The sequence below is a fragment of the Flammeovirga sp. AWQ4_249 genome, assembly GCF_056161045.1.
Window position 1 is genome coordinate 1 of record NZ_JBSWYJ010000015.1, and the last position, 115,343, is coordinate 115,343.

The window sequence follows — 115,343 nt, forward strand, 5'->3', positions numbered from 1 at the left end:
AAAATAAAGACCTTTGTATCATCAAACGTAGTAAACTTGATACTTAGAATTTTGTAGATGAATAGAATACAACTTAAAGTAACTATTTAGTGTTATATCGTTATCACAAAACTGTAGATGTGTTGAACTCAAACTTATTACCTTATTTCAGAGGCTCTTCAATGTAAATAAACATTGGGAGCCTTTTTTATTAATCATCCAATCTAAGTGAATCACATAATTTTCAATAATAGGTGAAATTGATATATAATTAGGCAAAAAAATAAAGACCTTTGTATCATCAAACGAAGCAAACATGAAGGAAATTTTGTAGATGAATAGATTAAAATTTAAAGAAACTATTTAGTGTTAGATTGTTATCACAAAACTGTAGATGTGTTGAACTCAAACTTATTACCTTATTCCAAAGGCTCTTCAATGTAAATAATCATTGAGAGCCTTTTTTATTTACCCTTCAATCTAAGTGAATCACATAATTAGCAATAATAGGTGAAATTGATATATGATTAGGCAAAAAAATAAAGACCTTTGTATCATCAAACGAAGCAAACATGAAGAAAATTTTGTAGATGAATAGATTAAAATTTAAAGAAACTATTTAGTGTTATATTGTTATCACGAAACTGTAGATGTGTAGAACTCAAACTTATCACCTTATTCCAGAGGCTCTTCAATGTAAATACTCATTGGGAGCCTTTTTTATTTACTCTTCAATCTAAGTGAATCACATAATTTGCAATAATAGGTGAAATTGATATATAATTAGTCTAAAAAATAAAGACCTTTGTATTATCAAACGAAGCAAACATGAAGAAAATTTTGTAGATGAATAGAATACAACTTAAAGTAACTATTTAGTGTTAGATTGTTATCACAAAACTGTAGATGTGTTGAACTCAAACTTATTACCTTATTCCAAAGGCTCTTCAATGTAAATAATCATTGAGAGCCTTTTTTAATTGAATATTGTCTAAGTGAAACACTTAATTGAATTACGTAAAAACCGTATTTTTTATTTCTAGTGTTTTAACCTAAAATATTGAAAGACAGAATGTAGATCTTTGTATTATAATAATTTCAATATCAAAAAATCATAAAATTATGTTTACATTTTTAATTTCAACAACAACGTTTTTAATGGTCGGATTTTTCATATTTCTTATTCTTAAAAAATAAAAATATGCAAACTCAGAAATTTTATTTTTATTTAAGAATTATGGTGTTGATTATTTTATGTAGTGTATTTCTGTTTTCTTGTAAAACAAAAAAAAATGATTCTAAATCATCTGATTTAGAAGTTGATGAAAACATAGAATGTATAGCTTCAGACCTTAAATTCAATGAAACGACTTATGTTCCCACTTATTCAAGGTTGTATTATATGAAAAACTATAAATATATTTATTTAACCATAACTTTAAATATCAGAAATGTGAGTCTCAAGGATAAATTGTTTCTTACAGAAGTAGCTTATTATGATATAAAGGGGAAGCTAATAAAAAATTACCTTGACCATCCACTCGAATTAAATCCATTGGAGACTAAAGAATTTTCAGTTTTATATGATGAACTAGATAATGAAACAGGAGCCAATTTTATTGTAAGTTATGGAGCAAATAAAATTATAAAAAATCAGCCTATAATAGAAGCAATAAATATTGGACATGTTGGCTGTAAAGGTTTTGCAATAACTACTGATTCTAAAATTATTAATGAATAAAAAAGGCTTTAAGTATATATCAAATACTTAAAGCCTTTTCCATATGTGTATTGAAGTTATCTACTTTACAAGATCATAAGTGTCTCTAGCTATCATAACTTCTTCGTTGGTAGGGATAACACAAACTCTTACTTTAGAATTGTCTGTAGAGATAACAGCTTCTTCACCCATTACTTTACTATTTTTTTCTAAGTCGACTTCAATACCTAAACCTTCAAGATTTTTCAAAATTTCTTTACGAGCATTGATAGCATTTTCTCCAATACCACCTGTAAAGATTATTGTATCTAAACCTCCTAAAGTTGCCAAGTAAGTACCGATGTATTTCTTCACATCATAGTGATACATTTTAAGGGCTAATTGTGCGTCTTCATTACCTTTTTCTGCAGCCATTGATACATCTCTGTAATCAGATGAGATACCTGATACGCCATATAAACCAGATTCTTTATTAATTAGATTAGAAATCCCAGAAATATCTAAATGTTCATGATCAGCAATAAAAGGTATTACACCCGGATCAATTGCTCCACAACGAGTACCCATCATTAGTCCATCGGTAGGAGAGAAGCCCATTGAAGTTTCGATAGATCTACCATTCTCAATAGCAGCAAGTGAACTACCATTACCCAAGTGACAAGTGATCATTTTTTCCGTTTTGTCATTGCCAAATAATTCTTTAGCACGCATAGAAACGTATTGATGACTTGTACCGTGGAAACCATATTTTCTTAAGCCGTATTTTTTATAAAAACTAATAGGCAATGCATATACAGCTCTTTGTTCAGGAATTGTATGGTGAAATGCAGTATCAAAAACAGCAACTTGAGGAATGTCACCTATAGCTTTTTCGATTGCTTCAACACCTTTAATATTGGCAGGGTTATGTAATGGTGCTAATTCAATGCAAGATTCAATACCATGCATTACATCTTCGTCAATTCTAACACTTTTGGCAAAAGTAGAACCTCCATGTACCATTCTATGACCAACTGCTGATAACTCATCTAAAGATGAAATAATATTTAATTTTTCATCAGTTAATATGCTTAATAAGAATTCAATACCTTTTACATGGTCTGGAATCTGTAAGCGGATAATTTCTTTTAATCCTTCACTGTTTTTTACTGTTATGGATGCATCTGGAAGTCCTATTTTTTCTATTAAGCCTTTACCGATAACACGTTCAGATGGCATTTCAATAAGCTGGAACTTGATAGAAGAACTACCAGAATTTAATATGAGAATTTTCACTTTATTGAGTAGTAAATGATATAAAATTTTTCGTTGTTCCAATATCCTAACATTAACCTACAATTAAAGCGATAAAAATCACCCTTTTGCATATGTTAAAAGTAACATGCACAAAAGGGTGATAATATTTCTCATTTGCCTAATATTATTATGGACGAACCTTAACACCCATTAATAAAATATCGTCAATTTGCTTACCTTTAGTTATATCATTTGGATTAAGCCAAGTTTCATAGAAATTGTTTAAAGCAGCCTTTTGTTGATCCATTGGCTTTTGTGAAACCATAAGGATAAGCTCTCTTAAACGTTTACTAGAAATCTTACGATCATCTTCACCACCAAATTGATCTTGATATCCATCAGAGAAGAGGTAGAAAGTAGTTTCTGAATTTAGAGGAACAATATGTTCTTTGATCTTCATTTGTTGATCAGAAGCCCCTAGACTTAAACGTTCACCTTTGATATTATAAATTTTGTTGTTCTGAACAAAAACTAAAGGTGTATGTGCTCCCGCAAAGTGAACATTATTTTGATTTTTATCCCAAACAATTACACCCATGTCCATCCCATCACGAATAGTTGTACTTTCATGATTAAGCATGTTATGAAGACTAGCATTCATCTCTAATAGAATTCTAGCAGGAGAAGTAATGCCTCTTAATTTTACAATTTGTTGTAAGAAGCCATCCCCAATCATTGACATCATTGCTCCAGGAACACCATGCCCTGTACAGTCTGCAACAATTAATATTGACTTATTTTCTTTTTCATTATGATAAGTCCAGTAGAAGTCTCCAGAAACGGTATCTTTTGGTTTGTACATTAAAAAGTACTCATTCCAAACTTTATCTAAAGTTTCCTCAGCAGGAAGAATAGCCGTTTGAATGCGTTGGGCATAGTTGATACTGTCTTTTAAGTTTTTATTGACCTTTTCGATCTCTAAATTCTTCTCAGCGACCATGTCTCTTTGCGCTGCAATTTCTTCATTTTGCTGCTCTAACTCATCGTTTTTATCATTCATAGCATCATTTAAACCTTTCAGCTTTTCTGATTGTGCCATGATTTCTTCATTTTTTGAAGCCAATTGATTGGCTTGAGCTTCTAATTCTTCTTTTTGCTCCTCTAATTCAGTCGTAGCGTTTTGAAGTTCTAATGTTCTTTCTTGAACCTTGATCTCCAGGTTTGCTTTTGCTTCCGCCTCAACTTGTAACATTTGCTTTACAGCAATATTCTTTTCTTCTCTGTAAATCGCATACTTTTTACTCAATGCAGTGAAAAGTAAGGTAACCATTACAATATCACCATATTCTAAGATTCTAGATGTAAATAAGTTATCTGGAACCCAACCTTTCATACGTCCAACAAAGAATAATAATGCAGTTAAATAAAGTGCAAAAGAAGCAATATAATAACTAGCAAAACGATTCCCTTTTACATAGGATGTAATACCAATTCCTAATGCTAACATTGTAAATGGAATCGAAGTACCTGTTACAATTTGAATAGCCGTTGAATATGGAAGGAATAAAGCACCAAACATTGCTGTAAAACCAATACCCAAACCAGCAAAATTTAAATTATGTACCAGAGGAGAGATTCTACGAGTTCTCAAGAAGAATAAGTTGAAAGTAGAAACGCCAACCATCCATAAACCAATGGATAATGGCGTTATTTTATTTGCTAAATAAGTATTCTCTGGGAATAAAAACTGGAAAGTATGTCCTGATAAAGAGAAAGTGAAAAGTATTTTAGCAATAATTGGAATAGGGAAAATTAGGTAACTTATATCTTTAGTAGGTAGATATGTAATGACACCCAAAACAGCCATCATCAATAGAATACCAAAGAAAAGACCAAATCCTACTTCATATTTAGAGTTTACTTCCGCAAACTTCCAAGGTCTGTATACACGCATTGGAATTTTGATAGATCCATCTGTCTTCACTTTAAAATACATACTTGTTACCCCAGAACCTTGCACAGTTAATGGAAAAACATAGTTATGATGTTGAATTGGTCGATTTTTGAAATTAACATGATCACCTGTAGATACATGGTCAATTAGTTTTCCATCTTTCATGAGGAAATAATCAACATAATCTAGAGGAGCATAATTGATTTCAACCAACCAATCAGGCTTCATGCTAGGATTTTCGTTTTCAATATCCACTCTAACCCAATAGGTCGAATGACCATATTCAAAACTTACGTTTGATGTCTTGTTCCAAGGAGAAAACTTAGTAAACCTTGGACTTGAAATTTGAGCAAAATCTAATTCATTTGTAGGGTCTACGAAATAATAGGCTTTACTTGCTGCGTTTACATAGGGTTTATTTTCTTCTAATGTGAGTGTATATTCATTAATACGCGCTGACACATTGTGAGAGAGTATTAACCCAATTATCAGATAGAATAATTTATTCATGTACTTTTGTTTGTCACTTCAAAAAATGGAAGTTTGATAGTGTTCCTTATTTACTTTCGTTGACAATATGATAATATCATTAAACAATACCAATAAATAATTAGATTATTTTAACTTTAGCTTTGATATTAACATTTTAAATAAAATTATTTGATCTTAAAGAATTTGATCAAAATGAAAAAGAAACCTTCCTTATTGGTCTTTAATCCTCATTGTGAGTTATCTATCTTAAAAAATCAAAGACATTATACACCTCCTAAGATGATAAAAAAGCTAGAACATGATTTAACCGTTCTTATGCTTTGGTTAGGGGAGAATAATGATCTTTTATTAGTTGATAAATTACCAGATAATGAAATTTGGCTGAAACAATTGTATAGTGTTATCGGTAAAAATATTTCATTTATAAAAAGATCTGATTTTTATACCCAAAAGAAAGTAACCGAACATGTAAAGCCATGGGGGAAATCACCAAGTTTAAGTACAGAACTTTCTATTAAAAATATAGACCTTTGGGAGGTTCAACTCAAAAAATATTTTCATCGAGAAAGTGGTTATAAAGTACTAAAAGCTTTAATAAATGAGAATATAAATGGAATTATTAGTAAGGAAGAAATTGGGGATTTCTATAGCGATTACTCACAATTAGTAAAGGTAATTCAAAATACGTTTGAAAAGAATCCATTTGGTGTGATTTTAAAACATCCTTTTAGTTCATCTGGAAGAGGAATTCTAGTTTTGAAACGAGAAGAAATAACACCTAGTGTCCAAAAGTGGATCGAAAGTGGACTAAAACAACAGGGTAGTATATTATTAGAACCCTTATTAGAGAAGAGAGTAGATTTTTCTCTCTTATTTGAAAAAAATGGAACTGAAGTTCAGTTTTTAGGTGGAACACATTTTCTAGCAGGACTTACTGGGCAATATTTTGGGGCAAAATTAAATGAGTTTGAGATTTTATTTGATCATGATCAACTGGAAGTAATTCACTCATCAATAGAAATTATAAAAAGAGAAATTATTTCTTGGGACAGATTTGATGGACCTTTTGGTGTAGATGCAATAATATATAAGGATAGTCTAGGAAAAACGAAGATACAACCTTGTATTGAAATAAATCCACGACTTACGATGGGGCATATCACATTGAAACTACAAGAACATATACTTGGAAAAGGTGAATGGAGAATTATTACTAAACATGAGGTAGATGATTTTGAAATTTATGAGAAAGAAAAGCAGGGAAAATATCCTTTGAAAATAAAAAATGGTAAAGTTGAGAAGGGTTTTTTACCTTTGGTGGATGTTAAGCAAGTGACAAACTATTATGCTTACTTATTAGTAACGAATGAAGAAGTATAGACTAAAATTATCGACAATCGAATTCAGGTTTTTGCAAAGTATTTTACAGAGAGTAGCTGAAGCATATAAAGAGCAATTACCAGAAAATATTGCCCATCAAATTATCTTAGAATTATATGAAAGTAAGTTTAACCTTTCATTAGTTGAACACGATAAAGAGAAAACCTTAATTTTGAATAGATCTATTGTGATGGCATTACATGAATTGTTGAATGAAATTCCATTATCAGGAGATGCAGATTTATTGAGAAATCAAATGTTTAATCAACTCGATAGATTTTTACAAGGCTAATAATCTTTTTCCACTTTCAATAATGCTGTTTTTTAATTCTTTATGTTCTAATGAATGTCCACTATCTTTTAAGATATTGATATGAGCTTGGGGAAATAATTCTTTAAGTTTTAATGCACTTCCTGCAGGAGTAACCAAGTCATTTCTACCGTGTGATATATAAATAGGGAAGTCAAAAGTAGCTATTTTAAGTTTGTCTTCTAAAGGAATAGAGTGTAACCTTAGTGGATTTTGTAAGAAGTAATGATTTTCAATTTTAGCACAAGCCATCGCCTGAGGAGATGCTTGCCATTGATTAAAATCTTCAAAAATAGGTTCAGGGTGTTCTGAGATAAATGCTTCCCATAATAACCATTTCGTTGCAAACTTTTCAGCAACAGAATTATCAGAAAGTCTTTTTTGATATTCAGCTAAAATTTGAAGGCTTGATTTTGAATTTTTCACTTCAAGAATTTCGTTGTAGATATCAGAATACATTAGTGGGGCAGTATCTTTGAAAAGCCAATTGATTTCTTGTTCATTACAAAAAAAGATACCCCAAAGGTTTAATCCTCTAATATTATTTGGATGAAAGGAAGCATAGGCTAAAGCTAAAGTAGAACCCCAACTTCCACCGAAAATAAACCAAGAAGAAATATGTAATTGTTCTCTAAGTTGCTCTAAATCCTTAATTAAAAATTCAATTTCGTTGTTTTCTAAAGTTCCTAAAGGTTTACTTTTACCGGAACCACGCTGGTCAAGGCCAATTAATCGAATATTTTGTAGCGTAGGAAGTAGTTGGTGGTAATGATTATCCAAACCAGCACCAGGACCACCATGCAGATACAAAACAGGCACCCCTAAAGGATGCCCGCTTTGTTCATAATATATAGAATGTCCATCATCGGTTTCAAAATAACCTACATCATATGGATTCATACTGTTTATTCAGGCTTGAGTTCTTCCAATTCATCAACTTCCATGGTCCATTCTTCCCAAGTTTCAGTCACTTCTTCTAGTTCCCTTTTCACTTGGTCATAAGACGCATTTACATCTGCTAATTTATCAGGATTTCCGAAGATTTCAGGATCAGCTAAAGAAGTTTCTATATCTTCCTTCTTTTCTTCCAATTCCATCAGCTTTTCTTCGGCTTTTTCCATCTCATTTTTCGCCTTCTTATATTTCTTTTGCCATTCCTTTAGTTCGGAATTGGTCATTTTTTTCTTTTGTTTTTCCTTTTTTACAGGTGCATTTCCTTCTGCTTCATCCAATTGTGTAAGAAGTGTCTTTTCTTCTTCCATCTTTTTCATCCAATCTTGCCACTCTGCATACGTTCCAGGGTATTCTTTTAATTTACCTTCATCAATGTACCAGATTTTATTGGCCACACGAGCAATAAAGTGACGGTCGTGGGAAACGACTAAATAAGTGCCTAAGTATTGTTGAAGTGCTTGGATTAAGATATTAACTGAAGGGATATCCAAGTGGTTGGTTGGTTCGTCAAGCATTAAAAAGTTTGCTTCAGAAATCAGTGTTTTTGCTAAGGCAACTCTTGATTTTTCACCACCAGATAGTACTTTAATTTTTTTGAAAATTTCATCCCCTTGAAACAAGAAACATCCTAATACAGATCTTAATTCCTGTTCTGTTTTGTCAGAACCTGCTTGTTTTAGCTCGTCAAGAATTTCATTTTCAATATTTAAATCTTCTAGCTGATGTTGAGCATAAAATGCTGTGATTACATTGTGGCCACCTTTTCTTTCTCCTTTATCAACACCTTCACGACCACTGATTAGACGAAGTAGGGTAGATTTACCTTTACCATTGGCACCAATTAATGCGATTTTATCACCACGCATTAAAGTAAGGTCTGCATTTTTGAAGATGACTTTATTACCATATGCCTTGTCAAAGTCCATGATTTCACTGATTACTTTTCCAGGCTGTTGTGTAAATTTAAAGTCCATATTGATTTCTGGATTATCGTCTCTTACATCTTCTATAAGATCCATTTTATCCAGCATCTTTACTCTTGATTGAACTTGTTTTGCTTTAGTAGCTTTCGATCTAAAACGTTCAATAAAGCGTTCTGTTTCTTTTATCTTTTGTTGCTGATTTTCATACGCATTTTTCTGCAATTCAGCTCTTTCTTTCTTTGCTTCTAAGTAATAAGAATAGTTACCAGGGTAAGAAGTTAATCGTCCACTAGATACTTCCACTGTAGTATTGATTGCTCTATCGAGGAATTCTCTATCGTGAGAAACAATTATTACAGCACCTTCATAAGTCGATAAATAATTTTCTATCCATTGAATTGAAGGAAGGTCCAAGTGGTTGGTAGGTTCATCAAGCATCAATACGTCAGGCTTCATCAAAAGAAGCTTACCTAACATCACACGCATTCTCCATCCACCAGAAAAACTATGTAAAGGTTGATCCATTTCCTCATCTTTAAAGCCCAATCCAGCTAAGATTGTTTCCGCTTTAGATTTGATTGTGTAACCTTCCATAGACTCAAACTTTTCTTGAAGATTAGCCAATTTTTCAACCAATTCTTCTTTGTAATCAGTTTCCATTTCATGAAGAATTTTTTCCATGTCTTCTTGGATCTTCAAAACAGGGCCAAAAGCTTCCATGGCAACATGTAGGATTGATTCTTCAGTTTGATAGGAGAGTAGGTCTTGGTTTAAGAAACCTATTGTACACCCCTTTGGCATAGAGATTTGCCCTTCATCAGGAGTGAAATCACCATTTATAAGTTTTAGAAGCGTGGTTTTTCCAGCGCCATTATGTCCAACAATACCGATTCTATTTTTAGGGTACACCGTTAAGGAAGCATTTTGATACATCGTACGGCTTCCAAAGTGAAAAGAAACATTGCTGATCGATAACATATTCTTATGAGGTAATTTTTAATGTGGATATAAAATGCATTGAATCTATTGGTAAATTAAGCCTTTTCAATGCCAAAAAATGATGTGGCTATAATAGAAAAAAAGACCTACAACACAAAGGTTATAGGTCTCTTTTGTCTTACAAGATTGTTAATTACTTAACTTTCTCGATTACTGCTTTGAATGCTTCAGGGTGGTTCATAGCAAGGTCAGCAAGAACTTTACGGTTCAATTCGACACCTGATTTGTTTACTTTACCCATGAATGCAGAGTAAGACATATCACCATACATACGAGTAGCAGCGTTGATACGCTGAATCCATAGTGCACGGAAGTTTCTTTTCTTTTGTTTACGACCAACGTAAGCGTAGCTCCATCCTTTTTCAACGGCATTTTTAGCTACTGTCCAAACGTTTTTACGAGCACCATAATATCCTTTTGAGAATTTTAAGATGTTCTTTCTTCTAGCGCGAGACGCGACGTGGTTGACCGATCTAGGCATTTTTTTCTAAATTTAATAAGTTTTGTAATACAATTTGGTTGATTTGAGTAATGTGAAGTGTTTGGCTTATAACCAAAGCATTTTCTTCACGTTTACAGTATCAGCCTTGTCTACCTCACCCATTAAAGTTAGGTTACGCTTTTGCTTAGTAGTCTTTTTCGTTAAGATGTGAGACTTGTAAGCGTGCTTTCTTCTGATTTTGCCAGTACCTGACAACTTGAAACGTTTTTTCGCTCCAGATTTTGTTTTAACCTTTGGCATTTTACCTTTCAGTTATTTAGAGCCTGAACCCTAAAGGTGAAACATTGATTTAATTACCTGGTTACCTACGGCAGCCAATCGCCTCGGTATGCCAGAGCATTCTTTAAATTTTACAATAAAAAATGCATGCCTGAATAATTTCAAGCATGCAAATGTATAAATAATTATCGTAAGATAAAACTTAGATAACTTATATTTACTTTTTCGGTTGGTTTGGAGAGATGAACATGATCATTCTTCTTCCTTCAACACGCATTCCACCTTCAATTTTACCATATTCTCTAATATTTTCGGCAAAGTCTTTTAGAAGTTGCTTACCTCTATCTTTATAGATAATAGTACGACCATGGAAGTGAACGTAAGCCTTCACCTTATTCCCTTCATTCAGGAATTTGATGGCGTGCTTAGTTTTGAAGTCTAAATCGTGTTTGTCAGTATTAGGACCAAAACGGATTTCTTTTACTACAGTCTTAGAAGCTTTAGCTTTTAATTCCTTCTCACGTTTCTTTTGCTCATACTTAAATTTCGAATAATCGATAATTTTACAAACTGGGGGATTCGCATTAGGAGAGATCTCAACTAAATCTAATCCTAATCCATCTGCTTTACGAAGTGCTTCATCTCTTGAGAATACTCCGTTTTCTACATTGTCACCCACTAATCGTACTTCTTTGACTCTGATTTGGTGGTTTGTTCTGTGCGAGTCTTTTGCCATCTAGGTCTGAATTATGTTAAAATTTTACCAAAATATAAGTTAATTAATGTACATTTGTACTTAATAACCTTATTCTTTAATGAGAAAATATTTTCTCGACGCTAAGGTAACAACTTTATTACTTCTATGTTATATATTTTTATAGAAAAGTAAGAAAACATCGATTTTTTCTACAAACACACAAACATTAACATTTATGACAGCCAATTCAATGCTAAAAAAGCTTCTTATTGGGGCTTTCCTATTTTCAATTATCAGCTGTACTGAAGACGATGGGATAAATCCTGGGAATTTTGATTCTAATGCTTACAACAAATCTTATTTAAAGAATTTAATGGAGCAATGGTATCTTTGGTCTGATGAATTACCTACAATAGATGTAGATAGTTATGGAACTCAAGACGAGATGTTGGTTTCTCTAAGAAATGAACAAGACAAATGGAGTCATATTCAATCTAAGGCTGAATATGATGCATATTACAACTCTGGTCAAGTAACAGATGGAGACGAGGGAGCTCATGGTATCTATTTATTGTATGAAACAGAATCAGATTTATATGTTCGGTTCTCTTATCCAGGTTCTGCTGCTCATACAGCAGGTTTGATCAGAGGTGCTAAAATTAATGCTATTAATGGTCTGAGTGTGGCAACAGCAACTTCAGATGATATAAATAATTCATTAGGCGAAAATAAAAAAGGAGTAGAAAATACTTTTGATATTACTGTTCCTGCTATAACTAAATATGTTGATGGTGTTCAAACACTTGTGTCCCCTCAGAGAGATACCGTTATCACTATTGCAAAAGAAGAATTGATTATCAATCCTTTATTGCTATCAGAAGTGATTGATTTACCAAATGGCAAAAAAGTAGGACACTTGGTATTTAAATCTTTTATTGTTACAGCAGAAGAAGCTTTAGCACAAGCGTTTGCTGAGTTTAAAGCAGCTGGAGTAACAGAAGTTGTGCTTGATATGCGATACAATGGTGGTGGTCGTGTTAATATTGCACAGCAAATTGCAGGTTACCTTGCACCTGTATCAGCAGAAGGTCAAGAGTTATTTTTATATCAACATAATAGAATTCAAGCAGGAGAACATAATGAGAGCCAAACATTGGAAATCATGAATGAAAATCTAGATTTAGATAGAGTATTCATTATTGCTGACGGTGGCACTGCATCTTCTTCAGAATTAGTAATCAATTGTTTAAAACCTTATATGGATGTTCAATTAATAGGACAAAATACATATGGAAAGCCTGTAGGTAGTTATGGTTTTGAAAATGGAGGTTTTATTTATTCAGTGATATCATTAAGAATTTTAAATTCTGCAGGAGAAGGTAACTACTTTGAAGGTATTCCTGTAGATAGAGAAGTAGAGGATAACGTTAGATATAACTGGGGTGATATTCATGAACCAATGTTACATCAAGCTTTATATAAGATTCAAAATGGTTCATTTGATAATTCTGATGTGTCAGCTGCTCGATTTAAATCAGCTGATTTAGAGTATAAAAACAGAGCTTTTAAAACTCAAGAACCAAAAGAATTACAATTTGGTCAAATCTTGATGATGAAGAAATAAGAATTAATTCTTGTAAAATAATAAAGGGTGTAACACTAAATAATGTGTTACACCCTTTTTTCATTTCCTGAACTAATAGTGAAATGAAATAATTTTTTTAAGCTAATGAGGAAATAGTAAAGCGTATTAATTCATCTTTATATTCCATATAATTATTGGCCAATTCGTCTAATTTTTCTTTGAAGTAGTGATACTTGTCAAAAGTCTCATCATTTAATTCTGAATTATTTCTACTTGCTAAAGAATCATCAAAAACATCTATCTCATTATATAAGTTAGTCGCTTCTAATTTTAGTTTCGAATTGATTTCTTGAAACTTAGTAAGTTTATTTTTTTGATATTCGTTAATATCCCTTTCTAAATAATTGTCTAATCTAATGTGTAATAATTTGATCTCATTTAGGTAAAAGTTTATCTCGTTTTCCCAAAACTGTATTTCATTTTTCACATCAGAAATGTATTGTAGCAAACTAATGGTCATCTCTTTCTGAAGGTTATCTTATTTAATTATTTCTGATTGATATAACGCTATTGTGTAATTTTGGTTACACGTATTAATTTTTATTGTTTTATATAGGTCCGGATAAGGGTTGAAACGTCCGAATAAAAACACATTTTAGTATAAATTAGTCCTAATTTACTGCTTTTCTTTTAGTTAGACGATTAAGTGTTGTGTTAACACTAAGATTGTTTATATAGTATTTTTTCAAGAATGAATTATACTCCAACTCAGAAGCATTCTTTCTGATTTCATGATTTTTTAATTAACTAATCAATATGCAACTTAAAAATACGCTAGCAAAAGTACTTCTTGCCACTTCTCTTTTGGCATCCTATTCATGTGACTCTGAAGAAGAAGTAGTAATGAATGATATTCCTGATGGGCCAGTAGCCGTTCATGTAAAACATTCATTTTCTCCTGATCAAGCAAATCTACAAGATGAAGTTCAAGGAGCTTTAATTAGTATGAATGATGGAGACACTCTTTATTTTGCTGAGGGTGTATATAGCTTTACGAATACTTTGTCTGTTCAAAATAAAAAGAATATTGTTTTATTAGGAGACGGTAAAGATTTATCTATCTTATCTTTTGCAGAACAAGCAGCAGGAGCACAAGGGATCATCGCTCAGTATACAGATAATATTAAATTTGAAAACTTAGCAGTTGAAGATGCTATTGGTGATAACATAAAAGTAGAAGATTCTAATGGAGTAATTTTTAGTGGAATCAGATCAGAATACACTGGAGATCCTTCAGAAGACAACGGCGCTTATGCATTATATCCTGTAAAATCTAAAAATGTTTTAGTAGAAAACTCTTATATCAGAGGAGCTTCTGATGCAGGTGTATATGTGGGGCAGTCTGAGAATGTAAAAGTGATCAATAATACTGTAGTTGAAAATGTTGCAGGAATTGAAATTGAAAATTGTAAATATTCAGAAGTATCAGAAAACCTTGCTGAAAATAACACTGCTGGTATCTTGATTTTTGATTTACCAGGATTACCCGTAATTACAAATGGTACAAATTGTAAAATTAATAATAATACAGTTTTAAATAATAACCTTACAAACTTTGCTCCTGCAGGAAATATTGTAGGAATTGTACCAGCAGGTACAGGTGTAATGGTTTTATCAGGAAGACATTTAGAAATTGTAGACAATACAATTACTAATAATAATGTAATGAGTATCTGTATGTTTAGTTACTTAGTTACAATGGCTTCTGCTGAAGATCCAGTTTCTGATATGATTGATTTTGGAATTAATTACCCAAGTTTTAACCCTTATTGTCATAATGTAAGAATCAGTGGTAATGCAATTGCTTCTGAAGGGTGGAGTGGTATTAATCCGGTACAATCGGAGTTAGGTCAAGTATTATTAGGTGCATACCAATTAGCTGGATTCCAACAACAAGGAATTGTACCTGAAATGATCACGGATGGTATCTTCCAAATTCCGGGATTATTCCCTGATTATGCACAATCAAGTGCAACAAACAATATCTGTTCGACAAACAACGGAAATGCAATGTTAGTCAACTTAGACGTTATAAATTCTTTTGCTGGCATGAGAGAAGCTAGCGCTGAACATGATTGTGAAGGTGTGTCACTACCTGCTGTTTATTTTGATAATTAATTCTTAATAAACAATGATCGCCACCTAATGTATTGGGTGGTGATCTTTTTTCATTTACTCCACAGAGAGAATTATCTCTATTTTTTTAATTAAGCCTATGTTATTTAATAAACTAAGAAAAATACTACTAGCAACAGCAATTTTTGGAACAGCCACTTTTATTGCTTGTACTGAGGAGGACAAGCTAGGAGATGATAATATTATTGTTGAGGTTGAAGAGGAAGTACAACCTATTGACCTAAGTGCAGTTCCTTATGCTTCACTATCAGAATATGGTTTTTTCAAAGGAGAAATGAACGCTCTAAATCCCAAAAATGGAGTAATGCCTTTTGATTTGGCAACGCCATTATTTTCTGACTATGCCCATAAAAAGAGATTTGTAGTTGTACCTAAAGGACAAAAAATAGAGTACAACAGGGAAGAAGCTTTCAATTTTCCTATAGGGTCGGTATTGGTGAAAAACTTTTTCTACATGAATGATGAAAGAGATGCTTCTCAAGGAAATAGAATTATTGAAACTAGATTATTAATTCACGAAGAGACAGGATGGATGTCTTATGCTTATGCTTGGAATGAAGAGCAAACAGAAGCAGCACTTTCTTTAGTTGGAGGGTTAAGACAAGTTGAATTTACGAACATGGAAGGAGAGTTGGTGAATGTTAATTACATGATTCCAAATCAAAATGATTGTAACGGTTGTCACAACGTAAGTGGAACTTTTACGCCAATTGGTCCAAAAGCAAGACATTTAAATACATTAGTACAATATGAAGATGGTTTACAAAATCAACTTCAGAAATGGGAAGATGAAGGTTTAATAGTTTTACCAGACGAAAATTCAATACCTAAGGCAGTGGTTTGGACAGATCAAAATGAAGATTTAGACGCAAGAGCAAAATCGTATTTAGATATCAACTGTGGTCATTGTCATCGTCCTGAGGGATCGGCTAATAATTCTGGACTTTTCCTTTATGGTTTAGAAAAAGATCCATCAAAATTTGGTTTCTGTAAGAAACCTGTAGCAGCAGGAAAAGGTTCAGGAGGATTACTTTATGACATTGTCCCTGGAGATGCTGATGCTTCAATTTTACATTTCAGAATGAACTCAGATCAGCCGGATATTATGATGCCTGAGTTGGGCAGAACAATGATCCATGAAGAAGGAGTTGTCTTGATCAAAGAATGGATCAATAGCATGGATGCGAAGGCATGTAACTAAACATAATGATTCCTCATTTTAATGGGGAATGATTAACTATTGAAGTATGAATAGGGGATTATTTCTTGGTGTTGAAATATTTTTTATCAATATTATTAAATAATTCCCTTAACTTGTGTGTCCTAATATCAAAGAACTATCAGACACACATGAACTTTAATATATATAATTTCTTGAGTATCATGGGCGTAGCTCAAGGGTTAATTTTTTCAATACTACTGGTTTTCGTTAACAAAGGCAGAAAAACTTCCAATTACCTTTTAGCTGGTTTAGTTGCCTGTATTGCGGTCACTATGGGCAGGCATATTCTAAGAGATATGCACGTTTTAAAGCAGGTGCCAATTTTACAAACTGTTCCTCTCACATTTTTATTAATGATTGGCCCTTTATTATATCTTTATACAAAATCTGTTTGTACCTCAAATTATAAATTTAATTTTCGTGCATTTAGACATTTATTACCCGCTGTATTCTATTTTACGATTAGAATTCTACATCTTTTTGATCAGTTATTTTTTAATACAAATACCTTAAGCTTTTTAGATGGGTATGGTAAAATTGAAGTAATAATAGGAGTACTGTCCATGAGTATTTATGCTATTATTACATTTAAATCAATAAATGAAGATGCTGAAATTTCGGATTCCGATGTTCAAAATAGAATATGGATGAAGAAAATTCTTGTAGGATGGGGAATTGGTTGGCTAATGTTTGCTACACTTACTTTTGTCGATATGGTGTTTTTTGATTACAAAAGACCTTATTCTGATTATTATATCTTATTTCTCTACCTTGCTTTTGTAATTTATTGGTTAGGACTGAAAGGTTTTTATGAAATGATCATGCATTCTCATATAGAAGTGCAGACACGAGAAGCGAGCATTGAAATTCAAGAAGAAGTAATTGCTAACGAATCATTGTTATCAGACAAGTCCGCTATACTTAAGAATGAGATGCATTTTATGACAAAATTGATGGAAGAAGAAAAACCCTACCTTGATCCAGAATTAAGCTTAGAAAAGTTATCTGAGAAATTAGGATTTTCAACTAAAAAGGTCTCATCAATATTAAATCAAGGCTTTAAAAAGTCCTTTTATCAATACATAAATACCTATAGAGTAGAAGAATTTAAAGAAAGGTTAGCAAAACCTGAAAACCAAAATCTTACATTATTAGCTATTGCTTTTGATAGTGGATTCAATTCTAAATCTACCTTTAATTATATTTTCAAGAAAGAAACAGGTCTCACTCCATTACAATTAAAAAAGAAGTTGCTATTACAAACTGTCTAAGTCTCTATTTAGACCTAATTCAAGATTAATTTTCAAAATAGATTTAAATTTATGATTAATAACGTATGATTTTTTAGAATTACGTTATTCTTACAAATAAATCTATTATTTTCGCCCTTTGAAATTGTGCAGTAATGTATAAGTAGTCGAAGGGGTTTCGGTTACTCATTATTGACGTTGAGCAAAAAACAATCAAAATGCAAATTCTTAGCGAACAAGAAGTACTCCGTAGAGAAAAGAGACAACAGTTAATGGACTTGGGCATTGATCCATATCCAGCGGAAAAATTTGATGTAAACGTTTCAGCAGCACATATTCATAAGAATTTCGATCGTCGTCCTAATGATTATGGAACAGTGTCTATTGCTGGTCGTATTATGAGTGTTCGTGCGATGGGTAAGGCAGCTTTTGTTGAATTACAAGATGCCTCAGGTCGTATCCAAGTTTATGTAAATAGAGATGAAATCTGTCCTGGTGAGGATAAGACATTATATAATACGGTTTTCAAAAAGTTATTAGATAGAGGTGACTTTATTGGTATCACAGGTTTTGTTTTCAAAACTGAAGTAGGGGAAACTACAGTTCATGCCAAGACACTTAAAGTTTTATCTAAATCTTTAAAACCACTTCCTGCAGTTAAGGTAACAAAAGACGAAGAGGGTAATGAAACTATGCACGATGCATTTTCTGATCCTGAATTAAGATACCGTCAACGTTACGTTGATTTAGTAGTGAATAAAGAAGTGAAAGAGACTTTCGTTAAAAGAACGAAGATCATTAACGCTATGCGTAACTTCTTTAACGATCATGGACATTTAGAAGTAGATACTCCAGTATTACAAAGTATCCCTGGTGGTGCAGCGGCTAGCCCGTTCATTACTCATCACAATGCCTTAGATACTCCTTTATATTTAAGAATTGCCAACGAATTATACTTAAAAAGATTAATCGTGGGTGGTTTTGATGGTGTATATGAATTCTCTCGTAACTTCAGAAATGAAGGTATGGATAGAACGCATAACCCTGAATTTACTGCAGTTGAAATCTATGTAGCTTACAAAGATTACAACTGGATGATGGAGTTTACTGAACAATGTTTAGAGACTGTTGCAATGGCTGCAAACGGTACTACAGATGCTAAAGTAGGAGAGAATGAAATCTCTTTCAAAGCACCTTACCGTCGTGTTACTATGGCAGAAGCAATTATGGAACATACAGGTAAAGACATCAATGGTAAATCTGTTGAAGAATTACGTGTTTTCTGTGATGAGTTAGGCATTGAGCATGACGAAACAATGGGTAAAGGTAAGTTGATCGATGAGATCTTCGGTGAAAAATGTGAGGGCAATTATATTCAGCCAACATTCATCACTGACTATCCTGTAGAGATGTCACCTTTATGTAAGCGTCACAGAGATAATCCTGAATTGACAGAGCGTTTTGAGTTAATGGTAAATGGTAAAGAGGTAGCGAATGCTTACTCAGAGCTTAATGACCCAATCGATCAAAGAGAGCGTTTTGAAGAGCAAATGAAGTTAATGGAAGCAGGTGATGACGAAGCAATGTTCATCGATCAGGACTTCTTAAGAGCATTAGAATATGGTATGCCTCCTACATCTGGTTTAGGTATCGGTATTGACCGTCTTGTAATGATGTTAACTGATAATGCATCAATCCAAGAAGTATTATTCTTCCCTCAAATGCGTCCTGAAAAATGGCCTGTAGCTTCTTCTGAAGCAGAGTGGGAAGCAATTGGTGTAGGTACAGACCTTATTAATGTAATGCACAAACTTGGTTTCTATATGACTTCTGATCTTGCAGATAAAGCTGTAGGTAAATTAATGAATGACTTCATCGGTATGAAGAAGAAACTGAAATTAAAGCAAATCCCTAATCCATCGAAAGATACGGTTCAAGGGTGGATTGATAAAGCTGTAGAAGCGAATAACTAAAATTACACTATTAATTAAGTAGTAATTCTAAATAGATTAAGCTATCTCCATTTATGGGGATAGCTTTTTTGTTGAATTCTAAATAGTTGATTATCAACATGTAGTAGTAAATGTCATAAGAATGACGTAATTATGACATTAGAAATATTACCATTTTTAGATTTACTTTGTGACCAAACAAAAAATAATTTTATTATATGGTAACTATTGGATCAAAAATTAAGGAAATAAGAAAGAATAAAGGTTTAACCCAAGAAGAATTAGCAGAAAATGCTAAAGTAAGTTTAAGAACTATTCAAAGAATTGAGAAAGGAGAAACAGAACCCAGAGGAAAAACCCTTGTATTAATATGTGAAGCTCTGGGTATTGACGTGAAGGAACTATTGAACTATGATAAGATAGAAGATAAAAGTGTTTTTATTTTAATGCATCTTTCTGTTCTCGCTTTTCTAGCTATTCCTGTAGGAAATATATTATTACCTTTTATTGTTTGGCAAAATAAGAAAGACAAAGTTATTGACTTAGAAGAAATGGGAGAAAATCTTATTAATTTTCAAATTTCATGGAGTATAATTACATATTCTATATTAATTGTCGGTGGTATATTAATATTTACTTGTGAAGAATGTCAACAAATATTTAGCTTTTTTTTCATAGCTATTACCTATTTGATATTATCATTGTTAAATATTATTCTACCAATCGTATTTTCTATTTTAGCAGCTAAAGGTAAAACACAATACAAATATCCAAAAATAATCCAATTGGTGTAAAAGGTAAATACATTGTATCTTTAACTTGAATTTTCAACAGAATTATAAATGAAATGAATTATTCAAGTACTGCTAAAGGTTTTTTGATATATAACTACAGACATCTCTTCCTTTTTTTACTCTTCACTATTTTCAATAGTGGGACCTTTGTAAATGCTCAGAATGCTATTTTTGAATTTGAAAAAGCATTTTGTGAATGTCATGGTGAATTTGACTCCACTAAGTTTACTAGAGTGGAATTAGAAAATACAATTCATTATTTATGGGATACAGACTATTTCAGGACTAACCCTACAATCTGGAGGTTAGAAGAGGCTCATAAATTTGATGCTCAAGATGTAATTAATGAATCAGAAAAATTTATTGAACTGTATGAAAATTTAGATTACACAAAGAATGATTTCTGGACGAAAGTCATGGAAGAAAAACTTCAATATTACAAAGAAGTTGCTAGGTTAAGAGAAGTAACTGCTTTGGCTTATGAAACCCCAAAAGAACTACTTAGTTTTCCAGTTAAAAATAAAAGAACTTTGTATTATAGAGATGCTATAATTAAAGGAGGAGACCTTTTGATAGTAGCTTGGAAAAAAATTAATGAAGAAAATAAAAAAAACAATGCTGAACCAATGAAACTTCAATTACAGTTTAATGAAGAATATCAATCGAAAGATAAGATGAAATATGCTTTTATTACTGTCATGGAATTTGGTTGGTGGAATAGTGCAAATGAAGAAATCTCACATTTTTCTACAGATTACTCATTTGATAAAGAGTTTGAAAAGCTTCTCATCAAAGTGGATTGTCATTGTGATGATTATGAATTAAACCATGAACATTAAGCCCATGAAGATTTATCATCAAGTAATTATTAACGCCTCAATTGAATCCGTTTTTAAAGCTATAACTGAAAAGGAAGGTTTGTCAAAGTGGTGGTTAGAGGATTGTACAGTAAAGCCTGAACTAGGTTTTGTGAATATTTTTAGATATAAAGGTTTTCCGGACAATGAAATGGAAATAATAGATATTCAACAAAACAAAAAAATAGAATGGAAGTGCTTAAATAGTCATGAGGAATGGATTGGTACTAATATTAGCTTTGAAGTTTCAAATCAAAATGGAATGACAAAACTTGATTTTAAACATTCGAATTGGAAAGAACAATCTGATTTTTTTGGTATATGTAGCTATCATTGGGCAAGACATCTAACTATTTTAAAAGATTATTGTGAAACAGGAATTTTTACATTAAATCCTGAAAAAGAAAAAGAAGAAGTAAGGAAGGTGAAAGTAAATAAGTGATTAATTATTCATTTAAAAAAATATAAAATATCAAACAAAAATATAAAATCCATCATTATTTGTTAATGGTGGATTTTTATTTTTAATGTTAACTATTGATTATCAGTGTCTTTATTATTCTTTATTTATTGTTTGAATTCATAATGTTTGAAATATAACTAAATTTACTTTCAAGCAAAACAATCAAAACAAAAATGAGAAATAATTACTTCACGTTACTATTTTTACTATTCATTACTACTTCCTATGCTCAAGAAAAAGCTGTATTAATTTCAGAGGATACAACTTCATCTTTATACCCTTATACTTTTCCAATATGGGGGCAGGAAGTACAAGATAAAGGTATTGATTTCCCACTTCCAGCAGGTATATCTGTGCATTATGTCTATAATGAAATGTACTTAGGAATTTCTGAATTTGGAATGGGTATTAATGGACAAGATCTTTCTTCCGTATTTAATGAAGAAACTCTTGGTTTTCAAACAACACGAGCCTATTCTAATGGAATTAATTTAAGAGGAGATCTCTTTACACTTCCTTTTTTAAATGTTTATGGACTATTTTCATATGTTGAAGGGGGAACAGAAGTGGTTTTACAACCTGATTTTGGAATGGGGCAAATGCCTGTTATCAGTTCTAATGTGATATTTCAAGCCATCTCATATGGTGGAGGAGCAACTTTTAATTATGGATATAAGGATTTCTTTATATCAGGTGATGTAAACTATTCAGGTACAAGAACTGACCTTTTAGAAAATGATGTTACCGTGATTGTTTCTTCTGTTCGTTTTGGCAAGAAGTTTAAACTCAAAAAAGATAGGTTTGTCAATTTCTATGTTGGTGCAATGTATCGCAATTTTAGAACTAGTGATGTCAATGCCGGTAGTATTCAATTTAGTGAAGCAATGCCAAATCTAGATGATGAGTATTACAAATGGTATGATCAATTGAGTAAACCACAACAAGTAATGATTGATAGAGGAATAAATAACCTCAATGAAAGATACGATTTAATGATAGGAGAAGGGGGAGTAATGAGCTCAACTGTTGACTACCATATAAAAAAGGATTTAATTAAAAAATGGACTTTTCAATTCGGAGGTCAGTTTCAAGTAAGTAAAAGACTATGGATAAGAGGTGAATATGGAATCTCAGATTATTCAAAGTTTATAATGACCGGGATTAATTATAGATTTGGTATTTAGTAAGCAAAAGAGTAGCATTTTTTATGTTACTCTTTTTTTTATGCATACTATTTTACTGATTTTAGGATACTATCTTACAATCTCTGGAGAGTACTTTTTCTACTTTTGTATTCAATAATTTAAAAAAAAGTGAATTGAATTTACTGATATCCTTGACGAATTTACTGATACTTTTTATGTGAGTACGGTACTTTTGCATCGTTCATTTATTCATCAAAAAATATTCTATGACTTCCATTAACATCAAAGAAGCTATTAAAACAGCTCTTGCACTTGTAATTGCATATGCCATTGCACTTAGTCAAGATTGGTATGATCCTGCTTGGTCAGGTTTTGCAGTGGCTATGGTTGCCATGCCAATGTTTAATGTAGAACAGTCATTCAAAAAGGCTCTTCTTCGTTTAAGTGGTACAATCCCAGGTAGTATCGGTGGTTTACTGATGATTTCAATAGCACCTCAAAGTAGATTTTTATTTATTACATGTGTACTTATTTGGCTATTCATTTCAACCTATTTGATGTTGTCTGATACCAAAAGAAATTACTTTTGGAATGTAATTGGTTTCACAATGCTTATTATTTCAAGTACAGGTGCAGAATCTGCTTCTACAGCATTTGATCACGCATTATATAGAATATTAGAAAATGTAACAGGAATTAGTGTATATACGCTTGTTTCTCTTTTGATTTGGCCTAATTATAAGAATAATACCATTGCAGATTCTTTAAGGAAAGTCTTGGGTTCAATTAATGATTCATTGAATTATCTAGAGTTTTCAAGAAAATATAATGACTTTACCATTACATTTTATCAAAAGATATCCATTCTAGATGAAAATATTACAAGTTTTCAGAATGATATTGATGAGAATTTTTTTGATGAAAATATAAAGAGTTCAAATAAAGATATTTGGAATAATACTTCTCAAACTTTTCAAGATATTTCTTTGAGCATAACAAATATAAATATCCTGAAAAAAGATTTATATCATCAACACAGAGGATTACTAGAAGAGGATATAAAACTCCTCACAAAAGAAGTAATACACCGTGTAAAAGAGATAAAATTATTGATATATAATAAGGAAGTAGTAGCCAAAAAAGTAATGCCATCAATAGATTTTCAAAGATATAGTGATCAAGTTAATGAATTAGAAAAAAGGTTTTTAGATGCTTTAGATTTAGAATATAAAAGGCTATTTAATCAGCTTGATAAAATAGAAGATAACCTTTGTCAGATCTTAACATTAAAAGAAAAAACTAAACCAGAAACATCTAGATTTCGTTTTAATTTAGTCCTTGATAGAGATTATTTTCAAAAAACAATTTTTGCAGTAAGTGCCGTATTTTCTAGTTATTTAATCTGGTTATTTTTTGATCCACCAGGACATAATCAATGGTATGTAATGGCAGGTGTAAATGGAATGGCAATGGCGAATTTAACCAGTTTAAAAGCAAAGGATTTTTTGCCCCCAACATACATTATGTGTATTGTCATCACCGTTTTTTACACGATTCTGATGCCTTTAAGTAGCAACTTTGCTTACTTTGCTCTTTTGTTGTTTGTGTATACTTTTATACAACATTTTTACCTAAAAGGAATGGCTTATATTACTGCTTCTATTGGTCTTATGTCATTAGGGGTTGCAAGTCAGCAGCAATATGATTTCTCACAATTAGTAAATGGTTTCTTATTTGATATCATGTACATGATGTTTCTAATTGGTGCGGGTTATTTAATGAGCTCAACAAGACCAGAAAAGAAATTTTTAAAGTCCATTGAGAGGTTCTTTAAAAGTACGCAATATTTATATGGAAATAATAAAGGAAAACGCAATAAATTGTATAAAAATTTACTCCTGCAAGATGTGAAAACAATACCTCTTTTATTGAAAGAATACCTTAATGAAATTGATTATAGTTTTTTTAATCAAGTAGATAAAAAACAACTAGAAGACCTCTCATTAATGGTGTTTAGAATATCGAAGAGACTTCACTTAATATTGGAACATCAAAATGTGAATTCTTCAAATTTTGCAGTCAAAAGTGAAACAAAGTCCTTAATAGCTTCAGTAAATCAAGAGTTATTGAAAATCTCAAAAGGGAAAGAATGTGATACTGATTTTATTAATCAGAAAATAAAAGAAATTTATGAGGGAGTGAAAACAGAAAAAGTTGAAACAGTCTCAGAAACCTATAAATTTTTGAATAGTTTTAAAATCTTTTATGAAGCGATGCATGGATATCATGACATCAGGAAAAACATTCATCTCTTCTCACTTAAAGAAGAGCGTTTTTCATAGAATAGGAGAATTATACAAAGGCTAGACATTCAAATTTATTTGTCTAGTCTTTCTTACTTTTCCCATTTTTATTTTAATATAAATAAGAAAAAAATGTAGAGAAAATGGTAGTACAATTCACATTTGAAAAGTATAATCTTAATATAGAAAAGTACTATTTCAATAGAAATTAAAGAAAAAGTATTGTTGATTACATCTCCAAAATGTTAACTTTAAACTACATCTAACTGATAATTAAAAATGAGATATAAATTATTTGGCAAGTCAGGGTTAAAAGTCTCTGAACTATGCTTAGGCGCTATGACTTTTGGTGAAGAATGGGGCACAGGTGCTGATTTCGAAACATCTAAAAAAGTATTTGAAACATTTGCTGACGCTGGGGGTAATTTTATTGATACAGCTAATTTTTATACCAATGGAACTTCTGAAAAATATCTCGGAGATTTTGTGGGAAGTGAAAGAGATAAGTTTGTATTAGCTTCAAAATATACATTGATAGAAGATGAAACACATCCCAATGGAACGGGTAATTCTCGTAGAAATATGATGCGTACAGTTGAGGCTTCTCTGAAAAGAATGAATACCGATTATATGGATGTGCTTTGGGTACATATGTGGGATTTTACGACACGTGTTGATGAGGTCTTAAGAGCGATGAATGATCTTATTTCTCAAGGAAAAGTATGTTATATTGGTATTTCTGATACTCCAGCTTGGGTTGTTGCTAAAGCAAATATGATGGCAGAACTAAGAGGATGGGAAGAATTTGTAGGCTTACAGGTAGAATATAGTTTGATCACAAGAGATGTAGAACGGGAATTAATCCCAATGGCAGATGATTTTGGAATGTCAATCACAACTTGGTCACCTTTAGGGGCAGGGTTACTTACAGGAAAGTACAACAAAGGTATGATTGAAGGTGCACGTCTTTCTGAAAAGAGTGTGAAATTTAATCCTGAAAATATACAGATTGCCCAAGCAGTATCTGACATAGCAGATAAACTAGGCAAGTCACCTTCTCAAGTTGCACTCAATTGGTTAAGAGCACAAAACAAAAATATCATCCCAATTATTGGTTCTAGAAAACCTCATCAGGTGGAAGATAATTTGAAGTGCTTGGATTGGAAGTTATCTGCTGAAGATGAAGCGACATTATCAGAAATCAGTAAAATTGATTTAGGATTCCCCACAAAATTCTTGAAAGAAGACGCTCCTAAAAAATATTCGTATGGAGGTTGGTATGATAAGATTGATCATAGGAAATAATATAATAAACTAGAAAAAAGTAGGGTGTTGATAAGCAATAGCCCTATTTTTTTTGTATTTAATATTAATCCAATACTCGTAATAAGGTAGACGCCAATAATAGGTAATCCAATTTTAAAAGTTTGGAATAAAGAAGGGCAATTTTTATGCAAAGAAACAAAAAATACCATCCCAATCAACCCGGAAAATAGAGTAAAAGATTGACATTTACTTCCTTTTTTAAAAACATATTTAAGTCCTCTTTTTATCATTAATGTGATCCATTCACAACATAGAGCGACTAATAAACATATGCCAAAGAATATTATAAAATAGAGTACTTTTTGATAAGCTGCATTTGGTTCAAATACTTGAAGAAAAGGGATGCGTAGAAAACCATTAACCGCAAATAGATATAAGCTTTTTTTACCAAAATATACTAAAATAGTATTTGGTTTTGTGTTGATGCCAATCAGTTTATCATAACCCAAAAGGCAAATGAGAGTTACGCTTAAAAATGAAAAAGGGAAGACTTCAGTATAAAAATTACCTAAACCAAAAACAACCAAAGCAATAGCAAATAATGAAGTTTTAAAAGTAGTGTTTAATTGAAATTTTGTAAAATATATACCTAAATAGAAAATGGGTAAATGACCTATTGCTGTGAAATATACATTTTGATTTTCTGATAAAAAATAAGGTTGAATCACCCAATTGACCAAAATTATCCACCCAATAATGATAGAGAACTGTATCAGTGGTGTTTTTAGTTTTGTACCCAATGTATAGGTTACTGGAAAAATAAGGTACAGTTGAAAAATTAAACTATAAAACCACCAAGGTCCGTTGAGAGATAAAGCTTCTTCAGGTATTAAATTATTGAATAGTGTAAGTTTATATACACTTGAGAGGATAGTTTGACAACCAAAGTTGATTCGGTTGAAAAGTAGTTGGTAGCCCAAAAACAAAGCTAAAGCAGCTAATAAAGAGGGATAGAGGCTCCACCATCTTTTTTGGATGAAACTACTATAACTTTGTTTCGGATGATAACTTTTTGCTAATCCATATCCTGATAAAAAAACAAACATTTGAACTCCATAATGTCCCAAGAAGGAGAAAAGTAAGTTAATACCTTCTTCAGGAGAAGACATAAGCAAGTTCAAAAAATTATGTACTCTCTGAGCATCAAAATTAAATTCGTTTTCACCAGGATTAGGTCCGATAAAATGAAAATAATTATGAGCGATGATAAAGAGTATACTTAATCCTTTAAGCTGATTTGTTTGTTGTTTAGATATATTCATAGACTACTTTTTCCTTCGTACTCCACCTGTTCGCATTCTAGTTTTATAAGAACTATTTTTATTGAATGTCTTTTTTCGTGGAGGTGCACTTAAATCTTCCGGCTTAATTTTTAACAATGGAAGCAATTCATTTCTCTTTAATTCAATTACCCCTCCAATTTTTAATTTTTCAATTCTTAAATTTTGAATGGCAATTCGTTTTAAACGTAAACAAGGAAAACCAACGGAAGCAACCATTTTTCTTACTTGTCTATTTTTACCTTCATGAATACTTAATTCAATAAAAGAAGTAGGTATGTTTTTTCGGAAACGAACAGGTGGATCTCTATCCTCTAAGTTTATTGGTTTAGGGACACGTTTACACTGTGCTGGGAGCGTAGTATATTTCTTTTTGTCTACTGTAATTTCAGTGCCTTTACATAGTTTTTGAATGGCTTCATCTGTTATTTCTCCATCAACCTGAACGAGGTATGTTTTCTTATGTTCAAATTTAGGGTGCAATAATTGATGATTCAAAGCCTTATCATTTGTAATGATCAATAAGCCTTCAGAATCCATATCTAAACGTCCCACCGGATAAACATCGGTAGGGAATTTCCCTAAAGATTTCAACGTTTTTCTTCCCTCTTGATCTGAAAATTGTGGCAAAACGCCATAAGGCTTATTGATGATATAATATCTATGTAAAGTATTCATATTTTATTTAAAACTCGGTATTCCTGTAATTTCTGCCCCTAAAATTAATAAATGTATGTCATGTGTACCCTCATAAGTGATCACAGATTCTAAATTCATCATATGACGCATGATCGGATAATCTCCAGTGATACCCATTCCACCCAAAACTTGTCTTGCTTCACGTGCGATTTTTAAGGCCATATCCACGTTATTACGCTTAGCCATAGATATTTGTGCAGTTGTTGCTTTTCCCTTATTTTTTAGCTGACCTAGTCTCAAAGCTAAAAGTTGAGCTTTTGTAATTTCAGTTAACATTTCTGAAAGCTTCTTTTGAGTAAGCTGAAAAGCACCAATTGGCTTATCAAACTGTTGTCTTTCCAATGCATAATCTCTTGCCGTTTCATAACAATCAATTGCAGCACCGATGGCACCCCAAGCAATTCCATAGCGGGCATTATCTAAACATTTTAGAGGAGCCCCTAAACCGTCTTTCATAGGAAGTATATTTTCTTCAGGTATTTTGACATTATCAAAAACCAACTCACCTGTAATACTTGCTCTTAATGACCATTTGTTATGAATTTCAGGCGCTGTGAACCCATCCATTCCTTTTTCAACAATTACCCCTTTTACTCTTCCTTCTTCATTTTTGGCCCAAACAATAGCGATATCAGCTACGGGTGAATTTGTAATCCACATTTTTGCACCATTCAGAATATAATGTTCACCTTCTTTTCTCAAGGTAGTTTCCATGCCCGAAGGATTTGACCCATGATTAGGTTCTGTTAAACCAAAACAGCCTAAAAATTCACCAGATGCTAATTGGGGGAGGTACTTTTGTTTTTGTTCTTCTGAGCCGAAAGCTTCAATAGGAAACATGACTAATGAACTTTGTACAGAGGCCATGGATCTTAATCCAGAATCACCTCTTTCTACTTCTTGCATGATCAATCCATAGGAGATATAATCCATTCCACCACCACCGTACTTTGTGGAAATTGCTGGACCAAATAATCCCATTTCACCAAATTGAGCTACTAAATAAGCTGGAAATGTCGCCTTTTGAGCATGTTCCTCGATGATTGGTTTTACATTTTGATGGATAAAATCTGCAGTGGAGTTTCTTGCTAGTTTTTGATCTTCAGTTAGTAGATCGTCTATTGCATAAAAATCTGTCATTTTGGTAATTTATGATGTGTTTATGGTTTTGTATTGTTCTTTATTAAAGGTACGATAACAAAAATTGAATTACAGATAAACAGAAGAAATTATTTTAAAATTGTAAGGAATATTTACGATGAAAATTGAAAAATCTGAAGTTGATTTTGTAATTTCGTGGTTTATAAAATATAGAAACAGACAAAAAATTTATAAATATGGCTTTTGAAGTAGTAGGCAAGGTCGAAAAGATCATGGATACACAGCAAGTGACAGCCACTTTTAAGAAAAGAGAATTCGTTCTTTTAATTCAAGAAGGTAGCTACCCACAGTACATTAAGTTCCAAGCAACTCAAGATCGTTGTAACTTATTAGATAGTTATAATGAAGGTGATGATATTGCAGTGACTTTCGATTTGAAAGGTAGACCATTTGACAAAGGTGGTGAAACAATTTATTTCACAAACCTTGAAGCTTGGAGAATTAATCCAGCAGCAAATGCTCAGCCAGCAGCAGCTCCACAACAAGCAAATTATGGTGGTGCTCCAGCTCCAGCTGCTTCGACAAATACACCTCCACCACCTCCACCACCAGTAGGAGGCGATGATATTGATGGTGATTTACCATTCTAATTAAAAAAAGAGAGTTACTTCAAAGTAGCTCTCTTTTTTTTTATCTGACTATTTACTTTTTTCATATACTTATAAGTCTTATTAATTATAACATTCTAATAATAAATTAACTACATATAGAGAAACAACTTCTTCTGTCGTATTTTATAAATAAATCAACCCAAAAAATATGACGCAATTGATAATTTCTCAATCGGTCTGTACATTTTCATTAAATGCTTATTGTAAACAAAGCAGTCGTTAACAAAAGTAAATATCAACAACGTAACAAAAAGTAATGACGTTACCACATCTAAAGAACAACGTTACAAAACATAATGATCTCTAAATTTTTTATCAATCGACCTATCTTTGCTTCAGTTTTAGCTATTATCATAGTGCTAACAGGTAGCATTGCTCTCGTTAATCTACCAATTGCAGAGTACCCGAACATAACACCGCCAACGGTAAACGTGACAGCTTCATACCCTGGGGCAAGTGCAGAAGTAATTGCGCAGACAGTAGGGGCACCCATTGAGCAATCAGTGAATGGTGTGGAAAACATGCTTTATATGAACTCAACTTCAAACAATGATGGTACATATACTTTGACCATTACTTTTGAGGTAGGTACAGACTTGGATATAGCCACTGTATTGGTTCAGAACAAGGTAGCTCAAGCATTACCTAAAATTCCAGACATCGTCCAAACATTGGGTGTGGTAACTGATAAATCATCATCAGGTGTCTCTGTACAAGCCGCAAATCTTGTTATGATTGCTGCAATTCAGTCCGATGATGATGTGGTTGACTCCTTATTCTTAAGTAATTATGCGAAAGTATACATTGCAGATGAATTAAAAAGGATTCCAGGTGTAAGTAACGTGAGTATATATGGGGTCAATGACTATAGTATTCGTGTTTGGATGGACCCATCAAAACTTAGAGATAGAGGGCTTTCTTCTGTGGATGTGAAGAATGCTATTATGTCACAAAACGTGCAGGTAGCCGCAGGACAGTTGGGCCAAACTCCTTCTAGCTCAACTCAAAAAAATCAATATGCATTAGTTGTTTCTCCAGGTCGTCTTGAAGATGTAAAACAGTTTGAAGACATTGTTGTAAAAACAGATAGTAAGGGACGTACCATCTTCTTAAAAGATGTTGCTAACATTGAATTGGGTAGTAAAGACTACAATATGTTTTTCCACTTAAAAGGAAAGCAAGCTGCAGGTATTGCTATTTATCAATTGCCTTCTGCCAATGCATTAGATATCCAAAAACAAGTTATAGAAAGACTCGGTATTCTAAAGGAGAAATTCCCTGAAGGGATGTCTTATTCTGTTCCTTTAGATACGACAAAATATGTGAAAGTTTCTATTGATGAAGTAGTAGAAACCTTAGTGATTGCCATTATTCTTGTATTCATAGTAATGTATATGTTCTTACAAGATTGGAGAGCAACATTAATTCCGGCAGTAACAATTCCAGTAGCACTAATTGGTACATTTGCGGTAATGAGTGCATTGGGCTTCTCAATCAATATATTATCCCTATTCGGTTTAGTTCTCGCCATCGGTATTGTGGTGGATGATGCCATTGTAGTAGTAGAAAATACGAGTAGGCATATGGAAGAAGGTCTTGAAAGAAAAGAGGCTGCCATTAAAGCCATGCAAGAGGTAACAGGGCCAATTATTGCCACAACTTTGGTATTAATGTCTGTATTCTTACCCGCCGCGTCAATGGGAGGTATTACAGGACAATTGTATAAACAATTTGCCTTAACGATTGCAGTATCAACATTATTTAGTGCTTTTAATGCCTTGACATTGTCACCGGCCTTGTGTGCTATTATCCTTCAACCAGAAGATAAGAATAAAAAACAAAATGTAGTCTTTAGGTACTTCAACAAAGGCTACGAGAAAGTATTCTCAAAGTATTCGTATGTACTGACACATGCTGTTAGAAAATTTGGTGTATCCTTAATGGTATTCTTAGGCATTACACTGTTTGCAGGGTGGGACTTTATGATGCTTCCAACATCATTTATTCCTCAAGAAGATCAAGGTTATGTAATGACTTCTGTAGAATTACCAAAATCTGCATCTATGAACAGAACAGCAGAAATTTCTACGCAGTTGGATTCTATTTATTCTCATGTACCAGGTGTGAAAACTTGGATGACTGTGGAAGGCTTCTCCATTATGGACGGTACAACAGCACCAAATAGAGCTACAATCTTTGTCATTTTTGAAGACTGGGATGAAAGAATTGATGAAGGACACGACATTGATCATATCATGAGGGATCTTGCAAAAAGGTATCAAGATATTCTTGGAGCAAATGTTACTTCATTTGTCCCTCCAGCCATAAGTGGTTTGGGTAATACAGGTGGATTCCAAATGGTTATCTTAGATAAAGGTGGAGAAGGATATGGTACAATTCAAAAAGTAGTGGACGAATTTGTTGAGGCAGGAAATCAACAAGAAACATTACAAGGAGTGGGTACTACTTTCGACTCTAGAATTCCTCAATTAAAACTTGATGTAAAAACAGAGCAAGCTCAAATGATGGGTGTTTCGGTTTCTACCATTTATGACGCCTTAAATGCTTTTACGGGTCAACAATATATTGATGACTTCTCAAGATGGAATAGAACGTATCAAGTTAATATTGAATCAAGATCTGACTATAGAACGAAGGTTGATGACCTTTGGAACTTGTATGTGAAATCCGAACAAGGTAAAATGATTTCGATTGGTTCGTTAGTCAACATTTCCTATGTTGAAGCACCAGAAATCGTCACAAGATATAATTTGTATAATGCAGCTTTTGTTCATGGTGATGCACAAATCGGACATAGTTCGGGTGATGCAATTCAAACTATGACAGAGATGAGTGATGCTAAATTGGATAAATCAATGACAGCAACATGGACAGGATTAGCATTCCAGCAAATCAAAGCCAATGGTAGTGTAATTTATGTATTCTTATTAGCTGTAGTCTTTGTATATCTAGTACTAGCGGCACAATATGAATCATGGATTGATCCACTGGGTGTAATCTTAGCCGTTCCTTTAGCCTTATTTGGAGCAGTAATATCCATTCAAATGAGAGGTTTAACCAATGATGTTTACATGCAAATTGGTATTGTACTCTTGGTCGCACTAGCCTCAAAAAATGCCATTCTAATCATTGAATTTGCAAGAGACAATATTGCAAAAGGAGAAAAGTTATTTGATGCAATTGTCGACGCAGGTAAAGTGAGGTTTAGACCAATTTTGATGACTTCTTTCGCTTTCATCTTAGGTGTTTATCCTCTAGTGATTGCCTCTGGAGCTGGAGCCAATTCAAGACACTCTTTAGGTACTACAGTATTTGGAGGAATGTTAGCGGCAACTTTCTTAGCGATCATTTTTGTTCCTTCTAATTATTATTTACTTCATAAATATTTCTCAAAAAAGAAACATGGAGAAGAAGGAAGTGAAGCGAAACCTTCCAAAGAAAATACAGAGGAAGTAAAGAAGGATGAAACGAAAGGACCAAAAAATGAAGATCAGAACTCTTCTAATACTGAAGAGAAAAAAGATGATAAAAAAGATAAAAATACTGATGATTCATCAGATGAAAATATAAAAGATAATTAAAATTTACATGTAACGTTGTATTTTGGGTGTGGCACAAGGACTTTCCAGGTGTCACCCTTTTTATTTTTAAAATAATTATTCAAAGTATAACGTTACTTTAACCATTTAAATGCAAACGAAAACGACATATTCACATCGATATATTGAAATAGTTCAGGTATTAGTCAAATACGGCTTTAAAGGCTGGTTGGCTAATTCCAATATTTCACATCTTATTCCCAATACAATTCTTGATAAAAACCATGAGCTTTCTAAATCTCCTCCTGAGGTAAGGCTTCGATTGGCTATTGAAGAATTAGGACCTACTTTTATCAAGTTAGGGCAGATGATGAGTAATCGTGCGGACTTGATTCCTTTAGAATATGTAAAGGAATTAAAGAAATTACAAGATGAAGTAAAGGAAGATGATTCTTTCGATGTCAAAGTAATTATTGAAGAAGAATTGGGTGAAAAAGCAGATGAAATTTTTAATAAAATTGATCCGACACCAATAGGAATTGCATCAATAGGACAGACATATGCTGTGGAAAGAGAAGGAAAACCAATGGTTTTAAAAGTAAGGAAACCTTCTGCAGAGGCCACTGTAAAGGAAGATCTAAGAATCATTCGATCCATTTTAAGAATTGTAGAACGATCAAGCAGAGCATTTGCGAGGATGGATCCTTTACGACTGTTTGATGAGTTTGAAATGACGTTGAAAAATGAATTGAACTATTCTATTGAAAGGAATAATCAAATACAATTTTGCCGTTTTTTTGAAGGCTCGAAAACAACAACTGCACCTCAAGTTTATCCAAATTTATCTACTGATAAACTCTTTTGTATGGAATATGCAGAAGGAGAGAAGTTGAATGATTTTTTAGAACACGCTACCGAAAAGGAAAAAGAAATTATTAGTAAAAATCTAGTTCAATCTTTCTTTCAACAAATCATTGAATATGGTTTTTACCATGCAGATCCTCATCCTGGAAATGTATTTATTACTAAAGATTTAAAACTATGTTTTATTGATTTTGGTGTGGTTGGTCACTTATTAAAAGAAGATACGACTGTTATTGGTGATTTTTTAGAAGCTTTTCTTTCAAAAAATACAGATAGAGTCATTCATTCTATCAAAAGAATTGCATTGACTCACGAAATAACGAAAGAAAATACCAAGAATCTTCAGTATCAATTGCATGATTTATTTCAGTATATAGATCAAGAAATGGATACAATTCCATGGGTTGATTTTTCTGAAAAAGTCATGACTATAATGTTTAGCTATAACATTACAATGCCTAATTATTTTGTGACTTTAGCGAGATCATTGGCCTTAGTATTAGGTTCAGCATTAGAAATGAATCCTACCATGAATCTTCTTCAAGAAGTTAAACCATTTATCTTGAAGTATCAATTCCATTTCTTTACACCAAAAGGTCAGAGGGAATTAATGATGGATATGATTCATGGATTAAAAGACTTGAGGAATTTCCCAACAGACATCAAGGACATTATTCAACTTATTAAAAAAGGAAAGATTGATGTTATGATCACATTAGAGGAAACTCAACCAATATTGGATTCCTTCAGAAATGGTGTCAATAAATTGACCATTGGTATTATTATCGGATGTTTATTGATAGCTTCATCTTCAATGGCTGTAGCTGAAAATGCTCCGTTTATAAGCCGATTTGCACTTGGAGGTTATGTGATTGCTGGGATTTTAGGTCTTGCTTTGACAATAGATGTTTTCAAAGATCTCTTTCGAAATAAAAAGAAAAAATAAAAATTAGAAAGGTTGTCCATGAGTACTTTGGATGACCTTTTTCATTACTGAAGGAGTGTTTTGCAATAAGGAAATCATTAAGTTCGTAATTCCTTTTTTACCAAAGCTCCTTTGCAATACCCTTCCCATTGTTAACCTGGTTTTGAAGGCTTCTTTCCAAAAGTTTTCATAAGCTTTTAGTGATTCTTCCCAAGTTTGTTTTCCTTCTAAAAATAGATGTAAGTTGGAAGCCATAAATGCACTAGCATGCATAGACATGCTCATACCGTTTCCACATAAAGGAGCAATTAATCCAGCAGCATCACCGATTAATGGGAGTCCATTTTCAATCGTATCTTTTTTGGAAAAATCAACTTGAGCTATACTTAATGGACGTTCCCAAAGCCTTTCGTACTGAAGGTATTTTTTTAAAAAAGGATTTTCTTGTAAAATGTTTTTCTCTAATCTATCGATGTTACCTTCCTTATTAAAAGTGGTACCACTGACCAAATAACACATACAAAGAATATCATTTTCTACTTTAGAAAGACCACAGTAACCTCCTTCGAAATTATGTAATTCAATTTGATTCAAGACAAAATCACCTTTTAAATGATACTTGACAGCAACAAAATTCTTTAATTTAGATTTGTCATTTTTTGACAAATAACTACGGTTCAATTGCTGATCTAGATTAGATCTTTTCCCGTAGGCACCAACTACTGCTTTTGCTTTGTAGGTTGATTTATTCGTTTTTATATCCCAATTATCGGTTGAGTAACTGGCAGATTGAACGGATGTTTTTGTTAGCACTTCAACTCCTTTTTCTTTGGCAATTGAAAATAATGTTTGATCAATAAGGTATCGACTAATGCCAATTCCTCCAGTGGTCAAGGACGATGTTAAATATTGACCATTGGGTGCACTTACTTTCAACTGATTGATAATAGGTAGGTTAAATTGTGAGGAATCAAATCCGATTCGAGATAAAAAATCCCATGATTCTTGAGCGATGTACTCACCACAAACACGGTGAAAAGGATAGTTTTTTTTCTCAATTAAAAGTACTTTCCATCCCAAATCAACCATCTGAATACTTAATGTTAAGCCACCTAATCCTCCTCCAATAATACAAATGTCATACATAGATTTAGAAAATTAAGAGCCAACGAAAAGCCCATTGCCAGTGTAAATTAAAATTGGTAATTCCTGAAGCATTCATCAATGTATGAATCTCTTTTTTAGAGAAACTTCTCGCTACAGAAAGGCAAGCATCGTTTTTTACCAAGTAAGATTTTGAAAAGGATGCTGTCAACCATTTTATACTATAGTAAGCAAGGTGATGACGATGTAAATCATTTATGATACATCCCATTTTTGCTGATTGATGTATGGTACTAAATAATTCAATTAAGCTATTATCGGGAAGGTGATGACAAAAAAGACTACAAACGATAATATCAAAATTCTCAACTTGGTCTAGATAATCTCTGTAGTCAGATTGTACAAATCGTATAGGTAAACCTTTACAATTTTCTTCCGCATATTGAATACAATCTAATTTTAAATCAACTCCAGTAAGTTCTAGAGGATGAGTATTACCAAATTTTCTATAAATCTCTTTTAAAGTGTCTCCGCCACCACTTCCAATATCTAAAATGCGTAGAGGACGAGTAATATCAGCAGAGATTAATTTTTTGATACCTTTAAAAACAACATCATATCCACCTAACGTTTTATTGATAAAATGAAGTTCTTTAAGGTTACGGTATAAATCATCTTTTGGTATATCAGGTTGGTCAAGAAGTTCTAATTCATTGGACCTCTCTTGTAATTGAATCATCTTATAACAAGTTTAAGGTCATTGCTTCCATTGTTAAACCAGGTCCAAAACCAGCCGAAAATATAGGTCCTTTTTTATAGGTTTTCGAAAGTTTTAATAATACAAAAAGAATAGTAACAGAAGACATATTTCCATTTTCTTTCAAGATATCATAAGAGACTTGTAAATCTTCTTTGGGTATTTCTAATGTCTTACTAATTGTATCCAAAATTCGAATTCCTCCGGGGTGAAAAGCCCATTGTAAATCTTTCTTATCGATAGAAGTTTCCTCTACAACATTATTCAACAAGCCTTCAATATCTCTTTCGATAATTTTAGGAATATAAGTACTTAGTTTCATTTGAAAACCTGTATTGCTTAACTGCCAAGCCATGTCTTCTTCTGAATTATCCAATAATCTTGAGAAAAAACTACCGACTTCAAAAAGTGAATTTTTTTCTTGATGGGCACTCATATGAACAGCAGCTGCACCGTCAGCAAAAATCGTATTGGCCATAATATTGTCTTCATCTCTTTCATTTTGAAAATGAATAGAACATAATTCAATATCTACAATTAAAACTTCAGCATTAGGAGTAGATTTACAAATTTGATCTCCCATTCTTAAAGCATGAAAAGCAGCATAACAGCCCATGAAATTGATAGAAGTTCTGATCAAATTTGGAGGTAAATTCAATGATTTCATTAAACTTATCTCCAAGCCTGGTGCTGATAATCCCGTACAAGAAACAGTGATCAAGTGGGTTACTTTAGCTAATTTTTCTGATGATAGACATTTTTTTACAGCCTCTAAGCCTAAGGGAAGTGCTTCTTTTTCAAATAAATCCATTCTATTACGAATATCAGGTACTTTTCCATTTAGGAAATAGTCGTAAAGATTATTGATAACAGAATTTCTTTGGTTGATACCACTTTTTTTAGATACAAGTGAGATCATTTTTCGCTCTCTATATTCTTCCTCTTTTGCTGTAGAAAGCATGAAATCCAAGATATCCTCTTGAGGATACTGGTGATTAGGGGATGCTGTAGCGATGGAATGGATGTAGGTCATAATGCGTTAAACTGATTGATTGATAATGTTGGTGTGGTTTTGAAGAATAAAAAATAAATAACACAAATTCATGCAAACTGCTGATAGGTTATTCATCTTCATTAGATTATGAAAATTAGCCTCTTTCTCATCTTTGAAAGTTTTAAACATCCAATATTGAAACCAAATTAATAATGGACTGAGAAAAAGTAAATATGTAAAAAATGAACCTTGTTCAATAATTTCGAAATAATAGAACAACACACTTCCTGCTAAAGTAAAGAGTAGGATGCCAAATACAAATGTACCTTTAATACCTAAAAGCATACTCATACTTTGGTCTCCACTTTCTGCATCTTGTTTGTGTTGATAAATCTGTGACATTGGATATGCTCCACCGATCATTAAAGATGAGGCAATGGCAGGATAAATAAGAATTGAATCAAAAAATAACATTACTTCTGAAGATACTCCTTCAAATACCATCCAGAAAGTCCAAAAACCTTGAAAAATAAATACTGTTAGGAACCCAGGAATTGCATACTTTTTTAAACGTATACCAGTGTAGCTATAGGCTCTAGACATTAATATGTAAACAACAACCAACACAAAAAAGTATTCATTGACAAATAAAAATGACAAACATGCAGCGACTAAATCCATACATAAAGTGACCCAATACAACAACTGTGGAGGTGGAGGAGGACTCTCAATTCCACCAATACTCTCTGTATCTTTATCCATAAAACTATTGTATCCGTTACTTGCAGGGTAAACTAAAACATGTAGAATAAAGAAAACGATTCCACATTTAGTCCAATCTAATGAAGGAGTTTGACTTACTGCAAAAAAGAAAATAGGCATCAAATAGATGGAAAATGGAAGTCGAAGTAATGTGAATGTATCTTTTAGGGTTTGTTGTTTGTCAAGATTCATAATGAAAAAATGCTTAATGTTGCCTTAAGTTATAAGATCTAAATCGATAAATAAACAATTTTATACTTTGAATTGTTTATTTTTGGCTCAAATATCAAATTAATGCTTCAATGCGCTATTTTTTAATCCCAATTTTATTCATTTCACTGAATGTATTCGGTCAGGAATCACCAAAAGATCATTTCCTTCAAAGAGGTGACACGATATTCCCAATTGAATTAAGAGACCTAAAAAACAAACCCTATGTTACTCCTGAAATAGGTGAAAAGGTACTGCTTATATTTTATCCTGATCCTGATAATCCAACACAAAATGATGAGTTTGTCACAGAAAGTAAACAATGGAAATTCCCTTTAGATGAATTTCTAGCATATGGTATTGTGAACCTAAAAGATACTCCTTTACCGAATCCGATTATTCGTTTTATGCTAAGAATGTTACGTAAAAGATCAAAAAGAGAAGCCAATGCATTGGTATTAACAGATCCTAAGGGTGTTTTACAAAAGGAATGGAATACAGGTCCATGCAATAATGCTATTTCAATATTATTGGTAGATAAAACAGGAGAAGTATTATTTTTTAAGGCAGGGAAGTTAACAAAAGAAGAGACAGATTTTGTAATACAAGAAATATGTAATCACCTAACTACGTGTCATAAAATGTCAGCAGAAGAAATGAAAGAATTTGAATTAGATAATTAAAAATGTTCTTCTTCTAAAACAATTCTACAATCAGTGTGTTTTCTTTAAGTTAGTCATCTTAATTAATTGCAATTTATTACACCTAATTAGGATGTTGATTTATTGATATCCACGATTATATTTTTATAAATGTTAAATGTCATTAACAATTTGTGATTTATATATAGTTATATCAAATTTAGCATGTTCAACTATAAATGTTTAAATCAACTAATGACTAACAATATGAATGCTGTTGATCATCTTACAGATTGGGTAAATTTGTATTCTGATGAATTGTTCGCTTGGGTTTTGAAAAGAACGCAGGATGTACAATTATCAGAAGATCTTGTACAAGAAACTTTTATTGCTGCCCATCAATCTTTAAATAATTTTAAAGGTGATAGTAGCCCTAAAACTTGGCTTAATTCGATTTTGAAATACAAAATGATTGATCACTTTCGTAAACAAAAAGTGAAAGATAAATACGAAAACGAAGAGCTTTTCTTCAATGCCAATGAATCTTGGAAAAATGATAATAATCCAGCGGTATGGAGCGATGTTGAAACACATTTATTAGACAATCCAATGTTCAATGATACATTAAGTAATTGTCTCGCTAATCTTCCAACAAATATGAAGATTGCGATATCGAGTAAATACTTAATGGAAAAGAAAGCAGAAGATATTTGTAAGGAAATGTCCATTACAACGTCCAATTATTGGCAAATCGTTCGAAGAGCGAAATTGAATCTTAGAAATTGCCTAGAGTTAAACTGGTTCGAAAAACTGTAGACCTAAAAATAATGATTACCTGTAAGAAAGCGACGGAATTAATCGAAAAGAAAGAAATATTTGGCCTAACGCCACTCGAAAACTTATCATTGAATATTCATACATTACTATGTTTTAAATGTAAAAAGTATCAATTGCTTACCCGTAAATTTGATGAAACATTATTTGACCTCTTCAAATGTGAAGATGCTAAAGATGATATTAAACTTTCTGAAATAAAGAAAGAAGAAATTAAAGATAATATTAAAAAATATAAAGATGATATATAAGGAATTAAAGAATATGACGACAAAAGATTAAAACAGAGAAATTAATCTTCAAAAACAATAACTTTTTGTTTTTGAAATACGTTATATCAATACCTAATTATCAATCAAAATAGGTTGCTTTCGCTTTTGAGGGCAACCTTATTTTTTTATACCTTCTAAAACAGTTTCAGGACTTTCTAAAGGAAGTAAATGCCCATAATCTGTAAATTCTTTAAAATTAATTGTTGGATTGATTTGTAACCAATTTTCCCTTATTTCCTTACTTAAAAAAAGAGAAGGTTTTCCTGCAATTACAGTTACAGGAACTTGTAAATCTTTGAAATAACGATTGAGATTAATGGGATATGAATAATTATAAGCTTCCCATTTAGCTGGGAAGACTAGATTATTATGAAGGTCAAGACTGTTTTGTGCAATATCGAAAAGGACATTATCATCCATCCTTTTGTATCCATTATTTCCCCTCATAAATTGATAATATTCTTCTGTGGTATTCCAATGTTCTTTTTTGTGTAGTGTTGAATTCATAGGTTTTAACCTTTTTTTGACAAAAAGAGGAAGAATTTTCATCATTAATTCAATTTTTGGAGTAACAGAAGCAGGTTCTATAAGAATCAATTCTTTGAATAAATCAGGTCGTAAGGAAGCCGCAATTAAAGTAGCTGTAGCACCCTGAGAATGTCCAATGCCTACAATTGGGGTAGTATATTGTTCTTCAATAAAGGGAATTAAATCGTCTGCATATGTTTTCCACTTTACTGGAGCGGAAGGAGATTTTAGACCCTCCCAACATGCTCTAAGAGCTAAACTTTTTAAGGCAAATTTCGAACTTAAACCTTCTAAAAGTGGAGTGTAAGTAAGTGTTGGAAAACCATTAGCACCGTAAAAATGAGCAGGCATTCCTTGATCTGAGATGGTGTAATAACTAGCTTTATGTTGATGTATTTGTGTTGTTTTAAGTTGCATGATAAACTATAAGTGAGTGTTTATTCACACAATGTAAAAGCTAAGTGTGACATTCGCAAGTAAACAAAAAAAGAGAGGGAAATCCTCTCTTCAATATTTTTAGCTTTTATCCTCTTTTGCTAGAAGGTAAGCACCAGCATGCAACATTTCATAGATAACATAATAATAACCTCCAAGTGGATGGTCCTCATCATATTTATCTGCTTCATTAAGCATTTCAAAAGCAGCTTCAATTACACGCTCTCTATATTTTCCTGAAATATATTCCTTTGCAATTTTGGCAGCGGCCTCATGTTCTGATTCCTTTGAAAGGTCTTTGTACTTTTTTAAAAGTACTGCGATTTGATCATTCATAGAGTAAAGGTAAGGGTATTGATTAGAGAATTCAAGTTTGAATGAATTAGATATAATATGAATCATAAAAGTTAATTTATTATGCTTAATGAATTTGAAAGTTGTTATTAAACCTGTTTATGTTGGTGTAAACTCTTCATTTTCCAAAGAATTTACCTCACATTCAGAAGTATTTATAACATCTCTTTGTACTACTAAAAACATTCTCCTACTTTTGCACCATAATTTAGAAATACTCATAACAATATAATGATTACAGTTTCAAACTTAGGAGTACAATTCGGTAAACGAGTACTTTTCCAAGACGTTAATCTTAAATTCACAGAAGGTAACTGCTACGGTATCATCGGAGCAAACGGTGCAGGTAAATCTACTTTCATGAAAACACTTTACGGTGCACAAGATCCTACAAGAGGTAGTGTATCTATTGGTAAAGGTGAAAGACTTTCTGTATTAAAGCAGGATCACCATGAATTTGACGAATGTACGGTTTTGGATACTGTAATGATGGGTCACGAAGAATTATGGGCGATCAAAAAAGAACAAGAAGAACTTTATGCAAAAGAGGACTTCAATGAAAAAGATGGTATCCGTATTTCTGAATTGACAGAGCGTTTCGAAGATTTAGACGGATGGAATGCAGAATCTGATGCAGCCAACTTATTAAGTGGTTTGCACATCTCTGAAGATTTGCATTACTCTGTAATGGCAGATTTAAGTGGTAAGCAAAAGGTACGTGTTTTATTAGCACAAGCTTTATTTGGTAAGCCAGATAACTTATTACTTGATGAGCCTACCAACGACTTGGACCAAGAGACAATCTCATGGTTAGAGGATTACTTAGCGAACTTCGATAGAACAGTATTAGTCATCTCTCACGACCGTCACTTCTTGGACTCAATTTGTACTCAGATTGTTGATATCGATTACCAAAAGATTTCATTATTCTCAGGTAACTACTCATTCTGGTACCAATCAAGTCAGTTAGCTTCACGTCAGCAAGCACAGCAAAACAAAAAAGCTGAAGAGAAAATCAAAGAATTAAAAGAATTCATTGCTCGTTTCTCTGCCAATGCTGCCAAGTCGAAGCAAACAACTTCACGTAAGAAAATGTTAGAGAAGTTGAATGTTGAAGAAATTCAACCATCTTCTAGAAAATATCCTGGTATCATCTTCACTCCAGAAAGACAAGCAGGTAACAACATTCTTGAAGTAGAAGGTTTATCGAAGTCAATTGCTGGTGAAACTATCTTCAAAAATGTTGAATTCAACATGCAGAAAGATGATAAAATCGTTTTCATTTCTAGAGACCCTAGAGCGATGACGGCTTTATTTGAAATCTTAAACGAAAAAGATACTGATTTTGAAGGTGAATTCAAGTGGGGTGTAACCATCACAACAGCTTATTTACCATTAGAGCATGGTGAATTCTTCCAAAACGACTTAAACTTAGTAGATTGGTTAGGACAGTACTCACACGATACTTCAGAAGCATTTATCAGAGGTTACTTAGGTAAAATGTTATTCTCTGGTGAAGAGATCTTCAAGAAGTCTTCGGTACTTTCAGGTGGTGAAAAAATGCGTTGTATGATGTCAAAAATGATGTTGTCTGATGCTAACTGCTTGATTTTAGATACACCTACAAACCACTTGGACTTAGAGTCAATTCAGTCATTGAACAACTCATTAATCAAGTTCCCAGGTAATATCTTAATGTCATCTCATGACCATGAGGTAATCCAAACGGTTTGTAACAGAGTAATTGAATTAACACCAAATGGTATCATCGATAGACATATGCCATATGATGAATACATCAATTCTGAGCAAATCAAAGAATTAAGAGAGAAATTATATGCTAAATAATTAGCAATCAATAATAAAGAGAAGGCTGTTTCATTTTGATGAAACAGCCTTTTTTATTTTGTGGTGACTTGGCTTATCAAAATCTTTGAAAATAACTATAAATACTGAAAAAAGGGTGAAGAGAAATCACCTAAATATTAACTAACTAGATCACTTTTCTACAACTTTCATTCACCTAATTTTGAAGTATTAAAAAGTGTGAGGCTCTTTTTAAGTAATGTTGAATGAGTAATGATATGTTGTTTTTATATCGGTGAAATAACTTATCTAATTGACTTAAAGAGGAGCTTATGTGAATTATTAACTATATTTTTTAAAGTTATTATTATGTCAAAGAAGTTATTAATTAGAGATTTAACTCTACGTGATGGTCAACAATCATTATTCGCCACAAGAATGACGCAGTGTCAAGTGGATCGTTTATTACCTGATTACCAAAATGCGAATTTTTATGCCATGGAAGTTTGGGGCGGTGCCGTTCCAGATTCTGTAATGCGTTATTTAGGTGAAAATCCTTGGACACGTTTAAAAACAATCCATGATGCTGTTGGAAATGTTAGTAAGTTAACTGCCTTATCACGTGGACGTAACTTATTTGGTTACACTCCATATACTGAAGATATTATTGAAGGTTTTTGTAAAACATCTATTAATAATGGCTTGGGTATCATGAGAATCTTTGATGCTTTAAATGATACTAATAATATCAAATCTACGATTAAGTATGTGAAAAAATATGGAGGTATTGCAGACTGTGCTGTTTGTTATACTATTGATCCACATTTCACTACAATGGAGAGAATTAAAGGTTTCCTAAAAGGCAAACCACTTCCTAAGCCAGTTTTCACGGATCAATATTTCTTAGATAAAGCAAAAGAAATGGAGAAACTTGGTGCTGATATGATCTCAATCAAAGATATGTCAGGCTTAATTCCTCCAATGCGTGTAGCCAAATTAGTGAAGCTATTTAAGTCGAACCTTTCTATTCCAGTTGATTTCCATACACACTGTACTCCAGGATATGGTTTAGCAGCCGTTTTATGTGCTGTGATGAATGGTGCTGATATTGTCGATACAAACATCTGGAATTTTGCCGGAGGATCAGCGGGTGTTGCATTAGAGTTAATCTATGTATTTGCTCAGAAATTAGGTATTGAGATTGACGTAAATATGGAAGCTGTAGTGAATATCAATCAGAAATTGATTGGTGTACGTCAAGAATTAAAAGAATTCGATGCTTATGATAGTTTCCCTAATCCTTTCAACCCATTGACAGATACTTTACCTGCTCATGTAGATAAATTATTTGATGAAGCAATCAATGCCGTAAATAGCGGTAATGAAGAAAAACTATTGGATATTTGTCATCAAATTGAGGATTACTTCAACTTCCCTAAACCAAATACAAAAGTAAAAGAAGCAGAAGTTCCAGGAGGTATGTACTCCAACATGGTCGCTCAATTAAAGGCTTTGGGATCTGATGAAATCTTGGATGAAGCGATGAAGCTGATTCCTCAAGTACGTATGGATGCTGGTCTTCCTCCATTAGTAACTCCTACAAGTCAGATTGTTGGTGCTCAAGCTGTTAATGCCGCGATGAGTTTGAAACAAGGAAAAGACATGTATGCTAATACATCCAACCAGTTTAAAAGCTTAGTGAAAGGTGATTATGGTAAAACACCAATACCTGTAAAACCTGAGTTTAGAGAGAAGATCTGTGGTTTCAAAGATGAAAGACCATTTGATACAAGTACTTACAAAGCTCAGAATAATCCAACATTACCAGAGTTTGGTAATGTAAAATTAGCTGAAAATTATGAAGAGGAATTATTATTAGAATTATTCCCACTAGTAGCGAAAGGTTACCTTAAAAACCTTAAGAAACAACAATGGGAAGCGAAAAAACCTGTTGAAGAAAAGGTAGAAAAAGTGGTAACAGCCATCAAAGAACCTGTGAAATTAGGGAAGAAAATGAATTCTCCTATGCCAGGTAAAGTCATTGATGTTCTTGTAAATACAGGAGATAAAATAAAAGTGGGAGACCCTGTGATTATTTTAGAATCAATGAAAATGGAAAATACCATTACTTCAGAATTCGGTGGATTTGTAAACACAATCGATGTGGTAGATGGTGACATCTTAGCATCAGGCCAAATGATTATTGATGTAGTAGCTTCTGAAGAAGAAATTACAGCGCAAGAATTGGCTTAAGCGTTTTTCTATATAAATTGTAAAAGGAGAGGCAAGGGAAACTTTGTCTCTTTTTTTATTTTCAAATCTTTGTTCTTAATTTCCTACTTAATTATTTCAGTTTTAAAAATCTATGTTTAATAATTCACTTAGTATCAAAGGAGATGAATACAATCCACTCCACTTTTTTTCTTTATTATCCAAAGAAATTGGAGGAGATTGGGATGGTGAAGCATATTCATTAAAAAGTGAATTAGGAAAAATTAATTCGATTACCTATCAGTATGTAAATCAGCTTTTTATTGGTATTACAGAATTAGAAGTAACTAAAGAAATTTCTTTTGAAAATGAGCCAACAAGTGATCAGCAATACATAAGTATTAGAATTGGGAAAATAGGAGATTTTAATGATAAGGACACAATACTACGAAAACGTGATAGCATTTATATCTACAATAATCAGCAAAAGTTTAAAATAGTTTATCCTCCAAAAATAAAAATGAAATGGTTATTTATCCGTTTCCCTAAGGAACTTTATGAATTATTGGGAACGGATAAAGATTCTGAATTTTATGAATTAATCTCTAATCTAAAACCTTGGTTTTATTACAGTCCTTTACTTCCTGAAATTGAACTTCTGATCAATGAACTGTATGAATACTCTAAAGATAAATCACTTAGAAGAGGAATGTTTTTATCTAAATCTATAGAAATTATTACGAAGCTAAGAGCTCATGGAAAAATTAATGAATTTAAAAATATAGCCTATAATATTCATCCTGAGGATTTAGAAATCATGTTGCAAATTAAAGATGAAATATTAGCTAATTTTACAAAAATCCCTAATGTACATGAAATTAGTATTGAAAAAGGGATGAGTAAATCTAAATTACAACGTTCTTTTAAAAGTATTTTTCAAATGCCCATTCTTCAGTTTTTTAATCATCAAAGAATACTTGAAGCTGAGAAATTAATCAAAACTACAGATAAAGATTTTACCACAATTGCTATGGAATTGGGATATGCAGATTTATCTCATTTCAGTAAAATTTATAAAAGATATCTAGGAAAAAGACCCTCTGAAGAAAAGAGAATTGAAAGCAATTTATTTTAAACAAAAAAAAGGATACGTTCCGATAACATACCCTTCAATTTTTCCCCAACTTATTTAGTATACTGATAGTGTTGATCTCGATCAACAGAATTACTGTCACATGAATTTAACAGTAACAATACTAAAGCGACTTTTGAAAATGTGATAGCATAAAAATGAAATCTTCTTAAGGATTCCTGAGAAAGAATGTTTTTGAACATCTGATTTATTTAGTTTTTTTTGAATGAAGTAGTAATAACGCATCTATTTTGAAGGATATAGATAAAATACGGTTATAAACGTTTATAATTTGGTTTTTGATTTAAAAATTGAAATGTAAAAATGATACTATAAAAATAACTCAAGATGTAACACCTTGAGTTATAGTATTCTAATTGAAAAATATATTTAGTTCGAAACTTTATTAAATTGTTCTAAAAGTTCTAATTTTACATGGTTTAAAAAGCCAGTATACTTTGAATCTTTGACTTTATAATTATCAGTAACAGCTGTTCCGGTATCTTTACCGATATCAAGTGTTTCATCTAGAGAATAAAGGTTAGGAACTGTTTTTTCAACTCTACCAGTACCGATTTTTTGTCCTTCAGCATATAAATAAATACTTGCAGGAGTATATGGTTTTTTCTCATCCATTATCACTTCAACCTTAATGGAAGTTGTTCCAGCTTTTACTTTTTGATTCGATTTAATGGTAAAACGCTCAACAGAATTACAGTATTCATAATATACATACCCTGCTTTATCAACTCTCAAAACATATCCAGCAAATCGACCACCTTGTGTAATAAGTACTCCTTGATCACCTTTTGTATAGCCTTTAAGATTGGCTTCTAAACTATGTGATTGAAACTTCGTGAATGGAGTTGCACCTTCTGGAATTCTTAAACCATTTGGATAAGTAAAAGAGGTTAATCCAGTGGTTAAAGAAGGTCTGAATGAAGATCTGAAACGTTCTGTACGTCTGTCATCAATTGGAAGAGCATTTGCTTTTGAAGCCTCAGCGAAGAACATATACTTCATATATTCTAATTTCTCTGGCATCTCCTCCGCTAAATTATTGTATTGAGAAAAATCGTTTCGCAAATCATATAATTCCCATTCCATTTCTGTTATTGGAACTTGTCCAGTTGACATTGATGTCCATGGGATCGATCGCATAGCACCAGCCCACCATCCATCATGATAAATACCAATGTTGCCTAAAATTTCAAAATATTGTGTCGTATGTTCTTCTGCTACATCCTTATTTTCAAAAGTATATGCAAGTGATGTTCCGTCGATAGGTTCTTGATAAGCACCATCAATTTCTTTTGGCATTTCAATTCCAGTTAGCTCAAAAATGGTTGGAGCAATATCCGTAACATGGGTAAATTGATCCCTTACCTCACCACCATTTTTAATTCCTTTAGGGTAGGCGATTGTCATTGCATTACGAACACCACCTAAGTGAGAAGCCACTTGTTTAGTCCATTGATATGGAGAGTTGACCGCCCAAGCCCAAGCGGCAGGCATATGATTGAAGTATTCTTCAGAACCTAATTTATTAGATGCAACAGCTTCTACTTTATCTTCCCATTTCTCTGGTATACCATTAAAGAAGGCCATTTCATTTAATAATCCTTCTATGCCACCTTCTGCAGAAGCACCATTATCACCTGCAATATAAATAAAGATAGTGTTGTCAAGTTTACCCATTTCATCAACAGCGTCATACAAACGTTTGATTTGTGTATCAGTATGTTCTGTAAAACCAGCAAATACTTCCATCATACGGGCATAAACCATTTTTTGTTCATCTGTCAAAGAGTCCCATGCGGGTAATGAAGCAGGGCGTGGTGTCAATTTTGCATCTGCAGGAATGATTCCTTTTGCTTTCATGTTTTCGAAAGCATGTTCACGATATACATCCCAACCTTCATCAAATTGACCTTTGTATTTTTCAATGTACTCAGCAGGTGCTTGGTGTGGAGCATGTGTAGCACCGGGTGAAAAATATAAGAAAAATGGTTTATCAGGAGCTACTGCATTGACAGATTGTAAATAATTAATGGCATGATCAGCCATATCAGTTGTTAAATGATATCTAGACCCATCCGCATTCGTAGCAGGAGCTTCAATTCTTTTTCTATCTTCCACTAAAGCGGGGTGGAACTGATCTGTATCACCTCCTAAAAAACCATAGAAGTAGTCAAACCCTAAATCATTTGGCCAGCGATCAAAAGGACCAGTGAAAGATGCTTCCCAATCAGGAACATTATGATTTTTACCAAACCATGAGGTAGAGTAACCTTTTTGTTGTAATACTCTTGCAAAAGAACCTGTTTCTTTTGGCATCATCATCGTATAGCCATCATTACCAGTTCCAATCTCCATAATAGCACCCGTTTCGGCTTTATGGTGATTTCTACCTGTCAATAATGCAGCACGTGTTGGTGAACAAAGTGCTGTGGTATGGAATCGTGTATACGTCAATCCTTTTTCAGCAATCTCATCAAATGCAGGCGTATTAATTTGTCCTCCCATATGCCCCATTTGAGCATATCCAATATCATCCAATAATATCAAAACAATATTAGGAGCATCTTGTAAATTGTTTGCTCTAAAATTTAATTGAGCAGGGTCAGAGTCTTCGGATTCATGAACCGTTAATCCTTTTACCTTTTGAGCTTTTGTACTAATTGATGCTAAGGATGTAATTAGCAGTAAAGCAAAAATTTTGAGTGATAATCTATCTGTAAACATATTATTTTTATTTGATGATATTACAAATGTAGCTGGTTAAACTTGAGGTATAGTGTTATGATTAATTCATTAATTGGTACAAAAACGTCAAATATGTAATTAATGAAAATGTTATAGTTTAGTAAACACTAGTGTTGTGTGGAGTTGTTTTAGTAGATTAAAATATTAATAATTATTATTTATTCCATTATGAAAACTGTACTCTTCTTCCTTTTAATTTCTTGCTTTTGTAGTTGTGATAAGTTTAATGATCAATCCGTTTTTGTCGTAAAAGAAAATACAAGTTTACCACATTTAGCAGATGATTATTCAGCATTACATAAAATCGGTAAGGATTATATCCTACATAATTATGCTGTTGATTTCTGTGAAGGTGATTTTAATTATACCATAAAATTAAGTTCTCTTGAAAAAATTAAATTGACATTTAAAGGTGAATGTTGCTGTGGAGGAAGGATAAGAAATAATCTTTCTATTCTAATAAATGAAGAAGGTAAGTATTTAGTTGATGTAGATTTTGTAAAAGGTAATTTATATGAAGTACTAGAAAAGAATTATAAGGATCAAAATCTAATTTTCATCACCTATGATTCACTAGCTGATGAAGAAAGATTAGTATATCTTTTGGAAGAATTAGACCATATGATTAAGCATAAAAAAGTGGAAGTTCCTAAAATTACTTTATTAGAAATGTCTCAGGATAAGAAGAGGATTTAGTATTCTTTTTAACTACATTTTTAACTAATTTACACTTCAATAATTTTCTCAAATTGACATGCTATATGAATTTTTTTACGCTCACATTCTTTCTATTTATACTTTCAAATTTAACTTGGAGTCAAACAAAAAAGCATTTTGACGCTATTGATTTACATAAAATAAAATCCACTTTTTTAGAAGAGGAAAGGGAATATTGGATCAGTTTGCCCCTGCATTATAATGATTCGTTACACTATCCTGTTATCTATGTTTTGGATGCTGAATGGCGATTTGATAAGATTCGGAATATGGTTTTCGATATGGGAGCCAATCAGAAAATTGAAAATTCTATTGTGGTGGGAATTCCTCATGTAGAAATGGATAATAAACGCGGTCAAGATCTAACTTTTAGTCAATCTAGAATTGAGTATGATGGTGAAGCGGTTGATTCTACATGGTATAATGCATCCAATTCTGGATCTGGAATGCAGTTTTATCAATATCTCACAAAAGAATTAATGCCTCATGTTGATGCTCATTATTCTACGAATGGAATAGAAACATTGATTGGACATTCCTATGGTGGATATTTTGGAGGTTATTTATTATCTCTAGAAAATCCATTTGAAAGGCTTCATATTTATGATCCATCTATGTGGTTTAGTAATGGAGAAGTGATTGAGCGTATAAAAAATAGTAAACCAAATAAAAAGGTGAAAATCTATTTAACTTATCAACCTAAACCTCAATTTCACAAAGAAAAAATAGAGGATTTTATTAAAGTAGTGCAAGAAAATAAAAATATAGAATTACAGGTTAAGTTTTATCCAAATGAGACCCACAACACTTTATTTTTAGATAGTTTTTATAAAGGAATAATTATAACAAACCAGAAAAGGAATATGAAATAATAAGAATACCAGCTTGCAGCAAAAGTATATATTCAGCTTGACGATATGGAAAAATCTGATGTACAAGCCATGAAACTTCATGCAAATTTAGGAGTATGTTATTTACAAACTAAAGAATATAAATTGGCTGAAGAATATTTTGAAAAAGCTTTAAAGATAAATAAAGAGGATGATATTACGCTAACAAATATAGGAATCCTTAATTCACTTCAAGGCAATAATAAGAAAGCGAAGAAGTATTTATTAAAAGCAAAAGAACATTGTCAAAGCCCAAATCAAATGAATGCTATCGAATCTTGGCTTAAAAAAGTAGATACTATCTAATTTTATAGTAAAGTCAAAGAATCTAAAGGTGGAGAAAATGGACTTTTGTTACTTTTTCTCCACCTTATTTGTGTCAATTGTAGCGTTAATTTATTGATAGACAATTGGTTAAATACCTGTCCTTATTTTACTCTATATCTCTTATATATTCCACTTCATCTAATTTGCCTTTTCTTAATATTGTAAAGTCGAGAGACAATCATTGATGTACTTTCTACAACTCAACTATATAGTTACTTCTTTAAATAAATCGATGCTTTCGATTTTTGAAATGAAATTATTATGAAAAAATTACTACTCTTTTTCAGTGCTTATTTTATAGTAATGCTTCAAGCATTTTCTGTTTTTGCACAAGAAGAAACACCAGCTCAAACTTTCTACATTGACTTTGGATATGCGGATTCAGAATTAGATGATGATGGAAATCCTAAGGGTCAAGAAACGACTATGGATGCCAATGGTAACTATTGGACTAACGTAACAAATCAAAATTATGATGCTCCTCTAGTCGATATCATTAACTCGGATAATGAAGCAACAGGATACCAAGTGGATATGATTAGTTCATTTGGTAAATTAGGTAAAGCTTATGGAGGATTAGAAACTCCAGAAGCAGAAAAATTAGATGATATTGCAGTAGGATCAGCTACTGAAGATTACTTTTATCTTGGTCACCCTTATGAAGAAGCTTTAATTCAGTTTAAAGGGTTAGATCCTAACAAAAAATATAAATTCTCGATCTTTGGATCAAGAGGTGGTGGAGTTCCAGATTGGACTTCAGGCTACAAAGTAGAAGGCGTAAACGTTTCAATTGGTACTTTACAAACATCAGTTGGTTTCAAAGGAAATACAGAAAATATATTCATTTCTGATGGTATTTTCCCGAATGCTTTAGGTGATATCATGTTTACGCTAACTAGAGAAACTCAAACAGATGATCCTGAAGCTTATAATGCTGCTTATGTCAACTTAATTAAGATTGAGGAGTTTGAAACAAGTGATGAATATGTGGCTGTTACAGGTTTAGAGCTTACAATTGATCCAATCGATAGCCCATTAGCCAATAAAAAAGCAAATGTAACTTTACTTCCAGAAAATGCTACGGTAAGAACGATTGATTGGTCATCTTCAGATGAGTCAATTGCAATTGTTGATGCAAACGGTATGATTCATCCAAAAATGAATGGCACGGTTGAAATTACCGCAACAAGTACTGATAATGCTGGAGCAATTTCACAAACAGTTGAAGTTGTTATCTCAGGACAAACGAATGAATTGTATTTAGGAGGAACTGCTTTAGATAAAGAACAAGCGCAGAAGTTCTTGTACAGAGATGAATTGACGGGAGCATTAAGTAATTTATTCTATGCTTATGTACCTTTGTTAGAAGAGCAAGATTTTTATTTCTATCATATGGATGAAGAAGGAAATGAAGTTGCATATGGTGTAGATAATGAAGGAAATTTAGTAAAAGATGGATTCCAAATTACAGTGCCAACAACAGGTCCTTATAGAGTGATGGTGGATTTTAATGCAGGAGTGTATGAACTTTTACCAATCACCAACTGGAAGATAGTAGGTACTCAAACACCAGGTTCATGGCCAGGAGATGGTCTCGAAATTGCCTATGAAGGAGGTAGCATTTGGTCTTCTACAATTACTTTAGCAAGAGAAGAAGGTGAATCATACAATGGAATTATTTTTAAGATGAATGATCTTGGAGATGCTTTGTATGGCACTATGACAGCTGATTTCTCTCAACTTAGTTATTTAAGCCAAGCAGATCGTTTTGGTGGAGTAAGAAACATTGATATTCAAGATGGAGAATATAAAATCACACTAAACTTTGAAGACTATTCATACAAATTTGAATCAGTTGGTGAAGATGATCCGTTTGGAATTACTTTTAGTGGTTCTTCAGTGGCACAAGGTTGGGGTTCTGTGGATGGTCATACTGGATATGCAAAATTATATCATGATTTATTGATAGAGCGTTCAAATAGTCAATTAGGAGAAGCTTGGAACTACAATAATGTTTCAATAGGTGGTGATAACACAATCAAAATGTTGAATCGTTACAACTTACATGTTACTTCATCTGGAACTAAGTATGTGGTATATGGATTGTCGTTAGCAAATGAAGGGATTATGTCAGGAGGACAGCCTATTTTTGATCAGTTTAGAGATAATTTATTACAATTAATCGAACAAACAAGAGCAGATGGTAAAGTTCCAGTTATCATGAATAACTATGCCAATGGTTTGTATAATGAAGAACATTATGCCTTTATCAAAGAAATGAATTTATTGATTCATCAGTGGGATGTACCTTCGTTCAATGCTTTAGGAGCCTTGGATAATGGAATGGGGCAATTTGTAGATAGCGAAGTTCCAGAAGAAAATTATGAAAGCGATACAGCTCATCCAAATGATTTAGGACACGCTGAGTTTTTCCATAGCATGGTACCGTCATTATTTGATGCCTTACATGCTGAAAAACCACTTCCAACAAGAATGTCTGAAACAAGTTTATCTTTATCAGATAATCAAAATGTAAATGATATTTCATTCACTCCTGATGGAGAAGTACACTCATTTACAAGTGTATTATCTTTCAAAACTACTGCCGAAGGTACTTTAGTTTCATTTTCAAATGCTGAAGTAGAAACCAACGGAACATTAGCTTTAACTGCTGAAGGAAAATTAGAATATACTTCACCTAGTGGCGCAACTATTTTATGTGAGAAAGTAGTGAATGATAATATGTGGCATACTTTGACTCTAACATATTACTATGCTTGGGGTAAAACTTTACTATATGTTGATGCAGAAATGGGGGGTAATGTTGATGAGCAGTTATTACCTTCTATGTTTACTGTACACAATATTGAAAGTGCTGAATCATTGGAAGTAAAAGAATGGTTCTTCTATCGCGCAGGAATGAATGCTGAGGAAATTGCTGCCTTGCAAGAAGGAGCAATGCTAAAATCAAGCTTAGAGGTTTATGCACCTTTCTCAAATGATGTAAAAGAGGGAACTTTCTTAAATAACTATGCTCAAAGTACTGTTCAATTATCAAGTACAATTGACAAAGTAGATCAGGTGATTGATTTTGGTCAAATTGAAGATAAAACTTATGGAGATGAAGCATTCACTTTATCAGCAACTGTGGACAGTGAACTTGATTTGGTATTTACTTCTTCAGATGAAAATGTAATCTCTATTGATGGAAATACAGCAACAATTATAGGATCAGGTGAGGTGACAATTACAGTTTCTCAAGAAGGAACAGCCTATTACAATTCTGCGACAGCTTCTTCTACATTTTCTATTGCAAAAGCAGATCAAACGATCCTTTTTGATTTAGTAGAAACTATCAATGTAACAGAAGGAAGTATCACATTAAGTGCTTCAGCGTCATCAGAAATGGAGATTTCTTTTAGTTCTTCTGATGAAAGTGTAGTATCTATTGAAGGAAATATAGCGACTTTAATTAAAGCAGGAGAGGTAACAATTACTGCGACACAAGTAGGTAATAATAACTACAATGAAGCTACTACTCAGAATACTTTAACAGTAGAAGAAGAGCAAGTAACTTCATTAAGAAATGATTTAGAGAAGATCAATGTATATCCTAACCCAACAAGTAATTTCTTCAAATTACAATGGAATGTTGAAGCAGTAACGATCAACTCTGTCAATGGTAATTTAGTGAAAACATTTACTGGGAATTCAGCACAATATGATGTGTCTGACCTAGCAAAAGGAACGTACTTTCTACTCATTGAAACAGGAAGTGGTACTAAATATTCAAAACTCTTAATTGAGTAAAAATGGTTGGTTTCTCAACCAATGAAATGAAATAATCGAGACCGACATCTCGAGGAAAAAGCAATAACTTTTTGAATAGTTTACTAGAATTTCTAGCCTCTATTATTCAGGTTATTGCTTTTTTATTATCCATACTTAAATATAAAAAGCTATGAAATGGAATTTTTATGTTATTTCTCAACTCATTTTATTACTAACTTTATCACAAACAATTCTTGCTCAATCTGACAATCTTCCTAGAGGTGCTTATCAAATGCCTTATGTTCGTTATGAAGCAGAAAATGCAATAATTTCCAATGGAAAGCCTTACCACAGTAAGTTTTTTGCGGTAGAAGAAACAGCGTCTGAAGCCTCTAATCAAAAGTATGTAAGTTTACAAAATAATGGAGCTTCAATGGAATGGCAAGCTACTTCAGAAGGGAATGGATTGACCATTCGTTTTACCATAGAAGACAAGGAAAATGGTGGAGGAAAGTCAAGCCAACTTAACTTATATATTGATGGTGAATATGTAAAAACAATTGGGTTGTCATCTTATTGGGCTTGGCAATATTACCCTTATTCAGATAGTTCCAATGACCCATCTAATTTTCCCTCAGACCGTCCTAGAATGCGTTTTGATGAACTTCATTTTAGAGTTGCTCAGTCTATTCAAGAGGGGCAAACAATTACTTTAAAAAAGGAAAATGATGACGGAATTGAAGTAGGGATTGATTTTGTTGAACTAGAAAATACGCCCTCTGCAATAGCAAAACCTGAAGGCTATGTTGATGTTAGAAATCATGGGGCAGTGGCCAATGATGGACAAGATGATATAACCGCTTTCAGAAATGCGATTAATGAGGCTAAAAATCAAGGAACTGGCGTTTATATTCCACCTGGAACTTTCAATCTTTCTGACAACATCCGATTAACAACAGATAACATGGCTTTTGTTGGGGCAGGGATGTGGCATACAGAGCTATTCTTTACTCAAGAAGGACGTTTTCAAGGAGGCATTTCTTGTAGAGCATCCAATTTGGAGATTGCCAACTTTTATATAAATACGGTCAATGATCAACGTTTTATCAATGGAGATTATGTAGATCACAAAGGAATTGCAGGCGTTTTTGGAACGGACTCACATATACATGATGTATGGGTCACTCACTTTGAAACAGGAGCATGGATTGCGGATTATAATCAAAATCCTACGATTACAAATCAATTGGTTTTTGAAAACAATAGGATACGAAACAATTACGCAGACGGCATTAATCTCGCACAAGGAACATCCACAACGACGATCCGTCACAATGACTTTAGAAGCAATAGTGATGACGCCATTGCTATTTGGCCTTCCAATGGTAATGGTGCTACTGAACCCACTGCCAATTTAATTTATAATAATACGATTGAGTTTAATATTCGAGCAGGAGGGATTGCTATATTTGGAGGAAATAGTCATCAAGTACATCATAATTTAGTGCGTGATGCTTTTGCAAGTTCTGGTCTAAGAGTAACCACAGATTTTGATGGTTATCATTTTGAAAATAATAGTGATATAGCTATTTATGAAAATACATTTGTTAATTGTGGAACAAGTGTAGATCTATGGAATAATCATCGGGGTGCCATTGAAATTAAGGCAAGTCGGTTTCCAATTCAAAACATTAATTTCAGAAACAATACCATTTTAAATGCTCAACGTCATGCAATTCAGTTGAGTGGACAACATGCACTATCTGTTAGTTTTGAAAATACAATAATTGATGGTACTGGAGTAGATAACATTGTACTTTCCAATATTACTCCAGAAATGGGAGGAAGTGCAATTGTCAGTTCAGCACATCAAGGAACTGCAATTTTTAACGGTATTCAATTAAATAATATAGAAGCATCTCCGACATTTTATAATAAAAGAGAAGCCTTTAACTTAGAAGTAAATAATGAGAGTTCTATTTACCCAATTTCGAATACTTTTTTAGTTGATTTTGGTCCAAATGATGGTACAAATGGAGATGAGACTTTAACTGAAAGTTGGAACAATATCATCAATATTTCAGAAGGAGGGAATTTTAATGTGGTGAGTGATCATAATGAAGCAATTGAAATTGAATTAATAACAGCTTTTTTGAGAAACGGAAAAAATCACGGTGGATTGTATTATCCATCTACACATTTGGGAGCTTTTAATGAAGCTTCTGCAACGATTGATTACTTTTTTGTAACTGATCAAGGAAAACTAAAAATCAAGGGATTGGATACAACAAAAGCCTATCAGTTTTCAATTTTCGCATCAAGAGAAACAGCTTCAAAAAGAGTTTCAAAATATACATTGAAAGGCAGAAATGAAGGTGTTTTTTTCCTTCAAACTTCAGGGAGCCTTATTGGTGGAACTGGATACAATGGTAATCAGTATAACATTTTAAACTCGACTTATATTTATCCTAAAACAGATGGTACTATCGATTTGGAAGTAGCCGTTGATGAAGGGAGTTTTGCATATCTCAATGCTTTAAAAATTGTTGAATTGAACGATGGTTTTCCAGTGATGAATACCCCTCCAGCTGTAGCTGAAGTTGAGCCAATAAATTTACCAGCAGGTACATTTAATCATACATTAAATGTATTAGCTACTGATTCAGAAAATGATCATCTCACTTATGAATTTGTACAATTAGTTGGTGAAGAATTGGAATTGATATCTTCAGAAAATGAACTTACAATAGAAGGACTTCAAAATGGTCAAAATTATACTATAAAAGTAATTGTGAGTGATGTTGAATTTTCCATTGAGAAAGAAATTAATATTCAAGTGGCCGCATCATTAACACAAGAGATTACAGCTTTTGAATTGATGGATAGTGTTTCTATTCTTGAAGAGAATATTGCTTTATCAGCCAGCTCCACTTCCGAATTACCTATTGAATTTTCTTTATCAGATGAAACATTGGCGACGTTAGAAACCGATAATTTAACACCTCTCAAAAGTGGACTTTTAGAAATTACGGCTCATCAAAATGGCAATCACATGTATGCTGCAGCTAATCCTGTGACAAAAGTGTTGAAGATTTACAAAGAACCACAAAGTTTACAGTTAAATCAATATCCCGACTCTTTGGATAAAGCGTTATTAGAATATAACCTTCCATTACATTCTGAAGAGGGTTTACCCTTAAAATATCTGTCGTCCAATGAGGATATCTTATCTATTAAAGAAGGAAATATTGCAGAGTTACATACAGTAGGAGAAGTGCAATTAATCATCCAACAAGAGGGTGATCATTACTATTTAGCTTTAGAAGAAATTCAACATCAATTGATCATTATGGAAAAAAATGTTCCCAATACTGAAACGGTTACTAGTCTAAGTTATCCGATTAAGAATGACGTATTATTTTATCCTAATCCATCATCAGGATTGTTGAAAATTAATACTTCTTTTGATAGTATTTTAATATACAATTATGAAGGGAAAAAGGTCTTTGAGAGTAAAGAGCAACGCCCTTATTTTGAATTAGGCCATCTTCCCTCAGGAGGATATATTATTCATCTAGAAATAGAAGGTAATCGACTCCAAAAAAAGTGGTTTAGATTATAATGAAAAAGCCATCCTTTACGTGATAAAGGATGGCTTTTACTTTACCAATTATTATTAAATTGATAAACTTTGTTTTAGCTAACGTTAAATAATACCCTATTAGCATTTGATCACTATTAAATTTTGGGTATACATAAAATGAAAGATACCTTTATGCCTTGAGATTGTAGGAAAGTATTTTATGAGTGTTGTGATCATTTATATTTGCGGGTATTGTAATATTTTATAAAGGAACCAATAGACAGCTGTGGATCCTAATAGGCAGTTCCCAAGTGGTTATGTTGGAATTGTAGATAAGCATGTGATAGGTACGTTTCTTTATTAATAGTTGAAGAATAACAAAATAATATTCAAGTAAATGATCTACACCAATTTTTTCTTGCAAAATTATATTATAAATCGAGACCATTCCTTGTGGTTCTAATATCAAGTCCTTTTTAATTATGGAAGAAACATTAAACAAATTAATTGAGATATATAAAAAAGTAGCAGAAAATTCTGATAACTTTACTATACATGGATGTAGGGAACATGAAATAGAAGACGTCGAAAAATCACTTGATATTCAGCTTCCGAATGAATTAAAAATGTTTTTTACTAAGATAAATGGACTGCAATCTTTAGATGGAGGACTCGATAATGGCTCATTTTTAAAAATCAACAATATCTGTTATTTATATGAAGTTTACCCCGAGTTAATTGAAACTTATTTAGAGACAGATGAAGATTTTAATTTTGAATGGTTAAAGAATAGTATTGTATTAGCAGGGTTAAATGAAGAAACAATGTTTTTGTTAGTAGAGGAACATCAATCTTACAAATATTACAAATATGGTGCTTACATACCTGGTTTTCTTCAATATTCAACATTAGAAGAATATTTAAATAAATATATCAAATATTTAAATAACATTGATAACGATAATTATTTGATTAACCATAATTAATGATGATGTAAACAAGGAAAATTAAAGTTCAAAAATTTTATAAATTATGAAAAATGAAGTTTATAATAACCCTGATAAAAAGTTCTCAAAAAAAATAATTTATGAAGTTGTATCTTGGGGAATAATTTCATTAACATCCTTAATGTCAGTTGTTTTTTTGAAGAATTTGTTTATGATATTCACATTTATCCTCTCCTCGTTAAGTGTTTTGTATATGATAAACTTTACTGTTAAAGAAGAGAAAAGAAAAGTGTTACATATTTTTTTGACTGAAAACTCTTTTTTATTTGAATCTTCAATTGAGACAAGGGAGGTGCCTTTTGATAAGATAAGAGAAATTGTTATTTATAAAGGTGAGATATACTTCAAAATTAAGGACAATATTATTTTAGAAACAGTTATTATTAAAAGGCCCGCAGATCTTCTTGTTAAAACATTAAGGAACATTGGAAATAAAACTTAATATTAAAGGAGTTTAAACACCTCACTTTTCGAAAAAGTTATGCGATAGCGCCACTACGAACTCGTACATTGTTTACGTTTCCTAAATAAAACAATATACCAAACCAATCAGATTATTCTCAAGGTGTGATAGTTAGCATTGGAATGATTGTAAAATATATTGAGTACTAAATAGTTTTTCCTGATCTATTTTTATCAATATTTGAAATATAGTCTTGAATTTGCTTCAATCTCAACTCCTAATTTTGAAGCATTAGATGATGAAATGGCTTTTATAATACAACTTTTGCTAATCAAGAATTCAAAAAAACAGATGAAAAATTTAAATATCTTTAAGGTTAAAATCCTTTTTACTATAATTTCAATTATAAGTTTTACAAAAGTTTATTGTCAGGATATCAATATTCTTGAAGATTATGATTCAATACAAATTGATTTTAATTATAGTCATAGCTATGAATTAAAAAAATCATTATTTAAGAATTATAAAAATAATAACAAATGGGTTCATTATTTTGAAGGTCTGACAAATGATAAAATTAGTTCTATGAAATTTGGAACAGCAATATCTGATTCATTATCAAATTATGTTGAGAAATTTATTAAAGATAAAGGATTTATTAATTTCAAAGCTGCTGATTTTGAGAATATTGAGGGGTATGGTGATGATACATGGGTAAGCCTTTATTTATATAAAAATAATGAAACAAAAATATATAATTTAATTATTGATAAACCTTATGAAGCTTACACTCAAAGAATGCAAGACTTTTTAAGATTCACGAATATGTTAGAGAAGCATCATATTGTGAAAAGATTATATGATTAATATGGAAATTATTAAGCTTTCCCACTGTTCGTTGTGTTAAGCCAATAGGTGTCACTACGAACTCGAACATTGTTTACGTTTAGAATTTTAAACAATATACCAAGCCAATCTACCCACCTAGATTGGCTTGTTTGATTACAATTAATTTACATCAAGAATTATTCATCCCAAAAGAACACAAATTTCCTATCTCTTCTTTTTTCTGAGATTTAATTTGATGAAAGTAAAATTCTAACAAAAGATCCTTTTTATTCAAAAATTACATGCTCAAGTAGAATTTCTTTCTGCTGACCATCTCTTTCAATCACTAAGGTTCGAGTATCACTTTCATCTCTAGTTGATAAAATAGAGCACCATGTATTTTCATCGATATCAACCATACTTTCCCCATTCATTGAGATCACTTGATCATTGATTTTTAAGCCTTTTATCTGTGCTTCTGTGTTTTCATAAATCTGACGAATAAACACATTACCTTCTTTATAACTTAGGGAGTAGCCAAATTCTTTTTTACCCTTGTAGGGAAGCGAATTTCGTTTAAAATACATTTTGTTTTTATTCCAATCTAGAAGTATGTGGTAGTATTTAAAAACTCCAGACCCAATAGAATTATGATCTTTTCCTGAGAAAATTATACTTTGATTTTTTAGGTCAATTCCATTTCCTAATGAATAATTATCAACTTTTCCTTTGAATGAATTTTGTATGTTTTCTTGACCGTAAATTCCAACACTTGAAACGCCATATCCTTTATGCAAAGGCGTATTTATTTTCTTTGCTAAATTTTCATTTAAACTCACTTCTCCACCAAACCCAAAATCAATGAGGTTGTTTAATACTTTTTGACCATTTAGATAAGTGGTGATAGATGGTACACCTCCAAATCCTTCATGAAATTTTATTGCTTTATAATCACCAACCGATTTCCCAAGATTTGTGACTTTATTCGCGATAGTGATTTCCTTTTTTTCAAAATCAATAGACCATGTAGCATGTCTCAAAAGATTACTGCCAATTAAACCATCTACATCCAGACATTTAATCGTTGGAATGTTCCTTAGGTCCATAATAGTGGCTGTAATATCATGAAAAGGATTATCGCCAATTTTTATCTCCTGTACATTGACAAAATCCTGTATTTTGTAATTATTATCAACATCATAAACTTTTTTAGACATTAAAACTTTCGCATTTAATGCTTTTTTCATTTCTGGAGAAATAATAGAAGTCATGGCTCCAGTGTCAAAAATGAAGCTGTATGTTTTCCCATTTAATTCAGCTTTTAGTACAATTAAACCCAATCTAGTTTCGAATGGAATAACTGTTTTAAATTCTTTCGTTGTTGTAGACCCAGAATTAATCATTCTTCTGATTTGACTACTACAACCTAAGGTGAAAAATGTAAGTAATAAAAGGAAGGTATTTTTTGTTTTTAGCATGGTATAAGAATGAAATTTGTTTGTTTTGTAATATAAAAAAAAAGTCATTAATTCTTACATTGAATTAATGACTTTTAACTATTAAACACTTTGTTTTTCTTTGAATTCAGAAGGTGTCATTCCAAATTCTACTTTAAAGCATTTACTAAAATATTTCGGATCATTAAAACCACTTTGGTAAGCAATTTCAGAGATATTTAACTCTGGATCTTTCATCAAATCAGCTGCAAATTTTAATCGAATATTTTTAATGAATTCATTAATTGAGAGGTTAGTAGTGGCTTTTACTTTTCGTAATAAATGTCTTCTACTCATTCCGAAATGATTGGTAAAGTCATCTACTCCAAAATTGAAATTGTCTATATTTTCTTTCACTACTTGTATAGCTTGCTCAAGGAAATCATCTTTAGAAACATTCGTATCGACTTTGTGTAAACTCAATGAAGGATTTGCTTGGAATTTCTCCATCATTTTAAGTCGAGTTTGAGACATATTGACCAATTTCTTTCGAAGAATATTGACATCAAAAGGTTTAATGATGTAATCATCCGCGCCCGCATTATAACCATTCCATTTTGTTTCTTCACCTGAATAAGCTGTCAAGAGAATAACAGGAATATGAGAAGTCTGAGGTTCATTCTTAATCAATTTACATAATTCAGGACCATTGAGTTCAGGCATCATAATATCAGACAATATATAATCAGGACTATACTCTAAGGCTTTTTCAAGTCCTATTTTACCATTTTCAGCCAAAAGAATATTAAAGTCATTTTTAAGATTTAAATGGATGAAATTACGTATGTCTTCATTGTCTTCAACTACTAATAGCGTTTGTAAATTTTCTTGCTCATTGGTAGAAGCTATTGTTGTCGTTTCAGTATTAATGTCAAAATTTTCTTCTTCTTTTTCAGGGATGAAAGTAGGGGTGTCTTTCTTCTCATGTAAAGCTAAGAATTCATCACCGATATTAAGTTTAATAAAGAATGAACTACCTTGTCCTTCCGTACTTTTTAGTTCTATTTCAGCATGATGAAGATCCACTAATTGCTTGATTAAAGCCAAACCAATTCCTGATCCTTTCGTTTGTTGATTGATTTTATTGTTTGCTTGATAATATAGATCAAAAATATGATTCTGATTTTCTTGAGAAATCCCCATGCCAGAATCCTTAATTTCTATAGTTAAGATTTCTTCTTTTATTTCATGAATAGTAATGGAAACCTCTTTTCCATCAGGCGTATATTTAAAGGCATTGGATAGTAAATTTGTGATAATATTATCCATTTTTTGCACATCAAACCATAGGTTATATTTCTTATGAAAAGTATTGAAGTGATAGTCAATATTTTTCTTTTTTGCTAAATAAGTAAATGATTTGTAGATGTTGGAAGTGAATTCAACGATGTCATTTTCAGTGGCTTTCAATTGCATATTACCAGATTCTAATTTTCTAAAATCTAGTAATTGATTGACATTTTTAAGAAGACGATTTGCATTGCGATACATGATTTCATAGTCCGTTTGTGGATCTTGACTTTTCATCTGCATCAATTGCTTTAATGGTCCTAAAATAAGTGTCAGTGGTGTTCTTAATTCATGAGAAATATTGGTAAAGAAACGAATCTTGGCTTCATTATTATCTTGAACTTCCTGTAATAAGTTATTGATATTTTCTGCTTGAATTTCTAATTCGTTATTCTTTTCTTTTAAATCATGATTATTGTCTTCCAGTAAGGCATTGATCTCTTTAATTTTAAAAGTTGCCGCATCGACTTTTTCAGATAAAATTCTCTTTTGCTCTTTCAGCTGCTTTTCTCTTAATCTAACAATTAACCAAATGAAAGAGATAAAAGCGATGAAGCTAAGGGCTTGAAACCATGTTCTTTGCCAAAAAGGAGGGATGATTTCAATCGCTAGGGTTGTAGGAGAATCGCTCCAAATACCGTCATTATTGGTCGCCTTAACTTTAAAAATATAATTGCCCGGGTTCAAGTTAGTATAATGAGCCGCACGAGATTGGTCTGCATTATTCCAATCTTTATCAAATCCTTCAAGTTTGTAAGCGTACTTATTTTTTGAAGGAAGCAAAAAGTTTAAAGCAGAAAATTCAAAAGAAAGAAAGTTTTGATTATATGGCAATGATATACTTTCTGTCATATCAATTGGCTGATCTAAAATTTCATTTTCTATAGAAACGTCTTTATTAAATAATTTTAATTTTGAAATGACTGTAGAAGGTTTTACAGGATTAAGCCAAATTTCTTCTGGTGTAAAAAAGTTAAAACCATTATTACCTCCAAAATACATTTTTCCTGTGCTTGCTTTAAATCCAGCTTGTGCTTTAAAATCTAAACCTTGTAAACCATCTTCCACTGTAAAAGTATGGAAATCAGGAGTCTCAGGAGTATGGATAGCGTTGATGAATTTAATTAAGCCTTTGTTTGTACTGACCCACAAATTGCCGATTTCATCTTCTTGAATTGAAGTAATACCATTTGAAGGTAGTCCATTTTCTACAGTATATTTATGAAAACTATCAGAACTTCGATCGAGGAATATCAATCCTCCTCGAGTGCCTAACCAAAGATTATGATTGCTGTCTAGATGAGAACAAATTGTAGAATTAAAAGCGACTTTATAAGAACTATTTATTCGTGTAAAATCATTTGTTTTATCATTAAAGATGTCGATGGTAGAACCAGACTGAATCATTAACGTTCCTTTTTCATCTTCAAATATTTTTGTGATAAAATCATTGGAAATACTTTTAGGGTTGCCTTCTGAATGACGGTATTTTTTAAAGCTTTTATGAATAGGATCAAATTTATTTAACCCTCCATGCATTGTACCGATCCAAATTTCACCATTCGAACGATGAAATATTGCACTAACATCATTGGCACTAATTGATTTTTCATTTTTAGCATCATGCTTAAAAACTTGAATTTTACCCGTCTTAAGATCATAAATATTCAAGCCACCATTAAAAGTACCGATCCAAAGTTGATTTTTTTGATCTAAGAAAAGATCCAATACAACATTAGAAGTTAAACCTTTTTTGGAGTCAATAACTTCCGTTACTTTTTGATGATTGTATACATTAATTCCTCCACCATCAGTACCTACATAAATATCACCGTTTTTAGCTTCTTCAAAAGAAAGAATATGTTTATTAGAAAGTGCCGTTTTTTTTACATGATGAAAATCTTTATCCCATTTACTAAAATAATTTACTCCACCATTATATGTTCCAATAAATAGAATATCTGCCTTGTGATCATACAGAAGACTATGTATAGAGTTGCTATTCAGTGAATTGTCAACAAAATCATTGGATTGAATATGAGAAATTTCTTGTGATTTTGTTTTGATTACATTTAAACCTCCACCTTCAGTACCCACATAGATATTTCCATTCTTATCACCATCGATACATAAAACACTGTTGTGACTTAAACCGTTTTGTGTTGAGAAAGAAACAAAAGATTCTCCTTCTGATGAAAAGCGATTGATACCACCACCAAGTGTTCCTATCCAAAGCTGATGTAATTCATCTTCATAAATTGCCCTAATATTATTACTAGAAATAGAAGAAGAATTGCTAGGGACATTTAAGTATTTCTTGATGAATTTATTTTCTACTTGTAATTTATAAAGCCCATTTGTAGTTCCAACCCAAAGCGATTGATCCTCATCTTCATAGATACATCTGACATCCTCTTTTACACCAATTTTTTGTCCATTTTTATTTAGGTAAAAGGAATGAAAAGAATTGGTTTTGTAATCATATAAATCAAGTCCTTTGGCTGTTCCAATCCATAATCTTCCTTGCGTATCCTGAAAAACAGCATTTACACGATCGCTACTAATACTTCCTTTTACTTTAGGTGAATTTTTATACCATTGAAAAGCATCATTTTTTCTATCATATAAATTTAGACCACCAAAATAAGTAGCAATCCAAAGATTTCCTTTGTTGTCTTCTGTGATATCAGAAATAAAATCACTTGAAAGTGAAGTACTATCTCCTTCTACTAATTTGTAGGTTTTGACATCATTGCCATTGTATCGACTTATACCATCAATTCCACCTATCCATAGGTATCCTTTCTGATCTAATTCCAAACATTTTGCCCAACTATGGTTAAGGCCTTTTTCTATAGTCAGATACTCAAACTTTAAAGAATGTTGAGCAAAAAGATGAGTTGTAAGTAGTAGAGTGATTACGAATAAAATGTAAGGTTTCATCAAATTGTAAACATCAAAAATGTAATAGATTAAAAAGTGCTTTGTAGTGCTACTTTCAATATAATAAAAGTTAATTGCTAAATGAAAAAATAGGAGAATTGTTTTAAAAAAAGTGAAAAATCTAAGATCTCTTTCCTTAAAATATAGGGGTAAAATATGGACATCTGTCTCTTTTGTCTACTTTTTGTCAATTTTTCGACTAAATCTCTCTTTTTAATATGATTGATATAAAACAAATAAAATACATGATAAATGTGAGCTATTTGATAATTATCGTAAAGGTTGATATAAAACTATTTATTTTGAGTCCTATTATTACCCTTCAAAATGTCATAATTACACCTTATAAATTTTAATGACTGTTAATATTGTGTTGTCGCTTATATGAACGATCTAAAAAAGACACAGTCAACACTTCTTGAAATGAATGATTATGAAGTATTTTACAAATAGAAAATTATCTTGGATTACATTCCTCTCTCTAGTAATAGGAGTTACTATTTCTTGTGAAAATAAGGAGATGTCATTGGATATTCCAATGCCTGTCCTTGCGAAATTTAGCTATGAAATTGAAGAAGATTCAATAGTTACTTTTATCAATAAGTCAGTTGGAGCTACAGAATATACGTGGGACTTCGGTGATGGAACTACATCAACAGAAAGAGAAGCACAACACACTTATTTTACGGGTGATTATGAAGTGAAATTATTAGCAAAAGGTGCTTCAGGAGAAAATGAATTCTCAACGAATATCAACATTAACCCAGTATCAGATATCCCAGAAGATAATACTGATGACATTGTCGCTGAGGCTTTAGAAATTCTGACTGGAGGAAGTGTAAAATCATGGAGCATTGCTCAAGAATCAGAAGGTTACACTTTTGGTCCTTTGGATGATGAGACTGTAAATTGGTTTGTTGTTGATCAATACGATCCAGACGTATTCAATACGAGGTCATGTTTATTTGATTCAAAATTTACTTTTAATACAGACGGAATTTATACACGTGATATGAATGGTTCAGTTTGGAAAGAATGGCAATTTTTTGCCGCTGAAGGATGTCATGATATAAGTGAGCCATTATTGACAAGGGATGGAGTAGATGTGGAAGTTTGGAAAGATGGAGAATTTACTTTTGAAATTAAAAATGATAATGGTGTAGCAGTTATTGAAATCATCGGAATGGGTGGTTATATCGGTCACTTTACTTCTGGTGTTAATTCATCTGATTTCACGCCAAAAGAATTCCATAAATATGAAATTAAAAGTATCTCAAATAATGAAATCAAACTTTCATCACTAGGATACAACGGAGATTCACCTGTTAATCCAGCACAAGCTGACCGTTTAGTAAGAATGATTTTAGTGCCTGCTCAAGACACACCTGTTGAAGAGGAGGAAGAAGAGAATTCAGTTGATCTTGATGCTGTTCTTCAATTATTACATGGTGGAGATACCAAATCATGGAGTGTTGCAGAGGAAGAAAATGCTTACAATTTCGGTCCTAGAGATAGTGAGACTGCCATTTGGTGGGGGTTTGGTACAGCTGAAATTGAAGGTAGACCATGTATTTTCGATAACGAGTTTATTTTCAATACAACTGGAGAATATACTAGAAATATGAACAATTCAGTCTGGAAAGACTGGAAGATTTTCGATGATGTGGTATGTGAAGATACTGCAGAAGAATTGATAACAAAGAATGGAGATAATGTAGATGTATGGAAAGATGGTTCATTTACCTATTCTTTGACAGTAGATAACGGAGATGTTTATATAAATGTTGATGGATTAGGAGGTTATATCGGAGCTTATAATTCAGGCGTAGATGCAGCAGACTATTTACCACACGACACACACACTTATAAGATTATCTCGATTGAAGAAAATCGATTAGAACTTTTCTCATTGGGTTACGGTGGAGATTCGGATGAATTAGAGAACTATGATGCAAATACTGCAGATAGAAGTATTCGTTTGACGCTAGTGCCAAATGTTCAATAAAGATTAAAAGAGCTAATAACATAAAGAAATGAAAGTATTAAAATTATTAAAGCAACAATTGTATTTGTTGAGTTTGGTCTTGTGCCTGTTCGCTCATAATACATTTGCTCAAGATGAAAAATTTGTAGAAGGAGTAGTCTTGGATGAATTAAATGAGCCATTAATTGGAGTGTCAGTCGTGCTACAAGGTGATTACACAGACGTAGTCGGTACAACTACAAATTTTGAAGGTTATTATAAAATTCTTATTCCAGAAGGTACTCAGTCGATCAACTTTAGATATATGGGTTTCATTACCCAAACATTTGATTTAATAAATCAATCTAAAATTGACATCGTCATGAAAGAAGATGTTGGTGTGTTGACAGAAGTTGTCGTAGTAGGGTACGGAGTGCAAGAAAAGAAAGATGTAACGGGTGCAATGTCTTCTGTTACTAGCGAAGATTTCAATGCAGGTGTAATGTCAAATCCAACAGAATTAATTCAAGGTAAAGCTACAGGTGTACAAATCACTCCTTCAAGTGGTGAGCCTGGTGCTGCTGTTGCCGTAAATATCCGAGGAACAAGTTCTGTAAGAGGAAACAACGGACCATTGTATGTTATTGATGGTGTGCCATTAGGTGGAGGAGCTTCATCAGGTGGATCAGTAGGCGGTGGAAATCAAGCACCTAAAGATCCATTAAACTTTTTGAATCCAGACGATATTGAAAGCATTGATATTTTAAAAGATGCTTCAGCTACAGCTATTTATGGTTCAAGAGGGGCCAACGGTGTAGTAATGATCACAACAAAAAAAGCGAAAAATCAAGAAGGAAAGGTGAGCTATTCAGCATATGGTGGAATGGCATGGGTTAGAAAGAAAGTAGATTTACTTTCAGCAGATGATTGGAGAGTAAGTAGAGCTTTATTAGCACAAGAGACTACAGATTTAAGCTTTTTGGATTATGATTACGGTGGATCTACTAACTGGCAAGATGAAGTTTTTAGAACAGCTTATTCTCAAAATCATAATGTATCCGTTACAGGTGCATCAGAGACGGGTAATTACTTAGCTTCTTTAGGATATATGGATCAAGATGGTGTAATCAATGGTTCTGGAATGCAACGTTTAACAGGGCGTTTAAACATCAATCAAGACCTATTAAAAGGAAGATGGAACGTAGGATTTAACCTTTCAGCAAGTAATATTAATGATCAATATGCCCCTTTAGGAACAGGTAATGGAACAGGAGATACAGGTGCAAACAACTTAATTGGTAACATGTTGAAAGCGAACCCAACAATGCCAATTTACAATGAAGATGGTTCTTTCTTCCAAACGGAAACAGATATTAATCCATTAGCATTGATTCATTTGATTAATGACGAATCAGTAACTGATAGATATTTAGCGAACATTACTTCAGATTTTAAAATTATTGAAGGATTAAATTACAACTTAAGCATTGCTTACGACCGTTCTACATCAAAGAGAAAAGGATCTCGTTCAAAAGAATTAATCAATGAACAAAACGGTGTAGGTACCATCAATAATAATCAGAATACGAATATTTCTTTTGAAAATTTCATCACTTATAAAAAAGATATTGGAGAGCATAATTTCTCATTAATGGGCGGTTATTCTTATCAAAAGTTTGCTTATGAATTTGATGGTATGTATGTGAATAATTTCTTCTCTTCAAACATCAACTATGCGGACAACTTAACACAAGCTGCAAATAAATTAGCATCTGATGTTTGGTCAGGTGGAGGAGCATCTGAATTACAATCTTACTTTGGTAGATTTAACTATAGCTATGGTGATAAGTATTTGATAACAGCTTCAATGAGAGCAGATGGATCAACTAAATTTATTGGTAACAATCAATACGGTTACTTCCCAAGTGCAGCTATCGGTTGGAGAATTTCTGAAGAGGAATTTTTGAAAGGATCAAGTGTAATTTCTAACTTAAAATTAAGAGGTGGTTGGGGACAAACAGGTAACCAAGAAATTCCGGAATTTATTCCATTATTAGTATACAACCCTGAGACGGTAATCATTGATGATGAGCCTACAAAAACGTATCAAGGAGCGCATGAACCAAATCCAGAAATCAAATGGGAAACAACTACACAAACAAACGTAGGTATTGATTTCGGATTATTTGGAGACAAGATTTCAGGGACATTAGATTATTTCTATAAGAGTACAACAGATCTTTTATTCAAGAAAGATTTGCCACCTCCAGCACCAATTCCAGTAGGATATGAAAATATCTCTGCCGAGTTAATCAACAAAGGTTTTGAAGCTTCGGTAAAAGTATATTGGTATACAAAAGGAGATTGGGAATGGTCTTCAACAGTGAACTTCACAATGCTTGAAAATAGAATTCAAGGTTTAGATAATGAAAGAGTATTGACAGGTCGTTTGAATGGTCCAGGTATCACAGGTACTCAAGTTCAAGTGATTGAAAATAACTATCCTTTACAGAATTTTTATACAAGAGAATTCTTAGGATTAGATGCTGAAGGATACAATTTATACAGAGGTGCAAACGGAGAAGTGACATCTATTGCAGCCAATGCAGCCACAACACATTTAGGTTCACCTCATCCAGATTATATGTGGAGTTTTAATAATACAGTGACGTATAAAAATCTTGATTTAACCATCTTCATTGATGCTAAACAAGGACAATATGTATACAATAACTCAGCACAAGCTTTTTACAACAAACAGATTTTAGCACAAGGTGGTAATACAACGTATGCAAATCTTTTATCTGGGAAAAACTTTGATCAGGAAGCAGCAACTTCTTCAGAATATATTGAAGATGCCTCTTTTATTAGACTATCAAATGTAACATTAGGGTACAACTTCAGAGCGTCAAACATTGATTGGTTAAGTGGAGCAAGAGTGTATGTAAGTGGTCAAAATTTATATGTGCTTACAGATTATACTGGATTTGATCCTGAAGTCAACACAAGCATGGATGTAAACGGTTACCCATCATTTGGAATCGATTATACTTCATACCCAAGACCAGCTACAGTAATAGTAGGCCTTAATGTTAACCTTTAAATTCTGACAACAATGAACGTAAAAAATATTATCGTTGCTTCGTTATTTTCTGCAGTTTCTTTTGGGTGTACAAACTTAGACCCAATAACTGATTACGTAGTAACACAAGAAAAATTGATGGCTGAAAAGCGAAAAGAATTGCTTGATGATCCTTCAAAAATTGGCAATGAAACAGCCCCTGCATATACTTCTTTGTATCAATTTATGGGAGAAAGAAATATTTATGCTTTGACAGAAGGGTCAACAGATGAAATGATGACGCCAACTCGTGGAAATGATTGGGGAGATAATGGACTTTGGGTGCAATTACATCAACATAATTGGCAAGCGGACAACCTAATCGTTGAAAATGCTTGGAATGATATGTCAACAGGGATTGCTCGTACTTTTAATACATTAAATAATATCAACGCAATTGCAGATGGAGATGAGTATTTCCTTGAAGTAGCTGCACCTTATCTTTCAGAAGTTAGATTCCTTAGAGCTTATTATGTTTGGCAAGTAATTGATTTATTTGGTCAAGTTCCTTATCAAACAGAGAGCGGTGAGAAAATCGCAATTGGTAGAGCAGAAGCAACAAATCTTGTTATTTCGGAATTAGAAGAGATAATCCCATTGATGTTGTCAAAAAAAGACCAACCTCAATACGGTAAAGCAGTGAAAGAAACAGCACAAGCTTTATTAGCAAAAGTATATTTAAATAAATTTATCTACGAAGGAGAAGCAACACCTTCAGCTGAAGATATGGAAAAAGTAATTGAGTTAACTTCCGATGTAATCAATTCAGGAAGTTACCAATTAGCATCTGATTATTTTGGCCTTTTTGATTATCAAAATAAAGGTAATTTAGAAGCTCTTCTTGTTGTCGCAAATGGTTATAGTATCCAACATCCTTTCTCTGGTCAAACAAGGGCATTGATGACATTACATTATTTCCAAAATGGTGGTGAAGCTGGTTTACAACCTTGGAATGGCATGTGTACAACAGAAGATTTTTACAATAAATGGGACGAAGATGGAAACCTTTCAAATGGTGTGACAACTTCAGACATTAGATATCAAGATGATCGTTTTATGTCAGAAACTGGCCTTCATTTAGGAATGCTTGTCGGTCAACAAAAGGATCGTTTTGGTAATATTTTATCAGATAGAAGTGGTAACCCATTAGCCTTTACTCCAGAAGTAGAAAATCTATTAAATGCAAAAGAATATGAAGGAGTAAGAGTCCTAAAATGGGCACCAGATGTAAACTCTGTTGATTTCTGGAGAGCCAATAATGAAGTAGCATTATTAAGACTTTCGGATGTTTACCTCATGAGAATTGAGGCCTTATGGAGAAATGGTGAAACAAGTAATGCATTGACGCAACTGAATGCTTTCAGAGCCTTAAGAAATGCAGTACCCGTAGAGGCTTTAAGTGCAGATGGTCAAGAGATATTAGATGAACGTGGATTTGAATTGTATTGGGAAGGATATAGAAGGACAGATTTAATTCGCTTCCAAAAGCATGCAAAAGGAACTTGGTTTGGGAAAGATGCTACTTCAGTAGATAAGAATCTCTACCCAATTCCTTCATCAGTATTAGCCGTATCTACTGAGTTTGTTCAAAACAGTGGATACTAAAAGTATGAATTGAAGTGTGACAAATACTGCAACCCATTGGAAATGATAATGGGTTGCTTCACCAAAATTTTAAATCAAAAGATCATGAAAAATATAGCTAAAATCCTTCTTGCATCTACACTTTTAATGGGTTGTTCAAATGAAGAAGTGATTACCTCTTTAGAAATAAAAAAAGGAGTGGTGGAATATCAACCTGAAGCCATTGCAAAAACAAACGATAAAAAAGTCTACATGCATTATATGCCTTGGTTTGAAGCAAAAGGTAAATATGCTGAAAGTTGGGGAAGCCACTGGACAATGGATAATCAAAATCCAGATAATGCTGATGAAACAGGAAAAAGAGAGATTGCTTCTCATGTCTATCCTTTGATTGGGCCTTACGATTCTAGAGATCCTGATGTAATCAAATATCATTTATTATTAATGAAATATTCAGGGATAGATGGATTATTGATCAACTGGTATGGACAATCAGGGAGCAATGGAGACATTGATTCATTATTACAAAACTCAAATGTAATTATCGAAGAAGTAGAAGACATGGGAATGGAGTTTTCAGTTGTAATGGAAGATCGATTTGCTGATGAAGTTGATCCTTTTGCAGATATCACCTCAAATATTGAATACTTAAGCAACAACTATTATCCAAAAGCAAATTATGTACATGTGGACAATAGACCTTTAACCTTAATTTTCGGGCCTCATCAATCAGGAGATGATTTATGGTTGCAAGCATTAAATACTTCACCAGAAGAAGAATACTTTATTCCATTACAAAACAATAGTAAAGTATCTGCTGTTGCCAACGGTAATTTCGCTTGGCCTATGTCAGGTGATGTTTCAGATATAGAAAATTATTATCAATCAGCAAGTACAAATGATCTTGTTGTTGGAGGTGCTTTTCCAGGTTTCAAAGACTTTTATGTAGAAGGAGGTTATGGTGAAATCATTGTTGGTGGATGGGAAATTCCATTAGGAGCAGATCAGATGAAAGCAACCTTAGATTTAGTGGATCAATACAATGACCGTTTGGATATTTTGCAATTGATCACTTGGAATGACTACGGTGAAGGTACGTGTATTGAACCAACACAAGAATATGGTTTTTCATTCTTAGGGGAAGTTCAAAAATATACTGGAGTAAGCTACACTGAAGAAGAATTACAGTTAGTCTACAATTGGTACACTTTAAAACAAAGCCCTAGATATGCTCAGGAAAGAGGTTACCAAACAACAATAGATCAAATCTACTACGATCTAAGATCAAATAGAGTGCAAGAAGCTAAAGACAGAATAAACAGTATTACAGACTAGTATCATGACAATTAGAAATATAGTAATCGCAGTATTTGCCTTTGTTCTTTTAGGGTGTGAGAAAGAACAAAAAGAAGAGTTTTCAACAGGTGTGAATTCTCCATCAAAAAATATTACAGTTAATTTTAAGGTATATAAAGGAGAACCTTTCTACAGTGTTTCTTTTAAAGGGAAAGAAGTAATAAAGCCTTCAAAATTAGGTTTTGTATTAAAAAATCATCCTGACTTGTTGAAAGACTTTGATGTAATTAATGTCGAAAAGTCTTCTTTTAGTGAAGAATGGCAAACAGCTTGGGGACAACGAAAAGATATTAAAAATCAATACAATGAATTAAAGTTAGCCTTAGTGCAAAAAACAAAAGAAGAGCAAAGAATGGATTTGATCTTCAGAGTTTTTGATGATGGTATTGGATTTAGATATTACATTCCAAAACAGAATGGAATGGATAAAGTTGAAATTCTTTCTGAAGAAACAGATTTTAATTTAGCACAAAACTATAAAATATGGTATCAGCCATGCGACACAGTTTCTACTACTTGGGAACATGGTTTTGATTCATACGAAAGACTTTACACTTCAAATGTAATCAGTGATGTAAAGACATTAATGCATACTCCAGCTACTTTCGAGTCAAAAGAGGAGCAACTGTATTTAAGTATTCACGAAGCTAACTTGACAGATTACTCGACAATGACTTTAGAGAAAAATGAGAAGACAGGTTTTGAATCTCATTTGGTCCCTTGGCCTGATGGTGTAAAAGTTAAAAGAACTACTCCAATGTACACACCTTGGAGAACTATTCAGATTGGCGATGAGGTTGCTGATTTAGTAGAATCAAACTTAATTTTGAACCTAAATGAGCCTTCTAAAATCGAAGATGTATCATGGATCAAACCGATGAAATACTTAGGTGTTTGGTGGGAAATGCACATGAATAAGTCTACATGGGAACAAGGCCCAAATCATGGAGCAACAACTTCTAATACTAAAAAATACATTGATTTTGCTGCTGAAAATGGCTTTGGTGGTGTACTTGTAGAAGGGTGGAACCTTGGATGGGAAGACTGGATTACAAATCCTAATTTCAACTTCAGTACTCCTTATCCTGATTACGACTTAGATTATTTAGCGAAATATGCCAAAGAAAAAGGAGTGGAGTTGATTGGTCATCATGAGACAAGTGGTGATATTTTGACATATGAAAACCAAATGGAAGATGCTTTTGATTTACTTCAAAAGAATGATCAAAACGCATTAAAAACTGGGTATGTAGGAAATATTAAGGCGGAAGTTGAAGGACAACATCATCATGGTCAATACATGGTCAATCACTATCGTAAAGTTTTGGAAACTGCTGCAAAACATAAAGTATGTGTGGTAGCTCACGAACCAATTAAACCAACAGGGATTCGAAGAACTTATCCTAACATGCTTTCTAGAGAAGCGATGAGAGGAATGGAATACAACGCTTGGAGTGAAGGAAATCCTGCTAGTCATACGACAATTTTACCTTTTACAATGTCTCTAGGTGGTCCATTAGATTATACTCCAGGTATTTTCAAAACAGATTTTTCTGAGTATAGAAAAGGAAATTCTACACACACGACTTTAGCCAATCAATTAGCACTTTATGTGGTGTTGTATAGCCCTGTTCAAATGGCTGCAGATTTCCCAGAACATTATGAAGGAAATCCTGCATTCCAATTTATCAAAGATGTTCCAACAGATTGGGCAGAGTCTAAATTATTAGGTGCTGAAATAGGCGAATATGTAGCCATGGCTAGAAAAGATAGAGGAAGTGAGGATTGGTATATTGGTGCAATAACAAATGAAGCACAAAGAGAAATTGAAGTAGATCTTAGCTTTTTACCTAAAGGGAAAAAATACATTGCTGAGATTTATGCAGATGGAAAAAATGCAAGTTATAAAGTGAATGCAACTGATGTTGAAATTCTTCAAAAAGAGATGGAAAATAAAGACAAATTAACCATCACTTTAGCGGAAGGTGGAGGACAAGCCATCCGTTTTAAGGCTGTTGAAACAGAAGATTTAGCAGCGATTAATGAATAAAGTTAACACTTAAGGAATTAGGATAAAAACTTACTTCCTTAAGTTCTTCCAATCTAAAAAATGAATGAAATGAATAAGCGAATTACTACTTTATTACTCCTAATTATAGGATTGATGGGAAGGCTATATGCCCAAGATTTACAGACAAGTTTCTTGGTAGATTTTGGTCTAGAAAGTGCCACTACATCTTCTCCAGATGAAAATAATAACACATGGAATAATATGACAGCTGTAAATGCTGGCAATTCAATAACTTTAGAGGCTATTGATGGCGTAACTTCATCGGTAGGATTAGAAATTACAAAGTCATTTGGTGGAAATAATGCGGGAGGATTGACAACGCCTTCATTAGACTTATTGCCTCAAGTGGGGTTAGCAACAGTTACTTCTGATTATTTCTATAAAAGTGGTTTTAATCCAGGAGAATTTAAACTAACAGGTTTAAATCAAGATAGCGGTTATAAAATTAAAATATTTGCAGCTAGAATCACTGAAGCAACACGTATCACACAGTATACAGTGTCTGGTTTAACAACTTTTCAAGGTACTTTACAAACTTCAGGAACAGATATAGGGGCTGAGGGTGTAGATGGAAATAATAATACATTTTATGAACCAAGCTTTTATGTTAATCCTGATGAAAATGGAGAAATTTCAATTGAAGTGATTTCTACTGAAAGTGGTTTCTCATACATCAGTGCAATGGTTTTGGAAGAATATACGAACATTCCAAAAGTAAATGTGACAGCATTCAGCTTCGATCTTCAAGATATGCTTTCTCCACAAGGTCCTCAACAAGCAGCGATCACAATTGAACCTGCAAATGCTTCTGTTAGAACGGCTACTTGGGAATCTAGTGATGAAACGGTTGCTTTTGTAGATGAAAACGGTATTGTTTATCCTGTAGGAAATGGAGAAGTGACAATTACTGGAACAAGCAATGATCCAAGTGTTTCTTTTACTCAAGAAAAAACGATTACTGTAGCCAATCAAATTAATGAATTATACATCGATGGTGTAGAAGACTTGTCAATGGAAGAAGATCGTAAATTCAATTATTCAAATCATATTGATGGCTATTTAAGCAACATTTTTTACGCTTACCTATCATTAGAAGCAGGACAGGAATTTGATCTTTATACAATAAATGACGAGGGTAATAAAATTAGCTATGGTGTAGATGATATTAACGGAGATTTGGTAAAAGAAGGTACACCAATCACAATTGCAGAAACAGCAACTTATAGTATTAAAGCTGATTTTAATACATCAAAAATCACACTTGAAAAAATCTATGATTGGAAGTTAGTGGGAACGCAAACACCTGGTTCATGGGGTAGTAGTGACGGTCCTGAATTGGAACATCAAGGAGGTGCAATTTGGTCTTCTACTGTTACACTATTAAGAGATGAAAATGAAAATTATAATGCAATGTTACTTCGTTTAAATGGAGAAGGAGGACATAAATTATTTGGAACATTAGAAGCGAATTTATCAAAGTTATCTTACAAAAATGAAGAAGATAAATTCGGTGGTGTGAAAAGTTTTGCATTAGCAGATGGTGAGTATTTTTTTACTTTAGATTTAGAGAATTATACCTATAGTATAGAAGCAACTACTTTCGATGAAAGAGGGATTACATTCTGTGGTTCATCTGTAGCACAAGGATGGGGTTCTGTGGACGGTCACTCTGGATATGCTTGGATGTACAATAACCAATTACAAGAAAGATTTGAGAATGGACTAGGGGAACAATGGGGTTATAAGAATGTTTCAATAGGAGGAGATAATACGATAAAAGTTCAAAATAGATATAATATTTATGTTCCAACTTCAGGCAACAAATACCTAGTATATGGTCTGTCATTAGCGAATGAGGGTATCATGTCTGGAGGTCAGCCTATCTTTGATCAATTTAGAGATAATCTTTTGGGACTGATTGAAAGAGCAAGAGAAGATGGATTGGTGCCTGTCGTAATGAATAACTATGCAAATGGTTCATATACTCCAGAACATTATGAATACATCAAACAAATGAATTTATTAATCCATCAATGGGATGTACCTTCTTCGAATATGTTAGGAGCCTTAGATGATGGTTTCGGTCAATTTATTAATGGTGAAAATGGTCTTGGTGACTATGAAAGTGATCCAGCCCATCCAAATGATGCGGGACATGCTGAATTTTTCCATTCTATGGTGCCTTCTTTATTTGATGCTTTGGATATGAATAAACCACAGCCTGTAAGAGGAGAAGGAGAAGGTTTTACAGGTGATGCAGCAAAGTCTTTTAGAAATTTTACATTCACACCTGATGGAGAAGTACATTCATTTACAAATACTGTTTATGTTAAAACGGATGGTTCAGGAAAAGTGTTTTCAATTTTAGTAGGTGAAAATGAAGGGAATGTAACAATTACAGAAGAAGGTAAAGTGACTTATACATCTCCCTCAGGAACTGTTTTGATGGGAGAAACTGTAATCAACGATAATACATGGCATGCCATTACATTAACGCATTATTATGCAAGAGAAGCGACTTTATTATATGTGGATAAAATGGAAGAAGGTGTTTTACAAGAGCAAATTATCACAACTTCTGTACAACTTCATAATAATATTGATGCTGATAATTTTGCAGTGAAAGATTGGTTTTTCTATAGAGCAGGAATGAACGATGTAGAAATTAATGGTATCGTGGATGGCTTAATGTTGAAATCAAGTTTAGAGTTATATGTTCCTTTCTCTAATGAATTTGATGCTGATGCTTTTATGGCCAATAAGGCACAAAGTACAGTTGAAATTACAAAAGAAACAGAGAAATTAAGCCAAGAAATACAATTCGGAGAATTAGAAAGCAAAACATACGGTGATGAGATTTTTGAATTAAATTCTTCTTCAAGTTCAATGCTTTCAATTACTTACGCTTCATCTAATGAAGAAATAGCTTCAATTTCAAATTCAACAGTAACAATTCATAAGGCAGGGGAAGTAACAATTACTGCTTCTCAAAATGGAGATATGCATTATTTATCAGCAATAGAAGTATCTCGTATACTAAATATTGAAAAAGCGGTATTAAATGCATCATTAAACAATCAAACGATGGAATACGGAGAGATAGTGCCATCCTTTGAAATTCAAATTGAAGGATTTATAGGAGAAGATACAAAGGAAAATATAGCTGAATTACCTACTGTAGTTTTGGACGTTAATTCAAAATCAAATGTGGGGATATATAATGTGATGTTATCAGGAGGTAGTGCAGAAAATTATACTTTTGAATCAACTGGAGCAACTCTTGAAGTGGAACCTGCAACTTTATCCGTTTCAGCGAAGGATGCATCCATGATTTACGGTGATGAACTACCAAGTTTTGAGTTAATGTATGAAGGTTTCAAAAATGAGGAAAATGCAACTTCATTACTTGTTAGTCCGACCGTTCAAACGGAAGCAACGACTTTGTCTGATGTAGGAGAATATAGCATAACAGTAGAAAGTGGAGAAGCTTTAAATTATAATTTAGAATATACTTCAGGAACGTTATCCATCTTAAAAGCTGATCAAACACTGTCAGCATTTGAGATTCCAGATACATTATTTATTAACGAAGAATATACATTGTCAATTTCTGCTTCATCATCTTTAGAAGTTACTTATGAAGTCTCAGATCCTTCGTTGATAAATTTAAAGGAAAATACATTACAACCACTACAAACAGGAAAAGTTACAATTACTGCGATGCAAGTAGAAGCTGTAAATTACAATGATGTAACTATCTCTAAAGAAGTAGTTATAGCAGAAAAGGAAGAAGATGTGACTTCAATTGCTCTAGAAAAGGAATTAATTCAATTATATCCGAATCCAGTAGTAAATACATTTAGTCTGAGTATACAACCTGATCATTTGCAAATTTTAGATTTATCAGGTCATCAATTATACTCAAGTAGTAGACCTCAAAAAAATTATGATATTAGTAATTTTTCGAATGGAATATATCTTATCATAATTCAAAAAGGGGAGAATATATATTCAAAGAAGTTGATCAAAAAATAGTCTAATAATCTCAAACTTTATGAAGCCACTCTAATTAGTTAGGGTGGCTTTTTTGTTTATATTCAAATTTTATCATTTCATTATTCTTTTTTAAAGAATTTTGCTGTTGTTACTATGTGGATCGGCTACAATTATGGCTGTAAGCCCATGAAATGAAATGTACACTGAAGCATCGGCAACTCAAGAGTTGGTTGTTGAAGTTGTAGCTTCTTTAGGAGAAGAACTAGAAGCATTAACGCTTTATCCTAATCCAGCAAGATCTTTCATTAACATGAACAATAATTCAACTGGTACTTAAAATGTTTATTCTTTATCAGGTAAGCATATTCAATCGACAGAAATTAAAGTTCCAGGTCAAAAGATAGATGTTTCAAACCTTAATACGGGTATTTACATGCTTATCTTTAAAGATCAAAAGGCAAAATTAATTATTCAATAAATAGAATTGAATAGGAGACAAGACAACAGCCCCATTTTATATCTAATTATAAAATGGGGCTGTCTTTATATTTATTCTCTCATAAAATCTGATCCACAAAAAGGTATCGGTTCAAAATAATCATAAACATTTGTTGTACTATCTGTCCATTCAAATAAATGATTTATAGTGACTACACCTCTCGTGTATCCTGTATCTTCTGAATAGTATGAACTCTTAAGGTACTGACAATTACTTTCTTTATTTACAGTATAAAATTCAGTTCCTTTAGCATAAACCTTAAAAGTGTATTGTTGCAAAACAGCATCAAATGTATACTTACCTAAATAATGAAAAAAAGCCTCATCGCTTCCTTCTTTAGATAAACTATCATATACAAATGTTGAATCTGTTGTAAATTCTATATTTTGAACAATTAGTCTATTTCCTTCTTGGTGTACTCTAGAAATATCTTCATTTTTTTGAGCTATATGATAGTCAATATTGGAATGGATATCAGAATGGTTAGTACATGCATTAAGAGAAGCAAATACAAGTAATAGAATAATTGTTGAGCCCTCAATAAGAAGCTTATGCATTATTTTATTATTTAAAACGTGAATCTTGAAATACTGTCTAATTTTCTACGTTGTTATTCTATTTTTTGATGCTTGATTTATGCTAATAAAACTGAAGTTTTTGAGAGAACTAAATCATTAGAGTTTTTCAATATATCACCTTCATAAATAACTCTTTTTATTACCCTAATATGCAGGTATTGAGTGTACTACTTACCATTATTTTTTGTTAAGTAAGATTTATTAACGTTGTCTTTTTCAATCGATTGCATAATACTATTGGAAGACAATGGTGTATTACATAGATGAATTATTATTCTATTGATAATTAATGAGATAGAGATGTAAAAGAGATTTGTTTATGAGTGATTAATAATTTTTTAGTTAAATGTTATTTTTATACGAAATCACTAAAATCATTTTTACGGCAAAAGAACTATTGTTAAATTAAAGGAACGAAATTCATTTTTTACCGTTTGAATAGATAGCATTTGTGCTAGCTACGGTAACATTTAAATAAATAATAAAAACTAAATAATTTCATGAGGATTTTACGAAGTGCATTCCTTATACTTAGCTTATCTATTTTATGGAGTTGTTCATCTTCAGATACAAATGATGAACAAAAATTTACAGCAAAAGAATCTGTACAAGATGATATTTTGCAAGCCTTAAAAGTGGAAGTTAAACCAGCAGAAAATAGAGTTGTAACTTATACCAATAAAAGAAGTGCCTATTTTCAAACTTCAACACATATCTTAAATAGTGAATTATACAGCTGGTTTGATGGTTGGAATATTGGACAAAAAAGAATTTTTACAGATTATGCATTAACGATTGATGATAAGCCATTTGACCGTGCAAATGCACAGGTAAAAGTTTTCCCACACTATTTACAAAGAACTACACCACAAGGAACAGAACGTGTGATCTTATTCGATGATCAAGATGTTATCTATGTTGACTTTCATGGTGTAAAAGGTGATAAAACAAACCTGACAATTGAAGGGAAACAAATTAAACTAGATGGAAGGGATGAAGCAGCCTCTTATTATATTTCTTCAGAGTCACCGGATCATTATGTTGTCGTTGCACCTTCACATATAGAAGGAATTGATAAAGATGGAGCCGCTTTAGTAACCGCTTCAGGAAGAGGAGGATTCTATATTGCTTATGGAAAAACAAAAGAAGAAGGTTTAGCATTAATCCAAAAAGCCCGTACAGATCATGGAACTTGGTTCCAAGAAAGAACTGACCGTATGACTGCTTTGGTCACTGAGAATACAGCGATTAAAACGGAAGATCCTCATTTTGACAAAGCTTTAATGTGGTTAACATTGACAATGGATGAATTGGTAACACACCAGAGAGGTTATGGTATTTATGCTGGTATTCCTTGGTTCAATGAATATTGGGGTCGTGATACTTTCATTTCATTACCTGGAGGTACTTTAGTTTTAGGAGAAACAGAAGTTGCGAAAAAAATCTTACTTTCTTTTGCTGATGTTCAAGACAAAAAATCATCTTCAAAATACTATGGTAGAATTCCAAATATTGTAAAAATGGAATCTCTTAACTACCATACAACTGATGGTACTCCTCGTTTTATCTTTGAATTATTAGATTATATCCAGTATTCCGGAGACAATTCACTGATCAATGAAATGTATCCAACTGTAAAGAGAAGTATTGATGGAGCTTTGAAAAATTGGGTAAATAAAAAAGGGTATTTGACACATGAAGATGCTGATACTTGGATGGACGCTCGTAGAGAACCTGATCATGTTCCATATTCACCAAGAGGTAGTTATGCTAATGATATTCAAGCATTATGGTTTAAACAATTAAATGCAGCAATCTATTTTGCGAAAGAAACCAACAATATTAAAGATATGAAACGTTGGCAAAAAGTGGCAGATAAAGTACAAGCCAACTTTAATAACGATTTCTTTAATAGTGCTCACGAGTACATGGCAGATAGAATAGACCATGATGATCAACCTGATTTCCAGTTTAGACCGAATCAATTATTTGCCATGGATTTCATGACAGATGATGTGAAGAAAATGAAGTTGACAAGAGAAATTTGGGAGCATTTAGTGTACCCTTGGGGTGTAGCCTCTTTAAGCCAAGAGGACCCTAATTTCCATCCTTATCATTTAGCATGGGAACATTATCATAAAGATGCAGCCTATCACAATGGTACTATTTGGCAATGGAATAATGGTTATGCAATGCAACGTATGATTGAAAGTGGTCAAGCAGATATTGCATTCCAATTGTTCGAAAATATGAATACACAAGCATTGGATATGGGTGCTGTTGGATCTATGAATGAAAATGCAGACGCTTTCCCTCACCCAGGTGAAGAATATCCTAAATTAACAGGTACATATATGCAAGCTTGGTCAAATGCTGAACAGTTACGTGTATGGTACCAGCAATTCTTAGGTCTTAGACCAAATGCTATCGAGAATACTATCGTACTGGCACCAAGAATTCCTTCAAAATTGAATAAGTTTTCTTACAAAGAAAAAATGATGGGAGGTACTTTAGTTGGTGAATTCGAACGTCAAAAAGATATCGAAACGTACACTTATAATATGATGGATAGAGATGTGAAATTAAGTTTCCAACATGCTTTATTCCAACCTATTGAAATCAATGTAAAAGCAGGTGAAAAAGTACAAGTAACTCGAAACCAGAAAGAGTTGACACTAACGGTTTTTGGGGTTGATGGAAAACAAAGAGAATTGAAAAAAGAACATTTAGATCAAAAAATGTTAAATCGACAAAAACAGTCTAACGAAATTTTCAAAGGGACACAATTCTGTAAGCCATCTATGGAAAGAGAATATGAATGTATGAAACAAGTTTATCAAAAGAAGTAATCTTTTTTTTAATACAAAAATGAAAAGGTTGTTGAGAAATCAGCAACCTTTTTTTATTTTTATCAAATTCAAATTGCTTACATTTAGGTAATTATTACAGCAAATTATATAACTAACATGAGGTGTTTTATTATTATTATTTTATCAATATTCATTTTTTCATGCTCAGAAAATAAATCATCTACTGAAGAAAATACGGTAGAAAAAAGTGTTTCTACATCAAAGATTGAACAACAACAAACAGTAGAAAAAGAAACCAAAGATGAGGAGTATAATTATTATGTAAAGGATACTTTGATTCGAAATCCCATAACACGTTTAGAGAACCAATATGGTAAAGGTAGAATCCCGTATTATGTAAGGATAAGTGGTTCTCCATTTTTTATTATAGAAACTAAAAACAAATACTTTGGAATCGCTTTGGATTCTTCTAAAGTAATATTAGAACCTATTTACCAAAAAATATATCATCCCAATGTAACACTTAGGGACTGTTTTGAGATAAAAGAGCACGATAAAATTGGTTTGTATAATTACAAAACAAATAAAATTTTAACTCCACAGTTTGATTATATTATTCCAGATAAAGATTCTGATTTTACTATCGCTTATGGTAGGAAGGGAACAGAATGGTTTAGAATTCAAAAAACAAATATTCAAGAATTTTCAAAAGTAGAAATTGATGTAATGTCAAAACTAAGTAATACAGTTTATGATATTGAGTTTGTTGGGAATAATATTTTTGAAAATAGTTATCTTGAATTTTATGAAGAGGATCCAATAGAAGGAGGAGGCTACATGATTTTACCTTCATACATGGATTTTATCTCAAAAGGTAAAAACAAGTATTTTTCTGAAGTTATCATAAAAGAAATCTCAAATACTAATTTTTTTGGTACTGAAAAAGCAGGTTTTGAAATCAAAAATGAAAAGACCGTTCTAAATAATTTATCTTCTTTCTTTGTAGATATTTACGAAAGTGGCGTAGATGCAAGAGGTTATGCATCAAATGACATCAATTTCATTTCCTATAATGAAGAAAATAATGAGCTTGTAGAATCAACATTGGGTAAAGAGAGTTTTTCTTCAGACTTATGTGCTGATTTTGATTATCAAATACTTAATGATTCTATTATTCAAGTAAGAAAAGGGGGACATTTCTATGATAATAAAGGTACTTCTTTTTATACAAAGTATGATTTTTTTAAAATTCAACCATCAGGTTCTTTGGAAGAATTGGTGACCAATAGAAAATTTAATTTCACAAAATTCATTTATATTGACCCTTCTTATTTCAAGGGCTGTTTTGCATGGTCAGTTATTGGTGCAGAACATGGATATGAAAATATGTGGAAGACTGATCACCTTAGCATTGAAGATTTAGATATCATGAGGAATGAAATTTATGCAGACTATGGTTATAAATTTAAATCAAAAAAGTGGCAAGACTATTTTGGAAGAAAATCATGGTATATACCAAAATATGAGAATGTAGACGATCAATTGACTGATTTCGATAAGGAAAATATTAAAGTTATTTTGAAAGTTAAAGAAGAAATGAAGGGAAATGAACAAGAATTTACTAACAAAAGAAAAATAAACTGGACGGCTGCTGGCTAATTTTATTAATAGAAACGAAATTTTCGCAGACTATGGTTATATCTTTAAGTCGAAAAAATGGAAAGACTATTTTAATAAACAATCATGGTACAAGCCTAAATATGAAAATGTAGATGATCAATTGACTGATATAGAAAAGCAGAACATACAAATGATTTTAGAAATGAAAGAACTGATGCTAAATGACAAAGAAAAATACCTTAAAGAAGATAAAGAATATATCACTTTCCCTGGCTAAAAAGTCCTATTTCTTAATTGCTTTAGTATTTGGTTTGATGATAATCCATAAATCCTTGGATTACATCTACCCTAATTTTGAGACAGGTTTTTTACAAGATAAAAAAGAGATATTTTCCTATTATCAAATTTTCCTTTACGGTCATATACTTGGAGCTCCAATAGCTCTACTGACGGGTTTATATCAATTTACTTTCAAGAGAAATAGATTTCATCAAGATGTTGGGAAAGTCTATGTGGTCGCAATTTTATTTTTCGCAGCTCCAAGCGGGTTAGGGATGTCTTTTTATGCCATTGGTGGAGGAGTAAGTATATTCAATTTCTTAATGATGTCTCTTTTATGGGGTGTATTTACTTATCTAAGTTTTAAAGCAATTAAGAAAGGGGAAATCAATAAGCATAAGAAAATGATGATTCGAAGTTTTATCATGACGAATTCAGCTGTATTACTTCGTTTATTTTCTTATTTCAATTATGTGTTAAACATTTTTCCCAAAAAAGAAGGTTATATCATTCTATCTCTACTAAGTTGGTTACCCTTTTTGATAGTTTTTGAGTTGATCAATTTTTACTCGAAAAAGAAAAATGAATTGAAAAAAAAGCCTTATCATCTAGTTTGAAATGATAAGGCTTTTTTGATTTATTCAACTGGAAATTCACCATGAATTTTGACACCTTTTCTATTGATTTCAATTACTTCAGAGGTTATTGGATAACTTGAATTTTTATATTCTTCAATAACTATATCACCTATTCGTTGAAGAAAATAATCTCTATCTTTTTTACTGAATATATAGCAATAATCTCTATTAGGTAAAACAGCATAAAAAGGTAGGGAGTGATGCTTTTTCATGTATTTTTTGAACGCATCACTAAACAAAATTGAACTCTTTAATGCTGGAGAAATTGTCTCAATTGTAATTAATGAATGTCCTTCTAATGTATCCACTGAGATTGTGGATTGTTTCATCAGTTCATCAATGTTGGATGCAATTTCTTTCATTAAATCCTTCTCAGAAATTCCCCAATTTTTTAAATTTTCTTGATTAATATAGGATAATTGATCTTCCTCTTTGAGAACATAAACTTCTTCCACGTTATCTGACAATTTATGATGAAGAATATCTTCGAATGCAAAATCACTTGGAAATACAGAAGTATAAACTTTTGATTTTGCTTCATCCCAAATAGTTAACTTTTCTTTATAATTGATGATATTTTCCACTAAAGCATCAACATATTTTAAATCAGGGTCTTTCTCATAGTCTTTTCTTACGTTTTCAAGATTAATGTGTAAACTCAAATCACCTTTCGAAATATAAATCATTTGTAAGGCATCAACAGAATCTATTTGTATTCCATTTTTAAAAAGTTCTTTTTCAAAGTGTTCAAATACAACATCCTTAGGAGTTGATTGACAATTGAATAAAAAGAAAGACAATAGTAAGTAGTATAGAAAATTTTTCATTGCTCGTTGTAGTTTGGAAGTATAAATGATAATTGAATTGGTTTAAAATTACCAATAAAAATACACTATGTACAAAGAATCTATCAAAAAAAAGACAGTATGTAATATATTGATCATAAAAAACACGTTAAAACAAAATGTTCCTTAGGTTGTTTCTATAATTGATCAAATAAAATACGATAAAGATGAAAGACAAAGTGACTATTTTTTGGTTTAGAAGAGACTTAAGAATTGAAGATAACAAAGGTTTGTATTCAGCATTACAAAGTAAATATCCAGTTATACCTATTTTTATTTTTGACGAAGATATTTTGGATGAGTTAGAAAAAGATGACCCTAGAGTCACTTTCATTCATCAATCTTTGAATTCCATAAATAGTCATCTTAGAGATCTAGGAAGTTCAATATTAGCACACAAAGGTAAAACGCTAGAGGTATGGAAAAATATTATTGATACTTTTGATGTAAAAGAAGTATACAGCAATGAAGATTATGAACCTTATGCAATTACAAGAGACCAGAAAATAATAGAGCTATTAGAAAAAAATAATACGAAATTCGAATTAATAAAAGATCAAGTCATATTTGCAAAAAATGAAGTCTTAAAACCTGATGGCAAACCATATACTGTATTTACACCCTACAAAAAGAAATGGTTAAGCCATTTTACATTAGATGATTTGAAAATGGTTCCTTCTGAAAAAGGAACAACATACTATCCATCAGATTTTCATTTTCCTACTTTAGAAGAAATGAATTTTGATGAATCTAAAATTAAAGTGCCTTCTTATACTCTTAAATATTTAGAGGAATATGATAAAATGAGAGACTTTCCCTATGAAGACAAAACCAGTCATTTATCAACACATTTACGTTTTGGGACAGTCAGTATTCGTCAGATTATTCATAATGTAAAAGGTCATGATTCCTTCTTAAGTGAATTAATATGGCGAGAATTTTTTATGCAAATTTTATTTCACTTCCCTAAAGTCATTGATCATAATTTTAAGGCTAAATATGATAAAGTTCAATGGAGAAACAATGAAGAAGAGTTCCAAAAATGGAAGGAAGGAAAAACAGGATACCCAATTGTTGATGCAGGAATGAGAGAACTCAATGCAACTGGATTTATGCATAATCGAGTGCGTATGATAGTAGCTGGATTTTTGTGTAAACACCTCTTAATCGATTGGAAATGGGGGGAGGCTTACTTTGCGAGCAAACTCTTGGATTATGAACTTTCTGCAAATAATGGTAATTGGCAATGGGCGGCAGGTACAGGTTGTGATGCAGCACCCTACTTTAGGGTTTTTAATCCTACGACACAGACAGTTAAGTTTGATAAAAAATTTGAATACATCAGAAAATGGGTTCCTGAGTTTGATAGCTTGAATTATGTCCAACCTATGGTGGATCATAAAATGGCAAGAGAACGTGCTATTGAAGTCTATAAACAAGGATTATCTTAATAATATTGTATTAAAATATCTTTTGGTTTTCAAAAACACATCTAAAAGTTATAATTCACTATTTTTTTTTGAAATCAGTTGGTGTATTAGCATAAAATAGAGTAGATTCAATATGAAAATTAATCCAATTCCATTGTTAATTCACAATAAATTTGAGTAAATCCACTGTTCTTTTACCTTTAATAGGCTTCGAAAACAATAATATACTTTCTTTAGAAGGACAACTTCTTACATTCAAAAGTAAATATCTTGATTTGACTGCTAAACCTGAAGGATTTAGAAGACATGTCTCAAGATTGTGGAGATTATATAGCCAAAAACCTGTTAAGTCAAACAAAATTTATGCACAGTTAGGAGAGGAGAAGTTTGAGATATCTTTAGATGAAAATGGGTATTTTAGGTCTGAATTTCAGCTCACAAAATGCTACACAAATAAAGAACTGAATTCACTACTACATTTTTATCTTGATGAAAAACATACAGATAAAATTACTTTGCCAGGAGTGTCAAAGGGTGCAATTAAGAGAATTCCTGAAGAAAGAAAATACATGGTTATTTCTGACGTTGATGACACTGTATTGATAACACACGCGACTTCTTTTTTAAAACGTATTCCACAAACAATTGTGAGACATGCATTTAAACGAAAAGAGGTGAAAGAAATGAGTAAGTTCTACAATGAAATGAAAACACAAGGTGCTTCTTTTTTCTATGTCTCCAATAGTGAAATGAATCTTTTTTGGATCATTAAATTATTCTTGACGACTCGAAATTTTCCATCAGGACCTATATATCTTCGTTATCATAAAAACTGGAAAAATTTTATATCTTCTAAAAATAAAAATATGGGATTGGGGCTGAAAAAGTCTCAGCACAAGATTGACAGAATTTCTTATCTGATTCAAAAATTCCCAAATAGTAAGTTTTTATTAATCGGAGACAGCGGACAGAAAGATCCTTATACCTATCAGCATATTGCGAATCTTTTCCCTAAAAATGTTTCAGGAATAATGGTGAGAGATGTTTCTAATGGAAAAAAAGATAAAGAAATGCTTGAAATCAAAGCAGATTTAGAGAAGCTATCGATTCCCTTTCATATTTTCCATGATCCCAAAGAAGCAATGCGTTTAGAAAGAAGATGGTATAAGCAATTAAATATTCATTCCACTATTTCATAGCAATCGATAACTGCATATCATCAAACTGCTCTACAAACAAATCATACACCTCAAAGTCTTTGTCAACTTCTTTAATTTTAGCTTGTAGTGGTTCATCATCATTAAAGACCGTAACAATCTGTGAATTGAATTCGATACTCAAACATCCAAAAGCTTTATAGATCGCTTCTTTTATCGTCCAAATTCTTGTTGCAAGAGTAGGGTTCTCTTTGTCTCTTTGCGCGTAGTTCAGTTCTTCAGTATTGGCAAAACGAGGAATCAAACGAAGTACTTTTGGCTGAATACATTCGATATCAATACCAATTTTATTTTGAGAAGTATCGATCACTGCAGCTGCATAACCTCTAGAATGTGAAATGGAAATAGAGGTGTCATTATCCAACAAAAATGGTTTTCCATTTTCAGCTTTTTGAAGTCCTTTAAAAGGTATGGAGAATTGTTTCAATAAGAAATATAACGCCACTCTTGCAGAAATACTTTCTAAACGTACTCTATCGTTTTTGATATGATCAAATGTACAATTAGTTCCCACCAAATGAGGTAATAAATTTTCTTCTTCTTCTTCAATTTTCCATACTAGAAAATGAATGTGATCTGTTATACTTTCAGATTTAATAATTCCCATGATACAAAAATAGAACTTTTGAGAAATAGCCTTCCATTGTATTGACAAAAACTAATAGAAAGAAGTGATATTAATACAAATTTTAAGATATTTGTTTCGACAAATAAAAAACAATGATGAGACAAAAGTTAGAGGTTGAAAAATTAGCCACATTTGGTGGACATAAAGATGGATTATATAGTGTTATCCGTTTTGATGATCAAGGAAAATTCTATACAGCTGGAGCCGATGGTTTTGTAGTTGAATGGGATTTGAATGACCCTGATAAGGGAAAATTAATTGCAAAAGTACCAAATACTGTCTATGCATTATGTCCTTTAGAAGAGACTCATCAAATAGTAGTAGGTCAAAATGGAGATGGTATTCATCTTTTAGATATAAAATCTGGAAAAGAATTAAAATCGTTGAAACTTACTGACCAAGCGGTATTCAGTATTCAAAGATTTAAAAATAACCTTTTTGTAGGAACAGGTGATGGTTGGCTATTTGTCATAGATCTAGATTCTTGGACAATAAGTAAGAAAGTAAAAGCTTCTGAAAAATCAATCAGAACAATCGCTGTAGATACACAAAGAGAAAATGTTTGGGTAGGAACAAGTGATCATACAATTTATGGATACACTATCGCTACTTTAGCTGAAGTGAGAGAATTAATTGGTCATGAGAATAGTGTATTTGCATTAACTATTTCACCAGATCATCAATATATGCTGAGTGGTGGGCGTGATGCACATTTGAGAATTTGGAATCTTGATGGTTTTATTGAAACGCAAGAAGATATTGTCGCACATATGTATACAATCAATGATATTTCTTTCAGAAAAGATGGAAAATACTTTGCGACTTGTAGTAAAGATAAATCAATCAAAATCTGGAGAACTGAAGATTTTAGATTATTAAAAGTAGTAGATAAAGCAAGACATGCAGGTCATGGAACTTCTGTAAATAGAGTAATTTGGCTAAATGAAGAAGTAGTCGTCTCTGTTTCTGATGATCATAGTGCATCAGCATGGAAAATAATTGGACTTTAAGTGAAAAATCACCAAAAGTGGGTATTGTGTAGAAAGTGAATAGGTCTTAAATTTACTTTTAACAATATTCTAATAGACTTATCATAAGATAGTATTCTAGCATGCAGCATAGAATATAATTTATGAAGAAGAATTTTGATTAAAAGTGTGTGAATGCTTTTAATTATTTTGAGCGAAAAATGAGTAAACGCCAAGGTGATGCCTTGGCGTTTATTTTTTATTTTTTTTTCTAAAGGTTTAAGTTCATTTTGATACCACCACGCACCCAACGTCTTGGCATAGGAATATTTCCTAAATCATAATATTCTACATCCAATAGGTTAGAAGCCTCTACATAGAAATTAAATTTATCCCACTTATAATTTACTTTTAAATCCATAGTAAATACAGGGGTGTATTCAATCTCTTCACCAGTATCCCAATCATCAAACCCACCGTTTCTATCTTGATAGATTAATTGCCAGTTGGCAGTTAAACCTTTGACAAATAATAAGTGACTAATGCCTAAAGTTTCTTTATGATTTAAATAATCAAGTACATATTGCGAACCTAATTCTTCAGCTCCTTTATCGGAATTTAGATAAGCAGCTGATAAATGAATATTTTGTAAGAAAGCTTCTGGATGTAAGATTTTTCTAAAGTCGAAATTAGCATTTAAAGTAATTCCACTCATCGTTAGAGAACTATAGTTTTGAGGTTGGAAGATGCTGTTACCATTTTCATCTTGACCAATTGCTACCCAATCAATTATATCAGTTCCCCATCTTCTAAATGCTGATAAACTACCACTGATTCCATTTTTCTCATACTTAGTACCCAACTCCAATGTTGTAGCTCTTTCTTCATCCAAGTTTTCATTACCAATATTATTATATCCAGAATAATATAAATCAGTATAAGTTGGTAGACGCATTGCAGTATTTGCTGTGGCAAAAAGTCGTACAGCATCTGTTAGTTCATAAGATAAATCTACACCAGGGAAGACATCAAATCCGTCATCTGTAGAATCTGCGGCTAATTGTGTATTGTAATTGAACATTAAACCTGCAGAGGCCGTAAACTTACCAAGTACAACATTTTGTTCGATATATAAACTATAATTGAATCGATCAGCACCTTTTGTGTAGTCTATTCCATCTTCGTATTTGACAGGAATTGGTGTAATGTCTGTACCCAAACTTGTACTTATGATTCCTTCATATCTTGCATCAACACCAATTGAAGTTTTACCGATTTTAGAAGGAATGATTGTATTTACATTTATACCCGCAGCATCCATTCTATGGTGATTATCTGCTACAGGATTATCTTCCCACCATTCATAATGATCAAAAGTTCTATTCCAATAAATCGTCGGTGATACCTTAATTTCTCCATCATTTGTGAAACGGAGTGAACCATGCATTAATTTGGTTCTTTCATGTTGTGTATCTGAATTTCCATAAAAAGCATTGGCATCATAATCCTTATCAGCATATCCAGCAGTTAAATCGAATGTACCGCCTTTAACATCATAACTTCCATGGTAATATGCATTTACATTGTCAAAACCTGTATTGTCTGTATATCCATCACTATGTCTATAAGATGCGGCAAACATATGTCTTGTCTTATCAGTAGAGAGATTTACTTTACCTACATATTTCTGAAGATTATAATCTCCATACATTGCATGAGCGTAAATACTATTTTCATCCAAAGGTTTAGTTTGAACATTCACAGCACCTGTAAATGCATTCGCACCAAAAACGCGTGATGCAGGACCTTCCAAAACTTCTATACCATTGACAACTTCCATATCAAATGGCATAAATAAATTAAGGTGACCGGTCTGTGGATTATTCATGTTGATACCATTCAACATAATCAATGATTGATCGAATGTACCTCCACGAATAATTACATCTCCTTGAATATCTAAAGGACCACGAGATTTTATATCCACAGAGGAAACATAATCTAATGCTTGATCAAAACTTTGAATGGGCATTTCTTGCAGTTTTTCAGGCGTAAAAAGCGTTATAATTCTTGCCTGTTCAGAATAGGATTGAGGTACTCTTCCTGAACTAACCGATACTTCATCCAAGTATTGTGTCGCTAGACTATCAGCTTTTCCTAAATCTGTTTGTTTAGTTTCTTGAGAAAAGGCGTTGAAATGTACAATCGCTAAAAGTAATGAAGTAAAAAGTGTAAAGTGTTTTTTCATTTTAATCCAATAAAAAAGCACTAACATTAGAATTTGTTCTAATGTTAGTGCTCAATTAGTAAAAATATAAATAGGCTAAAGCCTTGATGTTACCAAAACTGGCAGCAAAGTCAACTTTAGAAGTATTTAAAACCAATGATGTAATAGGAGAAATGGATTCCATATTGAGGTCATCCAGTACTTCTTCCTTACTTTCTTTCAACAAGAATAATTGAGAAACGTTTGCTTCTACTAATAATCTAGGAGATTGAAAGTGAATTTGAATATTGAGTGTACAGATCCTTATCTCTTTTTTCAAAGAGTTAAAAACGGCATAACTTTTACGTGCCCATCTTTTAAAGTAGATCTTGTTACCCATGCATTCTAATTATTACGCCCCAAAGTAAAGACTAAATTTTTGAAGTTTATGCGACTGTTAATGGAATAATAACAGACATTAACAAGCTAAATCGTCTCCATTCTAACTACTGTGTTTGAAAGTACCTTTTAAGGTAAGCGGCAATAAAAGAATTCAATCGTATACTATTTCCTTCAATAATTTCAACTTTATGTTGGCCATCACATTGAGATGTCTGGGCACCATTTAAATAGATTCCATTTGGGGCTCCAATAGCTTCATTATCAATCATTCTTTGTAAACTATTGACAATAAGCTTTATGTTAGATGCTCGTGTAAACTTATGATTTTGAAGGTTAGGTAAAGTTAAATCACCTAATGTGATGTATGAGTTTTCATGCTTTATATCGATGGAAGCAACAAATGAATTTGCAGTCTTATTCCTTAAGCTTTCTAAAGAAGATAGGATAGAGGTATTGTCAAAATTATTACTTTGACTGTAGCCTTTTGTGACTAATAAAAATAGTAGAGAAAATAATATTAGCGGTCTCATTATAATTAGGTAAAATTCGTTTTTTTGATTTAGTTTATGTATTCAAATTTACAAAAAACAAATCTTATAACATTAGGTGTTTTGACTTGTTATGTTAAAAGTTTAAGTTTAAACAAAATAATAAAATCATAGATCAATAGAACCATGATTGTAGTAACTGGAGGTAGTAAAGGTATTGGAAAAGCGATTATTGAAAAATTCGCAAAAGAAAGTAAAAATGTTGTTGTTTGTGCACGAAATGAAGCTGATTTGGCAACTTTAAAAGCACAAGTAGAAGCAGATTATAAAGTAAATGTATCAACTTTTGTTGCAGATGTATCCAAAAAGGAAGAATGTCAAAAATTCATTGATTTTGTCAATGCTCATGAAGAAGATATTGAAATTTTAGTCAATAATGCTGGGGTGTTTGTACCTGGATCAATTCATGATGAAGATGAAGGAGCATTCGAAATGATGATGCAAACAAATATGTATTCAACGTATTACATTACAAGAGGCTTGATCAAAAAAATGATCGAAAATAAGCATGGATATGTTTTCAATATTGCTTCCGTTGCTTCATTTGTTGCTTATGCAAACGGTGGATCTTATGCAATTTCAAAACATGCAATGTTAGGTTTTTCAAAATGTTTAAGAGAAGAAATGAAACCTTATAATGTGAAAGTAACTTCAGTAATGCCTGGAGCCACTTACACAAATAGTTGGGCGGGTGTAGATCTCCCAGAAGACCGATTTATGAAACCTGAAGATATTGCAGATTTAGTACTTTCGGCTTATAAACTATCTAACAGTGCAGTGGTTGAAGACATTATTGTCAGACCGCAACTTGGAGATATTTAATGAGTTAAGAATGAAGAGTTAAGAATGAAGAACGAAGTTTCTAACTAAGTGATTATTTTTTCATTCTTAATTCTTTACTCCAAAAGGCACTTCACATTCCAAAATAAAATGCATCCCTAGTGGCGCTATTCTCATCTCTTCTTCACTTGGAGATAACTCAATCAAACGCTTCATTAAAAGATTTTCTAGAATTATTTCGATATCAATACTTGAACACCCTAAGGTTCTCTGTGCCCATTGTTCCATTCCTAATACAGGTACCCAAATTGTAGAAGTTTCATATTCAATAAAAGAGTTCTTTTTTAGGTAATGTAAAATTTCAACTTCTTCCAATGAAGCATCTCTTAGTATTTTCACTAAAGTTAGGTGTTGTCGGCAGGGATTATTATAGGTAACTGCATTAGCTAAAAGAATAGCCCAACGTTGTTGTTGAATTTTTAAAGATTCTAATGCAGAATCAGAGATAAAGGCATGTATAGTTTTTAATGGTATTTTACGGACAGAGATATTATGATCTACCAAGAACTTTCTAGCCATTGTAATGATCGTATGAGAGTTGATTTGTTGCCAGTTCTCAAATGAATGTGCTCTTCTATCGCTTTCCGCTACATGTTCAAGAAACTTAAGGTTGTCTTGTATGCTCATAGTTCACTATTAAAAAATTTCGTCATGCAAAGATAAATGAACTTTTGAAAAAAGTATTACTTTTTCTTCACTAAGGAAACCATTAAGAATAACTCAATATTCTTAGGTTATTGATTATAGTATTATATATCAATAAGTTTATTTATTTCAATATATTTTTAAGGTCACTTTTTGGTGAATATTATAAAGAAAAAACTAATTATGATATATAAATTTAAAAAACCAGGAATATGCATACTCATAAATTATTACATTAATAATTTACGATTTAAAAAGGATTAGTTATACATTTCAGACTCTGATTCTGTATCATCACTAAAATAATCATGATCGAATTCTTCATTTTGAAGAATATAATGACTGATTTTTAATAATGCCATCTCAGCGGTACACAACCCAAAAGGAGAAACCCATCTGTTTTGTGCAAACTTAAAAGTAAGTGGATGATAAAAGAACTGATGACGATCTTCATCCCAGAAAGGCATAATCATCCATTGCATTGTTCCTTTTTTACATGATATCCATTTGAAATTGGGATGACGTGAAGCATTTCCCATGATTTCAATTTCATCAAAATCAATTTTGCTTACATTAATCATTGTTTCAAGGTCTTCAACAGCTTGATTGACTCTTGTTTCAATAACTTGGATATGTGCAAAATAAGCATTGATAAAATTACCAACCTCTTCAGGAGAATTTGTTTTTAATGTTGTAGGAATACCTTTCTTTAAATCGAAAAGATGAGGTTTTACTAAAAATGTTTCTTCATCAGGTAAATACATTACCACCATTTGATGGTATTGACCAATCGGGAATGAACCATAAATCGGAGCTTCCACAGCTTGAGTATAATCAAACATATTGTGCCATAAACTACCGAAGAACTGCTGTTCTTCAGTAATATGACCTTTCACTAAAGAAAAATTGTTGATTCGTTTTACCATTTCTTCTAAATGGAAAACAGTTTTATAACGTTTGGTATTCGTTAGGTCTATAGAATTCCAATCTGACCATTCCCCTTTCCAATTAAAATAAGACACATTCGGTAATCTTAATTTATAATCAAAACATGAAGGTAAATCCAATGTATAACCTGGATAATATAGCGTTTTACCGTTTTCTTCAGCCCATTTCATCTCAATTAACATAGAGATAAAACCTAAACCATCTTGCTTATATTCATAATCATAGATAGCCATAAGGCTTGAAATAGCTGTTTCTCCAACATCAAAATAAGACGCACCGATCAATTGATCGTCTTTCCAGAAACTAACTTGCCAAGTATTATAAGGCAATGAATCGAACTCATCAATGGCATTTACTCCAAAGTATTCCACTAAAGATTTGTCTTCTTCATTAAAACGATTCAAACGATACTCTTTAAAAAGTTGACTATGCTTGAGTGTGATTTCGAGGGGCTTAATTTCGATGTCAAATTTTCTAAAGGTCTGATTGATTTTCTTACGCTGAGATTTAGAAAACATTTGGGTGGTGAGGGCGCAACGAAGAGGAAGAACCCCATTCATTTGGTCTTCAAAAAACATCATTTCATATGATGCCATGTTGCGGGCATGTCTAAAATATCCCTCAGCTAAAAGCTCATCAATTCTAATTGGAGTAATTTGCTCATCATCCGGAGAAATTACACCAAATGCTATATCATAATACATTGTAAGAAAAAAACAGAAATCACACTGATTTTGTTCCCCAAATTAGGTAAAGTAGGTGAGAATAGGACTAAAAAAAGTCGATTTTATACAAAAGAAGCATGATTTAAGGCTGTTTTACACAAAAACAATTATAAACCATGCTTCTTACAGTGTACTATTTTTTCAAACTTTTGACAATTTTGAAAGGCAAAAGTTGATTGTGTCTAGATTATTTACCCCACTTAGAAGGTGCTGATCTCCATGATTTTAGAGATTCAATATCTTCTGCTTTGATGTAATCTTTTTCTAATGCTAATTCTAACATTGCATTGTAATCAGAAAGCGTTACAAGTGGAATTCCAGCATTTTTGAAGTTGTCTACTGATAAATCAAAACCATAAGTGAAAATAGCAGCCATACCTAAAACTTCGATACCCGCTTCTTTTAAAGCTTCTGAAGCTTTTAATGAACTACCGCCAGTTGAAATCAAATCTTCAATGACTACTACTTTTGCACCTGCTTTTAATTCACCTTCAATCATGTTTGTCATACCATGTCCTTTTGGCTTTGATCTAACATAAGCGAAAGGAAGACCAAGTGCGTCAGCAATTAAAGCCCCTTGAGGAATACCTGCTGTAGCTACACCTACGATAGCTTCTGCATCTTCGAACTGTTCTTGGATTTTTGCACAAAGAGCGTTTTTGATGTACGTTCTCGCGTGAGGGTACGATAAAGACAATCTGTTGTCACAGTAAATTGGAGATTTCCAACCTGAAGCCCATGTGAAAGGTTCGTTAGGACGGATTTTGATAGCATTAATTTCCAATAAAAGTGAAGCAACTTTTTTTGCGATTGTATTTTCCATTGTTATTGCTGATGTTGTATGTAAGTTCAAAACAGATTAATTACTGTCTTTTTTATCTTTGCAAAAATAAGAGAGAAATTCGTAAAATAAATTTCTGATATTTGTTTTGATTAAAATAAATGTCAATTGACACAAATGAGAGAAGGATTTCAACAAATATTAAAGAAATTTTGGGGTTATGATGCCTTTCGACCTCTTCAAGAGGACATTATAGAAAATGCATATCAAGGAAAAGATACATTGGCACTACTTCCCACAGGAGGGGGTAAATCTATATGTTTTCAAGTGCCCGGTATTGCAAGAAAAGGTGTTTGTATTGTAATCACTCCCTTGATTGCTTTAATGAAAGATCAAGTAGAGCAATTGACAAGAAGAGGAATTCCCGCTAAAGCACTTTATTCAGGATTAAGCAATAGAGAAATAGATATTCTGCTTGAAAATGTAGTGCAAGGAGCAGTGAAATTTTTATATGTTTCTCCTGAACGTTTGAAAACACCCATGTTTTTGGAACGCTTAAAAAGAATGTTTGTAGGACTTCTTGTCGTTGATGAAGCTCACTGTATTTCTCAATGGGGATTTGATTTTAGACCTCAATATCTAAGGATTAAAGAAGTAAGAGAACAAATTCCTTCGGTTCCTTGTATTGCATTAACAGCTACGGCAACTGTAAAAACACAAGAAGATATACTTGAATACCTTTCTTTTAAAGATTATAAAGTCTTTAAAGGAAGTTTTAATAGACCAAATCTTTCGTTTTCTGTTTTCAAAATTGATGACCATAAAGCAAAACTCTTAGATATTCTCAAAAAAGTTGAAGGTTCTGGTATCGTATACGTCAGAACAAGAAAAGAAGCAATGCAAGTTGCCGATTTATTGAATAATCAATATATCACAGCTGATTTTTATCATGCAGGCTTACCAACAGAAAAAAGAGAACAAAAACAGAGTGCTTGGATTAAAAATCAAGTCCGTATTATGGTTTCTACGAATGCATTTGGAATGGGTATTGACAAACCTGACGTAAGAGTGGTTGTCAATATGGGTGCTCCAGAAAGTCTTGAAGCTTATTATCAAGAAGCGGGTAGAGGTGGACGTGATGGAGAGAAAGCGTATGCTGTGTTATTGTGCTATACAAATCAAAGACAGCGAATTTTAGAATGGGTAGAACAACGACATCCAAACATTGACTTTTTAAGAAGAGTATATCAATGTTTGGGTAATAATTATAGATTGGCAGTAGGGAGTGGAGAGATGACTTCTTTTACTTTTTATATTAAACCTTTCATCAAAAAATATGATCTTCCTCCAACGGAGACATATTATGCTTTAAAACGTTTAGAAGAACAAGAAATTCTATTGTTCAATGAAAGTGTTTTTCATGACCCTACGGTAATGATTAAATCATCGGCTGAAGATTTCTATGCATATCTTATTCGTCATCCTCATTTTGAATTAATGATGAAAGGAATGCTTAGAATGTATGGCGGTGATCTATTTAACTCCTTTGTAAGAATAGATGAAAAAGACATTGCTTTCAAAAATGGAATTCCATTGGATAGAGTAACTTCTATGCTTCATGAATTACATAAATTGGATATCATTAATTACGAACCTAAAAAAGATAGACCTCAGATAACATTCATCATACCTCGTCATTTACCAGAAAGGTTACCTATTAATAAGAAGCTTCTTTCTCAAAGGAAAAATCAAGATTATTCTAAAGCAAAATCTATGATTCATTTCATTGAGAATAAAAATAAATGCAGAAGTATTACGCTAAGAGAATATTTCGGAGATTATGAAGGAGAGAATTGCGGTATTTGTGACAATTGCCTTCATAATAAAAAGACAAATAAGTGGGTGAAGGAAGTGAAGTCTTATACAGAGGATATTTTAGAATGTTTAAAAGAAGATGAATATTCTTTACATGAATTAGAAAGTACACTATTACCAGTCGATCTTGATGGTTTTACAAAATCATTACATGACCTTTTCGAAGAAAAAAAAGTGAAATGGTCAGAGGATAAGAAAATTACTCTTGTGTAGTCATTAATTATTAATTATCTAATATTAAAAATGAAGGTTTTGCTTCAAATTTGAAAATAATTATGTTTGCGGTTTATATTCAAGTTGTGACTTGTTAGAAAGTGAAAGACGAGACAGTGATTTATTAGTACGATGTCTAGTCAATAAGAAAAATAAGAGAAAATTACTTTGAGAGTAGATATAGAAAACCCTAGAGTCAAATGTTATAAATGTATGAGACCTTCTGTTTCATGTGTATGTAAATACGTTAAACCTATTGAAACAAAAACACGTTTTGTTTTGCTTATGCATCCCATGGAGTATAGGAAGGAAAAAAACGGAACAGGTATTATGACGAATCTTCAACTTGAAAATTCAGAAATTATCGTTGATGTTGATTTCACAAACAATAAGCGTGTAAATGAAATTTTGGAAAATGAAGCAAGTAGTTCATTCTTACTTTATCCAGGAAAAGAAAATTTCAACTTATCAGAACGAAACAGTGCTGAAATAAATACTTTTTTAGGCGATAGCCCTCATCTTTTTATTCTGGACGGAACATGGCCTTGTGCTCGTAAGATGTTAAGATTAAGTAAGAACTTGCAATCACTGCCGAGGGTAAGTTTTGATAATAAAATCGTATCTAAATTCATTCTTAAGCAACAACCTGAATCTCTTTGTTTGAGTACGATTGAATCAGTGTATACTGTTGTAAATTTACTTAGAGATGCTGATGTAGAGCATTGTGATACGGAAGGTTTCCTTCTTCCTTTCGAGAAAATGATTGAATATCAGGTGAAATGTATTTTAGATCCTCATAATAATCATTATCGTCCAAGTCATAAAAAAGGATTGAAAGTGAAGAATTTATATAATAAGGCATCAGATCGAAATATTATTTTCGAATCGAAATAAGACTTAGATAAAGATTGGGGAGCAATTTTTTATGAATAGAGAAATCTCTATATAAAAAAAGAAAGCACTAGAATATTCCAGTGCTCTCTCCTCGACAATTTCATTAACTACAACAATCTTTCTTTACATGTATTAACGAATGATTGTAAATAAGGTTACAGAAATTGTAAAAAAATTATTTTTGTTTTTTCAAAATCGCTTTATTAATACTCTTTACTAGAGCAGGACCTTCATAGATAAAGCCAGTGTACACCTGTACTAATTTAGCACCAGCTTCCATCTTTTCTATGGCATCTTCAGCGGTGTGAATACCACCTACGCCAATAATATCCAATGTTTTTCCTGATTTTTCGTAAAGATATTTGATAACTTCAGTAGATCTGTTTCTTACAGGTACACCTGATAAACCACCCATTCCGATTTCCTCTACTTTTTCTTTTGGTGTAGAAAGCCCATCTCTACTAATTGTAGTATTTGTAGCAATCACTCCATCGATTTTTGTTTCTTGAACAACTTCTAAGATGTCATCCAATTGCTCATTTGTCAAATCAGGAGCAATTTTCAAAAGAATAGGTTTAGGGTTTGCTTTCTCAGCATTAAGTGCTTTTAAAGTACCTAATAATTCTTTTAGAGGTTCTTTATCTTGAAGTGCACGAAGGTTTGGAGTATTTGGAGAGGAGATGTTGACAGTGAAGTAATCTACATAATCAAATAAGGCATAAAATCCTTTTTTATAGTCTTCTACTGCTTGTTCGTTTGGAGTAACTTTGTTTTTACCAATATTACCACCAACGATCACTTTTGATTTTCTTTTCTTTAAACGCTCAACAGCTGCTTCAACACCTTCATTGTTGAAACCCATTCTGTTGATTAATCCTTGATCAGGAGGAAGTCTAAAGATTCTTGGTTTTTCATTACCCGGTTGACCAACAGGCGTAAGGGTACCGATTTCAATAAAGCCAAAACCAAAAGATTCAAATTCATCAATCATTTTAGCATCTTTATCAAATCCAGCCGCTAGACCTACAGGAGATGGAAATTTAATACCAAATACTTCTCTTTCTAATTTTGGATCATTTATCTTATAAATACCTTTAGCGATACTTTTTGCAAATGGCAAAGAGAAAGCAGTTTTTAAATAATTAACTGCAAAATGGTGGATTTTCTCAGGATCTACCTTAAAAAAGAAAGGTCTGACAACAGATTTGTAGAAACTCATTTCGACACAAGAATTAAGACATAAATGAAAACCTACGATCGGTTTTCGGATAAAACGGTGCAAAGTTAAGAGAATTAGGGGAATAATGATATTAATTTTCAATAATTAATGAGCATTAGGAAATTACCAACTATTATAACTGTAGACTTTGTTCATTTATCTTAAATAACGACCTTTGCACTCTTGAAAAAATAGAAGTCATGGAAAACAATATTAAACTACCTCAAATCGATCTGGCAGATTACCAATATGATTTGCCAACAGAACGCATTGCAAAGCACCCACATTCACCAAGAGATGAATCGAAATTAATGCTTTACAAAGAGGGGAATATTGAACATAAAATATTCAAAGACATAGTAGGAGAGTTAGATGCTGACTACACTATGTTCTTTAATAATACAAAAGTATTACCTGCTCGTCTTTATTTTAAAAAAGAGACAGGTGCACAAATTGAAGTGTTTTTATTAAACCCAATTGCCCCAACAAGAGATATTTCTGCGGCTATGTTAGCAGAAAGTGGTACTGTTTGGGAGTGTGCAATTGGTAATTATAAACGTTGGAAAGATCAAGAATTAGTAGCGGCAGTGAATGTCAATGGCAACATTGAAAAATTGACCGTTAGCCATGAAGATCGTGAAAAGAGATTTGTGAAATTCCAATGGGAAAACCCTGCACTTAAATTTGTTGATATTATTAGTGCAGCAGGAAATACACCACTTCCTCCATACATAAAAAGAGAAGCGACTGAAGAAGATAAAGATACTTATCAAACAGTCTATTCTAAAAATGAGGGAGCTGTAGCAGCACCAACAGCGGGATTACACTTTACAAAAGATGTTTTAAAACAACTTGCAGGCAAAGGTGTAAAAGAAGAAGAAGTTACTCTTCACGTTAGTGCGGGTACTTTCAAGCCAATTTCTTCAGATATTGTGACGGATCACGATATGCACAATGAGCAAATCATTGTCACAAAAGAAAATATTCAAGCATTAGTAGAGGCTAAAAAAGTAGCATGTGTAGGTACTACTTCTATGAGAACTTTAGAAAGTACGTATTGGTATGGTGTTCGTTTATTAGAAGATGAAAATGCTACTTTCGATATCAAAAAATTAGAGCCTTACGAAAAAGCAAATCAAGAATTGCCAACAAGACAGGAAGCTTTTCAAGCCGTTTTAAACTTAATGGAGAAGAATGGAGTGGATTCTTTAAGTGGAGAAACTTCTATTTTCATTATGCCAGGTTATACTTTCAGAGTTATTGATGCTTTAGTCACAAACTTCCACTTACCAAGTACAACGTTAGTATTACTAATTGCAGCATTTATTGGTGAGGATTGGAGAAAAGTATATAATGCAGCTTTAGAAAACGATTACCGCTTCTTAAGCTACGGTGACTCATCATTACTTTTCAGAAATTCTTAAGAATTTCAAGTATTAAGAGTAAAAAATGAAGAGTTAAGAACTAGATTAATAACCCAGTTCTTAACTCTTCATTTTTAATTCTTAACTTATAAAAAAACACTTCCCTAAAAAGAGAAGTGCTTTAATTCATTGGTAACTATATATAAGTGTAGTTAGAATTGTGCTGTTTCGGTACTTCCTTCCATTGCTGTAGTAGAAGAAGTACCCGCAGTAACGGTATTTTGAATAGCATCAAAATAGGTAGTACCCACAAATGCTTGATGTTTAACTGCTCTAAAGCCATCCGATTGTAAGGCAAATTCTTTCTCTTGCAATTGAGAATAACCCGCCATTCCTCTTTCTTTATAAGCTTTAGCTAATTCAAACATACTTGTATTTAATGCATGAAAACCTGCTAAAGTAATGAATTGGAATTTATAGCCCATATCCGCTAAATTTTCTCTAAATGTCTCCATCTCTTCAATACTTAATTTAGAAGCCCAATTAAATGAAGGAGAACAATTATAAGCCAACATTTTTCCAGGGAATTTTTTATGTATAGCATCAGCAAACTTTTTTGCTTCTTCTAAGTCTGGGTGAGAAGTTTCACACCAAATTAAATCAGCATAAGGAGCATAAGATAACCCTCTAGAAATAGCTTGATCAATTCCATTTTTAACTTCATAAAAACCTTCTGAAGTTCTTTCTCCATGTATAAATGATTGGTCTCTAGGATCAATGTCGCTGGTCAATAAATTGGCAGCATCCGCATCTGTCCTAGCAATAATAAGGGTAGGGGTACCACATACATCAGCAGCTAATCGAGCAGCTACTAATTTATTAATAGCTTCTTGAGTTGGTACTAAAACTTTGCCTCCTAAATGGCCGCACTTTTTTGCAGAAGAGAGTTGATCCTCAAAATGAACACCTGCAGCACCTGCTTCAATCATCATTTTCATTAATTCAAAAGCGTTCAAATTGCCGCCGAAACCTGCTTCAGCATCTGCAATTATGGGTACCATATAATCTGTTTCATTTTTACCAGCAACAGATTGTATTTGATCTGCACGTCTTAATGCATTGTTGATTCGAGCAACAACTTTAGGAACACTATCGGCAGGATATAAAGATTGATCAGGATACATTTGCCCTGCAAGGTTAGCATCGGCGGCAACTTGCCAACCTGATAAATAAATTGCTTTTAAACCTGCTTCTACTTCTTGAATGGCTTGGTTACCTGTCAAAGCACCTAGTCCCGCCATAAAATGTTCTGTATGTAAGCCATTCCAGAATTTTTCAGCTCCCTGACGAGCAAGAGAATGCTCCACAATAACATTGCCTTGAAGTTTTATTACTTCTTCTGCTGAATAAGGACGATGAATATTGGTCCATCTTGGGTTAGTTGCCCATTCTTTTTCTAAAGCATTGATTCTTTCTTGCATTTTGTGTTAAATTTAAGGTGTTGAAAATGTAATTTTTGCATTTTGGGGACACTACAATGGCAGTTGTAAGTGTCCCTTTTTTATAGTTGAAAATCGATTGTATATAATCTGTTATATTTTTTTGTAAGCAGGTAACGTAAGGAAATCAACAAATTCTTCAGTTGTTACTAAGTCATCAAAGATCTCACTAGCCTCTTGATACTTACCATTTAAGAAGTTTTCGTTTCCAACGTATTCTCTAATTCTTTCCATAACTTCAGGAAGTAAACTTCTATATAATGTAATAGTGATCGGTATACCACAAGAAGTAATAGCAGTATGTTTAATCCATTGCCAAACTTGTGTTCTTGAAATTTCAGCAGTAGCAGCATCTTCCATTAAATTATAGATGGGAACAGCGCCCTGACCATCAAGCCATCTTGCGATATATTGAATCGCTACATCAATATTGTTTTTTAAACCTTCCATTGTAATTTCTCCTTTGGGAATATGTAATAAATCCTCAGGTGTAATTTTTTTATTTTGAATTGGAACATTTAGATTGTTTGGTCCACCCATATATCGATCAAAAACATCTTTTGCTGTTTGTACTAATCCAGGGTGAGCAACCCAAGTACCATCATGTCCTGCCATTGCTTCTCTTGTTTTGTCTTTTGCTACTTTTTCAATAGCTCTTTGATTGGCTTTCTCATTATTCTTAATTGGAATTTGAGCAGCCATTCCACCCATTGCAAATGCACCTCTTTTATGGCAAGTTTGGATTAATAATTCATAGTATGATTTCATAAAATGAACTTTCATGGTCACTTGATTTCGATCAGGTAAAATGAAGGCAGGGTCATTTCTAAATTTCTTAATGTAAGAGAAAATATAATCCCAACGACCACAGTTCAATCCGGCTGAATGCTCTTTTAATGCATATAGAATTTCATCCATTTCAAATGCTGCGAGAATAGTTTCTATTAATACAGTGGCTTTTATGCTACCTTGAGAGATGTTCATATAATCTTGAGCAAAAACAAAGATGTCATTCCAAAGTCTTGCTTCTAGATGACTTTCTATTTTAGGAAGATAGAAATAAGGAGCAGAGCCTTTTTTGATTAAAGTTTTTACATTGTGAAAGAAATACAAACCAAAATCAACCAAACTACCAGATGCTGGATGACCGTTGATTAAAATGTGCTTCTCAACCAAATGCCAGCCTCTTGGTCTAACCATTAAAGTAGCAACCTTCTCATTTAATTTGTAGGTTTTTTCTGTAATAGGATGAGTAAATCTGATGCTCCCTAAATTGGCGTCTCTCAAATTAATTTGCCCTTGAATATTATTGTTCCAAGTAGGAGAGTTTGCATCTTCAAAATCAGCCATAAATACATTAGCACCACTATTTAATGCATTAATGATCATTTTTCGATCAACAGGTCCGGTGATTTCAACTCTTCGATCTTGGAGATCTTCTTTTACAGAATTTACTGTCCATTCACTGTTTCGGATGTAAGCTGTTTCCGCTAGAAATGTAGGTTTTTTACCTTCATCTATTCTTTCTTGTCGCTTAATACGAGCCTCTAGAAGAGCAATTCTTCTCTTATTAAACTTTTCGTGCAACTCTACTATAAATTGTAGAGCATCGTTAGTGAGAATTTCTTCAAACTGTTTGTTGATTAAACCTTTAAGTTCAATCTTTTCATGTGTTATTATTGATGTTGTCTTCATAGTATTAAAAGTTGTATTTGGGTGAATGATGATTCAAATATATAAAAAGCGAAATAAATAAAAAAAGCGAAAATTCGCTGAAATATTATTTTATGTAATCTTTAAATATAATTATAACAATATTAAAGCCACTTAATTAGTTTAATATAGCAGATATAATATGATATAAATGGTAAAATGTTAAAAAGCGAAAATTCGCTAAAAAACTGAATATTTATTCAATTATAGTTTGAAGAAGTATATTAAAATAGATTTTGACTATTCATTAAGATTTGTTTCCGAAGTCAAAAAAATAATGTATTTTTAGATATACAATGCTGAACTTGAAAAGTTATTTATATGAAATTAAGACAAACATTATCATATCTATTCTTCTTTTTATTTACACCTATATTACTAACCGCTCAAGACTTTCCATCTGAGTATTGGCACTATGGAGAAGTTGATTTAAAAAATGGAACATCCATGAAAGGTAAGGTGAAGTATTCTCTAAGAGAGGATGTTGAGTCCATACAAGTTATTGTAAACGGAGTTGTGAAATCATATGGAGCTCAGAATGTCAGTAGTTTTGAGATTATGGATGCAATGACAAAAAGACAACGGGTATTTTTCTCATTGCCTTTTAAGAAGTCCAAAGGATATGTCAAAAACCATTTCTTTGAGCTGATTGAAGAGGGTGAACCTTATATTTTATTTGCGAGAGAAAGAGTTGCAGAAATCTCTGAAACTTCATACGATCCTTATTGGGGGAATAATTTTAATACTAGAAGAAGGGTTTTAGTACATGATTTTTATTTGATGGATATGTTCGCAGATATTCGTCAAGTTGATATGAGAAAGTTAGATACAATGCTTGCTTATTTTGGTAAGTATAAAGATAAAGTCAGGGCTTTTATTACAATTAACAAGCTCGATTATAAGGATAGAGAGGATTTTCTCCAAATCGTGAGATACTATGATTCTTTAGTTGAAGTAAAGGAAATATCAAATTAAGATAATAAATTAGGGGCTGTTTTAAGACAGCCTTTTTTTAATAGTCAAATATCAATGAAACCATTAATATTAATTTCCAATGATGACGGTATAACGTCAAAAGGAATCAAATTTTTAGCAGATATTATGAGATCAATTGGTGAGGTTGTAATTGTTGCACCTGATAGTCCTCAATCAGGACAAGGACATGCAATTACAATTGAAGAACCTTTAAGATATCATGCTTCAGATCTTTTTGAAGATTGGGGAATTGAAGCTTATCAATGTTCTGGAACTCCGGCGGATTGTGTGAAACTAGCGAAGAATCATTTATTAGATAAAAAACCTGATTTAGTAGTAAGTGGTGTAAATCATGGTAGTAACACTTCTGTCTCAGTTTTATATTCAGGTACAATGTCTGCAGCTTTGGAAGGGACAATTGAAGGATTGCCAAGTATAGGATTTAGTGTGTGTGATTACGGTTATGATGCTGAATTTGAACATACTAGAGAGTGGGTTAAAAAAGTAGCTTTATCTGTTTTGAAAAATGGATTACCAAAAGGAACAGCATTAAATGTTAATTTCCCGAAGTATTCTGGTGAGCCTATCAAAGGAATGAAGGTAGGGCGACAAGCAAAAGGAAGATGGCATGAACAATTTGATGAACGTGTAAATCCTAGTGGGCGTAAATACTTATGGTTGACAGGGAAATTTGTAAACCCAGATACTGCAGAAGATACTGATGAATATGCGATTGAAAGAAATTATGGAAGTATTGTTCCTACTAAAATAGATCTAACTAATTATGATTATTTGTCAGAAATAAAAGATGAGTGGTCTTAATATTTATTTGGAATTAATTATGTGCTAAGATTCAATTAGTTAAAGAACTAATCTTCATAATACGTATTTATTGGTTTGTTTTCTATAAATTATCAATGCATATTTGCATCGCTTTAAACGAAAAGCATGTACAAAATACAAAATGAACCGCCTAGGTGGTGGAATTGGTAGACACGCTAGACTCAAAATCTTGTGAAGGTGACTTCGTGTGGGTTCGAGTCCCACCCTAGGTACAATGTTCATTTTCTATTTTAAGCTTGAGTGGTGGAATTGGTAGACACGCTAGACTCAAAATCTTGTGAGGGTTTCCTCGTGTGGGTTCGAGTCCCACCTCAAGTACATAACGTCCTTATTGAAATTAAGAAAACAATTCGCCTAGGTGGTGGAATTGGTAGACACGCTAGACTCAAAATCTTGTGAAGGTGACTTCGTGTGGGTTCGAGTCCCACCCTAGGTACTATGTTTTTGTTTTCTTGATTTCCGCCTGGGTGGTGGAATTGGTAGACACGCTAGACTCAAAATCTTGTGAAGGTGACTTCGTGTGGGTTCGAGTCCCACCCCAGGTACAAAAAAAGCATTGGTAGAATATATCAATGCTTTTTTTTTATGTCTAAAATTTAAAATGACAAAGACTAAGAAATGCAATAGGTGTTTAAGCTTGTATTAATAAAACTGCATATTAATAGAGCTAAATATCTGAAAATTAGCTTGTCCTGTTCCTTGAGAATAGATAGAATATTGCGGTTCAAGAAATAAATTAAACACCGTTTTTCCAACTTTTAGTACTTTTCCATAACCTATACCAACAGGAAAATTATATCTATTATTGGTGAAATCTAAAGTCCAAATCGGTGCACCTCTAAGTTGATGGCCTTTACCTAATTGGAAGAAATAGAAAGGTTGGATTGCAGCTAGGTTTTCATCTGCCTTTAATGCTTTTCCATTGTCATCCACTAATTCTGAGTCATCACCAACACCTACAGTCCAAGTAATAAGTCCACCCCATTGCATTAATTTTGATTTAGCATTAAATAAAACAATAGCACCTCCAACTTGCCAATTATTTGCGCCAAGACTAATATTATATTCATTCAAAATAGTGCCACCAGTTCCTGTAGCTGTAGCAACACCAGTGGAAGTGGGAGCAAAAACCATCGGGCCAATGCCAAATTGAACTGGAGATGAACCGGGAGTAGCAAGATAAGTGGCGAAAAGATTAAAATCTCCTAAGGCTGTTGCAGAGGTGTTATCATTAGGACGATTTACAGTCATCGTTGGTAGGGTTGCTCTAAAAAGTACACGTCCTATTGGTTGAGCGTACCTAAAAGATGTGATCATATTTGTTCCATCTATGCCTGTTAAATTCGTCATGTAGTTAAATTGAATATTAAAGGCTTTGATATTGGCTAAGGGATTATTTGCATTTGCTGCGGCATTATCTTCTTGTTTTTCTTGGCCAAAAACAGAGAAAGAAAATAGGAATAATCCAATTTTTAATATTAATTTCATGATATTAGTTCTAATTGGGTCTATTTTATCTTAAGATAGCCTAATATTTAAGCTTATTAAGGGAATTTTAACAAAAATTGAAAATTAGTTAAAATTAATACTAGAAAAGTCATATATTTGTGTCATTATCGCAAATGAATTAGATGTCAACAAAGAAATTTATATATAGTATATTATTGCTGCTATTCTTATCGGGGTGTGGCGAGGAAGTAATTGAAGAATCACTTCCAGAGGATTTGCTATATGCAAAAAAATATGAGTTGACTTATTCAGAACCATTAAAATTAGATACTTTTAGTGCGGAATTGACAGGGGAAGATCTCAATTCTTCAGTTATTCATTTTACGATAACAAGACACGATGGTATTTTACTTTACGAAGAATACTTTGATGGAGAACAGATTATTGGGGATGATAAAGATCTCGATAGTTTGGATGTAGATACTCGAACAAAGTTGGTGAGTAGTAGAGTAGATAATTTTTTGCAAGATAAAGCAGAAATTATCATCCTTCTGGAGAAATTAAGACCTAAAGTGAAAGAAGAATTTTAGGAAAAAATATATAGATAAAAGGCTATCAAATCTTAAATTTGATAGCCTTTTTCTTTATTCGCAAAGTTCTAATCGAACTGTTATCGCATTTTTATGAGCATCTAGCTGTTCAGCTGCTGCCATTCTTTCAACATGAGGGCCTATAGCTTTTAAACCAGTCTTATTGATTTTTTGGAATGTTATTTTCCTGAAGTAACTATCTAAAGAAACGCCAGAATAATTTTTTGCATACCCATAAGTAGGTAATGTGTGATTTGTTCCTGAAGCATAGTCACCGGCAGATTCTGGTGTGAAATGACCAACAAAAACGGAACCTGCATTGATAATCTTTTCAGCGATATCATCTGCATTTTCTAAAGACAGAATAAGGTGTTCTGCAGCATATTCATTTACTAATTCTAATGCAGTTTCCTCATCCTTCATTAAGAAACTTCTACTATTTGCTAATGCTTTTCTAGCAATCTCTTGTCGAGGTAATACAGATAATTGTTTTTCAAGTTCAATTTCTGTTTTTCGTATGATTTCTTCAGATGTTGAAACGAGAATAACTTGACTATCAATACCATGTTCTGCTTGAGATAATAAATCAGCTGCTATAAAGGAAGGATGTGCTGTATTATCAGCCCAAACCAAAACTTCAGATGGTCCAGCAGGCATATCTATAGCTATTCCTTCTTTTGTGGCCAACTGTTTTGCTGCGGTAACATATTGATTACCTGGCCCAAATATTTTTGAAACCTTTGGGATAGATGTAGTTCCATAGGTCATGGCTGCAATTGCTTGAGCACCACCTACTTTAAATACTTTGGTTAAACCAATTTTTTTGGCAGCATATAATATAGCTGGATGAATCTTTCCTGTTGAACTAGGAGGGGTGCATAATATTACTTCTTCACAACCAGCAATAATAGCAGGTGCACCAATCATAATTACAGTAGAAAATAAAGGAGCAGTTCCTCCAGGGACATATAAACCAACTTTTTGAATGGGTACACTTTTTCTCCAGCATTCAATACCATTCATTGTTTCAACCTTTAGGGTGTCGGTTTTTTGAGCGGCATGAAATTTTGTGATGTTATCAATCGCAATAGAAATAGACTCTTTTAATTCATTGTCAACAATTTTTTCAGCTTCATTGAATTCTTCTGCAGAAACTAAAAAAGAATCTATATCAGCACCGTCAAATTGTAAAGAAAAAGCCCTTAAAGCAGCGTCACCTTCTTTTTGAACAGCTTTTAAAATAGGCTGTACTTGTTTTTCGATTTCCTCAATACTCATTGCCGGTCTGAGTAGTAGTTCTGACCATTCTTGTTTTGAGGGATTTTTAAATAATTTCATAAATCATCTTCTTTTAAAAAAGAGAAGAATGATTATAGGAAGTTTGAGTGGTCTAAAGAACCACTCAAACTCATCATTCTATAGTATCATTTTCTCGATTGGAACTACAAGTATACCTTCGGCACCTGCAGCCTTAAGTTCTTCGATTTTGGACCAAAAATCATCCTCAGCGATAACAGTGTGTATTGAAACAAACTCTTCATTCGCAAGAGGCAAGATGGATGGACTTCGCATTCCTGGTAGAATATTCAAAATTGTGTCTAGATTATCCTTAGGTGCATTCAATAAGATATATTTATTATTGTCTGCAGTTTGTAAGGCGTTAATTCTAAACATTAATTGGTCTAGAATTTCTTGCTTTTCTTTAGAAAGCTCAGGAGTTGCAATCATTAATGCTTCCGATTTGAAGATACTTTCTACTTCTTTCAAATTATTTTGCATTAAAGTACTTCCTGTACTTACTAAGTCACAAATGGCATCAGCTAAACCAATGTTTGGTGCAATTTCTACAGACCCTGAAATCTCATGGATCTCACAGTTAACATTGTTTTCTTTTAAGAAATCACCTAAGATTTTAGGGTAAGAAGTAGCAATACTTTTACCATTTAAATCTTGAACACCATTGTATTCTTGTTCTTTTGGAATTGCGATCGAAAGACGACATTTAGAAAAACCAAGATGATGGACAGTATCAACGTTTTTGTCTTTTTCAACAGCCTCGTTGGCACCAACAATGCCTAGGTCAGCTACGCCATCTTGGACGTACCCTGGAATATCATCGTCTCTTAGGAATAAAAATTCAAGAGGGAAGTTGCTTGCTTCAGCTTTTAAAGCACCCTTCATTCTTGGAATTTTAATCCCACACTGACGGATTAAGTTTAGAGAGCCTTCACTTAATCTTCCAGACTTTTGGATTGCAATCTTAAGTTTTGTCATAATCTTAAATTGTGTCTTACACTTTTGTAAAAACACCGAAGTGTTTAATTGTTCATCTAGTTTAATGATGAAGTAGTTAGATTTTTACTTTCATCATAATATCGAATTTCTCATCAAA

General features: G+C 32.5%; 87 protein-coding genes, 4 tRNA genes and 1 pseudogene. 57 read left to right on the top strand and 35 right to left on the bottom strand.

Annotation, left to right across the window (positions count from 1 at the left end; all coding sequences use genetic code 11):
* The first annotated feature begins 1,180 nt into the window (after nt 1-1,180).
* Nucleotides 1,181-1,720, top strand: a complete 540-nt coding sequence (locus tag ACXAHM_RS12745) for a DUF3124 domain-containing protein (protein WP_474960827.1) — start codon at nt 1,181-1,183, stop codon at nt 1,718-1,720.
* 60 nt (nt 1,721-1,780) lie between these two features.
* On the opposite strand, the gene ACXAHM_RS12750 is transcribed toward ACXAHM_RS12745, so the two are convergent.
* Together ACXAHM_RS12750 and ACXAHM_RS12755 are read right to left on the bottom strand one after the other, a co-directional pair.
* Nucleotides 1,781-2,974, bottom strand: coding sequence for an acetate/propionate family kinase (locus tag ACXAHM_RS12750; RefSeq protein WP_474960828.1), 1,194 nt, complete (start codon nt 2,972-2,974; stop codon nt 1,781-1,783).
* A 148-nt stretch (nt 2,975-3,122) separates the two neighbouring features.
* Entirely contained in the window at nt 3,123-5,399 is a 2,277-nt protein-coding gene (locus ACXAHM_RS12755) for a 7TM-DISM domain-containing protein (RefSeq protein ID WP_474960829.1), read from the bottom strand.
* Between the two features lie 174 nt (nt 5,400-5,573).
* On the opposite strand from ACXAHM_RS12755, the gene ACXAHM_RS12760 reads away from it, so the two are divergent.
* The gene (locus ACXAHM_RS12760) at nt 5,574-6,761 is read left to right on the top strand and encodes a hypothetical protein (protein WP_474960830.1); all 1,188 of its coding nucleotides are present in this window, start codon (nt 5,574-5,576) and stop codon (nt 6,759-6,761) included.
* Nucleotides 6,748-7,053 carry a hypothetical protein gene (locus ACXAHM_RS12765; RefSeq protein ID WP_474960831.1) on the top strand — a complete coding sequence of 102 codons (306 nt, stop codon included), beginning with the start codon at nt 6,748-6,750 and terminating at the stop codon, nt 7,051-7,053. Before ACXAHM_RS12760 ends, ACXAHM_RS12765 begins: the two co-directional genes overlap by 14 nt.
* Here ACXAHM_RS12765 and ACXAHM_RS12770 read toward each other — a convergent pair.
* The 5 genes from ACXAHM_RS12770 to infC all read right to left on the bottom strand — a co-directional run bounded on the left by ACXAHM_RS12770 (nt 7,042) and on the right by infC (nt 11,404).
* Nucleotides 7,042-7,971 (bottom strand): alpha/beta fold hydrolase, encoded by a 930-nt coding sequence (locus ACXAHM_RS12770; protein WP_474960832.1) that lies wholly within the window; start codon nt 7,969-7,971, stop codon nt 7,042-7,044. The genes ACXAHM_RS12765 and ACXAHM_RS12770 overlap by 12 nt on opposite strands.
* Nucleotides 7,972-7,976: 5 nt before the next feature.
* A complete protein-coding gene (gene abc-f, locus ACXAHM_RS12775) occupies nt 7,977-9,926 on the bottom strand; it encodes a ribosomal protection-like ABC-F family protein (RefSeq protein ID WP_474960833.1) in 1,950 nt (649 codons plus the stop codon).
* Nucleotides 9,927-10,080: 154 nt separating this feature from the next.
* Entirely contained in the window at nt 10,081-10,428 is a 348-nt protein-coding gene (gene rplT, locus ACXAHM_RS12780) for a 50S ribosomal protein L20 (protein ID WP_474960834.1), read from the bottom strand.
* 66 nt (nt 10,429-10,494) lie between these two features.
* On the bottom strand, nt 10,495-10,689 hold the full coding sequence (rpmI, locus tag ACXAHM_RS12785; RefSeq protein WP_044200946.1) for a 50S ribosomal protein L35: 195 nt from the start codon (nt 10,687-10,689) through the stop codon (nt 10,495-10,497).
* 196 nt (nt 10,690-10,885) lie between these two features.
* Entirely contained in the window at nt 10,886-11,404 is a 519-nt protein-coding gene (gene infC, locus ACXAHM_RS12790; RefSeq protein WP_474960835.1) for a translation initiation factor IF-3, read from the bottom strand.
* 196 nt (nt 11,405-11,600) lie between these two features.
* On the opposite strand from infC, the gene ACXAHM_RS12795 reads away from it, so the two are divergent.
* Nucleotides 11,601-12,989, top strand: a complete 1,389-nt coding sequence (locus ACXAHM_RS12795) for a S41 family peptidase (protein WP_474960836.1) — start codon at nt 11,601-11,603, stop codon at nt 12,987-12,989.
* 97 nt (nt 12,990-13,086) lie between these two features.
* Here the strand turns inward: ACXAHM_RS12795 and ACXAHM_RS12800 are convergent, their stop codons facing one another.
* Complete coding sequence (locus ACXAHM_RS12800) at nt 13,087-13,470, bottom strand: hypothetical protein (protein WP_474960837.1); 384 nt, start codon at nt 13,468-13,470, stop codon at nt 13,087-13,089.
* A gap of 296 nt (nt 13,471-13,766) precedes the next feature.
* Here ACXAHM_RS12800 and ACXAHM_RS12805 point away from each other — a divergent pair, with 296 nt between their 5' ends.
* The 10 genes from ACXAHM_RS12805 to ACXAHM_RS12850 all read left to right on the top strand — a co-directional run bounded on the left by ACXAHM_RS12805 (nt 13,767) and on the right by ACXAHM_RS12850 (nt 26,437).
* Complete coding sequence (locus ACXAHM_RS12805; RefSeq protein WP_474960838.1) at nt 13,767-15,128, top strand: parallel beta-helix domain-containing protein; 1,362 nt, start codon at nt 13,767-13,769, stop codon at nt 15,126-15,128.
* 97 nt (nt 15,129-15,225) lie between these two features.
* Nucleotides 15,226-16,347, top strand: a complete 1,122-nt coding sequence (locus ACXAHM_RS12810; RefSeq protein ID WP_474960839.1) for an SO2930 family diheme c-type cytochrome — start codon at nt 15,226-15,228, stop codon at nt 16,345-16,347.
* A 149-nt stretch (nt 16,348-16,496) separates the two neighbouring features.
* Nucleotides 16,497-17,639: a helix-turn-helix domain-containing protein gene (locus tag ACXAHM_RS12815; RefSeq protein WP_474960840.1), complete on the top strand. Its 1,143-nt coding sequence runs from the start codon at nt 16,497-16,499 to the stop codon at nt 17,637-17,639.
* A gap of 197 nt (nt 17,640-17,836) precedes the next feature.
* Nucleotides 17,837-19,591: a lysine--tRNA ligase gene (gene lysS, locus ACXAHM_RS12820; protein WP_474960841.1), complete on the top strand. Its 1,755-nt coding sequence runs from the start codon at nt 17,837-17,839 to the stop codon at nt 19,589-19,591.
* A gap of 197 nt (nt 19,592-19,788) precedes the next feature.
* Nucleotides 19,789-20,364: a magnetosome magnetite crystal formation protein family gene (locus ACXAHM_RS12825; RefSeq protein ID WP_474960842.1), complete on the top strand. Its 576-nt coding sequence runs from the start codon at nt 19,789-19,791 to the stop codon at nt 20,362-20,364.
* Between the two features lie 53 nt (nt 20,365-20,417).
* A complete protein-coding gene (locus tag ACXAHM_RS12830) occupies nt 20,418-21,203 on the top strand; it encodes a hypothetical protein (RefSeq protein WP_474960843.1) in 786 nt (261 codons plus the stop codon).
* A gap of 4 nt (nt 21,204-21,207) precedes the next feature.
* Complete coding sequence (locus ACXAHM_RS12835; RefSeq protein ID WP_474960844.1) at nt 21,208-21,663, top strand: SRPBCC family protein; 456 nt, start codon at nt 21,208-21,210, stop codon at nt 21,661-21,663.
* A 194-nt stretch (nt 21,664-21,857) separates the two neighbouring features.
* On the top strand, nt 21,858-22,868 hold the full coding sequence (locus tag ACXAHM_RS12840; RefSeq protein ID WP_474960845.1) for a hypothetical protein: 1,011 nt from the start codon (nt 21,858-21,860) through the stop codon (nt 22,866-22,868).
* 227 nt (nt 22,869-23,095) lie between these two features.
* Nucleotides 23,096-25,171, top strand: coding sequence for an FUSC family protein (locus tag ACXAHM_RS12845; protein ID WP_474960846.1), 2,076 nt, complete (start codon nt 23,096-23,098; stop codon nt 25,169-25,171).
* 240 nt (nt 25,172-25,411) lie between these two features.
* Entirely contained in the window at nt 25,412-26,437 is a 1,026-nt protein-coding gene (locus tag ACXAHM_RS12850; RefSeq protein WP_474960847.1) for an aldo/keto reductase, read from the top strand.
* Here the strand turns inward: ACXAHM_RS12850 and ACXAHM_RS12855 are convergent.
* From ACXAHM_RS12855 to ACXAHM_RS12865, 3 genes are read right to left on the bottom strand one after another with little or no spacing between them, the layout of a single operon-like run.
* Entirely contained in the window at nt 26,425-27,720 is a 1,296-nt protein-coding gene (locus ACXAHM_RS12855; protein ID WP_474960848.1) for an acyltransferase family protein, read from the bottom strand. The genes ACXAHM_RS12850 and ACXAHM_RS12855 overlap by 13 nt on opposite strands.
* 3 nt (nt 27,721-27,723) lie before the next feature.
* Nucleotides 27,724-28,416, bottom strand: coding sequence for a pseudouridine synthase (locus tag ACXAHM_RS12860; protein WP_474960849.1), 693 nt, complete (start codon nt 28,414-28,416; stop codon nt 27,724-27,726).
* Between the two features lie 3 nt (nt 28,417-28,419).
* Nucleotides 28,420-29,577, bottom strand: coding sequence for an acyl-CoA dehydrogenase family protein (locus ACXAHM_RS12865; RefSeq protein ID WP_474960850.1), 1,158 nt, complete (start codon nt 29,575-29,577; stop codon nt 28,420-28,422).
* A gap of 197 nt (nt 29,578-29,774) precedes the next feature.
* Between ACXAHM_RS12865 and ACXAHM_RS12870 the strand changes: the two genes are divergently transcribed.
* The 3 genes from ACXAHM_RS12870 (at nt 29,775) to ACXAHM_RS12880 (ending at nt 35,579) form a co-directional block, all read left to right on the top strand.
* Nucleotides 29,775-30,188 carry a DUF3127 domain-containing protein gene (locus ACXAHM_RS12870; protein WP_474960851.1) on the top strand — a complete coding sequence of 138 codons (414 nt, stop codon included), beginning with the start codon at nt 29,775-29,777 and terminating at the stop codon, nt 30,186-30,188.
* 317 nt (nt 30,189-30,505) lie between these two features.
* Nucleotides 30,506-33,811, top strand: a complete 3,306-nt coding sequence (locus ACXAHM_RS12875) for an efflux RND transporter permease subunit (RefSeq protein WP_474960852.1) — start codon at nt 30,506-30,508, stop codon at nt 33,809-33,811.
* A gap of 109 nt (nt 33,812-33,920) precedes the next feature.
* On the top strand, nt 33,921-35,579 hold the full coding sequence (locus ACXAHM_RS12880; RefSeq protein ID WP_474960853.1) for an ABC1 kinase family protein: 1,659 nt from the start codon (nt 33,921-33,923) through the stop codon (nt 35,577-35,579).
* Nucleotides 35,580-35,582: 3 nt separating this feature from the next.
* Here ACXAHM_RS12880 and ACXAHM_RS12885 read toward each other — a convergent pair whose 3' ends face one another.
* The 4 genes from ACXAHM_RS12885 to ACXAHM_RS12900 are packed head-to-tail and all read right to left on the bottom strand — an operon-like array spanning nt 35,583 to nt 39,367.
* Entirely contained in the window at nt 35,583-36,704 is a 1,122-nt protein-coding gene (locus ACXAHM_RS12885; protein ID WP_474960854.1) for an NAD(P)/FAD-dependent oxidoreductase, read from the bottom strand.
* 4 nt (nt 36,705-36,708) lie between these two features.
* Entirely contained in the window at nt 36,709-37,401 is a 693-nt protein-coding gene (locus ACXAHM_RS12890; RefSeq protein ID WP_474960855.1) for a methyltransferase domain-containing protein, read from the bottom strand.
* Nucleotide 37,402: 1 nt separating this feature from the next.
* Complete coding sequence (locus ACXAHM_RS12895; RefSeq protein WP_474960856.1) at nt 37,403-38,452, bottom strand: type III polyketide synthase; 1,050 nt, start codon at nt 38,450-38,452, stop codon at nt 37,403-37,405.
* A gap of 6 nt (nt 38,453-38,458) precedes the next feature.
* A complete protein-coding gene (locus ACXAHM_RS12900) occupies nt 38,459-39,367 on the bottom strand; it encodes a UbiA family prenyltransferase (RefSeq protein ID WP_474960857.1) in 909 nt (302 codons plus the stop codon).
* 110 nt (nt 39,368-39,477) lie between these two features.
* On the opposite strand from ACXAHM_RS12900, the gene ACXAHM_RS12905 reads away from it, so the two are divergent.
* The 3 genes from ACXAHM_RS12905 (at nt 39,478) to ACXAHM_RS12915 (ending at nt 41,111) form a co-directional block, all read left to right on the top strand.
* Nucleotides 39,478-40,068, top strand: coding sequence for a YtfJ family protein (locus ACXAHM_RS12905; protein WP_474960858.1), 591 nt, complete (start codon nt 39,478-39,480; stop codon nt 40,066-40,068).
* A gap of 213 nt (nt 40,069-40,281) precedes the next feature.
* The gene (locus ACXAHM_RS12910; RefSeq protein WP_474960859.1) at nt 40,282-40,842 is read left to right on the top strand and encodes a sigma-70 family RNA polymerase sigma factor; all 561 of its coding nucleotides are present in this window, start codon (nt 40,282-40,284) and stop codon (nt 40,840-40,842) included.
* Nucleotides 40,843-40,853: 11 nt separating this feature from the next.
* Nucleotides 40,854-41,111, top strand: coding sequence for a hypothetical protein (locus tag ACXAHM_RS12915; protein ID WP_474960860.1), 258 nt, complete (start codon nt 40,854-40,856; stop codon nt 41,109-41,111).
* A gap of 138 nt (nt 41,112-41,249) precedes the next feature.
* On the opposite strand, the gene ACXAHM_RS12920 is transcribed toward ACXAHM_RS12915, so the two are convergent.
* Together ACXAHM_RS12920 and ACXAHM_RS12925 are read right to left on the bottom strand one after the other, a co-directional pair.
* On the bottom strand, nt 41,250-42,077 hold the full coding sequence (locus ACXAHM_RS12920; protein ID WP_474960861.1) for an alpha/beta fold hydrolase: 828 nt from the start codon (nt 42,075-42,077) through the stop codon (nt 41,250-41,252).
* Nucleotides 42,078-42,176: 99 nt separating this feature from the next.
* Nucleotides 42,177-42,497 carry a hypothetical protein gene (locus ACXAHM_RS12925; protein ID WP_474960862.1) on the bottom strand — a complete coding sequence of 107 codons (321 nt, stop codon included), beginning with the start codon at nt 42,495-42,497 and terminating at the stop codon, nt 42,177-42,179.
* Nucleotides 42,498-42,680: 183 nt separating this feature from the next.
* On the opposite strand from ACXAHM_RS12925, the gene ACXAHM_RS12930 reads away from it, so the two are divergent.
* From ACXAHM_RS12930 to ACXAHM_RS12940, 3 genes are all read left to right on the top strand, one after another.
* Entirely contained in the window at nt 42,681-44,297 is a 1,617-nt protein-coding gene (locus tag ACXAHM_RS12930) for an ABC-F family ATP-binding cassette domain-containing protein (protein WP_474960863.1), read from the top strand.
* A gap of 327 nt (nt 44,298-44,624) precedes the next feature.
* Nucleotides 44,625-46,508: a biotin/lipoyl-containing protein gene (locus tag ACXAHM_RS12935; protein ID WP_474960864.1), complete on the top strand. Its 1,884-nt coding sequence runs from the start codon at nt 44,625-44,627 to the stop codon at nt 46,506-46,508.
* Nucleotides 46,509-46,620: 112 nt separating this feature from the next.
* A complete protein-coding gene (locus ACXAHM_RS12940) occupies nt 46,621-47,601 on the top strand; it encodes a helix-turn-helix domain-containing protein (protein WP_474960865.1) in 981 nt (326 codons plus the stop codon).
* A 387-nt stretch (nt 47,602-47,988) separates the two neighbouring features.
* Here the strand turns inward: ACXAHM_RS12940 and ACXAHM_RS12945 are convergent, their stop codons facing one another.
* The gene (locus tag ACXAHM_RS12945; protein ID WP_474960866.1) at nt 47,989-50,343 is read right to left on the bottom strand and encodes an arylsulfatase; all 2,355 of its coding nucleotides are present in this window, start codon (nt 50,341-50,343) and stop codon (nt 47,989-47,991) included.
* A 189-nt stretch (nt 50,344-50,532) separates the two neighbouring features.
* On the opposite strand from ACXAHM_RS12945, the gene ACXAHM_RS12950 reads away from it, so the two are divergent.
* The 8 genes from ACXAHM_RS12950 to ACXAHM_RS12985 all read left to right on the top strand — a co-directional run bounded on the left by ACXAHM_RS12950 (nt 50,533) and on the right by ACXAHM_RS12985 (nt 61,929).
* Nucleotides 50,533-51,060: a hypothetical protein gene (locus ACXAHM_RS12950; RefSeq protein ID WP_474960867.1), complete on the top strand. Its 528-nt coding sequence runs from the start codon at nt 50,533-50,535 to the stop codon at nt 51,058-51,060.
* Between the two features lie 65 nt (nt 51,061-51,125).
* Nucleotides 51,126-51,953: an alpha/beta hydrolase gene (locus tag ACXAHM_RS12955; protein ID WP_474960868.1), complete on the top strand. Its 828-nt coding sequence runs from the start codon at nt 51,126-51,128 to the stop codon at nt 51,951-51,953.
* A 45-nt stretch (nt 51,954-51,998) separates the two neighbouring features.
* The gene (locus ACXAHM_RS12960) at nt 51,999-52,277 is read left to right on the top strand and encodes a tetratricopeptide repeat protein (protein ID WP_474960869.1); all 279 of its coding nucleotides are present in this window, start codon (nt 51,999-52,001) and stop codon (nt 52,275-52,277) included.
* A 282-nt stretch (nt 52,278-52,559) separates the two neighbouring features.
* A complete protein-coding gene (locus tag ACXAHM_RS12965) occupies nt 52,560-56,108 on the top strand; it encodes a T9SS type A sorting domain-containing protein (RefSeq protein WP_474960870.1) in 3,549 nt (1,182 codons plus the stop codon).
* Between the two features lie 151 nt (nt 56,109-56,259).
* On the top strand, nt 56,260-59,691 hold the full coding sequence (locus ACXAHM_RS12970) for a T9SS type A sorting domain-containing protein (RefSeq protein ID WP_474960871.1): 3,432 nt from the start codon (nt 56,260-56,262) through the stop codon (nt 59,689-59,691).
* Nucleotides 59,692-60,134: 443 nt separating this feature from the next.
* A complete protein-coding gene (locus ACXAHM_RS12975; RefSeq protein ID WP_474960872.1) occupies nt 60,135-60,638 on the top strand; it encodes an SMI1/KNR4 family protein in 504 nt (167 codons plus the stop codon).
* Nucleotides 60,639-60,684: 46 nt separating this feature from the next.
* Nucleotides 60,685-61,101 (top strand): hypothetical protein, encoded by a 417-nt coding sequence (locus ACXAHM_RS12980; RefSeq protein WP_474960873.1) that lies wholly within the window; start codon nt 60,685-60,687, stop codon nt 61,099-61,101.
* 201 nt (nt 61,102-61,302) lie between these two features.
* A complete protein-coding gene (locus ACXAHM_RS12985) occupies nt 61,303-61,929 on the top strand; it encodes a hypothetical protein (protein ID WP_474960874.1) in 627 nt (208 codons plus the stop codon).
* 248 nt (nt 61,930-62,177) lie between these two features.
* On the opposite strand, the gene ACXAHM_RS12990 is transcribed toward ACXAHM_RS12985, so the two are convergent.
* Together ACXAHM_RS12990 and ACXAHM_RS12995 are read right to left on the bottom strand one after the other, a co-directional pair.
* The gene (locus tag ACXAHM_RS12990) at nt 62,178-63,368 is read right to left on the bottom strand and encodes an aspartyl protease family protein (protein ID WP_474960875.1); all 1,191 of its coding nucleotides are present in this window, start codon (nt 63,366-63,368) and stop codon (nt 62,178-62,180) included.
* An 81-nt stretch (nt 63,369-63,449) separates the two neighbouring features.
* Nucleotides 63,450-67,619 (bottom strand): hybrid sensor histidine kinase/response regulator transcription factor, encoded by a 4,170-nt coding sequence (locus tag ACXAHM_RS12995; RefSeq protein ID WP_474960876.1) that lies wholly within the window; start codon nt 67,617-67,619, stop codon nt 63,450-63,452.
* Nucleotides 67,620-68,052: 433 nt separating this feature from the next.
* On the opposite strand from ACXAHM_RS12995, the gene ACXAHM_RS13000 reads away from it, so the two are divergent.
* From ACXAHM_RS13000 to ACXAHM_RS13035, 8 genes and pseudogenes are all read left to right on the top strand, one after another.
* On the top strand, nt 68,053-69,624 hold the full coding sequence (locus ACXAHM_RS13000) for a PKD domain-containing protein (RefSeq protein WP_474960877.1): 1,572 nt from the start codon (nt 68,053-68,055) through the stop codon (nt 69,622-69,624).
* Nucleotides 69,625-69,652: 28 nt separating this feature from the next.
* Nucleotides 69,653-72,685 carry a SusC/RagA family TonB-linked outer membrane protein gene (locus tag ACXAHM_RS13005; protein ID WP_474960878.1) on the top strand — a complete coding sequence of 1,011 codons (3,033 nt, stop codon included), beginning with the start codon at nt 69,653-69,655 and terminating at the stop codon, nt 72,683-72,685.
* Nucleotides 72,686-72,697: 12 nt separating this feature from the next.
* Nucleotides 72,698-74,308 (top strand): RagB/SusD family nutrient uptake outer membrane protein, encoded by a 1,611-nt coding sequence (locus ACXAHM_RS13010; RefSeq protein WP_474960879.1) that lies wholly within the window; start codon nt 72,698-72,700, stop codon nt 74,306-74,308.
* Between the two features lie 84 nt (nt 74,309-74,392).
* Nucleotides 74,393-75,622 carry a glycoside hydrolase family 71/99 protein gene (locus ACXAHM_RS13015; protein ID WP_474960880.1) on the top strand — a complete coding sequence of 410 codons (1,230 nt, stop codon included), beginning with the start codon at nt 74,393-74,395 and terminating at the stop codon, nt 75,620-75,622.
* A gap of 4 nt (nt 75,623-75,626) precedes the next feature.
* A complete protein-coding gene (locus tag ACXAHM_RS13020; protein ID WP_474960881.1) occupies nt 75,627-77,693 on the top strand; it encodes a glycoside hydrolase family 97 protein in 2,067 nt (688 codons plus the stop codon).
* Nucleotides 77,694-77,762: 69 nt separating this feature from the next.
* Nucleotides 77,763-81,749 (top strand): MBG domain-containing protein, encoded by a 3,987-nt coding sequence (locus ACXAHM_RS13025; protein WP_474960882.1) that lies wholly within the window; start codon nt 77,763-77,765, stop codon nt 81,747-81,749.
* A 157-nt stretch (nt 81,750-81,906) separates the two neighbouring features.
* Nucleotides 81,907-82,047, top strand: coding sequence for a hypothetical protein (locus tag ACXAHM_RS13030; RefSeq protein WP_474960883.1), 141 nt, complete (start codon nt 81,907-81,909; stop codon nt 82,045-82,047).
* Between the two features lie 12 nt (nt 82,048-82,059).
* Nucleotides 82,060-82,188 (top strand): annotated as a pseudogene (locus tag ACXAHM_RS13035) (T9SS type A sorting domain-containing protein); the annotation flags it as partial.
* A gap of 71 nt (nt 82,189-82,259) precedes the next feature.
* Here ACXAHM_RS13035 and ACXAHM_RS13040 read toward each other — a convergent pair.
* Entirely contained in the window at nt 82,260-82,766 is a 507-nt protein-coding gene (locus ACXAHM_RS13040; RefSeq protein ID WP_474960884.1) for a hypothetical protein, read from the bottom strand.
* Nucleotides 82,767-83,287: 521 nt separating this feature from the next.
* Here ACXAHM_RS13040 and ACXAHM_RS13045 point away from each other — a divergent pair.
* From ACXAHM_RS13045 to ACXAHM_RS13060, 4 genes are all read left to right on the top strand, one after another.
* The gene (locus ACXAHM_RS13045) at nt 83,288-85,636 is read left to right on the top strand and encodes an amylo-alpha-1,6-glucosidase (protein WP_474960885.1); all 2,349 of its coding nucleotides are present in this window, start codon (nt 83,288-83,290) and stop codon (nt 85,634-85,636) included.
* 117 nt (nt 85,637-85,753) lie between these two features.
* A complete protein-coding gene (locus tag ACXAHM_RS13050) occupies nt 85,754-87,256 on the top strand; it encodes a YARHG domain-containing protein (RefSeq protein WP_474960886.1) in 1,503 nt (500 codons plus the stop codon).
* Between the two features lie 4 nt (nt 87,257-87,260).
* Nucleotides 87,261-87,494 (top strand): YARHG domain-containing protein, encoded by a 234-nt coding sequence (locus ACXAHM_RS13055; RefSeq protein WP_474960924.1) that lies wholly within the window; start codon nt 87,261-87,263, stop codon nt 87,492-87,494.
* The gene (locus ACXAHM_RS13060) at nt 87,439-88,113 is read left to right on the top strand and encodes a DUF2306 domain-containing protein (protein ID WP_474960887.1); all 675 of its coding nucleotides are present in this window, start codon (nt 87,439-87,441) and stop codon (nt 88,111-88,113) included. The genes ACXAHM_RS13055 and ACXAHM_RS13060 overlap by 56 nt, the downstream gene beginning before the upstream one ends.
* Before the next feature lie 20 nt (nt 88,114-88,133).
* Here the strand turns inward: ACXAHM_RS13060 and ACXAHM_RS13065 are convergent, their stop codons facing one another.
* On the bottom strand, nt 88,134-88,961 hold the full coding sequence (locus ACXAHM_RS13065; RefSeq protein WP_474960888.1) for a DUF1444 domain-containing protein: 828 nt from the start codon (nt 88,959-88,961) through the stop codon (nt 88,134-88,136).
* A gap of 185 nt (nt 88,962-89,146) precedes the next feature.
* On the opposite strand from ACXAHM_RS13065, the gene ACXAHM_RS13070 reads away from it, so the two are divergent.
* The gene (locus tag ACXAHM_RS13070) at nt 89,147-90,430 is read left to right on the top strand and encodes a cryptochrome/photolyase family protein (RefSeq protein WP_474960889.1); all 1,284 of its coding nucleotides are present in this window, start codon (nt 89,147-89,149) and stop codon (nt 90,428-90,430) included.
* Nucleotides 90,431-90,582: 152 nt separating this feature from the next.
* A complete protein-coding gene (locus ACXAHM_RS13075) occupies nt 90,583-91,608 on the top strand; it encodes a phosphatase domain-containing protein (protein ID WP_474960890.1) in 1,026 nt (341 codons plus the stop codon).
* Here ACXAHM_RS13075 and ACXAHM_RS13080 read toward each other — a convergent pair.
* Nucleotides 91,598-92,233, bottom strand: coding sequence for a 4'-phosphopantetheinyl transferase family protein (locus tag ACXAHM_RS13080; protein WP_474960891.1), 636 nt, complete (start codon nt 92,231-92,233; stop codon nt 91,598-91,600). The two genes, ACXAHM_RS13075 and ACXAHM_RS13080, sit on opposite strands and share 11 nt — an antisense overlap.
* Nucleotides 92,234-92,346: 113 nt before the next feature.
* On the opposite strand from ACXAHM_RS13080, the gene ACXAHM_RS13085 reads away from it, so the two are divergent.
* A complete protein-coding gene (locus tag ACXAHM_RS13085; RefSeq protein WP_474960892.1) occupies nt 92,347-93,264 on the top strand; it encodes a WD40 repeat domain-containing protein in 918 nt (305 codons plus the stop codon).
* Between the two features lie 229 nt (nt 93,265-93,493).
* On the opposite strand, the gene ACXAHM_RS13090 is transcribed toward ACXAHM_RS13085, so the two are convergent.
* The 3 genes from ACXAHM_RS13090 to ACXAHM_RS13100 all read right to left on the bottom strand — a co-directional run bounded on the left by ACXAHM_RS13090 (nt 93,494) and on the right by ACXAHM_RS13100 (nt 96,360).
* Nucleotides 93,494-95,470, bottom strand: coding sequence for a TonB-dependent receptor plug domain-containing protein (locus ACXAHM_RS13090; RefSeq protein WP_474960893.1), 1,977 nt, complete (start codon nt 95,468-95,470; stop codon nt 93,494-93,496).
* A gap of 55 nt (nt 95,471-95,525) precedes the next feature.
* Nucleotides 95,526-95,828: a hypothetical protein gene (locus ACXAHM_RS13095; RefSeq protein ID WP_474960894.1), complete on the bottom strand. Its 303-nt coding sequence runs from the start codon at nt 95,826-95,828 to the stop codon at nt 95,526-95,528.
* Nucleotides 95,829-95,934: 106 nt separating this feature from the next.
* Entirely contained in the window at nt 95,935-96,360 is a 426-nt protein-coding gene (locus tag ACXAHM_RS13100) for a hypothetical protein (RefSeq protein ID WP_474960895.1), read from the bottom strand.
* Between the two features lie 144 nt (nt 96,361-96,504).
* Between ACXAHM_RS13100 and ACXAHM_RS13105 the strand changes: the two genes are divergently transcribed.
* Entirely contained in the window at nt 96,505-97,200 is a 696-nt protein-coding gene (locus ACXAHM_RS13105; RefSeq protein ID WP_474960896.1) for an SDR family oxidoreductase, read from the top strand.
* 66 nt (nt 97,201-97,266) lie between these two features.
* Here the strand turns inward: ACXAHM_RS13105 and ACXAHM_RS13110 are convergent, their stop codons facing one another.
* The 3 genes from ACXAHM_RS13110 to pyrE form a co-directional block, all read right to left on the bottom strand.
* Complete coding sequence (locus ACXAHM_RS13110; RefSeq protein ID WP_474960897.1) at nt 97,267-97,845, bottom strand: hypothetical protein; 579 nt, start codon at nt 97,843-97,845, stop codon at nt 97,267-97,269.
* Nucleotides 97,846-98,123: 278 nt separating this feature from the next.
* On the bottom strand, nt 98,124-99,515 hold the full coding sequence (locus tag ACXAHM_RS13115) for a hypothetical protein (protein ID WP_474960898.1): 1,392 nt from the start codon (nt 99,513-99,515) through the stop codon (nt 98,124-98,126).
* A 208-nt stretch (nt 99,516-99,723) separates the two neighbouring features.
* A complete protein-coding gene (pyrE, locus tag ACXAHM_RS13120) occupies nt 99,724-100,359 on the bottom strand; it encodes an orotate phosphoribosyltransferase (RefSeq protein WP_474960899.1) in 636 nt (211 codons plus the stop codon).
* A gap of 135 nt (nt 100,360-100,494) precedes the next feature.
* Between pyrE and ACXAHM_RS13125 the strand changes: the two genes are divergently transcribed.
* Nucleotides 100,495-102,405 carry a RecQ family ATP-dependent DNA helicase gene (locus ACXAHM_RS13125; RefSeq protein ID WP_474960900.1) on the top strand — a complete coding sequence of 637 codons (1,911 nt, stop codon included), beginning with the start codon at nt 100,495-100,497 and terminating at the stop codon, nt 102,403-102,405.
* 168 nt (nt 102,406-102,573) lie between these two features.
* Nucleotides 102,574-103,299, top strand: a complete 726-nt coding sequence (locus ACXAHM_RS13130; protein WP_474960901.1) for a tRNA-uridine aminocarboxypropyltransferase — start codon at nt 102,574-102,576, stop codon at nt 103,297-103,299.
* Between the two features lie 175 nt (nt 103,300-103,474).
* Here ACXAHM_RS13130 and ACXAHM_RS13135 read toward each other — a convergent pair whose 3' ends face one another.
* Nucleotides 103,475-104,518, bottom strand: coding sequence for a quinone-dependent dihydroorotate dehydrogenase (locus tag ACXAHM_RS13135; RefSeq protein ID WP_474960902.1), 1,044 nt, complete (start codon nt 104,516-104,518; stop codon nt 103,475-103,477).
* Between the two features lie 200 nt (nt 104,519-104,718).
* Here ACXAHM_RS13135 and ACXAHM_RS13140 point away from each other — a divergent pair, with 200 nt between their 5' ends.
* A complete protein-coding gene (locus ACXAHM_RS13140; protein ID WP_474960903.1) occupies nt 104,719-105,942 on the top strand; it encodes an S-adenosylmethionine:tRNA ribosyltransferase-isomerase in 1,224 nt (407 codons plus the stop codon).
* A 152-nt stretch (nt 105,943-106,094) separates the two neighbouring features.
* Here the strand turns inward: ACXAHM_RS13140 and aceA are convergent, their stop codons facing one another.
* Together aceA and aceB are read right to left on the bottom strand one after the other, a co-directional pair.
* A complete protein-coding gene (gene aceA / locus ACXAHM_RS13145; RefSeq protein ID WP_474960904.1) occupies nt 106,095-107,363 on the bottom strand; it encodes an isocitrate lyase in 1,269 nt (422 codons plus the stop codon).
* Between the two features lie 111 nt (nt 107,364-107,474).
* A complete protein-coding gene (aceB, locus tag ACXAHM_RS13150; RefSeq protein WP_474960905.1) occupies nt 107,475-109,076 on the bottom strand; it encodes a malate synthase A in 1,602 nt (533 codons plus the stop codon).
* 339 nt (nt 109,077-109,415) lie between these two features.
* Here aceB and ACXAHM_RS13155 point away from each other — a divergent pair, with 339 nt between their 5' ends.
* The 6 genes from ACXAHM_RS13155 (at nt 109,416) to ACXAHM_RS13180 (ending at nt 111,457) form a co-directional block, all read left to right on the top strand.
* A complete protein-coding gene (locus ACXAHM_RS13155; protein WP_474960906.1) occupies nt 109,416-110,069 on the top strand; it encodes a hypothetical protein in 654 nt (217 codons plus the stop codon).
* Between the two features lie 48 nt (nt 110,070-110,117).
* Nucleotides 110,118-110,891 (top strand): 5'/3'-nucleotidase SurE, encoded by a 774-nt coding sequence (surE, locus tag ACXAHM_RS13160; protein ID WP_474960925.1) that lies wholly within the window; start codon nt 110,118-110,120, stop codon nt 110,889-110,891.
* A gap of 149 nt (nt 110,892-111,040) precedes the next feature.
* A tRNA-Leu gene (locus ACXAHM_RS13165) sits at nt 111,041-111,124 on the top strand.
* 22 nt (nt 111,125-111,146) lie between these two features.
* A tRNA-Leu gene (locus tag ACXAHM_RS13170) sits at nt 111,147-111,230 on the top strand.
* Nucleotides 111,231-111,264: 34 nt separating this feature from the next.
* Nucleotides 111,265-111,348 (top strand) — tRNA-Leu (locus ACXAHM_RS13175).
* Between the two features lie 25 nt (nt 111,349-111,373).
* A tRNA-Leu gene (locus tag ACXAHM_RS13180) sits at nt 111,374-111,457 on the top strand.
* A 97-nt stretch (nt 111,458-111,554) separates the two neighbouring features.
* Here ACXAHM_RS13180 and ACXAHM_RS13185 read toward each other — a convergent pair.
* Nucleotides 111,555-112,400, bottom strand: coding sequence for a hypothetical protein (locus tag ACXAHM_RS13185; RefSeq protein ID WP_474960907.1), 846 nt, complete (start codon nt 112,398-112,400; stop codon nt 111,555-111,557).
* A gap of 143 nt (nt 112,401-112,543) precedes the next feature.
* Here ACXAHM_RS13185 and ACXAHM_RS13190 point away from each other — a divergent pair, with 143 nt between their 5' ends.
* Nucleotides 112,544-112,951: a hypothetical protein gene (locus tag ACXAHM_RS13190; protein WP_474960908.1), complete on the top strand. Its 408-nt coding sequence runs from the start codon at nt 112,544-112,546 to the stop codon at nt 112,949-112,951.
* A 54-nt stretch (nt 112,952-113,005) separates the two neighbouring features.
* Here the strand turns inward: ACXAHM_RS13190 and hisD are convergent, their stop codons facing one another.
* Together hisD and hisG are read right to left on the bottom strand one after the other, a co-directional pair.
* Nucleotides 113,006-114,289 (bottom strand): histidinol dehydrogenase, encoded by a 1,284-nt coding sequence (hisD, locus tag ACXAHM_RS13195; RefSeq protein ID WP_474960909.1) that lies wholly within the window; start codon nt 114,287-114,289, stop codon nt 113,006-113,008.
* 78 nt (nt 114,290-114,367) lie between these two features.
* A complete protein-coding gene (hisG, locus tag ACXAHM_RS13200; protein ID WP_474960910.1) occupies nt 114,368-115,225 on the bottom strand; it encodes an ATP phosphoribosyltransferase in 858 nt (285 codons plus the stop codon).
* Between the last annotated feature and the right edge of the window lie 118 nt (nt 115,226-115,343).

What these genes read in the sequence shown, in the direction of transcription:
- ACXAHM_RS12745 (WP_474960827.1), top strand. Translation starts at nt 1,181, where the DNA reads ATGCAAACTCAGAAATTTTATTTTTATTTAAGAATTATGGTGTTGATT.
- ACXAHM_RS12755 (WP_474960829.1), bottom strand. Translation starts at nt 5,399, where the DNA reads ATGAATAAATTATTCTATCTGATAATTGGGTTAATACTCTCTCACAAT.
- ACXAHM_RS12760 (WP_474960830.1), top strand. Translation starts at nt 5,574, where the DNA reads ATGAAAAAGAAACCTTCCTTATTGGTCTTTAATCCTCATTGTGAGTTA.
- ACXAHM_RS12765 (WP_474960831.1), top strand. Translation starts at nt 6,748, where the DNA reads ATGAAGAAGTATAGACTAAAATTATCGACAATCGAATTCAGGTTTTTG.
- ACXAHM_RS12770 (WP_474960832.1), bottom strand. Translation starts at nt 7,971, where the DNA reads ATGAATCCATATGATGTAGGTTATTTTGAAACCGATGATGGACATTCT.
- abc-f (WP_474960833.1), bottom strand. Translation starts at nt 9,926, where the DNA reads ATGTTATCGATCAGCAATGTTTCTTTTCACTTTGGAAGCCGTACGATG.
- rplT (WP_474960834.1), bottom strand. Translation starts at nt 10,428, where the DNA reads ATGCCTAGATCGGTCAACCACGTCGCGTCTCGCGCTAGAAGAAAGAAC.
- rpmI (WP_044200946.1), bottom strand. Translation starts at nt 10,689, where the DNA reads ATGCCAAAGGTTAAAACAAAATCTGGAGCGAAAAAACGTTTCAAGTTG.
- infC (WP_474960835.1), bottom strand. Translation starts at nt 11,404, where the DNA reads ATGGCAAAAGACTCGCACAGAACAAACCACCAAATCAGAGTCAAAGAA.
- ACXAHM_RS12795 (WP_474960836.1), top strand. Translation starts at nt 11,601, where the DNA reads ATGACAGCCAATTCAATGCTAAAAAAGCTTCTTATTGGGGCTTTCCTA.
- ACXAHM_RS12800 (WP_474960837.1), bottom strand. Translation starts at nt 13,470, where the DNA reads ATGACCATTAGTTTGCTACAATACATTTCTGATGTGAAAAATGAAATA.
- ACXAHM_RS12805 (WP_474960838.1), top strand. Translation starts at nt 13,767, where the DNA reads ATGCAACTTAAAAATACGCTAGCAAAAGTACTTCTTGCCACTTCTCTT.
- ACXAHM_RS12810 (WP_474960839.1), top strand. Translation starts at nt 15,226, where the DNA reads ATGTTATTTAATAAACTAAGAAAAATACTACTAGCAACAGCAATTTTT.
- ACXAHM_RS12815 (WP_474960840.1), top strand. Translation starts at nt 16,497, where the DNA reads ATGAACTTTAATATATATAATTTCTTGAGTATCATGGGCGTAGCTCAA.
- lysS (WP_474960841.1), top strand. Translation starts at nt 17,837, where the DNA reads ATGCAAATTCTTAGCGAACAAGAAGTACTCCGTAGAGAAAAGAGACAA.
- ACXAHM_RS12825 (WP_474960842.1), top strand. Translation starts at nt 19,789, where the DNA reads ATGGTAACTATTGGATCAAAAATTAAGGAAATAAGAAAGAATAAAGGT.
- ACXAHM_RS12830 (WP_474960843.1), top strand. Translation starts at nt 20,418, where the DNA reads ATGAATTATTCAAGTACTGCTAAAGGTTTTTTGATATATAACTACAGA.
- ACXAHM_RS12835 (WP_474960844.1), top strand. Translation starts at nt 21,208, where the DNA reads ATGAAGATTTATCATCAAGTAATTATTAACGCCTCAATTGAATCCGTT.
- ACXAHM_RS12840 (WP_474960845.1), top strand. Translation starts at nt 21,858, where the DNA reads ATGAGAAATAATTACTTCACGTTACTATTTTTACTATTCATTACTACT.
- ACXAHM_RS12845 (WP_474960846.1), top strand. Translation starts at nt 23,096, where the DNA reads ATGACTTCCATTAACATCAAAGAAGCTATTAAAACAGCTCTTGCACTT.
- ACXAHM_RS12850 (WP_474960847.1), top strand. Translation starts at nt 25,412, where the DNA reads ATGAGATATAAATTATTTGGCAAGTCAGGGTTAAAAGTCTCTGAACTA.
- ACXAHM_RS12855 (WP_474960848.1), bottom strand. Translation starts at nt 27,720, where the DNA reads ATGAATATATCTAAACAACAAACAAATCAGCTTAAAGGATTAAGTATA.
- ACXAHM_RS12860 (WP_474960849.1), bottom strand. Translation starts at nt 28,416, where the DNA reads ATGAATACTTTACATAGATATTATATCATCAATAAGCCTTATGGCGTT.
- ACXAHM_RS12865 (WP_474960850.1), bottom strand. Translation starts at nt 29,577, where the DNA reads ATGACAGATTTTTATGCAATAGACGATCTACTAACTGAAGATCAAAAA.
- ACXAHM_RS12870 (WP_474960851.1), top strand. Translation starts at nt 29,775, where the DNA reads ATGGCTTTTGAAGTAGTAGGCAAGGTCGAAAAGATCATGGATACACAG.
- ACXAHM_RS12875 (WP_474960852.1), top strand. Translation starts at nt 30,506, where the DNA reads ATGATCTCTAAATTTTTTATCAATCGACCTATCTTTGCTTCAGTTTTA.
- ACXAHM_RS12880 (WP_474960853.1), top strand. Translation starts at nt 33,921, where the DNA reads ATGCAAACGAAAACGACATATTCACATCGATATATTGAAATAGTTCAG.
- ACXAHM_RS12885 (WP_474960854.1), bottom strand. Translation starts at nt 36,704, where the DNA reads ATGTATGACATTTGTATTATTGGAGGAGGATTAGGTGGCTTAACATTA.
- ACXAHM_RS12890 (WP_474960855.1), bottom strand. Translation starts at nt 37,401, where the DNA reads ATGATTCAATTACAAGAGAGGTCCAATGAATTAGAACTTCTTGACCAA.
- ACXAHM_RS12895 (WP_474960856.1), bottom strand. Translation starts at nt 38,452, where the DNA reads ATGACCTACATCCATTCCATCGCTACAGCATCCCCTAATCACCAGTAT.
- ACXAHM_RS12900 (WP_474960857.1), bottom strand. Translation starts at nt 39,367, where the DNA reads ATGAATCTTGACAAACAACAAACCCTAAAAGATACATTCACATTACTT.
- ACXAHM_RS12905 (WP_474960858.1), top strand. Translation starts at nt 39,478, where the DNA reads ATGCGCTATTTTTTAATCCCAATTTTATTCATTTCACTGAATGTATTC.
- ACXAHM_RS12910 (WP_474960859.1), top strand. Translation starts at nt 40,282, where the DNA reads ATGACTAACAATATGAATGCTGTTGATCATCTTACAGATTGGGTAAAT.
- ACXAHM_RS12915 (WP_474960860.1), top strand. Translation starts at nt 40,854, where the DNA reads ATGATTACCTGTAAGAAAGCGACGGAATTAATCGAAAAGAAAGAAATA.
- ACXAHM_RS12920 (WP_474960861.1), bottom strand. Translation starts at nt 42,077, where the DNA reads ATGCAACTTAAAACAACACAAATACATCAACATAAAGCTAGTTATTAC.
- ACXAHM_RS12925 (WP_474960862.1), bottom strand. Translation starts at nt 42,497, where the DNA reads ATGATTCATATTATATCTAATTCATTCAAACTTGAATTCTCTAATCAA.
- ACXAHM_RS12930 (WP_474960863.1), top strand. Translation starts at nt 42,681, where the DNA reads ATGATTACAGTTTCAAACTTAGGAGTACAATTCGGTAAACGAGTACTT.
- ACXAHM_RS12935 (WP_474960864.1), top strand. Translation starts at nt 44,625, where the DNA reads ATGTCAAAGAAGTTATTAATTAGAGATTTAACTCTACGTGATGGTCAA.
- ACXAHM_RS12940 (WP_474960865.1), top strand. Translation starts at nt 46,621, where the DNA reads ATGTTTAATAATTCACTTAGTATCAAAGGAGATGAATACAATCCACTC.
- ACXAHM_RS12945 (WP_474960866.1), bottom strand. Translation starts at nt 50,343, where the DNA reads ATGTTTACAGATAGATTATCACTCAAAATTTTTGCTTTACTGCTAATT.
- ACXAHM_RS12950 (WP_474960867.1), top strand. Translation starts at nt 50,533, where the DNA reads ATGAAAACTGTACTCTTCTTCCTTTTAATTTCTTGCTTTTGTAGTTGT.
- ACXAHM_RS12955 (WP_474960868.1), top strand. Translation starts at nt 51,126, where the DNA reads ATGAATTTTTTTACGCTCACATTCTTTCTATTTATACTTTCAAATTTA.
- ACXAHM_RS12960 (WP_474960869.1), top strand. Translation starts at nt 51,999, where the DNA reads ATGGAAAAATCTGATGTACAAGCCATGAAACTTCATGCAAATTTAGGA.
- ACXAHM_RS12965 (WP_474960870.1), top strand. Translation starts at nt 52,560, where the DNA reads ATGAAAAAATTACTACTCTTTTTCAGTGCTTATTTTATAGTAATGCTT.
- ACXAHM_RS12970 (WP_474960871.1), top strand. Translation starts at nt 56,260, where the DNA reads ATGAAATGGAATTTTTATGTTATTTCTCAACTCATTTTATTACTAACT.
- ACXAHM_RS12975 (WP_474960872.1), top strand. Translation starts at nt 60,135, where the DNA reads ATGGAAGAAACATTAAACAAATTAATTGAGATATATAAAAAAGTAGCA.
- ACXAHM_RS12980 (WP_474960873.1), top strand. Translation starts at nt 60,685, where the DNA reads ATGAAAAATGAAGTTTATAATAACCCTGATAAAAAGTTCTCAAAAAAA.
- ACXAHM_RS12990 (WP_474960875.1), bottom strand. Translation starts at nt 63,368, where the DNA reads ATGCTAAAAACAAAAAATACCTTCCTTTTATTACTTACATTTTTCACC.
- ACXAHM_RS12995 (WP_474960876.1), bottom strand. Translation starts at nt 67,619, where the DNA reads ATGAAACCTTACATTTTATTCGTAATCACTCTACTACTTACAACTCAT.
- ACXAHM_RS13000 (WP_474960877.1), top strand. Translation starts at nt 68,053, where the DNA reads ATGAAGTATTTTACAAATAGAAAATTATCTTGGATTACATTCCTCTCT.
- ACXAHM_RS13005 (WP_474960878.1), top strand. Translation starts at nt 69,653, where the DNA reads ATGAAAGTATTAAAATTATTAAAGCAACAATTGTATTTGTTGAGTTTG.
- ACXAHM_RS13010 (WP_474960879.1), top strand. Translation starts at nt 72,698, where the DNA reads ATGAACGTAAAAAATATTATCGTTGCTTCGTTATTTTCTGCAGTTTCT.
- ACXAHM_RS13015 (WP_474960880.1), top strand. Translation starts at nt 74,393, where the DNA reads ATGAAAAATATAGCTAAAATCCTTCTTGCATCTACACTTTTAATGGGT.
- ACXAHM_RS13020 (WP_474960881.1), top strand. Translation starts at nt 75,627, where the DNA reads ATGACAATTAGAAATATAGTAATCGCAGTATTTGCCTTTGTTCTTTTA.
- ACXAHM_RS13025 (WP_474960882.1), top strand. Translation starts at nt 77,763, where the DNA reads ATGAATAAGCGAATTACTACTTTATTACTCCTAATTATAGGATTGATG.
- ACXAHM_RS13030 (WP_474960883.1), top strand. Translation starts at nt 81,907, where the DNA reads ATGTACACTGAAGCATCGGCAACTCAAGAGTTGGTTGTTGAAGTTGTA.
- ACXAHM_RS13040 (WP_474960884.1), bottom strand. Translation starts at nt 82,766, where the DNA reads ATGCATAAGCTTCTTATTGAGGGCTCAACAATTATTCTATTACTTGTA.
- ACXAHM_RS13045 (WP_474960885.1), top strand. Translation starts at nt 83,288, where the DNA reads ATGAGGATTTTACGAAGTGCATTCCTTATACTTAGCTTATCTATTTTA.
- ACXAHM_RS13050 (WP_474960886.1), top strand. Translation starts at nt 85,754, where the DNA reads ATGAGGTGTTTTATTATTATTATTTTATCAATATTCATTTTTTCATGC.
- ACXAHM_RS13060 (WP_474960887.1), top strand. Translation starts at nt 87,439, where the DNA reads ATGACAAAGAAAAATACCTTAAAGAAGATAAAGAATATATCACTTTCC.
- ACXAHM_RS13065 (WP_474960888.1), bottom strand. Translation starts at nt 88,961, where the DNA reads ATGAAAAATTTTCTATACTACTTACTATTGTCTTTCTTTTTATTCAAT.
- ACXAHM_RS13070 (WP_474960889.1), top strand. Translation starts at nt 89,147, where the DNA reads ATGAAAGACAAAGTGACTATTTTTTGGTTTAGAAGAGACTTAAGAATT.
- ACXAHM_RS13080 (WP_474960891.1), bottom strand. Translation starts at nt 92,233, where the DNA reads ATGGGAATTATTAAATCTGAAAGTATAACAGATCACATTCATTTTCTA.
- ACXAHM_RS13085 (WP_474960892.1), top strand. Translation starts at nt 92,347, where the DNA reads ATGATGAGACAAAAGTTAGAGGTTGAAAAATTAGCCACATTTGGTGGA.
- ACXAHM_RS13090 (WP_474960893.1), bottom strand. Translation starts at nt 95,470, where the DNA reads ATGAAAAAACACTTTACACTTTTTACTTCATTACTTTTAGCGATTGTA.
- ACXAHM_RS13095 (WP_474960894.1), bottom strand. Translation starts at nt 95,828, where the DNA reads ATGGGTAACAAGATCTACTTTAAAAGATGGGCACGTAAAAGTTATGCC.
- ACXAHM_RS13100 (WP_474960895.1), bottom strand. Translation starts at nt 96,360, where the DNA reads ATGAGACCGCTAATATTATTTTCTCTACTATTTTTATTAGTCACAAAA.
- ACXAHM_RS13105 (WP_474960896.1), top strand. Translation starts at nt 96,505, where the DNA reads ATGATTGTAGTAACTGGAGGTAGTAAAGGTATTGGAAAAGCGATTATT.
- ACXAHM_RS13110 (WP_474960897.1), bottom strand. Translation starts at nt 97,845, where the DNA reads ATGAGCATACAAGACAACCTTAAGTTTCTTGAACATGTAGCGGAAAGC.
- ACXAHM_RS13115 (WP_474960898.1), bottom strand. Translation starts at nt 99,515, where the DNA reads ATGTATTATGATATAGCATTTGGTGTAATTTCTCCGGATGATGAGCAA.
- pyrE (WP_474960899.1), bottom strand. Translation starts at nt 100,359, where the DNA reads ATGGAAAATACAATCGCAAAAAAAGTTGCTTCACTTTTATTGGAAATT.
- ACXAHM_RS13125 (WP_474960900.1), top strand. Translation starts at nt 100,495, where the DNA reads ATGAGAGAAGGATTTCAACAAATATTAAAGAAATTTTGGGGTTATGAT.
- ACXAHM_RS13135 (WP_474960902.1), bottom strand. Translation starts at nt 104,518, where the DNA reads ATGAGTTTCTACAAATCTGTTGTCAGACCTTTCTTTTTTAAGGTAGAT.
- ACXAHM_RS13140 (WP_474960903.1), top strand. Translation starts at nt 104,719, where the DNA reads ATGGAAAACAATATTAAACTACCTCAAATCGATCTGGCAGATTACCAA.
- aceA (WP_474960904.1), bottom strand. Translation starts at nt 107,363, where the DNA reads ATGCAAGAAAGAATCAATGCTTTAGAAAAAGAATGGGCAACTAACCCA.
- aceB (WP_474960905.1), bottom strand. Translation starts at nt 109,076, where the DNA reads ATGAAGACAACATCAATAATAACACATGAAAAGATTGAACTTAAAGGT.
- ACXAHM_RS13155 (WP_474960906.1), top strand. Translation starts at nt 109,416, where the DNA reads ATGAAATTAAGACAAACATTATCATATCTATTCTTCTTTTTATTTACA.
- ACXAHM_RS13185 (WP_474960907.1), bottom strand. Translation starts at nt 112,400, where the DNA reads ATGAAATTAATATTAAAAATTGGATTATTCCTATTTTCTTTCTCTGTT.
- ACXAHM_RS13190 (WP_474960908.1), top strand. Translation starts at nt 112,544, where the DNA reads ATGTCAACAAAGAAATTTATATATAGTATATTATTGCTGCTATTCTTA.
- hisD (WP_474960909.1), bottom strand. Translation starts at nt 114,289, where the DNA reads ATGAAATTATTTAAAAATCCCTCAAAACAAGAATGGTCAGAACTACTA.
- hisG (WP_474960910.1), bottom strand. Translation starts at nt 115,225, where the DNA reads ATGACAAAACTTAAGATTGCAATCCAAAAGTCTGGAAGATTAAGTGAA.